Genomic DNA, 91,801 nt, shown 5'->3' with positions numbered 1-91,801 from the left:
GGGGTCCGCTGCGGTGCTCGAATTCGCCGGCCCGCGCCCAACTCACTGCGCTACGCTCCGTTCAGACAAGGGGCGCGAGCTAGAGCTTGAAGGCGCTGCGCGCCGCCCGTCGAATTCTGCGCTCCTCGCCCAGGCAACACGGGGAACCCCAATACAACTCGGCTCGCTGCGCGTCGCCTCGATAGCGCCGCAGCTAACGCTGCATGCGCTTGGCGCATGCAGCCCCTCAAGCCGATGCGCAGCGAGGCGTGACGGGGTTCGGTCCCGTCGCGCCTGGATGAGGAGCGGAAAGTTTCTTGGGCGTCGCGAAGCGACTTCGTGGACTGACTTCGCGCCCCATGTCTGAACGGAGCGTAGCGCAGTGAGTTGGGCGCGGCCCAAGCAAGCTGAGCACCGGAACGGACCCCGAAGGGGCCAGGCGTCGGGTCGCCTTTCTTTGCCTACTTTCTTTGGCGAAGCAAAGAAAGTAGGTCGCCCGCCGGGGCGAACTCCCGGCTGGGCCTTGGCAAAGGGCGAAACAAAAATTTAAGCGCCCTTTGTTGACATCAAGGTGCTGTCCGCACCTCAGTCATCTCATGGCTAGGCATCATATTGGTGTTCAGGTGATACATCACCCAGATCGAACCCGCCAACAAGATCACCACCATCACCACGGTGAAGATCAGGGCCAGCATGGACCAGCCGCCTTCCACCTTGGTGTTCATGTGCAGGAAGTACACCATATGCACCACGATCTGCACCGCTGCAAAACCCAGGATGACCAGGGCCGTCGTGCCGGAGGAAGGCAATACCTTGCCCATCACCAGCCAGAAGGGGATGGCGGTCAACACGACCGACAGCAAAAAGCCGATCACATAACCGCGCACCGTGGCGTGGTAGGCATTGTCATCATCATCGTGGTGATCGTCATGATGACCATGATTCAAGTCTTGCGCATGCCCGCTCATGGCAGCACTCCCATCAGATAAACAAAGGTGAAGACACCGATCCAGACCACGTCCAGGAAGTGCCAGAACATCGACAAGCACATCAGGCGGCGCTTGTTCTCAACCGTCAGGCCCAGCTTCTTGACTTGCACCATCAAGACCACCAGCCAGATCAGGCCGAAAGTGACGTGCAAGCCGTGGGTGCCGACCAGGGCGAAGAAGGCCGACAAGAAGGCGCTGCGCTGCCAGCTTGCACCTTCGTGGATCAGGTGATGGAACTCATACAGCTCCAGGCCCAAGAAGGTCAGGCCGAACAAGCCGGTGATCGCCAACCAGGTCAGCACGCCCTTGATGCGGCCATGCTGCATGGCGATCATGGCCATGCCATAGGTGATGGAGGACAGCAGCAGCGCCGCCGTACCCGCCGCCACCAGGGGCAGGCTGAACAAGTCAGCGCCCGAGGGGCCAGCCGCATAGCTGCGACCCAGCACGGCGTAGACCGCGAACAGCACGGCGAAGATGAGGCAGTCGCTCATCAGATAGAGCCAGAAGCCCAGCAGCGTGCCTTGCTGCGGATGGTGCTTGCCCTCGGTGTCGAAGAAGCGCGGCAGGCCGCCGGCGCTCAGAGTGCTAGAGGAGGAGTTGTTCATCATTGCTCTTCTTGTTTGCTGCTCTCAACTCAGGCCAGGGCCGCCAGGGCCTTGGTGCGGGCGTCTTCAACGCGCTTGACCTCATCCGCAGGGATGTAGAAGTCGCGCTTGTAGTTGAAGCTGTGCACGATGGCGCCGATGACGGTGGCCAGGAAGGCCAGGCCAGCGATCAACCACATATGCCAGATCAGGGCAAAGCCGACCACCGTGCTCAGACCCGCCAGCACCACGCCAGCGGCGGTGTTCTTGGGCATGTGGATGGACAGGAAGCCGCTGGTCGGGCGCTGTGCGCCGCGCTGCTTCATATCGTGCCAAGCGTCCAATTCGTGCACCACGGGGGTGAAGGCGAAGTTGTAGTCCGGCGGGGGCGAGGAGGTCGACCACTCCAGCGTACGGCCACCCCAGGGGTCACCCGTGTGGTCGCGCAGCTGTTCGCGGCGACGGAAGCTCACCACCAGCATGATGAAGAAGCAGGCGATGCCGATGGCGATCAAACCAGCGCCCAGGGCCGCGACCTGGAACCAGATCTGGATGGACGGGTCATCGAAATGGCTCATGCGGCGGGTCACGCCCATCAGGCCCAGCACATACAGAGGCATGAAGGCGAAGTAGAAGCCGATCAGCCAGAACCAGAACGAGCACTTGCCCCAGAAGGTGTCCAGCTTGTAGCCGAAGGCCTTGGGGAACCAGTAGGTGATGCCGGCGAACATGCCGAACACCACGCCACCGATGATGACGTTATGGAAGTGGGCGATCAGGAACAGGCTGTTGTGCAGCACGAAGTCGGCCGGCGGCACGGCCAGCAGCACGCCCGTCATGCCACCGATCACAAAGGTGACCATAAAGCCCATGGTCCACAGCATGGGCACATCGAAGTCGATGCGGCCACGGTACATGGTGAACAGCCAGTTGAAGATCTTCGCCCCGGTGGGGATGGAGATGATCATGGTGGTGATGCCGAAGAAGGCATTCACACTGGCGCCCGAGCCCATGGTGAAGAAGTGATGCAGCCAGACGATGTAGGACAGGATGGTGATGACCACCGTCGCGTACACCATGGAGGCATAACCGAACAGGCGCTTGCGGCTGAAGGTGGAGACCACTTCAGAGAAGATGCCGAAGGCGGGCAAGATCAGGATGTAAACCTCGGGGTGGCCCCAGATCCAGATCAGGTTCACATACATCATGGCGTTGCCGCCAAGATCATTGGTGAAGAAGTTGGTGCCCAGATAGCGGTCCAGCGTCAGCAGCACCAGCACGGCGGTCAGCACCGGGAAGGCGGCCACGATCAGCACGTTGGTGCACAGGGACGTCCAGGTGAAGACGGGCATCTTCATCAGCGTCATGCCGGGCGCGCGCATCTTGACGATGGTGGCGATCAGGTTGATGCCCGATAGCGTCGTGCCCACCCCCGCAATCTGTAGGGCCCAGATGTAGTAGTCCACCCCCACGCCCGGGCTTTGCAAAATGCCCGACAGCGGCGGGTAAGCCAGCCAACCGGTGGTGGAGAACTCACCGATGAAGAGCGAGGCCATGATCAGAATGGCACCGCTGGCCGTCATCCAGAAGCTGAAGTTGTTCAGGAAGGGGAAGGCCACGTCGCGCGCGCCAATCTGCAGCGGCACCACATAGTTCATGAAGCCGGTCACAAAAGGCATGGCCACGAAGAAGATCATGATCACGCCGTGGGCGGTGAAGATCTGGTCGTAGTGGTGCGGCGGCAGGAAGCCGGCGTTATCACCAAAGGCCATGGCCTGGTGGGCACGCATCATGATGGCGTCGGCAAAGCCGCGCAGCAGCATGATCAGCGCCAACACGATGTACATGATGCCGATCTTTTTGTGGTCGATGCTGGTGAGCCAGTTGCGCCACAGCGGGCCCCAGGCCCGGTAATAAGTCATGCCGCCCATGAAGGCGAGGCCGCCCAGCACCACCATGGCGAAGGTCGCCAAAATGATGGGGTCGTGGGGGATCGCCTGCGTGCTGAGGCGACCAAAGATCAACTTCTGGAGGTCGGGTGCGTCAAGCATCTTGCTTCTCTCGGTAAAACATGCGGACGGGCCGACAAGGGTTTGTCGGCCCGCTCAATCGTCTATGTCGCGTCGTCTGAAGGCTTCAGCGCTGCGCTGTGCGTGAGGCCGCAGGCAGGTACTGGTCCAGGTTCTGCGGGGTGCACATGGAGGCCACCACATTGCGCTCACCTTCGCGCCAGGCTTGCTTGGACAAACCGTCCACGCTGCCCTTGCCCAGGCCACCTGCGGCGTCGATCGCCATCATCTGGCCCATGCACATCTTGTTGGTGTCCACGCAGCGGTTCAGGATGGCCTGATACAGGCTGGGGTCCACCTGGGCATAGCGGCGCACCGGCTCACGCTCGCTGGGTTGCTCCAGCTGCAGGAAGGCGGCGCGGCTCAGCGTCGCATCGCCGGCCTTGTTCTTGGCCACCCAGGCTTGGAAGTCCGCGTCGCTCAGGCCGTGGAACTTGAAGCGCATATGCGAGAAGCCGTGGCCGCTGTAGTTGGCGGAGAAGCCGTCAAACACGCCCGGCTTGTTGATCACCGCGTTCAGCTCGGTCTGCATGCCAGGCATGGCATAGATCTGACCGGCCAGGGCGGGGATGTAAAACGAGTTCATCACGGTGGAGGCCGTGATCTTGAACTGGATGGGGCGGTCCAGCGGCGCGGCCAGCTCGTTCACCGTGGCAATGCCTTGCTCCGGGTAGAGGAACAGCCACTTCCAGTCCAGCGCCACCACTTCCACCACCAGGGGCTTGTGGGCTGGATCGTCTGCGGAGATGGGCTTGCCGGGCGCGATGCGGTCCAGCGGGCGGTAGGGGTCCAGCTTGTGAGTGCTGATCCAGGTGATGGCGCCCAGGGCGATGATGATCATCAGCGGGGCGCCCCAGATCAGCAGCTCCAGCTTGGTGGAGTGGTCCCAATCGGGCGCGAAGGTGGCCGCCTTGTTCGACTGGCGATAGCGCCAGGCGAAGAAGAAGGTCAAGAAGATCACCGGCACGATGATCAGCAGCATCAGCACCGTGGAGGTGACGATGAGCTGCGCCTGTTGCTGGGCGATGTCACCCGAGGGTTTCATCACCACCATATTGCAGGCGGCCAGGGGAAGCGTTGCGGCGAGCAAGGCGAGCCGGCTGACTCGTTGCGCGCGCTTTTCGCGTGTTTTGGGCTGATTTTGCGGGGAGATGGGATGCATCGATATGGGCCAGGAAGGGACCAGGAAGGCGGAGCTACATCACTAGCGGGAAAACGCCAGTTGCGCGTCGGGCTGAAATGTATCCTGATTGACCCAGATCAACGATTGGACATTTTGTCCAAGGCCCTCGCTAAGTCGTTGATCTAACTCAGGATCTCAGCTACCTATTGATTGCCATGAACAGCTCAGCGATGCACTCCTATTCATCCCAGGTTTCTGCCCCGTTTTCTGCGTCCGGTGGCCGATCAAGCCGCCCGACCGAAGACCCCTCCGTGGCGCCCGGCGATATCGCCGTTGGCGTCGTCATTGGCCGTGCTTCCGAGTACTTCGACTTCTTCGTTTTTGGTATCGCCTCCGTGCTGGTGTTCCCGGCCGTGTTCTTCCCCTTCGCCTCCCAGCTGCAGGGCACGCTCTACGCCTTCGCCTTGCTGGCCCTGGCCTTTGTGGTGCGACCTGTGGGCACCGTGCTGGGCATGTGGGTGCAAAAGCGCTGGGGGCGCAGCACCAAGCTGACCCTGGCGCTGTTTTTACTGGGTAGTTCGACGGCAGGCATGGCCATGCTGCCCAGCTATGCCAGCGCGGGCGCTACCGCCATCGCGCTGCTGATTTTGTGCCGTGTGGGTCAGGGCTTAGCCCTAGGCGGCTCCTGGGACGGCCTGCCTTCCTTGCTGGCCATGAATGCGCCGGAGAACCGCCGCGGCTGGTACGCCATGCTGGGTCAGCTGGGTGCGCCCCTGGGTTTTTTGGTGGCCAGCGGTCTGTTCGCCTATCTGTGGAGCGATGTCTCGCAGGCGGACTTTCTGTCCTGGGCCTGGCGCTATCCCTTCTTCGCCGCTTTTGCCATCAACGTCGTGGCCTTGTTCGCCCGTCTGCGCCTGGTGTTGACGCATGAGTACGAGCGTGAGCTGGAAGCGCGTGAGCTGGAGCCTTGCGATATCGCTGAGCTGCTCAGCACCCAAGGCCCGAATATCTTCATCGGTGCCTTCGCCGCCCTGGCCAGCTATGCGCTCTTCCATCTGGTGACGGTCTTCCCCCTGTCCTGGATCATGCTGTATTCGCATCAGGGGATGGGCCAGTTCCTGGTCGTGCAGATGGCCGGCGCCGTGCTGGCCGCTGCCGCCATGCCGGTCTCGGGCCTGATCGCCGACCGGGTTGGCCGCCGCCGCTTCCTCGGTAGCCTGGCCGTCTTGATTGGTCTGTTCAGCGTCTTCGCCCCCTGGCTGCTGGATGGTGGCACTCTGGGTCAAGACGCCTTCATCCTGGTCGGCTTCGTCTTGCTGGGCCTGTCCTACGGTCAGGCGGCCGGCGCCGTCACGTCCAACTTCCTGCCCCGGCTGCGCTACACCGGTGCGGCCCTGACGGCCGACCTGGCTTGGCTGATCGGTGCGGCTTTTGCCCCCTTGGTCGCCCTGGGCCTGTCGGCAAAGTTCGGTCTGGCTGCGGTAAGCCTCTATCTGCTCTCGGGTGCTGCCTGCACCTTGATTGCCTTGCGGGCGAATCGGGTGTTGGCGATGAAGGACTGAAAAAGGGCGCTGCTCGCCCTCGCGGCACAAATGCCCCCGGTTTATCTCGGGGGCATTTTTTTGGAGTGAGTTCTATGTTTCGACGGTCTTTCCTTGTCTGCCTTGCTGCGGCCTTGCTGTCGGCCTGCGCCGCACCCAATATTGACAAGGATTTCAAGCTAGAGAAGGCGGCAAGCTCTGGCATTGCCTGCGGCAGCATCACCTACCAGGGCGGCTATGCCAGTTTCCGCCTGCACCTTGAGAAATTGGGTAGCGGCGAGACGTTCAAGATCGAGCATGGCAGCTCGCAAACCTTGAACCCCATGCTTGCCTTCAAAGGCGAAGCGCCCAACCCGGCGCTGAAGCAGACGGGCTCGGTGTTTGCTGTTGAGTTGCCACTTGGGCGCTATGTGCTCAAGTCCTGGCGGATTGGCCAGGGCATGGCCCAAGTCTGGTCCACTGGGCCGACAGGCGTCGAGTTCGAGGTCAAGGCAGGGGAAGCCATTTATTTGGGTAACTTTCATTTCCGTGGCAGCGCCAATTTCGGGCGTCTGTTGACATCGGGAACTTTGACTTTGAAGGATCAATCAGAGCGTGATCTGCCGGCCATCCGAAACGAATTTGACGCTTTGAGATCCAGTCCCTTGACGCAGGCCTTGACGGTTGGTGCCAATTTCCAAAATGTCGGCGGGGCGAGTGATGGCAAGGTAACGATCCCGATATTTGTGCCGGTGGTTCGATAGGCAAGAAGTTCTTGATTTTCGGAGAGCAAGGATGAGCCTCTTTTTGGATGTCCTCTCGCAAGGTTTTTTGGGTGGTTTTTCCCGAGCCTCTTTTCTGCTTATTTTGCTTTGCACCCAACCTTGTTTCGCCTACAGCATATGGTTTGAATTTGATCGTGTGCTCGAATTTTCCGAGGTCGTGGCTTGGGTTCGCATTGAAGGCGGCGAGCTACGCCGAGACATCAATGGTGAAATCTGCGGCGCAGCTTATACAGCCAAAGTCTTGCACGGGATTAAGGGCGCGCAAGATGGCGAGTCTTTTGACTTCGGTAATTTCTCGGGTCGCAAAATCGGCGCGCAGTATTTCGTTTTCTTGCGAACTCAGAATGCAAGCGACCTAGACGCGCGGCCGAACTGCCAAGGCGCCAAGCCCGCTTTACGTGAAACTGTTGAGGGATATGGGACGATCGAACTTCAGTACGGTCAACAGTCTGGCTTCCAGTCTGCCGTTATATTGACAAGCCCGCCCTATGAAATACCGGCCTCAATGCCGGGCTTCCAAGTGCGTGGGGGCATGGTGGACGAGGAACTTTTTCTGGGGACGCTGGAGATCAGGTCTACCGATTTTCTTAATTGGTTGAAGTCCAAGCTAAGGGGCTATTTGCCATAGTTCGCAAATTAAAGGTAGGCAATGTGAATGGTCTAAAGTTTGCGTATAAATTATTTGGTATCTTTGGAAAATCAGTTGTCGTGCTTGCTGCGGCTGGCTTTTTTCTATTGCTTATTGCACGCCATTTTTCTTCAGTTTCGATTGATGGATCTGATGCGGATGCCATGTCCGTTCGTGCGGCGATTCATATGTTGAATGGTGTCGAGGGGCCTACGTCGCCGATATATTTGGAGGTAATGGCACGCCAGCCCACGGGGGTCGAAGTATCGCAAATAGAGTTTGAAGCCCCTGGGGTTAAGATTTTGCCAATCCGTGAGTTCCCAGTTGTGGGAAGTGGGGGCGATGCGACTAAATATTCGAATGACTCGAAATTGCGAATAGATGTCCAGTCGATACCGTTATGGCGAGTCGGCGTGATAACGGCGACAATTGGTGCTTGTTCATCGGAGCTTGTCGCTGTTAAGTTTCTTTCTAAGTGGCGGATATTTTCGGAGCGTTGGGCTTGCATTTAGCGTGCTTCTTCAAATGGGGCGGTCCGCCCAATTTTCGTGGCGGGCTCGCCTGCTTTGGATAGCGCGGCCTGTGCCTGCGGCAGTGAAGGTTTGAGCTGGAGTGACTTTGGGCGCGTAGCGTGCCTTGCCGCCCCAATCGTGCTCGCTTTTGCTTGCCCATCCCCAAGGGCCCGGCTAAAACCGGGCCCTTGGTCTTGGCCTTCTTCAGACTAAAAAGCGAGCGTGCACAAGCATGGCACTTTCAATCCCGGTTGCCGAGTTCTGGCAGCGCTTCCTCGCTCAGAACCCTGAGCTTGATGCGGCCCGTTTCTACGAGGCCTTCAGTTTTGGCGACAGCGAGGACTTGGCGGACAGCCTGGCCGACTTGGTGTTGCGCGGCGTCAAGCGCGCGACGGCGGGCTCAATCGCCAGCTATGAAATCGACGGTGGCCGAGCACCGCGGCCGGGGGACTTGAGCATCGTCACCGATGGGCGCGGCAAGCCGCTCTGTGTCATCGAGACCTTGCAGGTGGATGTGCGCCGCTTCGGCGATGTGGATGCCGAGTTTGCCGCCGTGGAGGGTGAGGGCGATGGCTCCCTGGCCTATTGGCGCGAGGCGCATGCCGCTTACTTCGAGCGCGAGGCGGCCTGGACCGGCCAGGCTTTCAGCGAAGACTTGTTGCTGGCTTGTGAGCGTTTCAGGCTGGTGTATCAAGAGGCTTGATCGCGCCCGCCCAGCACATCCTCAGCCTTTGACTCCGCCTGCCGTCAGTCCCGAAACGATCCAGCGCTGTGCGGCCAGGAACACCAGGGTGATGGGCAGGCCCGAGAGCACGGCGGCAGCAGCGAAGTCGCCCCACAGAAAGCGCTGGGTGTTGAGGTAGTACTTGACGCCCACGGCCAGCGTGAGGTTGGCCTCCTCGCGCAAGAGTACCGAGGCCACCGGGTACTCGATGATGGTGCCGATAAAGGCCAGCACAAAGACCACCATCAGAATGGGCACGGCCATGGGCAGCAGCACATAGCGGAAGGCCTGCCAGTGGGTGGCGCCGTCGACCTTGGCGCATTCCTCAATCTCGACCGGAATCGTTTCGAAGTAGCCGCGTATGGTCCAGATATGCATGGCCACGCCGCCCAGATAGGACAGCACCAGGCCGGCGTGCGTCTCCAGGCCCAGGGCCGGCAGGTACTGGCCCAAGGTCTCGAAGATGGCATAGATGGCCACCAGGGCCAGCACGGCGGGGAACATCTGCAGCAGCAACATGCTGTTCAGGATGGCGCTCTTGAAGCGGAACTTCAGGCGCGCAAAGGCGTAGGCGGCGGTGGTGGAGATGGCCACGATCAGCAAGGCCGAGACGGTGGCGATCTTGATCGAGTTCCACAGCCAGTGCAGGACGGGGAAGGGTGGTTGGATCAGGCTTCCGTCCGGGCCTTGCACGGGGATGCCTAAGGCCAGCTTCCAATGTTCCAGGCTGATTTCGGCAGGGATCAGGCTGCCGGTGGAGAAGTTGCCCGGCCGCAGCGAGATGGAGATCACCGCCAGCAGCGGAAACACGGTGATGGCGATCAGCGCCCACAGCAGGGCATGAGCGCCGAGCACCCGCCATTTCTGATTTTTGTTGGTGACGATGGCCATGGTTGTTTGGGGTGGGTCGCTATGTTTGGGTGTTGGGCTAGTTGGCAGGCCCAGCCGGGAATTCGCCCCGGCGGGCGACCTCCTTTCTTGTGCTCACAAGAAAGGAGGCAAAGAAAGCGCCCCGAATGCCTGGCCCCTGCGGGGTCCGCTGTGGTGCTCGAATTTGCCGGGCCGCGCCCAACTCGCTTCGTTCGCTGTGCTCACTGCGCTCAAACAAGGGGCGCGAAGTCAGTCCTTGAAGTCGCTGCGCGACGCCCGGCAAATTCTGCGCTCCTCGCCCAGGCAACACGGGGAATTCGGTCTCGGCTCGCTGCGCGTCGCCTCGGTCAACAGCCGACCATGCGTTCAGCGCGCTGCGCTGAAGCCCCTCGAGGCGACGCGTAGCGAGCCGTGACGGGGTTCGGGCCCATATGTCTGGGTGAGGAGCGGAAAATTCCAGGGCAGGCGCGCCAGCGCCCTCAACTTCTAGCTTCGCGCGGCTGTCCGAACGCAGCGAGCGCCAGCGAGCGAAGTGAGTTCTGCGCGAGCCCTGGAATTTGAGCACCGCAACGGACCCCGCAGGGGCCAGACATCTGGGTCGCCTTTCTTTGCTTACTTTCTTTGGCGAAGCAAAGAAAGTGAGGCGGCTGCCGGGCCGCAATCCCGGCATGGGCCTTGCCATGTGCAGATGGCTTGACTTAGCGCCCTTGCAGCACATCATTTCGAATTCGCCTTCATCAGCCGCAAATTCACCAGCGACATCACCGCAACCATCAAGAAGATCACCGTCGACACCGCCGCCGCCAGGCCGAAGTCCTGGCCCGAATCCTGAAACGCGATGCGATAGGTGTAGCTGACCAGAATGTCCGTCTGGCCCGCCGGCACCTTGGTGTTGAGGAAGTCCGGCCGGCCATCGGTCAGCAGGGCGATCAGCACGAAATTGTTGAAGTTGAAGGCGAACACGCCGACCAGCAAGGGCGTGAGCGGCTTGGCGATCAGGGGCGTGGTGATCTTGAAGAAATTGGTCAAGGGCCCGGCGCCGGCAATGGCCGAGGCCTCGTACAGATCGGAGGGAATCGCCTTCAGCAAGCCGGTGCACAGCACCATGATGTAGGGGTAGCCCAACCAGGTATTGACGATGAGCAGCATGGTCTTGGCCAGCAGCGGGTCGGCAAACCAGGCGGGCTTGATGCCAAACAAGGCGTCCAGGATGGCGTTGATCTCGCCAAAGTTCTGGTTGAACAAACCCTTGAACACCAGGATGGAGATAAAGCCCGGCACGGCATAAGGCAAGAACAACAAGGTGCGATAGGTGGTCTTGAAGCGCAAGGCCTCCCAGTTCAGCAGCACGGCCAGGGCCATACCGATCAAAAGGGTGAAGAGCACGGTCAGGGCCGAGAAGCCCACGGTCCACAAAAAGATGGCGAAGAAGGGGCCGCGGAAGTCCGGGTCCAGCACCATGCGGGCGTAGTTCTTCAGGCCAGCGAAGACCTTGTAGCCGGGCTGCAGGCGCTCGCCCGTCGGGCTTTCAAAAAAGCCGGTGTCGCCATTGGGCTTGTAGACCACGCCATCGCTGTTCAGCGTCAAGGAGCCATCGGCATTGGCGCGCCAGACCCGGTTCAGCGGCCCGAATTCGCTCACGCCCAGATAGTGCAACTCTTGCGCTTGGGGCTCGGTGGCTGTGGCGGGCAGGCTCAGCACCAGGCGCTGCAAGACCTCGCGATGGCGCAGCACCTCCTTCAGCGACAAGGCCGGACCCAGGGGTGTGGCGGCGGTCTGGGGGCTGGCGACAAAGGCCTGCATCTCGATCTTGGCCGGTGGCTGCGCATGCAGCAGGGCTAATGGCGCAGAGACGTACATGATCTCGCCTGGCTCGCCTTGCTCGTCCACCGGCCGCAGGGCCAGGCGGAACTCTGCGCCCTCGGCATGCAGGCTGAAGCGCTTGAGATGGGCGTCGTCCGGCACCGTCTGCTCCAGCAGATAGCCACGCACCCGCTCCTGGGTCAGCAGATTGCTGGAGGAATAGTTGCTGAAGCCGATCTGCACCGTGAACAGCAGGGGCAGGGCGACAAAGATCGCCATGCCGGCCAGGCCGGGGTAGAGATAACGGTAGGCAAAAGAGATCTTGGAGAGGTAGACAAAGAAGGCGCTGGCCAGAAAGACCAGCAAGCCCATGGCCCACCAGACCTGGCCGGCGGCGAAAACGGTGAAGACGAGGTAGAGCCCGCTCAAAGCAAGCGCCAGCACGAGCGGCCATTTCAGCCAGGCGGTGGCCGGGGAGGATGCGGTGGAGGCAGCGCGTTTCATTTGCCCACCAGCATGCGTGCGGCCGCGCCGTCCAGCGCGTCCTTAGGCTTTTGCAAGCCGTTGCTGATGGCCTCCAGGGCGGCGTCCATGGCCGTCCAGAAGCGCCCGACCTCGGGGATATTGGGGATGGCTTGGCCTAGGCGGGCGTTCTCCATGGTGGCGCGTATGGCCGGGTCGGCCGCCAGTTCGGCGTAGAACTTTTTGTTCGCGGGCACGCCCAGGGGCACGTCGGCATTGATGATGCGCAGGCTGTCCACCGTCATCAAATGGTTCTCGATGAACTCGCGGGCGATGTCCTTGACCTTGCTGGGTGCGGCAATCATGCATCCCAGCACGCCCACAAAGGGCTGGCTGGGCTGGCCGGGGATGACGGCGGGAATGGGGGCGACGCCGAAGTCGATGCGGGCGCGGCGGGCGTTGTCCCAGGCAAAGGGGCCAGAGATCATCATCGCCACCTCGCCGCGGGCAAAGCCGCCCTCCATCTCGGCATAGCGGGCACCCTTGGGCATGACGCCGGTCTTGATCAGGCGCTCCAGCATCTCGCCGCCCTTGACCGCGCCGGCATTGTTGACCCCGACCTTGCTCGGGTCGAAGTCACCCTTGGCGTCCTTGGGGAAGATCTGCCCGCCGGCACCGGCCAGCAGGGGCCAGCTGAAAAAGGCCTTGTTGTAGTCCCATAGCACGGCCTTCTTGCCTTGCTGGCTCAGGCGCTGATCCAGCTGGATCAGTTCCTCAAAAGTGGCGGGCGGGGTCTTGACCAGGGCCTTGTTGTAGATCAGGCCTATGGCCTCGATGGCCACGGGGTAGCCCCAGGTCTTGCCGTGGTAGGCAAAAGCCTGCCAGGCCGAGGCTTCCACCCCCGCTTCTAACTTTTTGCTCGGGCGCACCGGCGCGATCAGGCCGGACTTGGCCCACTCGCCCACGCGGTCATGCGGCCAGCAAAAAATATCCGGGCCTTTGCCCGCTCCCGCCGCTTGGGAAAATTTGTCCGGCGCGTCGACCGGATGTTCCACCACCACCTTGACGCCCGACTTCTCGGCAAAGGCATCGCCCACTTTTTGCAGGCCGGTATAGCCTTTGTCGCTATTGATCCAGACCAGCAGCTTGAGTTCGGGGGCGGGGGCGGCTTGGCTTGCGCTGCTGAGCAGGGCAAGCATGGCGGCCGAAAATTTCAGAAAACTCATGCCTGACCCCAGCCCTGGCGGCGCAGGGCCTGGCCTTGGGCGTCGAAGACATAGCAGGCCTCGGCAGGCAGTGACAGGCTCAGCACATCACCGGCGCGTATCTTGGTGCGACCGTCAAACTCGCAGGTCAGCGCGTCCTCCACGCCGGGGAAGGCGCAGTAAGCATGGGTGGCGCTGCCCAGGGACTCGACAAAGGTGACGGTGCTTTGCAGGATGTTCTCGCTGCCGCCCACCACAAAGTGCTCAGGCCGTATGCCAAGCGTGACCTTGTCGCCCGGCTTGACCGTGCTGCCGTTCACCAAGGCCTTGATCTGGGCGCCGGTGGACAGGCGGATCAGGGCGTGGCCCGCATCGGCGCCGATGATTTCGCCCTCGATGAAGTTCATCTTTGGCGAGCCGATGAAGCCCGCCACGAAAAGGTTGTCCGGGTGCTCGTACAACTCCAGCGGCGTGCCCACCTGTTCGATGCGGCCGGCCGAGAGTACGACGATGCGGTCGGCCAGGGTCATGGCTTCCACCTGGTCGTGGGTCACATAGACCATGGTGGTTTTCAGGTCCTCATGCAGCTTGGCGAACTCGTAGCGCATGCGCACCCGCAGGGCGGCGTCGAGGTTGGACAAAGGCTCGTCAAACAAGAACACGTCGGGCTTCTGCACGATGGCCCGGCCGATCGCCACCCGCTGGCGTTGGCCGCCGGAGAGGTCTTTGGGCTTGCGGTCCAGCAGGTGTTCGATGTGCAGAATCTTGGCCGCATGGCGCACGGCGGTCTCGATCTCGGCCTTGGGCACCTTGGCCAGCTTGAGGCCAAACGCCATGTTGTCGAACAGATTCATATGCGGGTAAAGCGCATAGGACTGGAACACCATGGCGATGCCGCGCTCGGCCGGCGGCACCTCGTTGACGACCCGGCCGCCGATGCGCAACTCGCCGCCGGTGATCTCCTCCAAGCCCGCGATGGAGCGCAGCAAGGTGGACTTGCCGCAGCCCGAGGGGCCGACAAACACCATGAACTCGCCGTCGCGGATGTGCAGGTCTATGCCTTGGAAGATCTTGATATCGCCGTAGGCCTTGGCCACGCCGTTGAGCTGAACATCTGCCACTGTGAGTCTCCATAGCGCCGGAACGACCCAGGGGGTGTCGGCTTGTTGCTTTGTAAGCCGGACCAGGCGGGCCTGCGATGAGCAGGCTCGCCAGCGTCGCGTCAAAACATCAGATTTGTAGGCAATATAACGGGGTTTCTGTAGTTGAACAACAGAGCAAACCCGGCTGAGTTGTGCGCCTGCTGAATGAATTCAAGGCTACAACGCTTTGATCGCCATTTCATTTGTAGTGAAACTACACAATACGTGAACTCTGAGTGATACTTGCATCAGCGCGGCCTCTGGGTCGCATCTGTGCATGCTTTGTTCGCCAGGTTCCGGCAAGCTCTGCCAAGCTGAGCGCCGCGCCCGACGAAGCCAAAGTTCAAACTTCAGCTGCTATCAATGATGGATGCCATGACAGCCCAAATCCCCTCATCCAAGCCTGCCGCCTCCGCATCTGCCGCCGCCGGCCCCGCGCAGGCGCTGATTCGCGCGGCCTTTGCCAGCGCCTTCAATCGCGAGCTGAGCCTCTCGGGCGCGGGCGTGACGGCTCAGGCTGCCTTGCGCGCCGCCGCCACCGCCACCCGCGAGGTGCTGGCCCAGCGCTGGGGCCAGACCCAGCTGGAGGACGCGCAGCGCCCGGCCGACGCACCGGTGCGCCGGGTGCATTACCTCTCGATGGAGTTTCTGATGGGCCGGGCCCTGTCCAATGCCCTGGCGGCCCTGGGCCTGGAGGCCGATCTGCGCGAGCTGCTGGCGGCCCAAGGCCTGCAGTACAGCGATGTGCTGGAACGTGAGCCCGATATGGCCTTGGGCAATGGCGGCCTGGGTCGCTTGGCGGCCTGCTTCCTGGACTCCTTCGCCGAGCTGGGCCTGCCTTCTTTTGGCTACGGCCTGCGCTACCAATACGGCATGTTTGCCCAAGGCATTCAGGACGGCCGCCAGATCGAGATGCCCGACGACTGGCTGCGCCTGGGCCAGCCCTGGGAGGTGCCACGCCCCGAGCTGCGCTACCGCGTCGGCTTTGGCGGCCGGGTGGCGGTGGAGGGCGGGGTGCGGCGCTGGCGGCCGGCCGAGATCATCGAGGCCCAGGCCTATGACTTCATCGTGCCCGCCCACCACAGCGAGCGGGTCTCCACCCTGCGCCAATGGCATGCCAGCGCCGAGGCACCGATCGACTTTGCCGCCTTCTGCGAGGGCGACTTTCTGCGCGCTGCCCGCCACCGCGTGGCTGCCGACGCGCTCAACTGGGTGCTTTACCCCGACGACAGCACCGAGGCCGGCCGCGAGCTGCGCTTGAAGCAAGAGGCGTTCTTGACCAGCGCCTCGCTGCAAGACCTGATCGCCCGCCATCTGCGCGAGGCGGGCCCGGCCGGGAACTTGCGTGATCTGGGCCTGCGCAATGCCATCCATCTGAACGACACCCATCCGGCCCTGGCCCCGGCCGAGCTGATGCGCTTGCTGGTGGATGAGCACGCCTTGCCCTGGGATCAGGCCTGGGCCATCACCCGCCAGGCCATCTCCTACACCAACCACACCTTGATGCCCGAGGCCCTGGAGACCTGGCCGGTGCATATGTTTGAGCACCTGATGCCCAGGCATCTGGAAATCATTTACGAGATCAACCAGCAGTTCCTCAACGAGGTGGCGGCCCGCTTCCCTGGCGATATGGGCTTGCTGCAGCGGGTTTCGCTGATCGATGAAGGTCATGGTGGGGAGCGCCGTGTCCGCATGGCGGCCTTGTCCATCGTCGCCTCGCACCGGGTCAACGGCGTGGCGGCTCTGCATTCCGAGCTGATGGTGCAAACGATTTTTGCCGACTATGTGCGGATCTTCCCGGAGCGTTTTCATAACGTCACCAACGGTGTGACGCCGCGCCGCTGGCTGCAAGAGAGCAACCCCAGCCTGTCGGCCCTGATCGACGGCCGCATCGGCCGTGGCTGGCGCCAGGATTTGATGGCGTTGAGCCGTCTCAAGCCCTTGGCTGCGGACGTAGGCTTTGGCGAGCAGTTCATGGCCGTCAAACGCGCCAACAAGCTGCGCCTGGCTGAGCTGGTGCGCCGCCAGCTGGGCGTGGTGGTGAATGCCGACAGCCTTTTCGATGTGCAGATCAAGCGCATCCATGAGTACAAGCGCCAGCTGCTCAATATCCTGCATGTGATTGCGCGCTACCAAGCCATCGTCGCCAACCCTGAGGCAGGCTGGGCACCGCGCACCGTGTTTATCGCGGGCAAAGCAGCCTCGGCCTATCACATGGCCAAGTCCATCATCCAACTGGCCCATGATGTGGGCCGGGTGGTGAACAGCGACCCGCGCGTGGGTGACAAGCTCAAGCTGGTCTTCCTGCCTAACTATGGCGTTAGCTTGGCTGAGATCATCATCCCGGCGGCCGATCTCTCAGAACAAATCTCCACTGCCGGTACCGAGGCCTCGGGCACCGGCAATATGAAGTTCGCCCTCAACGGCGCCCTGACGATCGGCACCTGGGACGGCGCCAATATCGAGATGGCCCAGGCCATGGGTGTGGAGAATATGTTCGTCTTCGGCCTGCGCACCGAGGCCGTGGCGCAGATGAAGCAGCTGGGCTATGACCCGCGCCTGTATGTGGAAGAAAACGCCCAGTTGGGCCGCGTCATCGCCGCGATTGCTGGGGGCGAGTTCTCTTTCGGCGACGGCGAGCGCTACCGGGCTCTGGTGGACAACCTGCTGGGTCGCGACGTCTATATGCTGATGGCCGACTTCGCCGCTTACGTGGCCAAGCAGGCCGAGGTGGACGAGCTCTTCAAGCGGCCCGCCGCCTGGAGCCAGCGCGCCATCCTCAATGTGGCCGGCATGGGCGCCTTCTCCTCGGACCGCACCATTGCCGAGTATGTGGAGCGGGTTTGGTCGGTGAAAAGTCTGGGCTAAAAAAGAAAAGAAGCATGCTGGCGCAACACGATCTTGATGCCTTGCTGGGTGGCCGACATGCCGACCCTTTTGCCGTGCTGGGCCTGCATGCCGATGAGCTGGGGCGGCTGTGGCTGCGGGCTTTTTTGCCCGGCGCTGAGACCGTGCAAGTGCTGGATGCCAAGACGGGTCGCAAGCTCCTGAGCTTGGATCAGCGCGACCCGGCTGGGTATTTTGAGAGCCTGGTGCCGCGCCGCAAGAATCGCTTTGATTACCGCCTGGCGGTGCAGTGGGCCGGTGCCGAAGGCTTCGAGACTTACGCCGATGCCTACAGCTACGGGCCTCAGCTCAGCGATGAAGACCTCGGCCTGCTGGCGCGCGGCGAGCATCCGCGGCCTTACACGGTGCTGGGCGCCCATCCCTGCCAGATCGGTGAGGTGGCGGGCGTGCGCTTTGCCGTTTGGGCGCCGAATGCGCGCCGGGTCAGTGTGGTTGGCAGCTTCAATCTCTGGGATGGCCGCCGCCACGCTATGCGCTTGCGGCATTCGGCCGGAGTGTGGGAGATTTTTGTTCCGCATGTGGCCGTCGGGGATCTCTACAAATATGAGCTGCAGGACGGCCAGGGTCAGGTCTTGCCTTTGAAGGCCGACCCCTTTGCATTCGCCTCTCAGCTGCGACCGGACAATGCCAGCGTGGTGGCCGCCTTGCCCGAACCCAAGGCCTTGCCTGCGGGCCGGGCGGCGGCCAATGAGCGCCAGGCCGCGATCTCCATCTACGAGGTCCATGCCGGCTCCTGGCGCCAGGGCAGGGAAGGGCGCTTCCCGACTTGGGACGAGTTGGCCGAGCAATTGCCCCCTTATGCGGCGGAGCTTGGCTTTACCCATGTACAACTGCTGCCCATCAGCGAACACCCCTTCGATGGCTCCTGGGGCTATCAAACCCTGGGCCTCTACAGCCCCTCGGCCCGCTTCGGCCCGCCGGAGGGCTTTGCCCGTTTTGTGGCGGCCTGCCATGCCCAGGGCCTGGGGCTTTTGCTGGATTGGGTGCCCGCGCATTTCCCTAGCGACGCCTTCGGCCTGGCCCGTTTTGATGGCACGCATTTGTACGAGTACGCGGACCCGCGCGAGGGCTTTCACCGCGACTGGAACACGCTGATCTACAACTTTGGCCGCAACGAGGTGCGGCAATTCTTGGTCGGCAATGCCTTGTACTGGACCGAGCGCTGGGGCGTGGATGGGCTGCGGGTAGATGCGGTGGCGTCCATGCTGTATCGCGACTATTCCCGCCCGGCGGGTGAGTGGATCCCCAACGCCCAGGGCGGGCGAGAGAATCTTGAGGCCATTGCTCTCTTGCGTCAGATGAATGAGCGCCTGGGCCAGGATGCGCCCGGCGCCATCACCGTGGCGGAGGAAAGCACCAGCTTCCCCGGTGTCTCGGCCCCCACCTTCGCAGGCGGCCTGGGCTTCCACTACAAATGGAATATGGGCTGGATGAATGACACGCTGCATTACATGCGCGAGGACCCGGTCAACCGCCGCTGGCACCACGACAAGATGACTTTTGGCCTGATCTACGCCTTCAGCGAGAACTTTGTGCTGCCGCTCTCGCATGACGAGGTGGTGCATGGCAAGGGCTCGCTGCTGGGCAAGATGCCGGGTGATGACTGGCAGCAGTTCGCCAATCTGCGCGCCTACTACGGCTTTATGTGGGGCCACCCCGGCAAGAAGCTGCTCTTCATGGGCCAGGAGTTTGCGCAGCGCAGCGAATGGAATCACGACCAGAGCCTGCCCTGGGATTTGCTGCAAGACCCGCGCCATGCCGGTGTGCAGCGCCTGGTGCGTGATCTCAATCGGCTCTACCGTGAGCAGCCGGCCCTGCACCGCCTGGACTGCATGGCCGAGGGCTTTGAGTGGCTGCAAGGCGACGATGCCGATCACTCGGTCTTTGCCTGGTTGCGCCGTGACGAGCAGGGCGGCATGGTGATGGTGGTCAGCAATCTGACCCCGGTGCCACGTGAGGCCTACCGTCTGGGCGTGCCTGAGCAGGCCTCGGCCTGGCGCGAGGTCCTCAACACCGACTCGGCCTTTTACGGCGGTAGCAATCTGGGCAATGGCGCCGGACCGCTGTCGCTGGAGGCAACATCGGCGCAAGGCCGCAGCCACTCCATCGCCTTGACCTTGCCGCCGCTGGCCACGATATTCCTGGTGCCGGCCTAAATTTCAAATTGAGCGCCATGACGATGTCTCACCTGCCCGCCGAGCTTTGCCAAGGCCGCCCCGCACCCTTGGGCGCCACGCTGCGCGACGGCGGCATCAACTTCGCCGTCTTCTCCGACCATGCCGAGCGCATCGAGCTCTGCCTCTTCGACACCCACGGCCAGCGCGAGCTGCGCCGCTATGCCTTGAGCGGCCCGGAAGACGGCATCTTCCACGGCTTCCTGCCCGGCATGGGCGCGGGCCTGGTTTACGGCCTGCGGGCCAACGGGCCTTATCAGCCCGAGCGCGGCCTGCGCTTCAACCCGCACAAGCTCTTGCTCGACCCCTATGCCCGCGAGATCGTCGGCCGCTTCGCCTGGCGCGCCGAACACCATGGTTATGAGCTGGGTCATCCGGACGGGCCACGTTCCCTGGATGCGCGCGACAACGCCGCCCAGGCCCTCAAAGCCCGTGTGGCAGCGCCGCTGCCGGGCCGCAGCCCGCGTGCCAATGCGCCGCATACGGCAGCGGCCGACACGGTCTTGTACGAGGTCCATGTCAAGGGCTTTTCCATGCTGCATCCGGGTGTGCCGCCCGAGTTGCGGGGCACTTACGCGGGCCTGGCCCATCCGAGTTCGATTGCGCATTTCAAGGCGCTGGGCGTCAGCACCCTGTCCTTGCTGCCGGTGCAGTATGCGGTGGACGAGTCGCATCTGGCCGAGCGTCATCTGCACAATTACTGGGGCTATAACACCCTGGGCTTTTTTTGCCCCGACCCGCGCCTGGCCCAAGCGGCGCACAGGGATGATCCCAGCGCCGTGGCCCAAGAGTTCCGTGCCATGGTCGCGGCCCTCCATGAGGCGGGGCTGGAGGTGGTGCTGGACGTGGTCTACAACCACACGCCGGAGGGCAATGAGTTCGGCCCCACTTTGAGTTTCCGTGGCCTGGACAACAAGAGTTACTACCGCCTGGCTGCCGACGATGCCAGCCGTTACGAGAACCTCAGCGGCTGTGGCAACACGCTCAACTGCGCCCACCCGCGCGTCACCCAGTTCGTGCTGGACTCCCTGCGCTTTTGGGTGGCCGAGATGGGGGTGGACGGCTTCCGCTTCGATCTGGCACCGGTGCTGGGGCGTGGGGCGCACGGCTTTGACCCGCATGCCGCCTTCTTCACCGCCTTGCGCCAGGACCCGGTCTTGGCCGATGTGCATCTGATTGCCGAGCCCTGGGATGCGGGCTATGACGGCTATCAAGTCGGGCGCTTTCCCGGCCGCTTTTTGGAGTGGAACGACAAGTTCCGTGACAGCGTGCGTGGCTTTTGGCTGCGCGGCGCAGCCGGCGCCTCGGGCCGGCCGGCGGTGGGCCGGGGCGAGTTGGCTCGGCGCTTCATGGCCTCCAACGATTTGTTCCACCACGGCCGGCGCCAGCCCACGGCCTCGGTCAATTTCATCGCCGTGCATGACGGCTATGTGCTGGCTGATGTGACCAGCTACCAGCACAAGCACAACGAGGCGAATGGCGAAAACAATCGCGATGGCCGTGACGGCGAGCTGAGTGCCAATTTCGGCGCCGAGGGTGCCAGCGATGACGCCGCCATCACCGCTCTGCGCGCCCGCGTGCGCCGCGCCATGCTGGCCACCTTGCTGCTCTCGCAGGGCACGCCCATGCTCTGCGCGGGTGATGAGATCGGTAACAGCCAAGGCGGCAATAACAACGCCTATTGCCAGGACAACGCCATCACCTGGCTGAATTGGGATCAGGCCGAGAGCCAGACCCTGGCCCTGGTCAGCGCGGCCCTGGCCTTGCGGCGTGAGCAGCCCTTGCTGCGCCACGCCCGCTGGTTTGTGCCGGCCTCGGACCCGGGCTTGCATGGCGGTGACGCCAGCATCAGCTGGTTCAATCCCGGCGGGCACGAGATGCAGCACCAGGACTGGCACGACGCCGGCAGCCATGCCTTCGCCGCCCGGGTCTGCGCGGCAGCGAGCAGCCAGCCTCAGCTGACCCTGATCTTCAACCCCGAGGCTCAGGCCCTGCCCTTCACCCTGGGCCGGGGGCCTTGGTGCCTGGCCTTGGATAGCAGTGGCGAGCTGCAGTCAAGCGCGCTCCTGCCCCAGGGCACGCCTCTGATGGTGCCGGCCCACAGCTTGCTGGTGCTGGCGCGTGCCTCGGCCCCGCCCACAGATTTCCCTCAGAAAGTTTGATCGAATGAACCCACTTCATCAGCGTTCCTCCGGCGTGCTGCTGCACATCACCTCCTTGCCCGGCCCGCACGGCATGGGGGACTTCGGCCCCGCCGCCCATCATTTTGTGGACTGGCTGGCCTCGGCTGGGCAAACCCTCTGGCAGCTGCTGCCCACCACCCCGATTGGCCCCGGCGACTCGCCTTACCAGGGCGTCTCGGCCTTTGCCGGCAGCCAATGGATGGTGGCCCTGGAGCCTCTGATCGCCAAGGGCTGGCTGGCTGCGCCGGATCTACCGGGCGGAGGTTTTGACCCCTTGCATGTGCACTATGGCGATGTGCTGCCCTGGCGCGAGCAGCAGCTGCGCACCGCGGCGGCGGGCTTCGCCGCCCTGGCCACACCGACCGATAGGCTGGCCTTCACCCGCTGGTGCCAGGCCCAGAGCGATTGGCTGGACGACTACGCCTTGTTCATGGCGATTCGCTCACCCCTGCAGGGCCAGCCCTGGTGGGAATGGGATCCGGCCTTGGCGCGCCGCGAGCCGGCGGCGCTGGCCCGCGCCCGCGAAGACCATGGCGACGAATTCAATTTCTGGCGCTTTGTGCAGTGGCAGTTTGATGTGCAGGCCGCCGAGCTGAAGGCTTATGCGAATAGCAAAGGCGTGGCCATCATGGGCGATCTGCCCATCTTCGTGGCACATGACAGCGCGGACTGCTGGGCCAGGCCCGATCTTTACTATCTGGACGAGCATTTCCAGCCCACCGTGGTGGCCGGCGTGCCGCCCGATGATCTTGGCCCGCTGGGCCAGCGCTGGGGCAACCCGCTCTATCGCTGGGACCGCATGGCCGCCGAAGACTATGCCTGGTGGACGGCGCGGGTGCGGCGTGCGCTCTCGCAGGCCGATGTGTTCCGCATCGACCATTTCCGCGGCTTTGCCGGCTACTACGAAATCCCCGCCAGCAGCCCCGATGCCAAGACCGGTCGCTGGTTGCCCGGCCCCGGCAAGGCCTTGTTCGATGCGATTGAAAAAGCTCTGGGCCAACTGCCCATCGTGGCCGAGGACTTGGGCTTCATCACCGAGGATGTGCATGAGCTGCGCCTGGCTTGTGGCTTCCCGGGCATGAAGATCTTGCAGTTCGGCTTTGGGGCTGACGGCCAGCACGAGTTCCTGCCCCAGATGTGGTCGCGCGAATGCGTGGCCTATACCGGCACGCATGACAACGACACGGTGCGTGGCTGGTGGCTCAATGCCAGCCCGCGTGAGCGCGCTTTTGCCGGCGCCTATCTGCCCTGCAATGAGCACGATGTGCACTGGGCCATGATCCGCGCCTGCTGCAACTCGGTGGCGAATATGGCCGTCTTCCCCATGCAGGATGTGCTGGGCCTGGGCAGCGCGCACCGCATGAATGTGCCCGGCGTGCTGGGCGGCAACTGGGGCTGGCGCTTCACCTGGGAGATGGTGGACAGCGAAACCACTCGCGTGCTGGGCCTGATCTCGGCCGCCAGCGGGCGGGCGCCGCTGGCCTTGATGGGCTTGCCGGGCTAAAGCAGAAGCCGCGCCAGTGCGCGGGCTTTCTTTACTCTCGAACTTCCAGCAGCAAGGCGCTGCGTCCCGGGATCTCCAAGGGCTGGCCCAGCTCATGGCGCAGCCCGGTCAGCACATCGATGCCGTAGGAACGGCTCGTCAGCATTTCCGGGAAGCGCCGGGTTTCCAGGCGGCTGGCTTTGGCGTTCTTGTTGAAGACCACCATCAGCCGTGCTTGATTCAGGGGCTCGCCCTGGGCCGCGTGGCGGAAGAGGGTGTAGAGGCCGTCCTGCGGCGCGTAATGCGTCAGCGCGCCTTGGTGAACCAGCGCCGCGCTCTTGCGCCAGTTCATCAGGCGCCGCACAAAGGCTTGCGCCTCGGCTTGGCTGGCGCTCAGCCCGGTCCCGGTGAAGCCGTTGACGGGGTCACCCGCCCAGCCGCCAGGAAAGTCGGCCCGCACGCGGCCATCGTCACGCTGGGCTGGGCTGCTGAGGAGGAGTTCGTCGCCGTAGAAGAACTGCGGGATGCGCTGGGTGCTGGCCAGATAAACCAGGGCCATTTTGTACAGCGCCAGATCCTCCTTCAGCAGGGTGTAGATCCGCGGCGTGTCGTGGTTGCCCAGAAAAAGCACCAGATTGCTCGCATCGGGGTAGAGGAAATCATGGGCCAGCGCCTCGTAGAGCTTGTTCAGCCCGCCATCCCAGGCCTCCGTCTCGCCCAGGGCGGCGAGCAGGGCGCCGTGCAAGGGGAAGTCCATCATGCTGGGCATGCTGGAGACATAGCCGTCGTGATTGCGCTTGCCGCGCTGCCAGTAGGACACGATGGCCGGCGAGGCGCTCCATTCCTCACCCACCAGATTGAAGTTCGGGTACTCCTGCATCAATCGGGCCGACCAGCGGGCGAGAAAGTCGCGGTCGGAGTAGGAGTAGGTGTCGGCGCGTATGCCGGAGAGCCCCGCCCGCTCGACCCACCAGACGCTCATCTGAATCAGGTAGTTGGCCAGCTGGGGCTGGCGCTGGTTGAGGTCGGGCATGGTGGGCACAAACCAGCCTTCGCTGAAGCGCTTGCGGTCGCTGGCTGCGGCATGCGGGTCCATCAAGGTGGCGCGGGCGTGCTGGGTCTCGGTATAGCTGGGCCATTGATTGAGCCAGTCAGGGCTGGGCAGATCGCGCATCCACCAGTGCTCGCTGCCGATGTGGTTGAGCACGATGTCTTGGATCAGGCCCAGGCCCAAGGCCCGTGCTTCGCTGGCCAAGGCCAGATAGTCGGCCTCGCTGCCAAAGCGCGGGTCGATGCGGTAGAAGTCGGTCGCCGCATAGCCGTGGTAACTGGCCTTGGGGGCATTGTTTTCCACCAGAGGCGTGGGCCAGATTTGGGTGAAGCCCAGGCCGGCGATATAGCCCAGGTGCTGGCGCAGGCCGGCCAGATTGCCGCCATGGCGACCGTCCTTGTCGCGGCGGTTCTCGCCTTCCTTGATGCCCGGGGCCGAGCTCGCCGGGCCGCTTTTGGCGAAGCGGTCGGGCACCAGCAGATAGATGGCGTCTTTGGGTCCAAAGCCTTGGCGCTGGGCGGAGCCGGCTGAGCGGCTGCGCAGGGGGAAGGCGTAGTGCAGGGTGGGGGGCTTTTCAGCCGCGTCCGCCCTGGGCTCAAAGCGCAGGTCGATCAGGCCCGGCTGGGCATCCGGGGCGATTTGCAGATCGACAAAAAGGTAGTTGGGGCTGCTGAGCCGGTGCACCGCCTGCACTTGCACGCCGGCATGTTCCAGGCTGGGCTGGAGCCGGGCGACACCCGGGCCATGCACCATCAGCTGCACCGTGGGCTCGCTCATGCCTATCCACCAGGAGGGCGGCTCCACCCGCTCAATGCTTTGCGCCCAGCTGCCGCTGACCAAGCCGCTGGCGATGCTGATCGCGGCCAGCCATTTCTTTTGTTTGTTTGTTTTCATGGTTTGTGGGCGGGCTTGAGGCGAAAGACGTTGACGGACAGTGCTGCCAGCTCGTCTGAAGCAAGGGCCTTGTTTTGCGAAGCGCGCGGGAACAGGCGCTTCAGGCCTTGTGCTTGGGTGAGGCTGGCGCTGCCCTCGCCGTAGTTGATGGCGATCAGCAAGCGATCTTGGCCCTGGCGGCGCACAAAGCGCAGGACCTGACCCTCGACTCCGACAGACTCGTAGCGGCCACGCTGCAGGGCCGGGTGCTGCAGGCGCAGCTTCAGCAAGGCTTTGTAGAAGTTCAGCAAGGACGCCGGATCGCGCAGCTGGCTTTGCACGTTATGCGTGCTGCGATTGGGGGCCAAGGGGCGGAAGGGCGTGGCGCTGCCGACGCTGCTGAAGCCACCGGGCTCGCCATCGGGCACCCAGCTCATCGGTGCGCGCAGCGGCTCGTCTCCCTCCAGTCCCGCGACTCCGGCCATGCCGATTTCTTCACCGTAGTAAAGATAGGGAATGCCGGGCTGCAGCAGATAGGTGGCGGCGGCTAGTTGGTAGCGGGCGCTGGCTTGCTCGCCGGTGTCCTGCAACTGATCCCAGATGCGCTGGCCGGCGAAGATGTCGTGGTTGGCCAGCATGGTGGCCATGCTGGGGGGGGCGGTCTTGAAGTAATCCGCCACGGCTTGAATCGCCTGGGGCTCGCCCCGCGCGGCCTTGATCACCTCGTACTGCAGGCCAAAGGCAAAAGCGCTGCCGCAGACCTCGGGCGCGGCGTAGGCGATCGGGCTTGCCGTGGCCTCGCAGACCACCGTGCGCTCCGGGTAGGCCTTGATCAGGCGCTGGAAGTCGCGGGTCAGGCGGCGGCTTTCGGGCTGGTCATTCCAGTCCTGGGCGCTGTTTTCCACCAGATGAGGCACGGCGTCGAGGCGGAAGCCGTCCAGGCCTTTGTTGAGCCAGAAGCGCATGCTGCTGCGGTGGTAGTCGACGACGGACTGGTTGCGCAGATTGAAGTCCGGCATATGCGGGCCGAAGGTGGCGAAGTAGCTCTCGCCCAGGGCGGAGGGGTACCAGGGGTTCTTGCCCCAGATGTCCCAGCCGCTGGGCGCGGGCTGGGCCCAGACATACCAATCGCGCCAGGGGCTTTGCTTGTCGGCGGCGGCGAGTTGGAACAAGGGATGGGCGGCCGCGCTGTGGTTGATGACGTAGTCGATGATGACGCCGATGCCGCGCTTGTGGGCCTGGCGCAGGAATTCTTCAAAGTCCGCCATGCTGCCGTACTGGGGCTCGATGGCGCGATAGTCCGTCGTGGCATAGCCGTGGTCATGGTCGGCGCTGGGCATGATGGGCATCAGCCAGATGCCGCGTATGCCCAGCTCTTTCAAATAGTCCAGGCGCTGGGTGAGGCCGCGCAGATCACCGATGCCGTCGCCATCGCTGTCCTGATAGCCGCGCACAAAAATCTCCATGAAGGGGCCTTGCTGCCAGCCCGGCTTGAGTTGGCTGGCTTGTGGGCGGGCCGGCACCGGGCTGAGATCGGGCAGGGGCTGGGCGCAGACCAGCCCGGTCGCTAGCAGGGTGCTAAGTAGGGTGCTCAGAAGCGGGGCGCGAAGGGAGGTGAATGCGGGCATGGCAATCCTTGTGCGAGGGTCGGCCGTCTTTGCCTGACCCGTCGAGGTGTTGTAGCTAAATTACCGATACTGCGTAAGACTCCAGATACTCATTGATTGGTAATTGTGATCTGATGCTGCGTCTGATTTGAAGTGTATGTAGTTTTGCTACTTTATTCGCGCCTTGCGGGCTGCGCTCATGGTTTATCCCCGGGCCGCCGGGGCAGGGGCAAAAACAATGAGGGGAGATGGGCTGATGAGAATTTTGCGCATCAAGGTTTGGCCACGCATGGCCGTGCTGGCGTCAGTTTGGTTGTGGGCAGCAGGGGCCTCGGCCACTGACTTGGCCGCGCTTTGCGACGGCCCGCCCAGCCAGCTTTTGCAAGCCGCTGCTCAGGCGTCTACCGAAGCTCGGGCCTACTGGCTGGATCGCCAGCGCATCCAGTGGCCTGGCGAGGCCCGGCCCAACGAGCCTCAAACGCCACGCTACATGCTTTACGCCTCATCCCGAGGCCAGCTGAGTCTGACGCTGGGCGGGCGGGTCGACGGTGCGGAGCTGGCCTTGGCTTTGATGCCCGATACGCAGCCCTTGCCCGCCGCCCTGGGCGAGCGCTTCAAGTTCATCGCCCCCGGCGCGCGGCTGCGCCTGGCTGACGCGGATGTGGCCAAGCTGCCCGCCTTGCTCAAGGGCCAAGTGCTCTTGGTGCGAGAAAACGCGTCCGGTGCGGTGCAGGCCTTCAGCGCCTTGCAAACCCCGGGCGCCTTGGACGATGCCTATGCCGACGCGGCCGAGGCCATGAACGATTGGGGCGTGCGCCTGCCCGGTGGCCAAGCAAGTTCAGCGCGCTTTCGCCTCTGGGCCCCCACGGCCCAGTCGGTCCATGTTTGCCTTTATGCCCAGGGCGACAAGACGCCCGCCCTGGCCAGCCTGCCCATGCAGTGGCAGGCGGCCAGCGGCTCCTGGACGGCCACGGCAGCCGTGCCGGGCGCGGCCTATTACCGCTACGCCGTGCAGGTCTGGGTGCCGGGCCTGGGCCTGGTCTTGAACCGGGTCACCGACCCTTACTCCGTTAGCTTAGGCGCGAATTCGCAGCGCAGCCTGATTGCCGAGCTGGATGAGCCTCGGCTCAAGCCCCCGGGCTGGGCTGCTTCCCTGCAAGCCCGCCCGGCGCCGCTGCGCTCAGCGAGCGAGATGTCGGTGTACGAGTTGCATGTGCGCGACTTCTCGGTTGGCGATGCCTCGGTGCCCGCTGCCCTGCGCGGCAAATACCTGGCCTTCACCCAGCCCGAGTCGCGCGGCATGCGGCATCTGCGTGCCCTGGCCCAGGCGGGGCTGACGGATGTGCATCTGCTGCCGGTGTTCGATATCGCCACCATTCCCGAGCGGGGCTGCAAGACCCCACGCGTCCCCAAGGCCGCGCCGGACAGCCCGGCCCAGCAGGCGGCCGTGATGGCCTTGGCGGGTGAGGACTGTTTCAACTGGGGTTACGACCCCTGGCACTACAGCGCGCCCGAAGGTAGTTACGCCAGCGACGCGGCGCAGGGCGAGCGCCGGGTGCTGGAGTTCCGCCAAATGGTGCAGGCCCTGCACCAGGCCGGCCTGCGGGTGGGCATGGACGTGGTCTACAACCACACCTCCGCCGCCGGCCAGGATGCGCGCTCGGTGCTGGACCGCATCGTGCCCGGCTACTACCAGCGCCTGGATGCAAAGGGGGCGGTGGAGCATTCCACCTGCTGCGCCAATACCGCCACCGAACATCGCATGATGGCCAAGCTGATGAGCGACTCGGTGCTGCTGTGGGCGCGCGAGTACGGCATCGACTCCTTCCGCTTTGATCTGATGGCCCACCAGCCGCGTGCGGTGATGGAGGCCTTGCAGGCGCGCTTGCGCCAGAGCTTGGGTCGCGAGATTCAGCTGATGGGCGAGGGCTGGAACTTCGGCGAGGTGGCCAATGGCGCCCGCTTTGTGCAAGCCTCCCAGCTCTCGTTGAATGGTTCGGGCATCGCCACCTTCAGCGACCGGGGGCGCGATGCGGCGCGAGGGGGCAACGCGGGCGACTCGGGGCTGGATCTGATTCGCAAGCAAGGCTGGTTGAACGGATTGGAAGGCGGCAGCTTGCTGCCCACGGCCGATCTGATTCGTGTAGGCCTGGCCGGCTCCTTGCGCGACTATGTGATGGAAGATGCCCAAGGTCGCCAAGTCCGCCTGCAGGACATCGCCTACGGCGATCAACCGGCCGGCTATGTGTCTCAGCCCGGTGAGGTGGTGAATTATGTGGAGAACCACGACAACCAGACCCTGTTCGATATCAATGTCTTCAAGCTGCCGCCCAGCACCAGTGCCGAAGAGCGCGCCCGGGTGCAGGTGCTGGGCCTGGCGCTGACGGCCTTCAGCCAGGGCGTGGCCTACTTCCATGCCGGGGTGGATGTCTTGCGCTCCAAGTCTTTGGACCGGAATAGCTATGACTCGGGTGACTGGTTCAATCGCCTGGACTGGACTTACCGCGACAACGGCTTTGCTGCTGGCCTGCCACCGCGTGCCGACAACGAGGCGCAGTACTCTTTGATGGCGCCCCTGCTGCGCGAGGCCAAGATCGTCAAGCCGCGCCCGCAAGACATTGCCTGGACACGAGACGCCTTTCGCGACCTGCTGCGCATACGGGCCAGCTCCAGCCTGTTCCGCCTGGCCAGCGCCGAGGCGGTCGGTCAGCGTCTGCGCTTTCTCAACACCGGCCCGACGCAAAACCCCAGGGTGATGGTGGCCAGGCTGGACGGCCAGGGCGAGGCCGGCGCAGGCTTCAAACGCTTGCTTTACTTCATCAATGCGGCAGTTAGCCCGCAGACCCTGGTCTTGCCCGAGGAACGGGGGCGGGCCTATCTGCTCCACCCCGTGCATCTGGCCCCATCGGCGGCCGACCGGCGGCCTGCGGCCTCGGCGCGTTATGAGGCGAGCAGCGGGCGCTTCGAGCTGCCGGCGCGCAGCGCCCTCGTGTTTGTGGAGAACTGAAGCCAATCTTTAGCTGGGCCTGGCGGCGACCTTGTCACGGCGCTGTCAAAAACAGGGGTTTGGGCTAGGATCAAGAGGCTTGTGTTCAAGCGTTTTCAAGCGCCTTTTCAAGGAGTCGCCATGAAGCCCTCGCGTGCATTCCTTGCTCCTTTTTTGCTCGCCTTGGCCAGCGTCTGCGCCGGCCTCTTGACTGGCTGTGCCTCGGCGCCCCCGCCGCCGAAGGCGCCGGTGCAGCAAGCTTTTTTGCATGACAGCTTGTTCAAAGCACCCAAGCAAGCGGTGGACGTCAGCCGCGTCTTTGCCCTGAGCCCGCAGATGCTCAAGTATGTGGACCAAGACATTGTGGGCCAGCTGCGCAGCAAGGGGGCCCGCCAGGGTTTGTTGGACGCGCTCTACAACAAGCAGGAATTGCGCCTGGAGTACGAGTCCAGCATGACCCGCAATGCCAGCGAGGCCTTTGATGCCAGGCAGGGCAACTGCCTGTCCCTGGTCATCATGACGGCGGCCTTCGCCAAACATCTGGATCTGCCCTTGCGCTACCAAAGCGTCTATGTGGATGAGTTCTGGACCCGCAGCGAGGGCGTGTTTGTGCTCAGCGGTCATGTGAATCTGAGCCTGGGTCGGCGCATGATGGATCAGCGCAATGTGGTTGGCGATCCCGATCTGCTGACCGTCGATTTTGTGCCCGCCGAGGAGCGTCGCTTTCAGCGCAACCGGGTGATCGAGGAGAGCAGCATCCTGGCCATGTACCTCAATAACCGGGCGGCCGAAACCATGCTGGCCGGCGAACTGGACGAGGCCTATGCCTGGGTGCGCGAAGCCTTGGTGCAAGAACCCAAGCTGCTGGCTGCTTACAACACGCTGGCCGTGCTTTACCGCCGCGCTGGCCACGCGGCCGAGGCCGAGGCACCGCTGCGTTATGTCTTGGCCCAGGAGCCGGCAAATGCGCAGGCCATGTCCAATCTGGCCCTGATCCTCAGAGACCTGGGGCGATCCGCCGAGAGCGAAACCCTGCTGGCCAGGCTCAAGGAGCTGCAGCCCTATCCGCCTTACCGCTATTTCGATCTGGGCGTCTTGGCCATGCATGCGGCCGATTTCAAATCGGCCAAGGAGTACTTCGATAAAGAAATCGCCCGCTCCGCCTATGTGCCCGAGTTCCACTTCTGGGCCGCCTTGGCCAGTTACGGACTGGGTGATTTGAGCGCCGCACGCAAGCAAATGGGCATGGCGGTGGACAACAGCAATACCAACAAGGATCGCGCCACCTACTCGGCCAAGCTGGATTGGCTGAATGCACAGCAACGCACCCGCATGCGTTGAGCTTGTTCAGTTCAAGGGCGGCAGGCCGTGCCGCGCCCGCGCACGGCTGCAGGCATCGTCGCCCAAGCCCATGGGCGCACGCAGGCCGAACTCGCGGCAGGGCGCCGGCCGCCATTCGTAAATGCCGCAGGAGGCCTGCTCGCCCACCTTGCCCACCAGGGCGGCGCAGCGTGGCCGCGCGTGATCGGTGCCGCGCATACGGGCCAGGCTGTCGTTCAGCTCCACCGCCAGGCCGTCGGGCACGCAGCCTCCTTCGCTTTGCAATTCCTGACGAGCAAAGTCCACGGTATAGCTGGCGCAGCAGGCGCCGCAGCTGATGCAGGGGTTGGATTTCAGTTCGGGCATGGCGGCAGTTTACGTGCCGCTGGCCGACTCCCTCACCACCGTCACGCTGCACTCCGACTGCGTCACCACCTGGGCCGAGACGCTGCCCAGATAGCGCCGCAAGGCCGAGGCGCCGCGTGCGCCCATGACGATGTGATCGACCCCGTTTTTGGCGGCGAAGTCGATGATGGCGGTGGCCGCGTCAGGGGCTTCCAGCACATGGAAGGTCAGGCGCCCGTCTTCCAGATTCAAGGCCTTGCTGATGGGGCGGGCCCAGTGCTTGAGGGCGATCAGCTGCTTGACGTGTACGCTTTTGCCGTCCTTGTCGGTCAGCTCGTCCATGCCGATGCGGGCCGTCTTCATCACGCTGACGCAGGCCAGGCGGGCGCCGGGCTCGGTCTGCACCATGCGTCGCACCACCTCACGCAGCTGCTCCAGCAGGACGGGGGTGGCGTTCTCGGTATCCACCGCCGCCATGATGATGGGGCTGCGTTCCACCTGCACGGTGGTGCTGGTCTGGATGCTGGGTTCGGCGCCCAGGGCAAAAAACCAGCGCTTGAGCGTCTTCACGCTGCTGCTGGTGTTCATGCGTTCGGCCCGTTTGGTCAGCACCACACCCTCGGGGTGTTGTAGGTCCAGGGCCAATTGGGCAGCGCTTTGGTAGCGGCGCTCGGGCTTGACCTCCAGGCAGTGCAACACCACCTCCTGGAACCAGGGTGGCAGCTCGGGGTCGATGGCACGTGGTGGCACCGGGTCGATATAGAGCCGCCGGCGCAGGCCGCGCACCGAGTTGGGCTGGCCAAAAGGGCGCTCCCCGGTGGCCAGGTGGTAGAGCATGACGCCCAGGGCAAAGAGATCGCTGCGCGGGTCATTGCGCACAAACTGCACCTGTTCGGGCGACATATAGGGGCCGGTGCCCATGGGCAGGGCGAACTCTTCTTCCAGCAGATCGGGCAGATGGTCGTGGCGGGACAGACCGAAGTCCACCAACACGACTTCGCCATTGGCTCTGAGCATGATGTTGCTGGGCTTGATGTCCAGATGCACCACATGCTGGCGATGCAGATCCTGCAAGGCATTGGCGACCTGGATGCCGATCTTGATGACCTCGTCCAAGGGCAGGGGGGCTTCGTCCAGGCGCGGCCGCAGGGACTGGCCCTCGATATGCTCCATCACGATATAGGCTTGACGGGTCCAGTCACCGCGCGCCACGAAGCGCGGAACATGGCTGCCTTTGAGCGCGGGCATCAGCATCTGCTCGACCTCAAAGCCGACGATGGTGGCGGGATCTTCACCACCCTTGATGCGCGGCACCTTCATCATCAGCGGGAAGTCCTCGCCCGCCACCGGCTCGACCCGGGCCACGCTCCAGAGATTGGCCATGCCACCCTGATGCAGGCGCTCGATCAGGCGAAAACCGTCCAGCACCAGACCCGGCTCCAGCGTACCGACCGGCGTTTGGCTGGCGCTGGCGCCAGGGGAGGCGCCAAAACTCTGCGTACCGCTGCTGCTCTGGATGCCTGTGCTGGCCATTGCGTGCTGTCCTTGGTCTTGGGTTTTTGCGGAGGCCCTGGCCTTACTCGCCCTGGCTCAGGCGCTGAGCCAGGCGCTCGGGCAGGCCGGCGGCGCGGATGCGGGCGGCGGCGCTCTCGATGTCGTAGGGCACGCGCTGAAAGGCCAGTTCGCTGCGCTCGCTGTCGAAGATGGCGTAGCAGGCGGCAGGGTTGCCGTCGCGCGGCTGGCCGCAGGAGCCCGGAATCACCAGCCATTGCCGATTCGGCAGCAAGGGGATGGGCGTGCCGGGCGCGGGCGTGAACTCGCCCGCCTTGCCCGTGCCCGAGAGGTGGTAGAGCATGGGCTCATGCATATGGCCGCAAAAGGTGTAGCGGCATTCGGTGGCTTGCAGGCTGCGCATGGCCTCCAGCCGGCCCTGGATGTACTCCCAACCCGCCGGGGCATAGGCATTGGCGTGCACGAACAAACGGTCTTGCTTGGCGATGCTCATGGGCAGCTGGGCCAGAAACTCCAGCTGGTCTGCCCGCAGCTGCGCATGGGTCCAGGCCACGGCTTCTCGCGCTTCCTCGCGCATGGTGGGCGCCAGGCCTTTGACGGTGGCCAGATCATGGTTGCCCATCACCGCCACCGCGCCCTGTGCGACCAGCTCACGCACCCGGTCCACCACCCAACTCGGGTCGCCGCCATAGCCCACGAAATCGCCCAGCAGGGCGTAGCTGTCGACACCGGCGTTCTGTGCATGCTCCAGCACGGCAGTGAAGGCTTCGCGGTTGGCGTGCAGGTCGGAAATCAGTGCAATCTTCATGGCCTCAGCTTGCCATGAATCGCTGACGGCAGACTGAAGTGTTTTCGCTAGGAAGGGGCGAAAAAAAGGCCCGGGCTGTGAGCGCCAGGGCCTGTCGATGGTCAGTGTCTTGCTTCAGCCGATTCGACCCAGCAGCAGGTACTCCATCAGCGCCTTCTGCACGTGCATTCTGTTTTGGTGTGCACACGCCGCTATCGCGGCTTCACATTGCCCAAGGGCAATGTGAGTGCACCCCAAATCGCATGCGGCCCTGCCGGGCCAGGACCTACTCGGCTTGTCAGCCGATTCGGCCCAGCAAAAGGTACTCCATGAGTGCCTTTTGCACATGCATGCGATTTTCCGCCTCATCCCAGACGACGGATTGGGGGCCGTCGATGACTTCGGCCGTCACCTCCTCACCGCGGTGCGCCGGCAGGCAGTGCATGAAGAGGGCGTCGGGCTTGGCTACGCCCATCATCTCGGCATCCACGCACCAGTCGGCAAAGGCGGTGCGGCGGGCATCGTTCTCGGCCTCATAGCCCATGCTGGTCCACACATCGGTGGTGACCAGATCGGCATCACGGCAGGCGTCCAAGGGGTTTTTAAAGACCTTGTAGCAGTCCTTGTTCTGGATGCCGGCCACGGCCGGGTCCACCTCATAGCCGCTAGGCGTGCTGACGTGGACGGTGAAGCCCAAAATCTCCGCCGCCTGCAGCCAGGTATTGGCCATATTGTTGCCGTCACCCACCCAGGCCACGACACGGCCTTTCAGGCAGTCCACATCGACGATGCCGCGGCGGTTCATGCCACGCGCTTCGATGAAGGTGAACAGATCGGCCAGGATTTGGCAGGGGTGGAACTCATTCGTCAGGCCATTGATCACCGGCACCCGCGAGTGGGCGGCAAAGCGCTCGATCTTGGTCTGCTCAAAGGTGCGGATCATCACGATGTCCACCATGCGGCTGATCACTCGCGCGCTGTCCTCGATGGGCTCGGCCCGGCCCAGCTGGCTGTCGCCGGTGGTCAGGTGCACCACCGAGCCGCCCATCTGGTACATGCCGGCCTCAAAGCTGACCCGGGTGCGGGTGCTGGCCTTCTCGAAGATCATGGCCAGGCTGCGGTCGGCCAGGGGCTGGTAGCGCTCGTAGTTCTTGAAGCGGCGCTTGATGATGGCGGCGCGCTCGAACAGATGCGCGTACTCCTCGGCGCGGAAGTCCTTGAACTGCAAGTAATGCCGCATCAGGGCGGATCCGGGCTTCATGGCTTGGGCTCCGAAAGAAAGGTCTTGATCACCGGCACCAGCAGGGTCGCGATCTGGCGCGCTTCATCGGCGCTCAGAATCAGCGGCGGCACCAGGCGCACGACGCGGTCGGCGGTGACGCTGATCATCAGGCCGGCCTCGGCCGCGCGCAGCAGCAGGGCGCCGCAGGGGCGATCCAACTCGATGCCCAGCATCAGGCCCTGGCCGCGAATCTCGTTCACGCCGGCCACGCCGCTCAAGCCTTCTTGCAAGGCCGTCTTCAGCACCGCGCCGACCTCGGCGGCATTGGTCAGCAGATTGTCCTCACTCATGATCTTCAGCGTCTCCACGCCGGCGCGCATGGCCAGGGGGTTGCCGCCAAAAGTGGTGCCGTGATTGCCGGGCTGCATGACCTTGGCCGCACGCGGGCCGCAAACCACGGCGCCGATCGGAACGCCCGAGCCCAGGCCCTTGGCCAGGGGCATCACGTCGGGCCGAATGCCGGCCCACTGGTGGGCGAACCATTTGCCGGTGCGGCCGATGCCGCATTGCACCTCGTCCAGCATCAGCAAGATGTCGTGCTCGTCGCAGATGCGGCGCAGCCCTTGCAGGAACTCGATGCGCGCCGGGTTCACACCGCCTTCGCCCTGGATGGTCTCCAGAAAGATGCCGGTGATGTTCGGGTGCGCTTTGAGGGCCGCCTCCACCGCCGCAATATCGTTCAAGGGCACGCGTACAAAGCCCGGCACCAGGGGGCCGAAGCCGGCATGGATCTTGGGGTTGGCGGTGGCCGAGAGGGTGGCGATGGAGCGGCCGTGGAAGGCGCCATCAAACACCAGCAGTTCTGGGTTGTGGTTGCCGCGGTCGTGACCGAATTTGCGGGCGATCTTCAAGGCCGCCTCATTCGCTTCCAGGCCGCTATTGCAGAAGAAGGCCACATCGAGGCCCGACAACTCACACAGCTTGGCCGCCAGCTCTTCTTGCAGGGGCACATGGTAGTAGTTGCTGGTGTGAATCAGCTTGGCCACCTGCTCTTGCAAGGCCGGCACCAGACGCGGGTGGGCGTGGCCCAGGGTGTTGACCGCGATGCCACCCAGGCCATCCAGGTATCGTCGGCCGTTCACGTCCCAGACCCAGCAGCCTTGGCCATGCGACAGGGCAATGGGCAGGCGGCCATAGGTTTGCATCACATGCGGTTCGGACGGTGCGGGCACGGCGACAACAGGCGCGTTCATCAACTCTCCATCAAAGAGGTTAGGGCTAAAGAAAACAGGGCTTGGGGATCAAGCCCTGTTCGTCGGCGCCAAGGGGCGGCGCAACAACGTGGCTTGATTCTAAGGCGCCATATGGCGGCCCTTGTCCTGATGCGATTTTGCGCGGGCAAAGTGACAAGATTTGGCTTTTGTCCGTCGGCTTTGGGCGCAAGGCATACAGGGGTGGGATACATCCAAGGCACAATACGGCTGTCGTCCCCAAAGTTTTTCCTGCGGCGGCCGGGTCTCTTGCCGGGACCGGCAACCCAGCCGCCATCACCATGAGTCAGCCCCTGAAGCCGATTGAAAAGCCCCGAGAAGTCTTCATCCAAGGTTTGACCGCGGATGGCCGGACCTTCCGCCCCAGCGACTGGGCCGAACGATTGGCCGGTGCCATGTCTTGCTTCCGGCCCGGCGGCGCCCGAGGCGGCATCGGCGACTACATCGGCTACTCGCCCTTGTGCGTGCCGCGCGTTATCAATGGCGTCAAATGCGTCATCGTCAATGAAGAGCTCAAGCAGCTGGAGCCCATGGCTTGGGACTTTGTGATGAACTTTGCGCGCGACAACAATCTTCAGGTCGCCGAGGCCTGTTTGCTGCCCGAGACTTCGCCCAAGCCGGGCGGCGCGGCCTGATCTGCCGGGCCAGGGCTTAGGATTTTTTGGCCGCAGCGCGCCACAAATTCAAGGTCTCGCGCAAGCCGCTGAGCCAAGCCCAGGCGATGACCAAGCCGACCCAAAGTCGGCGCATTAGCTCATCTCTTCGCGTTTGATGTTTGTGCATGGCTGACTTGGCTGTGCCTGGACTTTGCTGTTTTTGCAGCGCCGTAGAGGCTGCAGACTAGCGAGTCGATTTGACAGCTGCGTGACCCTGTGACTTTGTTGCCTCATTCCGGGCAAATTCCACCCAAGTTAGGGCTGGTGAGGCGGGGGAGGGCTGGCTATGCTTTCTGCTGTTCAATCTTCTACCGTCTCCAGGGCGGCTCGCACGTGGGAACAGATGTTGCCGTTTTGCCCGAGTTGCGATCCCTGGACCTGCTGGTCGAGCAGGCGGGATGCCATGTTCAGCGCCACCATCTGTGTGATGTGCAGGCCGGTCAGGCGAAGTTCCCGGTTTGGTCCCTGACCCTGGGTAACCCGGATCCGGCAATGCCGGCGGTGGGATTCTTTGGCGGGGTGCATGGCCTGGAGCGCATAGGCGCCGAACTGGTGCAGGCCTTTTTTGCCAGCCTGGTCTCACGTCTGCGCTGGGACAGCAGCTTGCACCGCCTGCTGGAGACCGTGCGCATCGTTTTCATGCCCCTGGTCAACCCGGGTGGCTTGTGGCGCGGTACCCGGGCCAATCCGCGTGGCGTCGACTTGATGCGCAACGCGCCGGTGGATTCGAGCGCCCCGACGCCCTTCTTGCTCGGCGGGCAGAGATTGAGCCCTCGTCTGCCCTGGTTTCGCGGCCATGCGGGCGAGCCCATGGAGAGGGAAAGCCAGGCGCTGTGCGACTGCGTGCGGGAGGAAATGCTCTCGCACCAACTGTCCTTGGCGGTGGATTGCCACTCGGGCTTCGGCCTGCGCGATCGCATCTGGTTTCCCTTTGCTCACACCGCGCAGCCCATCGCTCACCTGGCCGAGATGCATGCCTTCAGCGAGGTCTTGGATCAAACCCATGCCCAGCATCGCTATGTGTTTGAGCCGCAGAGTCGGCAGTACCAGACACATGGCGATCTATGGGATTTCCTCTACGCCGAGGCCTGTACCAAGCCGGGCAGAATGCTGCTGCCCCTGACCTTGGAGATGGGCTCCTGGTTGTGGATCAAGAAGAATCCAAAACAATTGTTTTCAAGGTACGGCATGTTCAATCCCTTGATCGCCCATAGGCAGCAGCGTGTCTTGCGCAGGCATTTGGCTTGGCTGGACTTTGTGCTGCGTGCCGCCGCTTCCATGCCGCGCTGGTTGCCCTTGCCGGCGCAGCGGCTCGAGCATGAGCGGCGGGCCGTGGCGCGCTGGTATCGCGCGGAGGCGCTTGCATGAGGGGGCTTGATGCGCTGGGGCTTGAGGCGGCTGGCCCTCAATTGGGTGGAGCCCATGGCAAGGCCGTTTGGGTCTTGCTGCGCGGCCTGGCCCGCGAAAGCGGGCATTGGGGCGTGTTCCCCCATGTGCTTTTGCAGCGCATTCGCGAGCAGCAGCCGGGTGCGGAGTTGGTGTTGCTGGATTTGCCGGGCAATGGCACCTTTCATCGCAAGGCCAGCCCCATGCAAGTCTCTGGCATGGTGGAGTTCTGCCGCGATGAGTTGCGGCGGCGCGGTGTGCAGGGGCCGGTGCATCTGCTGGCCATGTCTTTGGGGGCCATGGTGGCCAGCGATTGGGTGCAGCGTTACCCGTCCGAGGTGGCGGCCGGCGTCTTGATCAACACCAGCTTCCGACCATTCAGCCCTTTTTATCGGCGCCTACGACCGCTCAACTACCTAACTTTTTTCTTGCTCAGTCTGAGTCGTTTGAGTGCGCGTCAGCGCGAGCAAAGAGTGCTGCAAATGACTACCTGCTTGCAGCAAAGACCGAGCGAGGTGCTTGATCACTGGGTGAATTTGCGGCGCAGCCATCCGGTGGGCTTGCGCAATACGGCGCGTCAGCTGTGGGCGGCCATGCGTTACCAGGCCAGCGAGGCGCGCCCGCCGGTGCCAATTTTGCTTTTGTGCAGCAAGGCCGATGGCTTGGTGGATTGGCGCTGCTCTCAGGCCATCAGCCGGGCCTGGGGGGCGCCGCTGCGCTTGCATGCGCGGGCAGGGCACGACTTGGCGCTGGATGATCCACCGTGGGTGGCGCAGGCCGTGTGGGAGTGGCTGCGGGTGCGCGATATGCATGGCCTGTCGGCAGGCCAGTTGCACTGAAGAATTCTTGAGGTGTTGCTGGGGGAGGGCGCAGGAGGCGAATCCGCAAGATTCGCCCAAGCGCTCAGTCGGGGCATGAAAAAGGCCCGCCGAAGCGGGCCTTTATCTCTGCACCAGACTTGGGCTATTAGGCGGCCAGAGCCTTGATCTTCGCAGACAGACGGCTCTTGTGACGAGCTGCCTTGTTCTTGTGGAAGATGCCCTTGTCAGCCACCGAGTCGATCACGCTTTGAGCGATCACGAACAGTTCAGCGGCCTTGGCCTTGTCGCCGGTGACGACGGCTTTTTGCACGTTCTTGATGACCGTGCGGAATTTAGAACGCAGCGCCGTGTTGGCGGCGTTGAGCTTGATGTCCTGGCGAGCGCGCTTGAGGCCCGATGCCGAACGGACAGTCTTCTTGACTTTGGAAGAGGTTGCCATGCTGTGATTCTACCCAGTTGGTGCAAAGACCGCGAGTGTAGCACTAAATTCGAGGTGTTTCAATGTGGCGCTCTGTTTGGAGCGCCAAAGCCCCCGGTTCAGTGACTCGCGCCGACATGATAATGCGACGCCCAGGTCTGTTGCTGGGTGGATCGCATCGCAGTCAAAGCGCGCTTGCACTGTTTCCTCTTTTGCACGGCTCAGGGCCGGCCCGCCTTCGCACATGAATTTGCTTCGTACTGCCTCCTTGATCTCCGCGCTGTCCTTGGTCTCGCGCATTGCTGGTTTGGTCAGAGAGCAGATGATGGCGGCCCTGTACGGCGCCTCGGTCTATTCGGATGCGTTTTTGGTGGCCTTTCGCATCCCAAATATGCTGCGCCGTCTGTTTGCCGAGGGTGCTTTTTCTCAGGCTTTCGTGCCGCTGCTCGCCGCGACACGCGCCCAGGACGGCGAAGAGGCCACGCATACCTTGATTGATGCCGTCGCGACCGTCTTGTTGTGGGTTTTGTTGGCGCTTTGCGTGATTGGCATCGTGGGCGCGCCCCTGCTGGTCTGGCTGCTGGGTTCGGGCATGCCAAAGGCCGGTGAAGAGGCCGCCGTCGTCATGACGCGCTGGATGTTTCCCTATATCGGCTGCATGTCTTTGGTGTCTTTGGCGGCCGGAATTCTGAACACCTGGAAGCGTTATCTTGTGCCCGCGGCCACGCCGGTCCTCTTGAATCTGGCCATGATTGCCGCGGGTTACTGGTTGTCGCCGGTGATGACTTCTCATGGCTACCCGGCGATTTATGCCCTGGCCATCGGTGCGATGCTGGGCGGGATTTTGCAAATGGCGGTGCAATTGCCCGCGCTCAAGCGCATTGGCGTTGTGCCCCGTTTTGGCTTGACTTTGCGCAGGCTGCGAGTGGCGGCCTCTCACCCGGGGGTGGGGCGGGTGCTAAAGAATATGGGGCCGGCGGTTTTGGGTGTGGGGGTGGCTCAACTGTCCCTGGTCATCAATTCGCAGATCGCCAGCCATATTGCGGTCGGTGCCATTACTTGGCTCAATTACGCCGATCGCTTGATGGAGTTCCCCATGGCCTTGCTGGGCGTGGCCCTGGGCGCGGTGCTGACGCCGCAGCTGTCGTCGGCCCAGGCCAAGGGCGATATGCAGGCCTATTCCGGCATGCTGGATTGGGGTTTGCGCATGGTGATGTTGTTTGGGCTGCCCTGTGCCGTGGCCTTGCTGGCGTTTGCCGAGCCTCTGGTGGCGGTGCTCTATCACCGCAAGGCCTTTTTGGCGGTGGACGTGACGCACACGGCACAGGCGGTGATGGGCTGGGGCGTGGGCCTGATCGGCCTGCTGGCCGTCAAGGTTCTGGCGCCGGGCTTTTATGCCAAGCTGGATACGCGCACGCCGGTGCGCATCGCCATCGGCGTGCTGGTGCTGACCCAGCTGTTCAATACGCTGCTGGTGCCCTGGGTCGGCGTGGCGGGCCTGGCCTTGTCGATTGGTCTGGGTGCGATGGTGAATGCGTTTTGGCTGCTGCGCGGTCTGCGCAAGCTTGGCAGCTACACGCCGGAGGCGGGTTGGTGGATGTTTGCGGGCAAGGTGGTGCTGGCCAGCCTGGCCATGGGCGGCCTGCAGTACTACCTGGCCTGGCGCCTGGATTGGATCGCCCTGGGTGCGCATGAGGGTTTGCGAGCCCTGGCCATGGCGGGCAGTTTGGGGGCTTCAGCCCTGGTCTACTTCGCCGTTCTGACCCTGTTTGGCCTGCGCCTGCGGCAATTCATGCGGCGTGCCTGAGCCCGACCTGCGGCGGGCGTTTGCCCGACATATGAGGGCCTCAGGCCCTCGTGCCTGCCCAGGCCCAGCCAGATTCAATAAACTCAAGCCATGCCCAATCATTTGCGCCTGCACGCGCCCACGCCTCTGGAGTATTTCGGCAATCTGGTTGCCGAGGATGCTGGCCTGAACCTGCTGGAGGCGGCGGCCTCGATCGCCCAGGACGAGTTCCCTGCGCTCGATGTGCAGGCCGTGCTGGCCGAGGTGGATGGCCTGGCCCAGCGCCTGCGCGAGCGCTTGCCGCCCGATGCGTCGGCTCGGCACAAGCTGCAGATGTTGACCCGCTACTTCCATCAGGAGTTGGGTTTCGCGGGCAATGTCAACAACTACTACGAGAGCGGCAATAGCTTTATCCATCATGTGCTGGCGACACGCCGCGGCATCCCCATCAGTCTGGCGGTGATCTTTATCGAGATTGCTGGGCAACTGGGTCTGCGTGCCCATGGGTTGGCCTTTCCCGGCCATTTTTTGATCAAGCTGCAGATGGGTAATGGCGAGGTGATCTTGGATCCCTTCACCTGCGAGTCGCTCTCGCGCAATAAATTGGACGAGTTTTTGCAATCCTTTCGGCAGAGCTCCGGCCTGGTGGGGGAGGTGGATCTGCCGGTGGATTTGTTCTTGCAGCCCGCCTCGGCACGCGAAGTGTTGGCGCGTATGTTGCGCAATCTGAAAGAGATTTATCGCTCCAACGAGGATTGGCCGCGTTTGCTGGCCGTTCAGGAGCGATTGGTGCTGTTGCTGCCCGATGCCTGGATCGAGCGGCGTGATCGGGGTCTGGTTCTGGAGGCGCTGGGGCATTGGCGTGCGGCGGCCGAGGACCTCAGTGCCTACCTGAATCAACAACCGCAGGCGCCCGATCAAGTGGGCTTGAGTCAGCGCCTGGCCCAGCTGCGCCAAAAGGGGGCGCCGCCCTTGCATTGATGCTTCCCCTGGCGCTTCGATGGAGGCCTTCCCTGCCCACCCTGGTTTTGCCCACTAGAATCGCCGCCGCTGCCAAGGCTTCGCAGGCTTGGCTTTCCGATATTTTTGATGATGAATTTGAACAAGCAGGAATGCTGAGTTTCGAGCCCGCAAAAATGAGCGCCTCGTAGCCTTTAGCCGGCTTAGGATTTTTTGAGTTGAAGCAAATTCCGCTTGCCATCGGCCCCGAGCCGGTCTTTACCTTTGATAACTTTCTGCCAGGCGCCAATGAGGCCGTGCTGGCCGAGTTGCGGAGCTTGCGCCCGGGCGCCTCATTTGCTGCGACCGTGCCGCCCATCTTTGTGTGGGGGCAGTCCGGCAGCGGCAAGACCCATGTACTCAAGGCCTTGGCCGAAAGTTGGCAGGGGGCGGGCCTGCAAGTCGGCTGGTATGACGCCGACACGCCTTTGCCCTGGGATCTGCCGGCCCAACCCAGCCTGCTCTTGCTGGACGACTGCGAGCGTTTCGATGCCGGCCAGCAGCACGCGGCTTTTGCCCTGTTTGTCGAAGCGGCCAGCGATGGCCTGACGATTGTGGCCAGCGGCAGCGCGCCGCCGGTGGATCTGCCGGTGCGCGAGGACTTACGCACCCGCCTGGGCTGGGGCATCACCTTTGAGTTGCAGCCGCTGTCCGAGCAGGATATGCGCTCGGCCCTGCGCTTGGAGGCGGGGCGCCGCGGCATTCTGGTGGCCGATGATGTGATCGATTATTTGCTGACCCGTTTCGCCCGAGACCTCAAGCACCTGATGCAGTTGCTCACAAGGCTGGACGAGTTTGCCATGTCAACCAAGCGGGCGGTCACCGTGCCCCTGCTGCGCCAGATGCTGGCCGACGAAGGACTGAATCCATGAATTTGACCCTGTTTGACCTGGATGGCACCTTGATTCCGAATGACTCGGATCATGCATTTGGCGCCTTCATGGTGGACATAGGCTGGGCCAACGGCGAGCAGTGGCGTGCCCGCAATGACGAATTCTTTGCCCAGTACCAGGCCGGTCGCCTGGACCTGGCCGAGTACATAGACTTCGCCACCTCGGTGTGGCGCAGCCGGCCCTTGGCCGAGGCCTTGGCCGCACGCGAGCGCTTCATGGCCGAGGTGATGCTGCCGCAGATCCAGGCCCAAGCCCGCGCCCTGGTTGAGCAGCACCAAAAGGCAGGCGACCTGGTCGCCATCGTGACCGCCACCAATGAGTTCGTGACCGAGCCGATTGCAGCCGCATTTGGGGTCGAACATCTCTTGGCCGTCCAGCTCAAGCGCGATGCTCAGGGGGCCTACACCGGGGCGATCGAGGGGGTGCCTTCCTATCAAGCCGGCAAGATCACACGCGTCCAGCAATGGTTGGCCGGCTTGGGGCGACAATGGGAGGAATTCGAGCGCGTGAATTTCTACAGCGACTCAATGAATGATTTGCCTCTGCTGGACTTGGTCAGCCATCCCGTGGCCACCAATCCCACGCCAGCCCTGGCCGACATCGCGTCGGCACGCGGCTGGACTACCTTGAAATTGTTCGCATGATCAAAAAATTCATAGACAAGCTGCTGGGCAAACCCTCGGCGGCCAAAGTCGTCAAGGCTTTCAAGCCCAGCGCCGTGGCCAAAGCGGCTTCGTCCGGCGCCACCGGCACCCTGGGCAAGCGTGTTGAGGTGCATGTCGCCGAGCATGGCATTGATCCCAGCTTGCTGGACGAACGCGCGGTGCGCGTGGTGCAGACGCTGAGTGATGCGGGCTTTGAGGCCTATATCGTGGGTGGCGCGGTGCGTGACCTGCTGCTGGGCATGCGGCCCAAGGACTTTGACGTTGCCACCAATGCCACGCCGGAGGAGGTCAAGAGCCTGTTCCGCCGCGCCTTCATCATCGGCCGACGCTTCCGCATCGTCCACGTGGTCTACGGTCGTGGGCGTGAGCATGAGGTGATCGAGGTTTCCACCTTCCGCGCCTTGCTGGTGAACGAAAGCGCCGACCAGGTCGCCGGCAATGAGAAAACCTCCAAGGCCGAGCTGGCCGGCAAAAGCCATGTGGTCGATGCCGAAGGCCGGGTGCTGCGCGACAACGTCTGGGGCCCCCAGATCGAAGACGCCGCCCGCCGCGATTTCACCGTCAACGCCCTGTACTACGACCCGCAACGCCAGCTGGTGGTGGACTATCACGGCGGCTTGGCCGACGCCAAAAAGCGCGTGCTGCGCATGATTGGCGACCCGGACACCCGTTACCGCGAGGACCCGGTGCGCATCGTGCGTGCCGTGCGCTTTGCTGCCAAGCTGGGATTCGAGCTGGAGCCCAAGACCCGCGCCCCCATCAAGGCTTGCGCGCCGCTGCTGGCCAATGTGCCGGCCTCGCGTCTGTTTGACGAGATGATCAAGCTGCTGCAGACCGGCCATTCCCTGGCCAGCCTGGACGAGTTGCGCAAGCAAGGCCTGGCGCGTGGTGTGTTCCCGATTCTGGACGCCATGCTCAATGAGAAGGGCGAGCTGGCCGAGGGCGTGCGCGGCAAGTTTGTGCGCATGGCTTTTGAGGATACCGATCTGCGCGTCTCCGAAGGCCGCGGCGTCTCGCCCAGCTTTATGCTGGCCTGCATGCTGTGGTTTGAGGTGCTGGAGCGCTGGACTCGCTTGCGCGATGCCGGTGAGCCGGCGGTGCCGGCCCTGGGTCAGGCGGTGGATGCCGTCTTCGATGCTCGCATCGGCGATATCTCGGGTCGCGGCAAGCTGGCCACCGATATGCGCGAGATCTGGATGATGCAGCCGCGTTTTGAGCGCCGCACCGGCAGCGGGGTCTACACCTTGGTGGAGCAGCCGCGCTACCGCGCTGGCTTTGACTTCCTGCGCCTGCGCGCCGATGCTGGCGAGATCGATCCGGCTCTGGCCGATTGGTGGGAAGACTTTGCCCTGGGTTCGGATGACGAGCGCGCTGCCCTGGTCGATGAGGTGCGTGAGGCCGAGAAATCGCAGCGCCGCAGCAGCGGCAAGGTGCATCAGCTGCCGCGCAAACCGGCCGCCAAGGCCGAAGGCGAAGCCCAGGACGAAGCGGGCAGCGCCGAAGTCCAGCCCTGGACGGACGGAGCCACACCGCCCGCCAAGAAGCGCCGCCGTCGCCGCAAGCCGGCAGGCAAGGGCGCAGCGGCTGCTGCAGGCTCTGCAGGCGAGGGCGGGGCCGACGCACCGGTGGGCAAACCTTCCGAATCCTGAATGCGGGCCGACTCAGTTGTGGGCGGCACGCTCGCTTTTGTCGGCCTGGGGGCCAATCTGGGTGATACGCGGCAAAGTCTGCAACAGGCTTTGCAGGCGCTGTCGGAGCTGCCGAGCACAGCCTTGCTGGCTTGCTCCAGCGCCTATCGAACGGCGCCGGTGGAGGCGAGTGGCCCCGACTTCTTGAATGCTGTCGCTATGCTGCGCACCCAGCTCTCTCCCATGGAGCTGCTGGATGCGCTGCAAGCCATCGAGCAGGCCCATGGGCGCGAGCGCCCCTACCTCAATGCGCCCCGAACCCTGGACCTGGACCTACTCCTTTTCGGCGAGCTCTCGCTGGCCTCCATGCGCCTGACCCTGCCGCATCCACGCCTGCATCAGCGTGCGTTTGTGCTGCAACCTCTGTTGGAGCTGCAGGCCGATTTGGCCGCTCCGGGCTTGGGTGCTTTGGCTGCGTTCCTGCCCGCGTTGCAGGATCAGGCCATCAGTCGCCTCGGCCCTTTGTGGCCGCAAGGCTGAGCCCACCATCGTTCATTGAGAAGGGCGGAACCCCATGTTCAATAGTTGGGCTGGCTGGCAAACAGTGGGGCTCTTGCTCCTGTCCAATGTCTTCATGACCATGGCTTGGTACGGCCACCTGAAGGATTTGGCGGCCAAGCCCTGGTGGATCGCCGCCCTGGTGAGCTGGGGCATCGCCTTGTTTGAGTACCTGTTGCAGGTGCCGGCCAATCGAATCGGTTTCAATGCCGGCTTCAGTCTGGCCCAGCTCAAGATCACCCAGGAGGTGGTGACCTTGGCGGTGTTCGTGCCCTTTTCCATGTTCTATATGGGCCAGCCCTTCAAGACCGACTTCATCTGGGCCGGTTTGTGCCTGATGGGGGCGGTCTATTTCATCTTCCGCTCGGCCTGAGCGTGATTTCGGCAGCGCCGTCGCGGCCGCCGCCCCTGCGAGTGTTGTGTCTTGCCTCAAGAAATGCGCTGATTTGAGGGGCTGAGCCCTGCTTTGCCCTGTGTTTGAGTTTCTTTGCGGGCTCGGCCCCACTACACTTGCGCGCCTGCTGTTGATGAAACAGTGATGAAATTTGTGTGAATATTTATGCGAATTTGATGCTTGCGCAGCAAGTTCGCACGATTGGAGTCGGTGTGTTTTTTTCCAAATTGCTGCCCCGCGAGGGCAATTTCTTCGAGCTCTTCAATGAGCACGGAGCTCAGATCACAGAAGGTGCGCGCGCTTTCATGTTGATGATCCAGAACTACAACGACCCGGTGCTGCGTGAGCGCTATGCCGAAGAGGTCAACAAGGCCGAGCATCAGGCCGACCGAGTGACCGCCGAAGTCAATCGCATGCTGCATCGCACCTTCATCACGCCCATCGATCGCGAGCAGATCCACGGCCTGATCAATGCGATGGACGACATCCTGGACCTGTTGCAGGACACCACCGAGACGCTGTCCCTCTACGACGTGCGCACCATACCCGAAGAAGTCTTGAGCCTGGGTGAGCTGAGCGCGCGCTGCTGCGAACGCGTGCAACATGCCGTGTCCCTGCTGCCCAAGCTGAAGAACCCGGAAGTGGGTGAGGCCGCGATCAAGACCTGCGAGGAAATCGATCGCCTGGAGTCCGATGCCGACCGCGTCATGCGCACCGCGATGTCGCGCCTGTTCCGCGAGCAAGACGATGTGCGCGAGCTGATCAAGCTCAAGACCATTTATGAGCAGCTGGAGTCCATCTCCGACCGTTGCGAAGATGTGGCCAACTTGATCGAGGGCATCGTCCTCGAAAACGCTTGAGTTCTGCACGATGGAATCGGTGCAGATAGCGTTTTGGGTCGTCGCCCTGCTGGTCATTCTGGCCGTGGGCTTCGACTTCATGAATGGGTTTCACGACGCGGCCAATTCGATCGCCACGGTGGTTTCTACCGGCGTCCTGAAACCGCAGCAGGCGGTCTTGTTCGCCGCCTTCTTCAATGTGCTGGCGATTGGCATCTTCCATTTGCAGGTCGCCGCCACCATTGGCAAGGGCATTGTTGACCCGGGCGTGGTGGATCATCACGTGATCTTTGGCGCCTTGATCGGTGCCATTACTTGGAATGTGATCACCTGGTGGTACGGCATCCCGTCCAGCTCATCGCACGCCTTGATCGGCGGCATCGTGGGCGCCGTTTTGGCCAAGGCCGGCTTCGGCTCTTTGCAAGCGGGTGGCATTCTGAAGACGGTCTTGTTCATCTTCGTTTCGCCGCTGCTGGGCTTTTTGCTGGGTTCTTTGATGATGGTGATGGTGGCCTGGCTGTTCAGGCGCGCGTCGCCGATCCGGGTGGATGGCTGGTTCCGGCGTATGCAGCTGGTATCTGCCGGCCTCTACAGCCTGGGGCATGGTGGCAATGATGCGCAGAAGACCATCGGCCTGATCTGGATGCTGCTGGTGGCCTCGGGCTACCTCTCGGCTCAGGCCAGCGCCCCGCCGGACTGGGTGATTCTGGTCTGCTACTTGGCCATCGGCTTGGGCACCATGTTTGGCGGCTGGCGCATCGTGCGCACCATGGGTCAGAAGATCACCAAGCTCAAACCCGTGGGCGGCTTCTGTGCCGAAACAGGCGGCGCCATCACCTTGTTCCTGGCCACGGGCCTGGGCATTCCGGTGTCGACGACGCACACCATCACCGGCGCCATTGTCGGTGTGGGTTCGGTGCAGCGGGCCTCGGCCGTGCGCTGGGGCGTGGCGGGCAATATCGTCTGGGCCTGGATCTTCACCATCCCGGCCTCGGCCCTGGTGGCGGGTTTCTTCTACTGGTTCAGCTTGGTTTTGTTCTGAACTTTGCGTCTTAGCAAGTCCGGTATGTAAAAGGGCAGCCCACGGGCTGCCCTTTTTTCTTGCCGGCCGTCGCGGCCCTTACTGGCTGATTTCCTGCGCCGCCTCGACCTGGCTTTCAAAATAGCGTTGGGCGCTGAAGGCGATGGTGCTCATCAAGCAGGTGCCTCCTATCAGCACACAGGCCACGACGCCGATGATGGCCGCCCAGCCGCTGGGTTTGGAGCTGCGGCCGCCATTGTGGATCGCATCCCACTTTTCATCGGCGGTGAGGCCGTAGACGATGCCGCAAATCATGGCGTTGACCAGCATCAGGCCCAAAAAGGGGATCAAGACCCAGGCGGTTTTGTCGTCTTGGCCTAGCTCTCCCATGCGCTGCACGCCATACAGCCCCAGCAAGGTGGGCCAGGGGTGTAGCCAAGCCAGGCGGTCCGAAAAACCGTAAAGATAGAGGCGATGCAGACCCAGGCTGCCCAGGCTCAGGGCCAGCCAGGTGGCGATTGTTTTTGACTTCAGCGGGGTGCTGCTTGCAACGCTGCTGCTCATGCGCCTTGCTCCGGCGCGGCCCGATCGCCCTGGCCCAGTTGGCGCTGCATCATCACCACGTCCAGCCAGCGGTCGAACTTCCAGCCCGCGCTTTTCAAGACGCCGCTGTGCTCGAAGCCCAGGGCCTTGTGGACGCCCAGCGAGCCCAGGTTTTGCGAATCGCCGATGACGGCCAGCATCTGGCGTGCGCCGGCTTGCTCGCAGCGGGCCATCAGTTCGGCCAGCAACAGTCGGCCCAGGCCCTGGCCCTGGCTGCCGGGTGCCAGATAGATGGAGTCTTCCACGCAGAAACGATAGGCCAGGCGAGGGCGGAAGTAGTTGGCATAGGCATAGCCCTGCACCTGGCCGCCCACTTCGGCCACCAACCAGGGCAATTGCCGGCCCAGCACCTCGCTGCGGCGACGGGCCATTTCGCTGACTTCGGGAACTTCCGTCTCAAAAGTGCCGGTGCCATGCAGCACGGCGGCCGCGTAAATAGCTTGGATGGCGTGCAGATCGGCCTCGGTGCTGGGGCGAATCGTGATGCCGAGGGTCTGGTTTGAGGCCGAGGAGGGGAGATTATTGGGAATTTGTGTGCTCATATTCTTTGTAGTCTGCTCAGCCGAGTTTATAATGCTGGGTTTTGGCCTTGGTCGGATTGTTCTTGGTGAATTCCAGTGCTCCACTGGAATCAAGAAGCGCAGTTCGGCGTATCTACAGGGCCAACCACGGTGCTCGGCTGAGTGAGGCGCAGGCGGATCATGCCAAAAACTTTCCTGGAAACCGGGAAGGCTTGGGTCGGGTCTGATGCTCTGATCAAAACCGTCGCCACCCCGATCTACTCGCCCTGAGTGTCTCCTGGTGCGGTGGACAACAAAATTCATCTAAGGATTCATCATGGTTGTTATTCGTCTGGCTCGCGGCGGCTCCAAGAAGCGCCCCTTCTACAACATCGTCGTTGCAAACAGCCAGCAGCGTCGTGACGGCCGCTTCATCGAGAAGGTCGGCTTCTACAACCCCGTCGCTTCGGGTGCTGCTGAGCCCCTGCGCGTCGCTGTTGACCGCGTCAACTACTGGGTTGGTGTCGGCGCCCAGCTGTCGCCCACCGTCGAGCGTCTGGTGACCCAGGCCAAGAAGGCCGTTGTCGCTGCTTAATTGACCCGCAAATGACAAGAGCCCCTGCTGATCCTCGTCCTTCGTCCTCGGCTACCGAGGAGGTCTCCTGGCCCGAAGATGCGATTGAGGTGGGGTGTGTTCTTGATGCCTGGGGTGTCAAAGGCTGGTTCAAGGTGCAAGCCTATTCCAGTGACGCCCAGGCTCTGTTTTCCTCGCGGCGCTGGTTTCTCAAGCGTCCCGAGATCGGCGGCCAGGCTGCGCCCGCGGTGCCCCAGAGCACCAAGGCCCTGCCTGCCTTGCTGAAGATTCTCTCGATTCGCGAGCATGGCGAAGGCCTGGTGGCCAATGCCCAACATATCGCGGATCGCAATGCGGCCGAAGCCTTGCGCGGCGCCCGCATCTTCATCTCCCGCTCGGCCTTCCCGGCGGCGGATCCGGATGAGTACTACTGGGTGGATCTGATCGGTCTGTCCGTGGTCAATCGCCAGGGTGAGACCCTGGGTCAGGTCGAAGGCCTGATAGACGCTGGCCCGCACAGCGTGCTGCGCATCATCCCGCCGGGCCTGGTGGCGCCGGTGAAGCCAGATCAAGAGCGCCTCGTTCCCTTCGTCGCCCGTTTTGTCGACGATGTGGATCTGGAGCAGCGTGTGATCACCGTCGATTGGGGTCTGGACTTTTAAGTTCGGATCAGCGCGCATGCGCTTCGACGTCATCACCTTGTTCCCCGAACTGTTTGGCCCGCAGCTGAGTCAGGGCGTCACGCGCCGTGCTTTTGAGAGCGGGCAGGTCGATGTGCAGCTGTGGCAGCTGCGCGATTACGCCAGCGATAACTATCGCCGCGTCGATGATCGCCCCTTTGGTGGTGGCCCGGGCATGGTGATGTTGGTGGAGCCGCTGGAGCGCGCCCTGGCGGCGGTTAAGGCTGCTCGCTTGGCTTCTGCAGCGGATGGTGACGCCCCTCCGGCCATCATCCATTTCAGCCCCACCGGCCGACGCATGGATCAGGCCCTGATGCAGGACTTGGCGCAAGGGCCAGGTGCCGTGCTTCTGTGTGGTCGCTATGAGGGCATGGATCAGCGTTTTCTCGACCGGCATGTGACGCTGGAGCTGAGCCTTGGTGACTTCGTGCTCTCGGGTGGTGAATTGCCTGCCATGACCTTGCTGGATGCGGTGGCGCGGCTGCAAGATGGGGTCTTGAACGACGCCCAGTCGCATCAGCAGGACAGCTTCTCCGATGGCTTGCTCGATTGCCCGCACTACAGCCGTCCCGAGGTCTTGACTGGCTTGCCGGACCAGACCGAGGACTTGCCCGTGCCTGCGGTGCTGATGTCGGGTCACCATGCCCAGATCGCCCGCTGGCGGCGCGAGCGTTCGCTGGAAATCACCTGGCGGCGCCGCCCCGAGCTGATTCTCGCGGCCCGCGCTGCGGGGCGGCTGAGTAAGGCGGATGAGCGCTTTTTGCTGCAATTGCAGGCTGCGGCCAAGTCGGCCTAGGCAAATCCAAGAAGTCAAGCTATACTAGCGGGCTGTCCGATCCTCTGGTGGGTCGAGTCGGGTTTGAAGAGGCTGCTTGTCGGTTGATTCAACACCCATTTTTTGTCGCCTTGGCTGTCATGTGAGAGTTCAAGGTTTCGGCGCCACCATGATCACTAGGAGAACTTTGTGGACTTGATCCAAACCCTTGAGCAAGAAGAAATTGCTCGTCTGAACAAGACATTCCCGTCTTACGCCCCTGGTGACACCGTCATCGTGAGCGTGAACGTCGTTGAAGGCACCCGCAAGCGCGTTCAGGCTTTCGAAGGCGTCGTGATTGCCAAGCGCAATCGCGGTCTGAACTCCAGCTTCATCGTTCGCAAGATTTCGAACGGCGAAGGCGTGGAGCGTACGTTCCAGCTGTACAGCCCTTTGATCGCTTCGATCGAAGTCAAGCGCCGTGGCGACGTCCGTCGCGCCAAGCTGTACTACCTGCGTGACCGTTCGGGCAAGTCGGCTCGTATCAAGGAAAAATTGGGCTGATCCGCGGTTTTTGATCGCGTATTCATCCTGTAGAAAAACCGCCCGAAGCTCGCTTCTGGCGGTTTTTTTCATTCCTCAAGCCTTGCGTGCTGTGTAGTAAACCGAGCCTCTACCCATGTCCCGAGCCCCCATTCTGGATCCCAAGCTCGTGCCCGTGCAGGGCCGGGATGCGCATCTGCCCGCCGTGCCCGCGCAAGCGCTGACACCCGAGGCCTTGCGTGCGCGCTTCGCGGCGCCGCCCATCTGGACGCCCGAGTTTCAAGGCGATGGCGGCCGTTTCAGCGATCGAGCACCGGCCGATGCAGCCGTGCTGATGCCTCTGGTGATGCGCGAACAAGGCTTGCAACTCTTGCTGACCCGCCGCACCGATCATCTGCGCTCGCATGCCGGGCAGATCAGCTTTCCCGGTGGGCGGGTGGAGCCTGAAGATGGCTCGGTGGAAGTGGCGGCCCTGCGCGAAACGGCGGAAGAAATCGGCCTGGGGCCTGCACACATCGAGCTGATTGGCCGGCTGCCGGTCTACGCCACCGTGACCTCGTTTCAGGTCACGCCGGTCGTCGCCCTGGTGAGGCCCGGTTTTGAACTTCAGTTGGATGCTTTCGAGGTCGCCGAAGCCTTTGAAGTGCCCTTGGCCTTTCTGATGGATCCGGCTCATCACCAACGCCATCGCTTTGTCTTCGAGGGCGGAGAGCGCCAATTTCTTTCCATGCCTTGGACGCCGCCCACAGCGCTTGCGCAGGGCCAAGCGCTGGGTCAATCGCAGGCGCAGGAGTACTTTATTTGGGGCGCGACGGCCGCGATGTTGCGCAACTTCTACCGCTTCCTTTCGGCGTGAGTCGCAGCGCCCGCTATCATCTCCGGCCATGAACTTCTTCGCGGTCCTTTTGGCCTTGCTGTGTGAACAGCTGAAACCTCTTCGCCATGGCAATGGCATCCATCGCAGTGTGATCAGCTGGGTCCGCTGGGTCGGTCGTAACTTCGACGCCGGACGGGAACATCACTCCACCGTCGTTTGGGCCATCACCGTCTTGGGCCCAGCCTTGCTGACGGCGCTGATCTATTTGAGCGTGCGCCATTTCAGCCTCATCTTGGCCTTGATCCTGGATGTGGCCGTGCTCTATCTGACCCTGGGCTTCCGCCAGTTCAGCCACTATTTCACCGATATCCGTGACGCCTTGGAGCGGGGTGACGATTTGGAGGCACGCCGCCTCTTGTCCGAATGGCGCCATCTGGATGCCAGCGAGCTGCCCCGGACCGAGTTGGTTCGCCATGCCATCGAGCACTCCTTGCTGGCTGCCCACCGCCATGTGTTTGGGGTGTTTTTCTGGTTTATCGTCTTGTCGACCCTGGGCCTGGGGCCGGCCGGTGCCGTGCTCTACCGTATGGCCGAGTTCGCCAGCCGCTACTGGTCCTTCAAAAGCCGCACGCTGGACGCGCCGACCAATGAGCGCTTGATGCAGCTCTCGCGCCGTCTGTTTGGCTGGATCGACTATCTGCCCGCCCGCCTGACCGCCACCGGCTTCACCATCGTGGGCAATTTCGAGGAGGCGGTGAATGGCTGGCGGCGCGACGCCAAGCTCTGGCTGCATCCCAATGAGGGGATCATTCTGGCTTCGGCCGCCGGGGCCCTGGGCCTGCAACTCGGTGGGGTGGCGGCGCCTGGAGTGACGCCCGATCGTAGCAAGACCTTCAATTCCGGCGTCGACGCGGACGCCACGGGCGCCGACGGCTCGACACCCGGGCAAGCCCCTCAGTTGGGGCATTTGCAAAGCGTGGTGGGCCTGATTTGGCGCTCCGTGGTGCTTTGGATGCTCTTGCTGGCCCTGCTGACTCTGGCCAATTTGCTGGGTTAGGACGCGGGGCAAGGCCGGCCGCTGGCGCGTACAGGCCACAGACTTTGGCATTCCTGAACGCTAAGGGCTAAAGTTAGCGATGTTTCGGTCGATAGCAGAGTTAGAACCCTCTCAATCCGACCTCTGGGTCTGCTCTGCCGACCATCAGCGCTTGCCTTGAGTCGGCCTTGCAAAGTCTTCCTCGCGGAGGTTTGCCATGATTTCATCAGTGACGTCCCCATCAGTTCCCGACCCCGGCCTTGCGGCATTGCGCCCCACGGCCGAGGATCTCAGCAAAAAGCGCGATGCCAGCGCAGGTACTGCCCTGCCTGCAGCGGCAAGCAATAGTGACAGCAACTCCGCCGTGGTGCAGATTTCCTCGGAGGCTGTGCGCCTGTCTGAGCACGCCAGCGTCAGCAATGCCAGCAGCAAGACCAGTGCCGCCCCGACGACCGTCAAGAAGTATGCAGATGCCGACGCCAATCAGGATGGTCGTGTCAGCGTGCTGGAGGCACGGGCCTATGATTTCGCCCACCCCACCATCCCCAAGCCGGAGCGTGATGGCGATCAACCGCCCGCTCGCAGCGCCATGGCCGATGTGAAAGCCTATGAAGCGGTGGCCCGCTCCGGCCGCAGCGTCTGACGACGACCACATCTTTCTCTTCGCCCAAACAAAAAAAGGCCCGCTTTGCGGGCCTTTGCTTTTGCGCTTGGGTTTAGTTGCGGGCCTGAATGCCGGCAATCGCCCACTCGCGGCTTTCGTCCAGCGGGCGCACCAGGTGCCAGACCTCGTCGAAGTTTTCGGCCGCAGCCTCGCTCTGCTCGCGGATCAGGCCCCAGAAGCGCACGCTGACGATTTGCTGGCCGTTTTCTTGAGCGCGCTCGACGATTTGCGCGTCCAGCTGCAAGACATCGGTGCGTTGTGCGGCGCCCTTGCGATCGAGCACTTCTTGCTGCACCACACCGAACATTTCGGGCGTCGTGAAGCGGCGCAAATCGTTCTGGTCACCCGCATCGTTGGCGGCTTGCAGGCGGATGAAGACGCGCTTGGCCAGTTGCTCAAAGCCGGCTGTGTCAAAACCATCGTTGAGCGGCGCGGCCGGGCTATTGCCAGCGGCCAGTGGCGTTGCGGCGGCGCTAGGCGACAGGCTGTTGAACAGATTCATGCTGGGCGCTGCCACGGGCTGGGCCTGAGTGGGCGTGGGCGTCGGCGTGCTGGCCGGGAAGGGCGCACCCGCGCCGGCGAACTGCGGGCCCGAGTGTATGCCCTGGGATTTGCCCTTGTTGGCGGCAAAACGGCGCATCAGGAAGCCAATCAGCATGAAGGCGGCGAAGCCGATCAAGAGCATGGTCATGATATTGGCCAGGGCGCCGCCCATGCCAAAGTGGCTGAACAGGGCTGCTATACCTAGGCCGGCGGCCAGGCCGGCGATGGGGCCCATCCAGTTGCGCTTGGGTGCGGCAGCGGGCGGGGTGGCCATGGGTGCGGCAGGTGCGGCTTGTTGGGGGGCAGCTTGCTGGGCGGGCGCGCCTTTGCTGGCGTCATGCGGCTGAGTCGGAGTCGCCCGCTTCATGCCGGAGGATCCACCGCCGCCCAGGCGCTTGGCGTGGGCGTCAAATGAGGCGACGCCCAGTGCGCAAACGGCAATCAAAGCTGACAGAACAATACGTTTCACAAACATCTCCTGGTCGCCGCAAGGGCCTGAACACGGCCAATGCTGGCCTTGGTGCAAAAGTGGGGCCAGGGTAAGCGATTTCAAGTCGGGGTCGTTCGGCTATCGCCCCGCACAAGCACTCTCGTCTCAAGCATCCCGCACATCGCCCAGGACGGCGTTGCCGAAATCGGGTCTGGCCAGGAATTTGAGCACCTTGGCCGCCGCGTCCTCAGGGCTGCTGAGCTGGCCGGCGCTCTTGAAATTGGCGAACACCGCCTGATCGGGGAACTTGGCCGGGTCGCCGCTGCGCAGTTGGACCTGCATGTCTGTGTCGATGATGCCGGGGGCGAGGGACACGATGGCAGCGCCGTCCGGTTTGGCGGCTTCGTCCAAGGCCATGGCGCGGGAGAGATTGTCCATGCCGGCCTTGGCCGCGCAGTAGGCGGCGGCACCCGCCATGGCGCGACGGCCCAGGCCCGAGGAGATGTTCAACACCCGTCGCTCACGCCCCAGGCTTGCCGTGCCGCGCAAGAACACGCTACTCAGCAAGAGGCAGGCTTCTAGGCCCACGCGCAAGGCATTGGAGAGTTCGATCAGGGAGGCTTCGTCCACCGGGCCAGGCGTGGCGACCACGCCGGCGTTATTGATCAAGGTGGCTTGGCTGAAGCGGTGTTTGGGCTGGGCCTCCAGCCATTGCTGCAGGGCCTGGGCCGCGGCCAGAGGTTCGGCCAAGTCCATTTCCCATTGCTCCAGTCCGGCAGCGAGGGCAAGGGCAGCTGAGGCTAGCCCGGTGCTGCGCTTGCGCGAGATGCCGATCACCAGATGCTCAGGCCGCAGCAGCTGGCGCGCGATGGCCTCGCCCATGCCGCGCGAGGCGCCGGTGATGATGAAGAGTTTTTGGGCTTGTTGCGTCATGTTCAGGCTCCTGGTGTGTGCTGGGCTTGGAACACCAGCAGCAAATTGTTGGCGGGCATGTTTAGGCGTTGCGCAAGATGCAGACCTTGCTCGGCGGCGATCGCTTCAATATCGCTCAGATGGCGCAGGCCCCAGGCCGGGTTGCGCGCACGCAGATCGGCATCAAAAGCGAGGTTGCTTGCTGCGGTGGGCAGGCCCTCGACGATGAAGGGGCCGTAGACGATCAGCTGGCCTTGTGCGCGTAAATGCTGGGCCGCGCCCCGCAGCAGGCTGCGCGCGCTGTCGGCGCCCGAGATATGCAGCATATTGGCGCAGAAGATCGCATCCAGCTGGCTGTGGCTGGCGGGCAGGGGCCAGGGGTTTTGGCTAACGTCCAGCTGCAGCGGGGCGGGACCCTGGGGCCACCAGTGGGGGATGGAGGCCAGGGCGCTGGCATCGGGGTCCGAGGCCAGCCATTGCCAGCCCGGCAGCAGCGCGGCGAAATGCGTCACATGCTGGCCGCTGCCGCTGGCAATCTCGAGTGCAATACCTTGCGGCGGCAGCAGGCCCAGCAAGGCCTCGCCGATCGGCTGCTTATTGCGTTCGGAGGCCGGTGAGTAGCGCGCCGCTGGGTGGGTGGGTTGGGTGGCTGACATGGTTCAAAACTCCGGTGGGCAATCAATCTGCAGCCCCCATTCGGGCAGATACAGGCTGCGGGCATGCAAGCACATGCGCAGGCCCGGCACTGCGGCGGCCGGGGGCTGGTCTTGCGGGCTGCTGTAGAGCGTGTCGCCCACGATGGGGTGACCCAGGGCCAGCATATGCACGCGCAGCTGGTGGGTGCGGCCGGTCAGGGGTTCCAGCAGCACGCGGCTGTTGGGCCCCTCAAAGCCAAGTAGGCGGTAGCGAGTCTGCGAGGGCTTGCCATTTGCGTGATCAATCTTTTGCCGCGGGCGGTTGGGCCAGTCGGTCAGCAGGGGCAGATCCACTGTTTGCCAGTCGGTGCCCCTCTGCAAATGCCCTTGCAGCAGGGCCTCATAGCGTTTGTGCACCCGCCGCTCGGCAAAGGCGAGGCTCAGCTCGCGTTGCGCATCTGGGCCGCGGGCCAGCAAAAGCAGGCCTGAGGTGGCTTGGTCCAGGCGGTGCACGATCAAGGCCTCGGGGTGCTGCAGCTGCACCCGGTGAATGGCGCAGTCCTGCTTGTCCAGCCCGCGGCCGGGCACCGACAGCAAGCCGGCGGGCTTGTTGATCAGCAGCAGTTCATCGTTGATGAAAAGGGGCGGCAAGGCCTGCATTGCTGAGTGTCAGAACTGGTCCACCCAGCCCGATTGCAGGGCGGATTGCGGATTGGCACCCGCCGCCCGCACCGCGCGCAATGCCTCCTCGCGTTCCAGGCCCAGGGACTTCAGGACACAGGCCGCCACCGTGCCGGTGCGGCCGATGCCGGCGGCGCAATGCAGCAAGACCTGGTCGCCCAGCTTGAGGCTGTGGCAGATCTGCTCCACCCCCTGGCGAAAGGCTTGTGGGTCGGCGCCCAGGCCGAAGTCACGCATGGGCAGATGCTGCCAGCGAAAGGGCAGGCGCCCCTCGGCAATCGCCTTGTGATAGCTGGGGGAGAGCTGGGCCACCTCCTCCAGCGGGTTCAGGCAGACAACCAGACTGAGCTGGCGCAGGCGCGCCTCATCCAGAAACGCTCCCCAGGACTCCAGCCGGCCCGGCATGGACTGCAGCCACAGGCGGCCGCTGGCGGCGGCTGGGCTGCTGGAATTGGGGAGTGGCAAGGGACGGAATGGCATGGCAAGTCAAAGCTGTGTTGCGGGCTTCGCCCAGGCAATTGCTGGGCAAATACGCGCGCATTGTGCCCCGGTGTGGAGGCGGGCGGCCGAAGCCTGGGGGCGCAAGAAGGCCTGCTGCTGCCGCTGTTAATCAACAAAATGTTTATTTATTGAGAGGGCCGTGGCAGGATGGCGGCCAGAAATACAGAGAAGGCGTTCGATGGTCGGCAGTTCCACTCCCTTGCAAGTCAAACACCCGACCTGGGTTTTGCTGGCCATTTGCGCCATGGCCTTGATGAGCACGGCCGGCGTCGCCATGCCTTACCCCATCCTGGCACCTATTTTTGTCGGCGGCCCGGTGGATGACTTCACCCACTTTGCCGGTCTGGAGCCCAAGTTTCTGATGGGCGTGGCCCTGGCGGCTAATCCCCTCGGCATTCTGATCGGCAGCTTGTTCATCGGCCCCATGTCGGACCGTTACGGTCGCCGCACGGTGCTGGCAGTGACGCTCAGCGCCACCTTGCTGGGCTATCTGGCCACGGCTCTGGCCCTGGGTGAGCGGGCCTATCTGCTCTTCGTGCTGGCCCGCTTCGTCACCGGCCTGACCGAAAGCAATGTGGCCGTGGCCCGCGCCTTGCTCGCCGATATGCATGAGCAGATCGATCGCACCCGTGGCTTTGCCTGGCTCAACGCCTGTCTGTATATGGGTTGGTTGCTGGGCCCCTTGGTTGGCGGCCTGACGCTGCCGCTGGGTGAGCCCGTGCCCTTCGTGCTGGCCGGCCTGGCCATGCTGCCTTGCCTGCTGGTTTTGCTGATGTGGGTGCCGGGCCAGCGGCCGGGTGAGCAGCAGGTCTGGTCCTGGCAGGCCTTGTGGTCGCAGCAGGCTCTGGGCCTGCTGGCCAAGGACAAGGCCTTGCTGGCGCTCTTCATGGTGCAGCTGGCCTATACGGCCGGCATCAATGCCTTGTACGAGTTTGCACCGCTGTGGATGTGGGAGAACCTGGGTTTGGACAGCCGCGGCATCGCCTGGGTGACGGCGGCCCAATGTGCAGCCATGACCCTGGCCAGCGTGGTGGCCGGCAAGCTTAAGGCCAGTGCCCGGCCGCTGCGGCGGGCCGCCATGCTGGCCTTGTGTGCGGCCCTGGGCCTGAGCCTGCTGGCTTGGCTGCCGGGCGCCCAGGGCGTGGTGGCCATCGTGATGCTGGGTGTGCCGCTGGCGCTTTACAACGCGGTGCTGCCGGCCTGGGTGTCGGAGCGCTTTGCGGCCTACGGCCAAGGCCGGGTGATGGGCTTGCTGTCCACCGTGTTCTGCATGGCCAATGTGATGGTGGCCCTGGCAGGCGGCGCGATTGCGGTCTTGTCGACCCGCTGGATCATGGGCTTAGGAGGCCTGACCTGTGTGCTGGCTTCGCTGGCCCTGCTGCGCCTGGCGCGGCTGGAGGCTGCAAGATGAAGGGCCGCGCCGAGCAATTATTGTTTGAGCTCAAAAGCCGTGGCCCCCAGCCCGCCGCGACCTTGGCCGCCGCTTGCGCCATCACCCCCATGGGCGCGCACAAGCAGTTGCAGGAGTTGGCCCAGCAAGGCCTGGTGCAGGCCCAAGACGAGGCCCGTGGCGTGGGGCGGCCCACCCGGGTCTGGCGCTTGAGCGAGGCCGGCCATGCACGCTTCCCGGATCGCCATGCCGATCTGACCCTGGCCTTGATCCGCCATACCCAGGAGCTGCTGGGCCAGGAGGCGCTGGATCGCCTGATCGCGGCGCGTGAGCAGGCTTGCGAGGCCCAGTACCTGGCCCGCATGGCGGGCAAGCGCAGCCTGCTCGCTCGCGCCCAAGCCCTGGCGGCTGCGCGCACGGAAGAAGGCTATATGGCCCGGGTCGAAGTTCAGGGCCGGGGCATGAGTCAGGTCTTGCTCTTGATCGAGGACCATTGCCCCATCTGCGCGGCGGCACGTGAATGCCAGGGCTTTTGCCGCTCGGAGCTGGCCTTGTTTCAGCGCTGCCTGGGTCCACAGGTGGAAGTGCGGCGCAGCGAGCATCTGCTGGCGGATGGGCGCCGCTGTGTTTATGAGTTAGTCAGGCGTTCCGATTCGCCGGTGTGAGGCGAGCTGGCCCTGAGCAGCCTTACCCAGCGCCTTGCCAAGTAAGCGGCCAGCGCAATCAGGCCCGCGGCCAGACCGAGCAAGGCATACAGGGCGGGGCCGGGCTGCTGCAGGGCTCGCAGCAAATCGTCCAGAAAAAAGGCCATCACCAGGGTCGAGGGCAACATGCCCAAGGCCGTGCCCAGCAGCATCTGCCACAGGCGGATATGGGTGGCACCGGCGACCAGATTGACCAGGGCAAAAGGGGCGATGGGCACCAGGCGCAGGGCAATGACGGCCAGCAGGCCGCGCTGACCCAGGCCCTGGCTGATCTGATTGATGCGCGGGCCGCCGATGCGGCACAGAGCCTCATGGCCGAGCAGCTGACCCAGGCCATGGCTGAGGCCGGCGCCCAGCAGGGCGCCGCCCATGGCGCAGAAGAAACCCGTTAGCGGGCCAAAGGCGGCGATCACCAGCAGACTCAGCAGGGTCAGGGGGATGGCCAGGCACAGCGCCAGGCCAAAGCCCAGCACGGTCCAGGCCGGACCTGTGGCTTGGCCCAGGGCCTGCAGGCGCGGTAGCAGCAGAGCCGGGCTCAGGCTTTGGCGCAGCGGCGTGCTGGTCCAGGCCAGGGCGAGGGCGGCGAGCAGGACAAGGCAAAGGGCCAGCGTCAGGAGCCGGCGTCGCAGGCGGCGACGCTGAAGGATCTCGACTGACATGCTCAGGCGCTGTGGCTCAGCAGGCCGCCGTCCTGCTGCATGAACTCGCGCAGGCAGGTGGCCAACTCTTCTACATGCTGGGGCTCAAAAATAGAGCCATGCAGGCCGCTGATCTCGCGCGTTTGCATGCTCTTGGGCATGCTGCGCTGCCAGGGTTGGAAGAGCAGGCGATTCCAGCTGGCCAGGCCGGAGGATTTGACCAGCAAGACCTGACCCTCAAAGCGTGGGCAGCGAAAGCCGCGCAGGGCCAGCACCTGGCTGACCAGGCCGGGGTCGCTGAACATGGCGCCCAGGCGGCGGCCATTCATGCTGAGTTCTTGCACATGCAGCTTCTGCACCAGCCAGCCCAGGGTGCGCCAGGAGGCGGCGCCGCCAAACATGGCCTCGGGGTGGATGGTGTCGAGCAGAATCAGGCCGCGCGGCGGGTGGCCGCGGGCCTGCAGCTCCAGGGCAGTGGCGATGGCGGTGATGCCGCCCACCGAGAAGCCCGCCAGCCAGCCGGGCTCCGCCCCTTGGGCCTCGATGCAGTCGGCGTAGATCTTGGCGAACTCCGGCATGCTGGCTGGTGCCGGGTCCAGCGGCGCTTGCAGCATGAAAAGATTGGCGTCGCCCCTCAGCGCCTGGGCGAGGTTTTGCAGGCGCATCACATCGCCATGGCCCGAGGAGGCCAGGAAGAGCGAGGGCGCGCCCGAGCTATAGCCCATGGAGCGCAAGATGCCGGGTCGTGCCTGGGGGGCACTGAGCGCCTCGGCCAGCTGGGCGATGGTGGGGTGCTCGGTCAATAGCTGCAGGGGCAGGCGGCGGCCCAGATGCTGCTCCATCGCATCCAGAATGCTCAGCGCGGCCAGCGAGTCGCCACCCAGGTCGAAGAAGTTGTCATGCATGCCGACGGCGGGCAGGGTCGCGCTGCCTGGCACTTGCAAGGCCAGCTGCCATTGCTTTTGCAGCTCGCGTTCCAGGCTGCTGCTGGCCTCGCGCTTTTCCAGCTTGACGCTGATGGCCTGGGGCGCGGGCAGGGCCTTGTGGTCGATCTTGCCGTTGGCGGTGAGGGGCAGCTGGGCCATCAAGGTGAAGCTGGTGGGCCGCATATAGTCCGGCAGCCGGGCGCGCAGGCCGGCCTGCACTTCGGGCACGCTCAGGCCCGCGTCCGCCGCCAGCCAGGCGTGCAAGAGAGCGCGGCCCTGGCTCTCGATCTTTTTGGCCACCGCTTGCTGCACGCCGGGCACGGCCGTGCAGGCGGCCTCGATATCACCCAGCTCGATGCGGTAGCCGCGCAGCTTGACCTGGCGGTCATCGCGGCCCGAGAAGTGCAACTGCCCCAGGGTATCCAGCCAGCCGCGGTCGCCGCTGCGGTAGATGCGCCCACCCGGCACAAAAGGGTCGGGCAGAAAGACCTGGGCCGTCAGCTCCGGCTGGCCCAGATAGCCGCGGGCAACCGCCTCGCCACCGATGAAGATATCGCCCACCACGCCGAAGGGCTGGGGCTGCAGCTCGGCGTCGAGGACGTAGATGCGGGTGTCATCAATCGGCCGACCTATGGGCAGGTCTTCGCTGAGTTCGCCGCGGATCAGGCCCTCGTGTTCTTGACTCAGCCCCAAGCTGCTCGCCTCGGCAAAGGGCGGCGCGCCGGGCTCGTCCTGCTTGCACACACAGCACCAGGCGGTGGCAAAGATGGCGGTCTCGGTGGGGCCGTAGACGTTGTAGAGCCGCACGCCGGTTTCGCTGACAAAGCGCTGCGCCAGCTCGGGCGCCAGCACCTCGCCGCCGCAGCAGGCCACCCGCAGCTTGAGCTCTTGCTTGCCCCGCCAGGCCGCCAGCAGGCCGGTCAAGGTGGTGGGCACAAAGGCGCTGAAGGTGGCGCCGTGGCGCAGGATGAATTCGGCCAGGCGTTGCGGATGCAGGCGGCCGGGCGGGGGCAGGGCGATGCTGGCGCCTTGGGTGAGCGGCAGCAGCAGCTCGATCAGCGAGGGGTCAAAACCCAGCTGTGTGCCCTGGGCGGAGCGGTCGTCGGCATGAATGTCCCAGGCGCGGGACAACCAGGCCAGGCGGCGCGACAAGGTGCCGTGATCGATCATCACCCCTTTGGGGCGGCCGGTGGAGCCGGAGGTAAAGAGCACATAGGCCAGGTCCTCGGGCCTGGCCTTGGCCCAGGTCCAGAGCGAGGAGTTATTGGCCTCGCTGCCCTCGCCGGGCGGCAGAGGCGGGCTGGGGCTGAGCGCGGCGAAAGTCTCCACCGGCTCGCGCACGCTGGGCAGGCGCAGGCAATGGCTGTGCAGGCCGGGTGAGTCAGACAGGGCGGCCGGCATGCTGGCATCCACCAACAGGGCCACCGCCTCGCTATCGAACAAGATGCCGGCCAGGCGGGCCTGCGGCATCTGCGGGTCCAGGGGCAAAAAGGCCGCACCGGCGCGGGCAATGGCCAGCAAGGCCACCACCATCTCGGGCGAGCGCTCGACGCCTAAGGCCACCACTTTGTTGCGCGCCGCGCCCAGCAGGCGCAGGCGGCCGGCCAGGGCTTCGACGCGCCGGGCCAGGGCGGAGTAAGTCATCTGCCCCTCGTCCCAGACCAGGGCGCAGGCCTCGGGGCGCAGCGCGGCCTGGTGCTCGAACAGGTCGATATAGGGTTGCGGTGTTTCCAGCTGGGCGAGGTTCTGGTGCAAACCCTCCAGCAAGGCCCAGCGTTCGGCGGCGGGCAGCAGGTCGATTTGTTTGAGCCGGGCCTGGGGTTGGCGCACCAGGGTTTGGGCCAGATGCCAAAGCCGGCGTCCCAGCATGGCGGTTTCGGCCTCGCCAAAGCACAGGCGGCTGGACTCCAGCACCATCTCCGGGTCGGCCTCGCTGTCGAACTCGCAGACGCTGATGGCCAGGGGGTAGCGCGCCTGGCCGGCAAAGAGCTGGCGCGATTCCAGCAACTGCGCCTCGCCAAAGTTCAGGTGGTAGTCCTGACGCTCGAAGGACAGCAGCACGTCCAGCAGGCTGTCGCGCCCCTCTCGCATCAGTTGCAGGCGGTGGCTCAGCTCGCTCAAGGGGTAGCGCGGGTGGCGCAGAGCCCCTTGCATTTGCTGCTGGACCTGGGCCAGCAAGTCGGCCGCGCTGGCCTGCGGGTCGACCCGGATGCGCAGGGCCAGAATGCCCACAAACATGCCCGGCGTCTGGCGGTAGCGGCGCCCAGCCCGGTTCAGGCTGGGCACGCCGATCAAAACCGATTCGCGCTCTTGCGTGCGTGCGAAATAGAGCGCCAAGGCGGCCAGAAAGCAGCTGAAGGGCGTGGCGCCCAGGGCCGCCGCTTGCTCCTGCAGCGCGGCGTAGTCGCCCCTGGGCAAGGCCTGGGTGATGACCTGTGCGGCGGGCAGGGTCTTGGCCTTGGCGGCGCTGCGGTGGCCGCGCGGGGTGATCAGGGGCTTGGGCAGCTCGCCCAGCTGTTGCTGCCAAAAAGCGGCGTCACGCTCGAAAGCGGCTGAGTTTTGGTAGGCCCGAGACTCCTGTACAAAGGCCTCGTAACTGGCCTCTTGCAAGGGGCTGGTCGCTGGTCGGGTGGCGGGAAAGGTCTTGACCAGATGGTGCAGATCCAGGTGGTAGTCGGCTTCCTGCTTGGCGCGGTCTTGCGGGCCCTGGCCCACACACTGGTAGAGCTCGGCCCAGGCTCGCATGACCTGGGTGGTGCCCCAGCCGTCCATCACCAGGTGGTGGAACTGGATGGTCAGGCCATGCAGCTGATCACTGTAGCGCAGCAGGGCAAAGCGCCAGGGCGGTTGCCCGTTCAAGACAAAGGGCTCGCGCATGCGGCTGTTCCACCAGTCGCGCATGCTCTGCCGGGCGGCAGCTTCCTGCTCGGCGGCCGAGGCGCTTTGCAGCAGGGCGGCGGGCAGGTGGATGTCTACCGTTTCCAGTCGTGGCTCGAAAAAAGGCAGCAGCTGCTGGGTGCCGTCGGCCAAGGGCGCCAGGCGCAGGGCGTCGTGCTGGGCCACCAGCAGGCGCAGGGCTTGTTGGAAGCGGGCCAGGTCCAGTGGGCCTTGCAGAAACGCGCCGCCACCGATGTTCAGATGGCTGCTGCCGGGCCAGGCGCGTTGATCCAACCAGACCTCACGCTGGCTCAGCGACAGCGGCAGGATGTGGCTGGCATCGCCCCAGGCAGGCCCAGGCGCAGGCGCTGCGGGCTCGTCACCGCCTGGACGCTCACGCTCCGGGGCGGCATGGGGGAGTGCCGGTGAGTTCAAGGCCATTCTTTGTGCTGCTCCCATTGCCCGATCTTCTCCATCGCGTAGCGGTAACCGACCTCGGCGATATCGGCAGCCTTGGCATAGGCCATCAGTGAAAAATCCCCCACCGGGGGTTCCAGATAGTGGTCGGCCTGGGAGATGGTGCGAAAGCGCTGGCTCTGCCCGCCCACATGGCCGGCGGTGTAGAGGATGTCGGCAATGCCCGGCGAGGCCGGCGCCCCGGCCGAGAGCATGCGGCGCAAGGTGCTTTTGAGCGTCAGCCGCTCCAGCCCAGGGTCGGCGCAGAGCTTCTCCCGCACATCGACATCGATGGCGATGATGCTGCCGTTGCCACGCCGGCGCTCCAGCGGGGTGCCCAGGCGCATGCGCATGGCCTGCACCGGCACGTTTTCCAGAATGGCGCCGTCGACCAGCAGATGGCCGTCTTGCAACACCGGGGGGAACAGCCCGGCCGGCGAATTGCTGGCCAGCACCGCACGCCACAACAGACCTTGGTCCAGCACCGTGGTCTTGCCCAGGCTGAGATTGCAGGCGGCCGAGAAAAAGGGGCGCCACAGGGTCTCGATGCTGCGCTCGCCAAACATGCGGCGCAGATCACGCTCGACCCGGCGGCCCCCCACCAGGGAGATCAAGGGCAGGGTGGGGCGCTCACCGCCGGTGGCGAAGGCGCGGGTGTCGCGCAGGATTTGCTCCAGGCTGCGGTCGCAGGCCAGTTGCGCGCCGATCAGGGCGCCCATGCTGTTGCCGCCAATCAGGTCGATGGGGATATGCGCCTCGTTCAGGGCCCGCACAATGCCCAGATGGGCAAAGCCGCGCGCACCGCCTCCGCCCAACACCAGGCCGACGGCGCTGCCGGTCAGGAAGCGAGCCAGGCGGTGGGCGTCGGTGCGGCGACCCTGGCGCAAGGGGTAGACGCGTTCCAGCGAGCGCCCCTGCAACCAGGGCCCGGGGGCGGCGGGCAGGGCCGCGTCGGCGGCGTGCATCAGCACCAGATGCTGGCGTTTGAGGGAAAAGCCAGCCTCTTGGCTGAGGCTGGCCTCCAGCGGCCCAGGCCTGGGCGAGGCCTGGGCCGAGGCCAGAAAAACGACCTGGTCGGCTTGGCGTAGGGCGAAGCGGGTCCAGGCCACATCCTCGTGGCTGGTCTCAAACAAGATGAATTCGTGCGCTTCCTCCAGCCTCGTCATGTCCAGATTGCTGCAGGGCTCGCCATTGAGCAATTGCTGGCCATGGGGCGATAGGCTGAGATGGGCCGTGCGGCCCAGATGCGCAAAACTCAGGCTCAGATCCTGGGCCAGACCGCTGGCCGCGGCCTCGGCATGCAAAGGGCAAAGGGCAAAGGTCTGCGCCAGGCGCTGATGTTCGGCGCTGGGTTCGCTGTTGTGGCGCATGCGGTCGTAGACGGCCTGCAAGAAGGCCTGGCTGAGCTCCAGGGGAAAGCGCAGCAGCAGGGCTTCATAGGACTTGCGGCTTAGCAAGGCCAGACGGGAGTCGCGCAGGGCGCTGACGTCCTGGGCGCGCGGCTGGCACAGAATCATGCCCAACTCGCCAATGCTTTGGCCGGGCTGAATCTGGTTGTAGAGCAGGAGATGGCCGTCGCGGTCGTGGCGAGAAACGCGCAGGCCGCCGCTGATCACGAAGACGATGCTGTCCGAGGGCTCGCCCTCATGCAAGACGGCTTCGCCACCGTGGACCTGGCGGGGTTCCATGACGTCGGCCAGCGCCTGCAGGATCTCCTCGCGCAAAGCGCCGAAGACCGTGCTGGATCGCAGCACTTCAACCACACGAACACGAAAGCTCAGCGGATGCTCCATGCGCTGAGTCTAGTCCCGGCTATGCGGGGAGCGCCGCGTTAAATAGAGCCGGAATTGGGCTCAATCCGGGCTTCAAAAGCCGGGCGGCTTGTGCTGGATTGCGGGGTTGGCTGGGAGTTCAGCCTTGCTGCTTCTGCACTCACTCAGCTGCCCCGCTGGTATCACGGGGCATCCTTCACTAGCCACAACTTCCTTTACGGAAGCTGTGTGCGAGTTCAGTCTTTCAGCAGGGCCGAGCGGACGGCGGAGATGGATTCGCTCAGCTTGGTCTTGGCCAGAGTCTGGCACTGCTCCAGCGAGGAGGCGCTTTGCATGCCGTAGGTGGTGGCTGTCTTGGCCGGTTTGAAGGCCAGGGTCTTGCCATTGCGGGGCATCATCATGGTGCGGGCGGTGATGACGCAGTTCTGGTCCTTGTCCATGCCGCCTTCGACCTCGGTCACGAAGCCCCATTTTTTGACCGGGTAAATCTTGCTCAGCTTGGCCGGCAAATCGGCCTCCCACAGGGCTTGGGCCTTGGCCTGGTTCATCAGGATTTCGGTCGAGTGGTCCACCACCAGATAGGCCGGTGCAGCGGCGGCAAAAGCTTGGCCTGCGCAGGTCAGGAGCAGGGCGGCGAACAGTCGTGTAGCTTGCATGGGGAAACTTTCTTGGGATCGCTGAAATTGAAATTCGGGGCCAAGTGCAGCAGGCGCACGGCCGGCGGACTCGAATTTGATTGTATGAAGGCCGCAAGGCAGAAATGAGCCCAGCCTGCGGTTTCCTGCTCGGCGTAAATACCTAGGAAGGCAGCCTTTTCAAGCCGGGTGGCGCTGGGCTTGGGCCGGTGGTGCGACTTTCAAAGCCAGGGCCTTTCGAGTTCAGCATTTCGAACTGATGCCGAAAAAAGCCGGAAATTTGTCCTTTGGCCCGTTTGTTCTCGAAGTTATTCTGCGTCGATAGACCTTGTCAGTTGGAAGGGAACATGATGGCTACAGTGAGTATTGGCTCAGCCGCCCAGCAGCAGCCCAGTGACGTTCAGGCGAAGGCCTGGCGGGCCGCCGACCGTATTGTCCTGAGCGCATTGGGCTTGCAGTTTGGCTTGAGTTTGGCTCTAGGCTTTTACTGGGGCACGGTTGGGCTTGCACTCGCTTGGAGCCTGCCTATATTGCTGTTAGCTGGCCTGGTCTTCGGCCTGGCGGGCGGGCGCCTGCTGAGCGCCAATGTGCTGGCGTTTCTGTCCATGAGCATGGTGGCCGTGCATATCCAGTTGGCCCGTGGCATGACCGAGTTCCATTTCGGCGTTTTCGTGACCTTGGCCTTGATGTTGGTGTATCGGCATTGGTCTCCTATTTTGGTGGCGGCCGCCACCATCGCGGTCCACCATCTTGTGTTTGATCGAATGCAACTGGCCGGCTACGGCGTCTATTGCATGCCGGACCCCAGCTTTGCACGCGTGCTGATCCATGCGGGTTTTGTGGTGCTGCAAACTGTGCTGCAGGTCTTCATCGCCAAAGGCATGGCATCACGGGAGCGGGAGCAGCAGCAGTTGGAAGCCATGGTGCGGCGGTTGACGGCCGACGATCGGGTGAATCTGGAACGCTTTAGTGGCCATGTCGCAGACGGGATGAGCGCACAACTGGGCGGCGCGCTTCAGCGAATTCGACTGGTCATCGGCCAGGTGCGTGACGCGGCCGATAGCATTGGGACGGCCAGCGCTGAGATTGCCAGCGGCAATCAGGACCTTTCCAATCGGACGGAGCAAACGGCATCCAGTCTGCAGCAGACGGCTTCCTCGGTGGAGCAATTGACCGGTGCGGTTCAGGCCATGGCACACACGGCGCGTGAGGCCAACGGTCTTGCCGATGCCGCATCCAGCTCGGCCGCGCATGGCGGACAGGTCGTCAGCAAAGTGGTCAGCACCATGCAGGCCATTGATGCCAGTGCCAAGCGCATCGCGGATATCACCGGCTTGATCGACAGCATCGCGTTTCAAACCAATATTCTTGCGCTCAACGCGGCGGTTGAAGCCGCTCGTGCGGGCGAGCAGGGCAAGGGGTTTGCGGTCGTGGCAACCGAGGTGCGCAATCTGGCGCAGCGCAGTGCGCAGGCGGCCAAGGACATCAAGGGTTTGATCAGCGAGTCCGTCGAGCAGGTCGAATCGGGCGCTCAATTGGCCGAGCAGGCCGGTAGCGCCATGCGTGAAATCGAAAACTCGGTCCAGCACGTGACTCAGCTGATCTCGGGCATTGCGATGTCGTCGGCGCGCCAAAGCGACGATATCGCCACCGTCAACGGCACGCTGGCCCAACTGGATCAGGTCACCCAGCAGAACGCCGCCTTGGTTGAGCAGGCGGCGGCTGCGGCTGAGAAACTGCAGGATCAGGCGAAGCGGCTACAGCAGGAGGTCATGGTGTTCCAGCTGCGCTGATTCGCCCATCAGGAGGCTGCGCCAATCAGATAACTGCTGAGGTGGTAGGTGATGAAAGAGGCCAGATAAGCCAGGCCGAAAAGATAGGCTGCCATCACCAGAGGCCAACGCAGGCCGCCGGTTTCGCGCTTTGCGGCGGCCAGGGTCGCCATGCATTGCGGGGCGAACACAAACCAGGCCAGCAAAGACAGGGCCGTGGGCAGGGACCAGGTCTGGGCGATGATGGGGCTGAGAGCCTGGGCGGCATCTGTGCCGCTGGCCGACAGGGCGTAGACCGTGCCCAGGGCGCTGATCACCACTTCGCGCGCGGCCAGGCCGGGCACCAGGGCCAGGCTGATCTGCCAGTTGAAGCCGATCGGCTCAAAGAGTAGGGACAAGCCACGGCCCAGATAGCCGGCGATGCTGTATTCAATCGGGCTGCCGGTGGCACCCGTCGGCGGGCCCGGGAAGCTGGACAGCAGCCACAGAATCAGGGTCAGGCTGAGGATGATGCCGCCGACCCGCTTGATGAAGATCATCGCGCGCTGCCACAGGCCGATCAGCACATTGCGGGCGTCGGGCCAGTGGTAGCTGGGCAGCTCCATCATCAGGGGGCGCACCTGGCTGCCGGTGCTGAGTTTCTTGGCGATCCAAGCCACCACCAGGGCGCCCAGGATGCCGGCCAGATAAAGGCCGAACAAGACCAGGCCTTGCAACTCCAGCCCGCCCCAAATTTGGCGCTGTGGAATGAAGGCGCCGATCAAGAGCGCGTAGACGGGTAGGCGGGCCGAACAGGTCATCAGCGGCGCGATCAGAATCGTCACCAGGCGGTCGCGCGGATTGGCGATGGAGCGGGTGGCCATGATGCCGGGGATGGCGCAGGCAAAGCTGGACAGCAGCGGAATGAAGCTGCGGCCGGACAAGCCCACGCTGCCCATCAAGCGGTCCAGCAAAAAAGCAGCCCGGGGCAGATAGCCGCTCTCTTCCAGGATCAGGATGAAGAAGAACAGGATCAGGATTTGCGGCAAAAAGGCCAAGACGCTGCCGGCGCCGGCCAGCACACCGTCGGTGATCAGGCTTTGCAGATAACCGGCCGGCAACACTTGGCTGACCTGGGCGCTGAGCCAGGCGATGCCGGCTTCGATCGCGTCCTTGGGTGCTTCCGCCCAGGAGAACACGGCCTGGAAAAGCAGGAACAGAACGAGGGCAAGAATCAGTGGCCCGGCCACCGGATGCAGCAGCACGCGGTCTGCCTTGTCGCTAGCCAGATCGGGTAGTTGGCTGTCCAAGCCCAGTTTCTGCAAGATCTCGCGCACCACCGCGTGGTCGGCTTCGGGGCTGTGCTCGGGTTCGGCCCCGTTTGGGGTGTTGGCATGGGCGGCTTGCCAGATTTCTGTCTGGTCGAGCAGTTGTTTCAACTCGTCCACGCCCTCGCCATGGGTGGCCACAGTGGCGACGACAGGCACGCCCAGGGCCTTGGAAAGAGCCGCCGGGTCGATCTTGAGGCCGCGCTTGGCGGCCAGATCATTCATGTTCAGCACCGCCACGCAGGGCAGGCCTAGGCGTTTGACGGCCAGCAGCAGGCGCAGATTGCGGCGCAGATTGGTGGCGTCCAGCACGCAGATGACCAGATCGGGCCGACGTTCGCCCTTGGCCCGGCCGGCCAGCACATCGCAGGTCACGCGCTCATCGGGTGAGCGGGCGTGCAGGCTGTAAGTGCCAGGCAGGTCCAGCAGGCGCAAGGCCTTGCCGGCGCCGCTGATCAAGCGGCCCTCCTTGCGTTCCACCGTCACGCCGGCGTAGTTGGCGACCTTTTGGTGGCTGCCGGTCAGGCGGTTGAAGAGGGCGGTCTTGCCGCAGTTCGGATTGCCCACCAGGGCCAGCAGGGGGCCGGCCTTGTGGACATGGATGACGGCCTCATGCATGGGCGGCTCCCGAGCTAGTCGTAGGAGCGCAAACACGCACGCATTCCGCCTCGGCACGGCGCAGGGCAAAGGTGGACTGGCCGATGCGCACCACCAAGGGGTCGGCGCCGGGGAGGCCGCGTGCCATCACCCGCACCGCTTCGCCGGGCAAAAAGCCTATCTCTTCCAACCATTCGGCCCACTCGGGGGCGTGGGCGGGTGCGGCAATGGCCTGCACCCGCAAGGGTTCGCCAATGGCGGCCTGGGCAAGACTGGCGGGAGTGACAGCTGACATGGAGTGGGCCGGGGCGGCCGCCAGGGCATGGCAGCTGCCGATCAATTAAGAATGATTCTCATTGTATGCCTGCGCTGGGCACCCATATTGAGGTGCGTCAAGCGCACGCCTGTTCCGGTCTTGGGCGGCGGCGCCTCGGGTTTGCCTGGCAGGAAGCGGGGCTGATTTCCTTGCCGGTTTTGAGAGTCAGCCCCGGGCCTGCCCGCATCAAACTGGGGGCTTGGCAAGCGGATGACAAAAGTCGATAAACACGGGCGCGCAAACGTTTTAGTGTTTCTACTCCGCTGTCGATACACTGGCGCTTCTTACAATGTGCTGCGCGCGATTCGGATCAAGCCTTGGCCCGAAATCGGTCCGAATCACGAATTCCTTCTGCAAGAGGTGCAGTTTCGCCTCTTGCTCAGCCTTTCATCCTCTGCCAGCTCCCGCCACCGCCATGATTGCTTCCCACTCGTTCACACGTGCCGCAGTGACTCTTGCTCTGACGGCCGCCGCCTGCTCCGCCCAGGCGCAGTCCCAACCTGCCGTGATCTTTGATATGGGGGGCAAGTTCGACAAGAGCTTCAATGAATCGGCCTACCGCGGGGTGGAACGCTGGAAGCAAGAGACCGGCAAGCCCTATCTCGAGTTCGAGATCAGCAACGACACCCAGCGCGTGCAGGCGATCCGCCGCATGGCCGAGCGTGGCGCCAGCCCCATCATCAGCGTTGGCTTCGCCCAGGCCTCGGCCCTGGCCCAGGTGGCCAAGGACTTCCCCAAGACCCAGTTCGCCATCGTCGACGCCAAGGTCAATCTGCCCAATGTGCAGTCCCTGCTGTTCAAGGAGCATGAAGGCAGCTATCTGGTGGGCGCCATGGCCGTGCTGGCCAGCAAGACCGGCAAGGTCGGCTTTGTGGGCGGCATGGACATCCCGCTGATTCGCAAATTCCAGTGCGGCTACGAGCAGGGTGCCAAGGCCACCAATCCCAAGGCCGAGGTTTTCTCGAACATGACCGGCACCACCTCCAGCGCCTGGAACGACCCGACCCGTGGCAGCGAGTTGGCCAAGGCCCAGTTCGCCAAGGGCTCGGATGTGGTCTTTGCCGCTGCGGGTGGCACGGGCTCGGGCGTCTACCAGGCCGCCAAGGACGCGGGCAAGCTGGCCATCGGTGTGGACAGCAATCAAAACCATCTGCAGCCCGGCACCATGCTGACCTCCATGGTCAAGCGGGTGGACGTGGCCGTTTACAACGTGCTCAAGGGCTGGAAGCCCGGCATCAGCGATCTGGGCCTGAAGGAAGGCGGCGTGGACTACGCCCTGGATCAACACAATGCCAAGCTGGTGACGCCCGCGCTCAAAGCCAAGGTCGAGGCCATCAAGGCAGACATCGTCTCGGGCAAGATCAAGGTGGTGGACTTCATGGCCACCGGTTCCTGCAAATACTGAAATCGAATCACCGGCGGAGGCTTGTTGGGCATCGCTGCTCTGCAAAGCCTCCTTTTTCTTGCCCGCCCGGCATTCAATAAATCCATAGCGCATGAGCGAATCTTCAACGGCGAATCACCGGCCTGTGGCCTCGGCTGGGCGCTCGCCCGCCGTCCGCCTGATAGCGATCTCCAAGCGCTTCGGCGCGGTGCAGGCTAACCGGGAAGTCAATCTGACGATTGAGCCCGGCACTGTCCATGGCCTGGTGGGCGAGAACGGCGCGGGCAAGAGCACGCTGATGGCCATTCTCTACGGCTACTACCACGCCGATTCGGGCCAGATCGAGGTGAACGGGCGGCCCGTCCAGATCCACAACAGCCATCAAGCGATTGATCTGGGCATTGGCATGGTGCATCAGCACTTCATGCTGGTGGACACGCTCACTTGCCTGGACAACATCATGCTGGGCGCGGAAGGCGGCTTCTTCCTGGCCCCCTCCAAGGCCAAGGTCAGAGCCAAGCTGGAGGCGCTGATGCAGGAGTCCGGCCTGCATGTACATCTGGACGCCAAGGTAGGCGATCTGCCTGTGGGCGAGTTGCAGCGCCTGGAGATTCTCAAGGCCCTGTACCGCGGCGCCAAGGTCTTGATCCTGGACGAGCCCACCGCCGTGCTGACCCCCCAGGAAACGCTGCAGCTCTTTGAGACCCTGCGCCGCCTGAAGGAAAAGTCCGGTACGACGATTTTGCTGATCACCCACAAGCTCAAGGAAGTCATGTCCTTGTGCGACACCGTCACCGTCATGCGTGCCGGTCAGGTCATCCACACCACGGCCATCGGCGACACCAGCCCCGAGGCCTTGGCCGAGGCCATGGTGGGGCGCAAGGTCAATCTGGGCCGTAAGGCCGGTGCCAAGCCAAGCGGCGAGCAGATCCGCCTGCGTGCCACCGGCCTGAACCTGCGCGCGGCCAACGGGGTCGAGACGCTCAAGGACGTCAGCCTGGCCCTGCATGCGGGCGAGATCGTTGGCGTGGCCGGTGTTTCGGGCAACGGCCAGACCGAGTTGCTGGAGCTGCTGTCCGGCATGCTGGCACCGCAGAGCGGCCTGCTGAGCCTGGGCTCGCAACAGTTTGATGCGGCGGCCGGCCCGTGGTTGACGCCCGGCTTGGCGCGCGAACTCAAGCTGGCCCATGTGCCGGAGGACCGCCACGCCTGCGCGATGGTGATGAACTTCCCGGCCTGGGAAACGGCCGCGCTGGGCTACCAGGCCCAGGCGGCCTACCGCCGCGGCCCGGGCGGTTTGAGCATGAATCATGCGGAAATGCGTGCCCAGACCGCGCAGATGCAAGAGCGCTTCGATGTGCGACCGCGCGATGTGAATCTGGGTTCCTCCAAGTTCTCCGGCGGCAATCAGCAAAAGCTGGTGTTGGCGCGCGAGATCGGCCAGGCGCCCACCGTCTTGCTGGTAGGCCAGCCCACGCGCGGGGTGGACATCGGTGCGATCGAGTTCATCCACAAGCAGCTGCGTGATCTGCGCGATGCCGGCTGCGCCGTCTTGCTGGTCAGCAGCGAGCTGGACGAAATCCTGGCCCTGGCTGACCGCGTCATCGTGATGAATAGCGGGCGCATCACCGGTGAGCTGGGCATTGAAGACTGCGATGAAAAGAAATTGGGACTGTTGATGGCTTCGCAACATGAGAGCGCTGAAGCGGGAGGGCAGGCAGCATGAGCCAGGCCAAGACATTGCCCCGCTGGATCGATGTGGGCTTGCTGCCCTTGTGGAATTTGGCCGTCGCCCTGGCCGTGGCTGGGCTGGTGGTCTTGGTCATCGGCCAAAGCCCCTGGCAGGCCCTGACGGTCTTGCTGCACGGAGCCCTGGGTAGCGCCCGTGGCATCGGCTACACCCTGTACTACACCACCACCTTCATCTTCACCGGCCTGGCCGTGGCCGTGGCCTTCCACGGCGGCCTGTTCAATATTGGCGGCGAGGGCCAGGCGACCTTCGGCGGCCTGGGTCTGGCTTTGGTGGCTTTGCTGCTGGGGCCCCATCTGCCGGCGATTGTTTTGCTGCCCTTGCTGGTGCTGGCTGCCGCCCTGTTTGGCATGGTGTGGGCGGCCATCCCCGGCTATTTGCAGGCCTGGCGCGGCAGCCATATCGTCATCACCACCATCATGTTCAACTTTCTGGCCGCCAGCCTGAACGTTTACCTGCTGGTGAACTGGCTGCGTCCCTCGGACAGCATGTCGGTGGAAAGCCTGGAGTTTGCGGCCTCAGCTCGCATGCCCAGCTTGCACAGCCTGGCCGCCCTGGTCGGCTGGGAGCTGCCGTCCTCGCCGCTGAATCTGAGCCTGCTGCTGGCCGTGCTGGCCTGCTTTTTCGTGCACTGGTTTTTGTGGAAGAGCGGGGCGGGCTATGTCTTGCGCGCCGTGGGCAGTGCGCCGCGGGCGGCGCATTACGCCGGCATCAAGCCGCGCTGGCAGGTGCTCTTGGCCATGGGGCTGTCGGGCGCCTTGGCGGGCTTGGTGGCGGTCAATGAAATCTCCGGCGTGCAGGGTAAGCTGACCCTGGACTTTGTGGCCGGCGCCGGCTTTACCGGCATTGCCGTGGCCTTGATGGGGCGCAATCACCCGATCGGCATCGTGCTGGCTTCGTTGTTGTTTGGCGTGCTTTACCAAGGCGGCGTCGAGCTCTCGTTTGAGCTGCCCGGCTTCAGCCGCGAAATGGTGGTGACGGCCCAGGGCCTGATCGTGCTGTTCGCCGGTGCCATGGCCACCGTCAGCGTGCCCCTGTTCGTCAAGCTTGTCGCGCTGTTTGACGCTTCAAAAAAGAAGGAGAGCCTCCATGGATGAGGTCTTGATCGGCTCGGTGCTGGCCTCCACCCTGCGCGTCACCACGCCCTTGCTGCTCTGTGCCCTGGCGGGTTTGCTGAGTGAGCGGGCGGGGGTGGTGGACATCGGCCTGGAAGGCAAGATGCTGTTCGCCGCCTTTGCCGCTGCCGCGGCCGCGAGCGCCAGTCATTCGACGGGGCTGGGCATCATGGCCGCCATCGCCGTGGCCTGCGCCATGTCCATGATCCACGGCTTCGCCTGTGTCAGCCACAGGGGTGACCAGGTGGTGTCGGGCGTGGCCCTGAATATGGTGGCCGCAGGGCTGACCGTGGTGCTGGGTATTGCCTGGTTCCAACAAGGCGGCCAGACCCCGCCGGTGGACGCCAGCGTGCGCCTGACCGGCCTGGTCCCCAGCTGGAGCGAGCCCGCCGCCGCGCAATCGGATCTGGGTAACTGGGTCGGTGCCGTGCTGGGCCATGGGGTCTTGAGCCATAACGTCTTGGTGTATCTGGCTTTTGCCCTGGTGGCCGGTGTGTGGTTCTTTATGGAGCGAACCCGCCCCGGCCTGCGCCTGCGCGCCGTGGGCGAGAACCCGGCCATGGTGGACGCGGCCGGAGTGTCCGTCGCCGGTCTGCGTTACTCGGCCCTGCTGATGAATGGGGTGTTGTGCGGCCTGGCCGGCAGCTATCTGACCCTGGCCCAGAACGCCTCCTTCTCGCCAAACATGACGGCGGGCCGTGGCTATATCGCCCTGGCTGCGCTGATCTTCGGCAAGTGGAAGCCGGTGCCTACGATGCTGGCCTGTCTGCTCTTCGGCTTCCTTGATGCCCTGGCCATTCGCATGCAAGGTGTCAGCCTGCCGGCGGCCTTGGGCGGTGCCGAGGTGCCGGTGCAAGCCATCCAAGCGCTGCCCTATCTGCTGACGGTCGTGCTCTTGGCGGGCTTTATCGGCCAGGCCCTGGCGCCCAAGGCTCTGGGCCTGCCCTATGTGAAGGAGCGCTGATTGAATATTTCGGCTGAGCTTCAACAGCGCTTGCTGGAGGCCTCCTTGGCCGCCCGCGCGCATTCGCATTCGCCTTACTCGCGCTATGCCGTGGGCGCGGCGATTCTGGACGAGCAGGGCCGCATCCATGTGGGCGCCAATATCGAGAATGCGGCCTATCCGCAAGGCTGGTGCGCCGAGGCCACGGCCTTGGGCGCCATGATGATGGCGGGCGGCCGTGAGGCCCGCGCCGTCTTGGTCAGCGGCCCCGGGCCCGACATCATCACCCCCTGCGGCGGCTGCCGCCAAAAGCTGCGCGAGTTTGCGCAGCCCGAGCTGCTCGTCATTGCGGCCGACCCGGGCGGCATTCGCCAACACTGGACCCTGGCCGAGCTGCTGCCCTTCAGCTTCGGTCCGGGCCATTTGCGCCCCTAAATTTTTCTAAGTGAGATTCAAATGATCGACAACAAAGCCCTGGACGCCAAGATTGACGCCACTCTCGCCAAGCTGAACAGCCAGTTCGGCGCCGCGCCCGCCGTGGCCGTGGTGCTGGGCTCGGGCTGGTCGGGTGCCGTCAGCCTGGTAGAGCAGGCTCAGCATCTGAGCTATGCCGAGCTGCCCGCCTTCCCTCAGCCCAAGGTGGAAGGCCATGTCAACGAGATCGTGGTCGGCCAGATCGGCGCCCAGCGCGTGGTGATGTTGCGCGGCCGCGCCCATACCTACGAGAGCGGCGATTGCACCGGCATGGCCGGCGCGCTGCGCAGCCTCAAGCGCTGGGGCGTCAAGGTGCTGCTGCAGACCAATGCCTCGGGCTCGCTGCGCACCAGCATGCCCCCGGGCAGCCTGATGCTGATCAAGGACCACATCAACGCACCCCAGCGTTCGCCCCTGGTCGGCGAGCCCGGTAGCGAGCGTTTTGTGGACATGAACCAGGCCTACGACCGGGAACTGCTGGCCAATGCCAAAGAGGTCGCGGCCAAGACCGGCCAAGTGCTGGGCGAGGGCGTTTACTGCTGGGCTCTGGGCCCGCAGTTTGAAACCCCGGCCGAGATCCGCATGTTTGCCGCCTGGGGCGCCGACGCCGTGGGCATGAGCACCGTGCCCGAAACCATTCTGGCCCGCCACTGCGGCCTGCGCGTGATGGGCCTGGCCTTGATGACCAATATGGCCGCCGGCCTGTCGGAAGAAGCCCTGACCCATGCCCTGACCCTGCAGCAAGCGCAGGTCTCGGGCGAGCGCGCCGCCAGCTTCCTGGCCGCCGTGGTGGCCAGCCTGGCGAACCTGCCTTCGCTGCAGGCTTGAGTATGAGCAGCCGCAGCCTGAAAGAGTCGGCCGCACTGGCTCTGCAATGCCTGGACCTGACCAGCCTCGGCGAGGCCGACACGGCCGCCGATATCGCGGCCCTGTGTGCCCGTGCTCAGACGGCCCATGGTGCCGTGGCCGCCGTCTGTGTATGGCCGCGCTTTGTGGCCCAGGCGAGGGCGGCGCTGCCATTGGCAATCAAGGTTGCGGCCGTCGCCAATTTCCCAGCGGGTGACTTGAATCTGCCTCTGGCCTTGGCCGATGTGCAAGCCATTCTGGCCGCCGGTGGCGATGAGGTCGATGTGGTCTTGCCCTATCGCGCCTTGCGGGCCGGACAGGAACAAGCGGTCAGCGATTTCCTCGCCGGTGTGCGTGCCGCCTGTGCGGGCAAGACGCTCAAGGTCATCATCGAAAGCGGGGAGCTGGCCACGCCAGAGCTGATCCGCCTGGCCACGCGTCTGTCGATTGCTGCGGGTGCCGACTTCATCAAGACCAGCACCGGCAAATCGCCCGTCTCGGCCACGCCCGAGGCGGCCGAGGCCATGCTGGACGAGATCGCCAAGGCGGCTCGACCCGGCTTGGGCTTCAAGGCCTCGGGCGGCATCCGTACCGTGCTGGAAGCTGAACGCTATCTGGCCCTGGCCGAGCGGGCCCTGGGCGCTGCGGCCCTGCAGTCCGCTCGCCTGCGCTTTGGTGCCAGTGGGCTCTTGAACGATGTCCTGGCCGTCCTCGATGGTCAGGGCTCAGCGTCCGCTGGATCTGGCTACTAGGCTAGACTTCCGCCCTTTTCTTTCGTCCCTACCTGCGCTGTCACCATGTCCGAGCTTCCTGAAAACCCCGCCACCCCCGCAGAGACCGAGGGAGCGCCTGCCCACCCGCAGCGCGCCATCAAGAGCTTTGTGGTGCGTGCCGGTCGCATGGGCTCGGGCCAGGTCAAGGCCTTGGCCGAGCTAGGCCCCAAGTTCGTCCTGCCCTTCACCGAAGGCAAGACCCTGGAGCCGGCCGCCGTGTTTGGCCGCCAAGCGCCGGTGGTGTTCGAGATCGGCTTCGGCATGGGCGACGCCACGGCCAAGATTGCCCAGACCCTGGCCGATCACGACTTCCTCGGCTGCGAGGTGCATGAGCCCGGCGTGGGCGCTTTGCTCAAGCACATCGATGAGAAGGGCTTAAGCAATATCCGCATCTTCCAGCACGATGCGGTGGAGGTGCTGGAGCAGATGATTGCACCCGACTCCCTGGCCGGCGTGCACATTTTCTTCCCCGATCCCTGGCATAAAAAGCGCCACAACAAACGTCGCCTGATCCAGCCGGCTTTTGTGGCCAAGCTGGTCAAACACATCCGCCCGGGTGGCTATCTGCATTGCGCCACCGACTGGGAGCCCTATGCCCAGCAGATGCTGGAGGTCTTGAGCGCCGACCCGCTGCTGGAGAACACGGCGGCTGGCTATGCCGAGAAGCCCGCCTACCGCCCGCTGACCAAGTTCGAGAACCGTGGCATCAAGCTGGGCCATGGCGTCTGGGATCTGGTGTTCCGCCGCAAGGGCTGATCAACTCTCGGCCAAGTCCTCGGGCACGCCCCGCAACAAGCTGGCCAAGGCCAGCAGCAAGAGCGCGGCGGCCAGGGGCAGGGTGGCGATAAAGCCCGCGTGCTTGAAGCCCAGGGCGCCCGAAATACCGCCGATGAAGAAGGCCAGCACCAGGCTGGCATGAATGCGCAGGCGGCGCCGGTCGGCGCGCACCTGCTCGCTCTGCTTATGGCCCTGGTTCCAATAAATCAGGCGGCCCAACTCCAGGCCCAGATCGGTCAGCAGGCCGGTGACATGGGTGGTGCGAATCTCGGCCTTGGAGATTTTGGTGATCAGGGCGTTCTGCAGCCCCATCACAAAGCAAAGCAGCAAGGTGGTCAGCGAGACCCGTTCGATCTGCTGCGGCAGCAACTGGCTGCCGATCAGGCCAAAGATCAGCAGCAACACGGCTTCCAGCAAGAGCGTGGGCACATAGGTCCAGGCCGGGAAATTGCGGCGGCTGTAATTGACCATCAAGGCCGTGCTGCCCGCCCCGATCACAAAAGCCGCCACGGCGACGAGGGCGCTGATGGCCAGGCCAATCCGCCCCAGGGCGATCTCATCGGCTGCGCCCGAAACCAGGCCCGTCATATGCGAGGTGTACTGGCCCACGGCCAGAAAACCACCGGCGTTGAGCGCGCCCGCCACAAAGGCCAGGCCCGCGCCCAGATGCAGATTGGCGCGTGGACTGCGCACCGGTGAGGTCAGATCGGCGAGGTAGTTGACGGGCATGGCTGAAGCATACGGGATGCGGCCTGCGCCAAATTCTTGCGGGCAGCCTGCTAGAGTGCGGCCCATGTCTGAAACCACTCCTCTTCAACTGGCCGGCAAGCATGTCTTGCTCGGCCTCTCCGGCGGCATCGCCTGCTATAAAAGCGCCGAGTTGATCCGCCTGCTGACGAAGGCCGGTGCGACGGTGCAGGTCGTGATGACGGCCGCGGCCGAGCAATTCATCACCGCCGTCACCTTGCAGGCCTTGTCAGGCCGCGCGGTCGTCACCAGCCAGTGGGACGCTCGCGAGCCCAACAATATGGCCCACATCAATTTGGGCCGCGAGGCCGATGTCATGCTGATCGCCCCGGCCAGCGCCGACTTCATCGCCAAGCTGGCCCAGGGCCGGGCCGATGAATTGCTGAGCCTGACGGCCCTGGCGCGCCCGCTGGATCGCTGCCCCTTGTTGGTGGCGCCCGCCATGAACCGCGAGATGTGGGCTCATCCGGCCACGCAACGAAACGTCGCCACCTTGCGGGCCGATGGGGCGCTGATCCTGGGCCCCGATGCCGGTGACCAAGCCTGCGGCGAAGTGGGTGATGGCCGCATGCTGGAAGCGGCCGATCTGCTGGAGGAGGTGATCGCCTTTTTCCAGCCCAAGCTGCTGGCCGGGCGCAAGCTCTTGATCACGGCGGGCCCGACCTTTGAGCCCATCGATCCGGTGCGTGGCATCACCAATCTGTCCAGCGGCAAGATGGGTTTTGCGATTGCCCGCGCGGCCCGCGAGGCCGGTGCCGAGGTCACCCTGGTGGCGGGCCCCGTGCATCTGCCCACGCCGCGCGGCGTGCGTCGCATCGATGTGCGCACCGCCTTGCAGATGCATGAGGCCGTGCTGCCTCTGGCCACCCAGCATGAGATTTTTGTGGCGACGGCCGCGGTGGCCGACTGGCGGCCTGCCACGCTGAACGAGCATAAGATCAAAAAAGACGGCAAGAAGACTTCGCCGACGTTCGAGTTGACCGAGAACCCCGACATCCTCGCCGCCGTGGCGGCCCTTCCGGACAAGCCCTTCTGCGTAGGCTTTGCGGCCGAGAGCCAAGACTTGCTCAAGCATGCGCGCGAGAAGCTGCTGCGCAAGAAAGTGCCCCTGATCGTGGGCAATCTGGGCCCGGCCACCTTTGGCCGCGACGACAATGCCCTGCTGCTGGTCGACGAGCAGGGTCAGCGCGAACTGCCACACAGCGACAAGCTAAGCCTGGCCCGCGAGCTGGTCCAAGAAATCGCCCGTCGCCTCGCCAAGCCCTAACTCTCTTTTCCCATGACTCAAGCGACTGTTGACCTCAAAGTGCTCGATGCCCGTATGGGCGAGCAAATCCCCGCCTACGCCACGCCCGGCAGCGCCGGCCTGGACCTGCGTGCCTGCCTGGATGCGCCCGTGACCCTGGAGCCGGACCAGACCTTTCTGGTGCCCACCGGCCTGGCCATCCACATCAATGACCCGGGCCTGGCGGCCATCATCCTGCCGCGCTCCGGCCTGGGCCATAAGCACGGCATCGTGCTGGGCAATCTGGTTGGCTTGATCGACAGCGATTACCAGGGCCAGCTGATGGTCAGCTGCTGGAACCGGGGCCAGACGGCCTTCGTGATCCAGCCCCTGGAGCGCATCGCTCAGCTGGTGCTGGTGCCGGTGGTGCAAGCCGCCTTCCGCCGGGTGGAAGACTTTGCCGACGCCTCGCAGCGTGGCGAGGGTGGCTTCGGCTCCACCGGCAAGAGCTGATTCGTGCTGAACTCGGCCGGGAGGCCGGGTTTGCAAACCGCGTTTAGTGCAGCGGCTCGTCCGCTGGCGCGCCGCCCAGCAGGCTGAACACCGCCTCGCCCAGGCTGCCGGCTTCGATCTCGGCTTCGGTGGCGGCGCGTACATCCAAGACCTTCAGATGCATGCGCAGGCCGATGCCGGCGAGCGGGTGGTTGCCGTCCAGCACCACATGTTCGGGATAGACGTCGGTGACGGTGTAGATGCCTTCGGGCATGTCTTCGGTGGCGGCGCCCGGGGGCAGGCCCTCGAACTGCATGCCGGCTTCCACGCCCTCGGGAAAGAGGTTGCGGGCTTCGAAGCAGACCAGGCTGGAGTCGTAGTCGCCAAAAGCGTGCTCGGGTTCCAGGGCCAGGCTGGCTTGGTGACCGGCTTCTTGATCCAACAAGGCCTCTTCGACCTTGGCAAACAAATCATGGCCGCCGTAGAAGAACTCCAGCGGTTCCGCCAGTTCGTCGATCAACTGGCTTTGGGCATCTTCAAGTCGCCAGCTCAGGGCGACCACGCAGGGGGCAGAAATTTTCATCGCCGTATTGTTTCACAGCCGTCTCTGCCCCACACCTTGCGGCGTGGCAAAGCGCAGCAGGGCCTGGCAGCCGGGGCCGTCTGTGCGGTTGCTCAAGGTCAGGCTGCCCTGGTGAGCCTCGGCGATGCGCCGCGCCAGCACCAGGCCGATGCCGCTGCCTTGGGGCTTGGTGGTGTAAAAGGGCACGAAGAGATTGGCCGGGTTGGCAAGGCCGCGGCCCCGGTCCAGCAGGCACAGCTCCAGGGGCTGGGCTTGCACCCGCAGGCATATCTCCGGGGGCTGTGCCTGCACCCGCAGGCACAGGGGCGCGCCACCGGCTTCGATGCCGTTTTGCAGCAGATTGATCAGCATCTGCTCGATCTGCACCGGGTCGCCGAAAAACAGCAGCTCACCTTCACTTTCAGCCAGGCCTTGTAACTCCAACTGGGCTTGCGGCAGCAGGGCGGGCAGGCGGCGCAGAAGAGCGGCCAGATCAAAGCGCTGCTTGTGGGGCTCTGGCAGGCGAGCCAATTGGGCGTAGCGCTGCACAAACTCGCCCAGATGCTGGGCGCGGTCGCGGATCAGGGCCAAGGATTCCTCGGCGTCCTGATGCCAGTCGGCGCTGGCCGCCTGGCCGCTTGCCTGCTTGCGCAGGCCCTGGCTCAACATCTCGCTCAGGCTGGCAATCGGGGCCAGGGAGTTGTTGACTTCATGGCTCAGCACCCGCAGCAGGCGTTGCCAGGCCTGCAGCTCTTCCTCGCGCAGCACCTGCTTGAGATCGGTGACGAAGAGCAGCCGGTGTTGCGCCGCCTGGCCCGATCCGGGCATGGCATAGGCTTGGCGGCGCAGGCGCCACAGACCGGCAGCGCCGGGAAAGACATGCTCGCAGAGCTGCTCGGTGTCCGCCTGCAAAAGTGCCGCCAGGCCCAGGCTTCTGGCCTCCCGGCCCAGGGCTTGTGAGGCAATGCATTGCAGCAGGCGTAGGGCGCTGGGGTTGGCCAGTTGCAGGCAATCTTGTTCGTCAAAAGCAAACACCGCCACATCCAGCTGCTGCACGACGTTCTCGGCCAGGCTCAGCGCAGCCATCGCCTGCTGGCGCTGCTGGTACAGGCTGTCGACCAAGCGATTGATTTGCTCGCCCAACAAGTCCTCGGGGCCGGCGCGGCGTAGGCGTTGCTGGTACTCACCGGCGATCACGCCTTCGATCACATTGCCCAGCAGCAGGCGCTGAAACTCCGCCCGCTGACGCAAGCGCCAGGCCGCGCCCAGCCAGGCGGCTGCGGCCAGGCTCAGCAACAGAATCTTGGGGTAGATGGACCAGGCTTGCTGACTGAGCAAATAAGCGGCGATGGCCAAGGCCGGGGCGCCGCCCGCCAAAGCCCAAAGAAACTGCTTTTGGGCGAAGCCCTGCCTGCCTTGGCGAATCGCTTTCACAGCTGGTGCTTTTCCAGGCGACGGTAAAAGGCCGAGCGGCTCAGGCCCAGGGTTTGGGCCGCCAGCAAGGCATTGCCCTCGCTGCGCTGCAAGGCCTTGCGGATCAGCAGCTTCTCGGCCTCGTCCAGGGTCAGCTGTTCCAGTTCCGGCTCCTGGGCCGGCGGCTTGGCTTGGGCTTGCAGGCCCAAATCGCTGGCCTCGATGCGGTCGCCCTGGCTCAACAGACTGGCTCTTTCCATGCAGTGGCTCAACTCACGCACATTGCCGGGCCAAGCGTGGCTCAGCAAGAGCTGCTGAGCGGATTCGGACAGGGTGCGCAAGGGCTTTTGATAGCGCCGGGCATGCGCGGCCAGAAAGTGCTGGGCCAGCAGCAAGATGTCGGCGCCGCGCTCGCGCAGGGGCGGCAGATGCAGCTGCACGCTATTGAGCCGGTAGAGCAGGTCGCGGCGGAACAGGCCCTGGCTCACCAGCTGATCCAGGTCGGCATTGGTGGCGGCGATGAGGCGGACCTGGGCCTGGCGCGGCGTGGCCGAGCCCAGGCGCTCGAAAGCCCCGCTCTCCAGCACCCGCAAGAGCTTGGCCTGCTGGGCCAGCGGGATATTGCCCACCTCGTCCAAGAACAAAGTCCCCCCATCGGCCAACTCGAAGCGCCCCAGCCGGGTCTGGCGCGCGTCGGTGAAGGCGCCGCGCTCGTGGCCGAACATCTCGCTCTCGAACAGCGTCTCCGGGATGGCGCCCATATTCAGGCTGATGAAGGGGCCGGCGGCGCGTTTGCTTTGGCGGTGGATGGCCTGGGCCAGCTGGCTTTTGCCGCTGCCGTTCTCGCCGGTGATCAAGAGGTTGACCTCGGTTGGTGCCAGCGCGGCCACTTTTTGCATCAGGCTTAGCAAGGCCGGGGACTGACCCAACCAGGGTTTATCGGCGCTGTCGGCCTGCAGCAAGGCGTTCTCGGCCGCCAGGCGCTGGGCTTGCTGACGGCTGCTGTGCAAGCTCAGCTGATTGCGCAGCACGGCGGCCAGGCGCGCGTTGTCCCAGGGCTTCTCGATGAAATCATTGGCCCCCAGCTGCAGGGCTTGCACCGCCAGCGGGATGCTGCCCCAGGCCGTCATCGCGACGATGGGCAGCAGGGGGGCTTGAGCACGCGCCGCGCGGATCAAGCCCAGGCCCTCTTCCCCCGAGGTGGTGTCGCGGGCGTAGTTGAGGTCGGCCAGCAAGAGACCGACCTCGCCGCGCCCCAGCTCAACAAGGGCTTCTTGTGGCGAGGCCACCAGCACGCTGCTCAAGCCCTCGCTTTTGAGAAACAGACGCAGGGCCGCACGCACGGCGGCATCGTCGTCGGCGACCAGGACGGGCGCGCTTTCCGGCTTGCTGGCCTGGGCTTCCATGCTGCTGGGATTTCGAGTCATTGGGTCGAGGAAAAATGGCCGGGCCATTCTCGCCCGGCCAGACCGCTGCTGGGGAGCCCCGCCTCAAACACTGTTGAGAGCCGCGCTGGGCAGCTGGCGCAGGGCTTGGCGGGCGGGCAGCCAGGTGGAGACCAAGACCAGACTGCTGATCACCAGGGCGACCAAGCTCAGGCCCGCGGCCAGCAGGGCTGCGGAGGCCGCGTCCTGGCGCAGGATCAAGGCACCGGCCAGCAGACCCAGGGGCAGGGCGATGAGCAGCAGGCGCAGGGCCTGGGCCATCAGCAGACGCATCATCTGAGCGTCGGTCGCGCCGACCGCGCGGCGCACGGCGATTTCCTGGCCGCGCAGCTGCACGGCTCGGCTGGTGACGCCGTAGATGCCGCTGACGGCCAAGCTCATGGTCATCATGCCCAGAATCAGGCACAGCGCCGACATCACCTCCTCGCCGCCGTAGGCGATGCGTTGGCGCTCCTCCGCGCTATAGACCCGCTCCAGCGCCAGGGCGGGGTCGGCCTTGGCCACGGCACGGGCCAAGAGCTCGCGGCTGGCCGCTGTGTCGTTCAGGCCCACCAGGCCGATATTGATGTCCGGCGAGGGTGCTTGGCTCAGCGGGCGATAGAAGTTGGCGGCCCGCCGGCCGGCGTCCCCTGCAATACCCTGGATCAGATGGGCGCAGACACCCACCACGGTGACCCAGTCGCTTTTGGGGTTCTTGGGGTCGACTTTGAAGCGTTTGCCCAGCACCGCATGCAGGCTTTGGCCGGGCCAGAACTGGGCCGCGAAATTGGCGTTGACCACGGCCACCTTGAGCCCCTCGGCTCTATCGCTGCTGCTGAATTCGCGCCCGGCCAGCAGGGGGACTTCCAGGGCCTTGAAATAGCCGCTGTTGACGCTGTAGTCACCGGCGCTGGGGTAGCGCTCATCGCTGATCTGCATGCCCTCGGCCAAGACCTCCTCGCTGGAGCGCATGCCGCCACCGGGCAGGCTGGTGGACAGGGCGACGCCCGTGCTGCCATCCACCTGCTCTTGCAGGGCGGTCTCCAAGCGCGCCCAGAGCTGAGCCAAGGCCGGCTCGGCCTCGGGCCCCTGATAAACGGCCAGGCGCGGTTGCAGCTGCGCCGTCATCACCGCATGGCTGCGCGCTCCGGTGCCGGCGTTCAGGCGCCGCTCCACCTCGACGGTTTGCATGCCCGAGAGCAGCAGGAGCAGGCTGGACAAGGCGATTTGCAAGACCACCAAGGCGCGGCTGAGGCGGCCGGCCTGGCGGCTGTTGCCACCGCGACCATCGCGCAAGACCGAGGCCACGTCCACGGCGGAAGCGCGCCAGGCGGGCAGGCCGGCGGTCAGCAAGGCGATGGCCACACTCAGGCCCAGGCCGCAGACCACGGCGGCCGGGCTGAGGTGGATCTGTATCCAGAAGGGCAGGCGGCCGTCGGCGGTGCTGAGCACGGCCTGCTGCGTGGCCTCCAGCGCCCAGGCACTGAAGAAGAGGCCGACCAAGCCCGCAGCGCCGCACAGCAGCAAGGCCTCCAGCAGCAGGCGCCAGATCAACCGGGATCGCGGGGCACCGAGGGCGGCACGCAAGGCCAGTTCCTGACGGCGCTCGTTGGCGCGTGCCAGCAGCAGATTGCTGGTGTTGATGCCAACCAGGGCCAGCAGCAGGGCCGCCGCGGCGGCCAGACCCAGGTAGATCAGTTCCAGATCGGGCATGCCCCAGGCCGCATAGGGCAGGGCGATGGCGCCCACGTCCTTGTTATTGGCCGGAAAGCTTTGTGCCAGCTGGGCGGCGACCTGATCCAGCTCGGCCTGGGCCTGGGCGGCCGAGGCGCCGGCTTTGAGGCGGCCCAGCACCATCACATGCTGGGGTGTGCCCATGCTTTGGCCCTTGCCGCGGCTGAGCGGACCGCTGGGCGGGCGGAAAGGCAGCCAGACCTGCTGAACCATGGGGAAGCGCAGCTGCGCGGGCAGCACGCCGACGATCTCGGTGTCCACCCCGTTGATCTTGAGGTGGCTGCCGATCACCTTGGGGTCAGCCGCCAAAAAATTGCGCCAGACCTCGGCGCCTATCACCACCACGGGCGCTGCACCGGCCTGCTCGTCACTGGCTTGCAGCAAGCGGCCGAGCTCGGGTCGGGCGGCCTCGCCCAGCCAAGGCCAGAGCGCGGCGGGTACATAGGCCGCCTTGAAGGTGCTGGGGTAGCTGCGGCTGTGCCCCAAGGTGACGGTAGCGGTGCGCAAGGCTTGCATGTCCTCCCAGCTGCGGCCCCGGGTTTGGCTGGCGTACGCCAGGTAGTCCAGGTAATGCACGCTATTGGCCTGGGTGCGATCGGCCTGGCGGGTGGCCTCCACCGCACGCAGGCGGCCGGGCTCGGGGAAGGGGATGTGGCCGTCCACAAAGCTGAAATAGATGGCGGCGCTGTAAATGGCAAAGCCCAGGCCGCAGATCAGGCTCAAGAGACTCAGCAAGCTGAAGCCCGGGGCGCGCAGCAGGGCGCGCAGGGCGTGGTTCAGGTCGTCGCGCATCACAGCACCTCGGCCGCTTGGCTGCTCAAGTGCGGCGCGGGGCTGGCCACATTGGGCAGGTCGGCCACGATATGGCCGTCGTAGAGGCTGATCGTGCGCTGGGCCATGGCGGCAAAGCGCGGCTCATGGGTGACCATGCAAAGCGTGGCGCCGCCGGCGTGCACCTCTTTCAGCAGCTGCATCACAAGCTCGGCATTGCGAGAGTCCAGATTGCCGGTGGGCTCATCGGCCAGGATCAGGCTGGGCCGGCCCACCAGGGCGCGGGCAATGGCGACTCTTTGCTGTTGGCCGCCGGAGAGCTGGTTGGGGTAGTGGCGGGCGCGGTGGCTCATGTCGACCTGGGCCAGTACCTCGGCCACGCGGCTGCGGCGCTGGGCGCGGCTGAGATCCTTGCGATAGCTCAGCGGCAGGGCGACGTTTTCCTCCACCGTCAACTCGGCGATCAGATTGAAGGCCTGGAACACAAAGCCGATGCTTTGATTGCGCAGCAGGGCGCAGGCGCGCTTGTCCAAGCTTTCGACGCTTTGCCCGTCCAGCTCATAGCGGCCGGCGCTGGGCCTGTCCAGCAGGCCCAGTATGGCCAGCAGGCTGGATTTGCCGCAGCCCGAGGGGCCGCTGACGGCCAGGAACTCACCTCGTCTGATGACGAGATGGATGTCGTCCAGCGCGCGGGTCTCCAGCTCATCGCTGAGAAAGCTCTTCTGTATGCCTTGCAGGCGGATCAGGACGGGCTGCTGGGTCTGGCTAGTCATGGGCGTCTCCTCGGTGGTCAATATAGGTTGAAAGTTAGTGGGTCAAGTGAGTGAGTGCAGGGCGGCCGCTGCCTCAACGCAGGCGCACGCGCTGCGCCTCGCGCCAGGCGCTGGTGTCGGATACCACCACCTGATCGCCCAGGCTCAGGCCCGACTGCAGGGCGATACGGCCCACCGAGGCCGGGCCGAACTGCACGGGCACCCGCTCCAGCACGCCGTCTGCGCCCAGGCGGAAGAGGCTGGCGCGGCTCTGCGCCTGGCTGAACAAGGGGCGCTGAATTTGCAAGGTGTTGTCCAGGCGGCTGAGGGTGATGACGCCGTCCACGCCCAGATCGGAGCGGGCGCCGCGCGGCAGTGGGCCGCTCAGCGCGATGTCCACCAACACCACCCCATTGCTCACCTTGGCGGCGATGCGGCTGACCTGGCCGCCGAGCTGGCCATCGCTGCCCCCGCTGCGCAGGTCGAGCTGGGCGCTTTGGCCCAGGGCAATATCGCGGGCCTGGGCTTCTTGCACCTGCAGCTGGGCGTAGAGCGCGTCGGCTCGCGCCAGCTTGGCCAGATTGGCGCCGGCCAACACGCTTTGCCCGGGTTGCAGATTCAGCTCTTGCACCACCGCGTCCTCTGGCGCCCGGACGTTGAGCGCTTCCATCAACTCCTGCTCTCTTTGCAGGCTTTGCTGCCAGCGGTTCAAGGCTGCGCGCTTTGCCTCCAACTGGGCTTGCATGGCGGCGCGGTGTCGGCTCAGTTGCTCACGCTCTAGCTGCAAGGTCTGGCGGGCTTGCTCCAGCGCGAAGCGGCTGCGTTCAAAAGCCAGTTTGGAAACCATGCCGTCCTTGCGCAACTCCTGGTCGGCCTCCCACTGCAGCTCGGCACTGCGCAGGGCAAACTCGGCGCGCTGGACGGCGGCGCCTTGGTTCAGTGCCTGGCTTTCCAGGCTGAGCTGGGTGGCGTTCATCTCGGCTCGGGCCTGCTCTAGCTGGCCGCGCAGCTCCAGCAGGCGTAGCTGCAACTGAGGATTGCTGAGGGTGAGCAAGACCTGACCCTTGCGCACCGAACTGCCCGCCTGCACCTCGACCCGTTCGACCCGGCCCTCGCTTTGCGCTGCGATCCAGCGCTGCTGGCTGGGCAGCAGCACGCCGGCGGCGCGCACATCCAGTTGCAGCGGGCCGCGTTCAACCGAGGCCAGCACGACACCTTGGCGGCTCACGCTCATCTCGCTGGGCTTGGCTTGCAAGCGCAGGGCGAGCAGGCCCGCGAGCAGGATCAGCAAGAGGGCGGCCAAGCCCAGGCGAGGGCCTTTTTGGCGCAAGCGTTGGAGTGGTGTGAGTGCGCGTTGAATGTCCATATCAAGACGGCTTTGCAGGAGTCGTGCCAGCGGTCGAGGTGCGTGAGGAAACAAGGCAAATGCTTGATTTCCCGGGTGAATGGCCGAAGTGCGCGGACTTGATCTGGCGCAGTGAAGGCTCAGGAATGTCGAAACTGGGATGCGCGAGCGCAACTCGTCCCAATTTCGAAACAGGGGAGCAGGCGACAATGCCCGCCATGAACATCCAAGACTCCCTGCCGCTGCTGGGCGGCCTCAGCCCCGAACAATTCATGCGTCGCCACTGGCAGAAGAAGCCCTTGCTGGTGCGGCAGGCCTTGCCTGGCATTCGCCCACCTGCCTCGCGCAGCGAGCTGGCGGCCTTGGCCGCCAGCGAGGATGCGGAGTCACGCCTGGTCAGCGCTTTTGATGGCCGCTGGGCCCTGCGCAAAGGCCCCATCGCCAAACTGCCGCCTTTCTCCAAGGCTGGCTGGACGCTGCTGGTGCAAGGGCTGGAGCAACATGTGCCCGCCGCTTACGACTTGCTGAGCCAGTTCCGTTTTGTGCCCGAGGCGCGGCTGGATGATTTGATGATTTCCTACGCTACCGATGGCGGCGGCGTGGGCCCGCATTTCGATTCCTACGATGTGTTCCTGATCCAGGTCCACGGCCAGCGCCGCTGGCGCATCGGCCAGCAAAAGAATGCCCAGCTGCGCGACGATGTGCCGCTAAAAATCATCGCTAACTTCGAACCCGAGCAGGAATATGTGCTGGAGCCGGGCGATATGTTGTATCTGCCGCCGGGTTGGGCGCATGACGGCGTGGCGATTGGCGAATGCATGACCTGCTCGGTGGGCTTCCGCACGCCTTGGCGGGCCGAGTTGGCCAAGGATTTGCTGAGCCGTTTGATGGACGACGAAGACCAGCATTACGCCAATCGCATGTATGCCGACCCCAAGCAGCCGGCCACCACCACCCCCGGCCTGATGCCTCAGCAACTGCTGGACTTCGCCCGCGATGCCGCCGAGCGTGCGCTGCGTGAGCCCCTGGCGCTGGAGCGGGCGCTGGGTGAGGCCATGACCGAGCCCAAGCCTCATGTCTGGTTCGATGCGGGTGTGCCGGTGCCTGCCGGCTGCGGGGCCGTGCTGGATAGGCGCAGCCGCATGCTCTACGATCCCGCGCACATTTTCATCAACGGCGAGTCCTTCCGCGCGGCTGGCCGCGATGCCAAGTTGATGCGTGAGTTTGCCGACCAAAGAGCACTGACGGCCAAGCAAGTGACGCAGTTGTCGGAAGGCGCGCGTGAGTTGCTCGACCAGTGGGCAGAAGACGGTTGGGTTCGGGTGGCTGACTAAGGCCGCTGCCCGGTCCGAATGAGGTTTTGACCGAGTTTTTTGGGAGCGCAAAGCCATGACGCAAGCACCGGAAGAGTCATGTCAGCCCGCCTTGAATCTGGGGGTGTTTGAGGGTCGTCAGGCCTTTGCGGCGGCCCTCACCCAGTGCTTGGCCTGGGCCGGGGCTGAGGACTGCCGAGACCTGCGCTGGGTGGACGCGAGCTTTGTTGACTGGCCTTTGTCGGAGCCCGCGCTGTTGGCCGTTTTACAGGCCTGGGCCAAACCCGGCCGTCGCCTGCTTTTGCTGGCCCAGCAGTTCGAGGATTTGCGTCGCCGCCATCCGCGCTTTGTGCAGTGGCGCGCTCGCTATGGCCATTGCGTGCAGGCGCGGGCTTTTGACGAGGATTGGCAGCCCCTGGGGCATGGCGCGCCCGAGGCCTTGCTGTGGGCCAAGGGCCGCGAGGCGACGCTCAGCCTGCGGCTGTTGGATAAACAGCATTGGCGAGGCGTTTTGT

Annotated in this window: 81 protein-coding genes (1 of these 81 running past the window's edge); 45 read left to right on the top strand and 36 right to left on the bottom strand. The window is 64.2% G+C overall.

Annotated features, from left to right (window positions below; translation table 11 throughout):
- Positions 1 to 545: 545 nt before the first annotated feature.
- From cyoD to cyoA, 4 genes are all read right to left on the bottom strand, one after another.
- Entirely contained in the window at positions 546 to 947 is a 402-nt protein-coding gene (cyoD, locus tag DBR47_RS06055; RefSeq protein ID WP_124447974.1) for a cytochrome o ubiquinol oxidase subunit IV, read from the bottom strand.
- Positions 944 to 1,576 carry a cytochrome o ubiquinol oxidase subunit III gene (cyoC, locus tag DBR47_RS06050; protein ID WP_197046888.1) on the bottom strand — a complete coding sequence of 211 codons (633 nt, stop codon included), beginning with the start codon at positions 1,574 to 1,576 and terminating at the stop codon, positions 944 to 946. The genes cyoD and cyoC overlap by 4 nt, the downstream gene beginning before the upstream one ends.
- A 29-nt stretch (positions 1,577 to 1,605) precedes the next feature.
- Positions 1,606 to 3,606, bottom strand: coding sequence for a cytochrome o ubiquinol oxidase subunit I (cyoB, locus tag DBR47_RS06045; RefSeq protein WP_124447970.1), 2,001 nt, complete (start codon positions 3,604 to 3,606; stop codon positions 1,606 to 1,608).
- Between the two features lie 85 nt (positions 3,607 to 3,691).
- Positions 3,692 to 4,678 carry a ubiquinol oxidase subunit II gene (gene cyoA / locus DBR47_RS06040; RefSeq protein WP_370454872.1) on the bottom strand — a complete coding sequence of 329 codons (987 nt, stop codon included), beginning with the start codon at positions 4,676 to 4,678 and terminating at the stop codon, positions 3,692 to 3,694.
- Between the two features lie 299 nt (positions 4,679 to 4,977).
- Here cyoA and DBR47_RS06035 point away from each other — a divergent pair, with 299 nt between their 5' ends.
- The 5 genes from DBR47_RS06035 (at position 4,978) to DBR47_RS06015 (ending at position 8,895) form a co-directional block, all read left to right on the top strand.
- Positions 4,978 to 6,309, top strand: coding sequence for an MFS transporter (locus DBR47_RS06035; RefSeq protein WP_124447966.1), 1,332 nt, complete (start codon positions 4,978 to 4,980; stop codon positions 6,307 to 6,309).
- Between the two features lie 74 nt (positions 6,310 to 6,383).
- A complete protein-coding gene (locus DBR47_RS06030) occupies positions 6,384 to 7,031 on the top strand; it encodes a hypothetical protein (RefSeq protein WP_124447964.1) in 648 nt (215 codons plus the stop codon).
- A 31-nt stretch (positions 7,032 to 7,062) separates the two neighbouring features.
- Complete coding sequence (locus tag DBR47_RS06025) at positions 7,063 to 7,680, top strand: hypothetical protein (RefSeq protein ID WP_124447962.1); 618 nt, start codon at positions 7,063 to 7,065, stop codon at positions 7,678 to 7,680.
- Positions 7,644 to 8,192: a hypothetical protein gene (locus DBR47_RS06020; RefSeq protein ID WP_124447960.1), complete on the top strand. Its 549-nt coding sequence runs from the start codon at positions 7,644 to 7,646 to the stop codon at positions 8,190 to 8,192. Before DBR47_RS06025 ends, DBR47_RS06020 begins: the two co-directional genes overlap by 37 nt.
- 232 nt (positions 8,193 to 8,424) lie before the next feature.
- A complete protein-coding gene (locus DBR47_RS06015) occupies positions 8,425 to 8,895 on the top strand; it encodes an ASCH domain-containing protein (protein WP_124447958.1) in 471 nt (156 codons plus the stop codon).
- A gap of 21 nt (positions 8,896 to 8,916) precedes the next feature.
- On the opposite strand, the gene malG is transcribed toward DBR47_RS06015, so the two are convergent.
- The 4 genes from malG to DBR47_RS05995 all read right to left on the bottom strand — a co-directional run bounded on the left by malG (position 8,917) and on the right by DBR47_RS05995 (position 14,377).
- Entirely contained in the window at positions 8,917 to 9,807 is an 891-nt protein-coding gene (gene malG / locus DBR47_RS06010) for a maltose ABC transporter permease MalG (protein ID WP_124447956.1), read from the bottom strand.
- A 696-nt stretch (positions 9,808 to 10,503) separates the two neighbouring features.
- Positions 10,504 to 12,093 (bottom strand): maltose ABC transporter permease MalF, encoded by a 1,590-nt coding sequence (gene malF / locus DBR47_RS06005; RefSeq protein ID WP_124447954.1) that lies wholly within the window; start codon positions 12,091 to 12,093, stop codon positions 10,504 to 10,506.
- Complete coding sequence (gene malE / locus DBR47_RS06000; protein WP_124447952.1) at positions 12,090 to 13,277, bottom strand: maltose/maltodextrin ABC transporter substrate-binding protein MalE; 1,188 nt, start codon at positions 13,275 to 13,277, stop codon at positions 12,090 to 12,092. Before malE ends, malF begins: the two co-directional genes overlap by 4 nt.
- Complete coding sequence (locus tag DBR47_RS05995; protein WP_124447950.1) at positions 13,274 to 14,377, bottom strand: ABC transporter ATP-binding protein; 1,104 nt, start codon at positions 14,375 to 14,377, stop codon at positions 13,274 to 13,276. Before DBR47_RS05995 ends, malE begins: the two co-directional genes overlap by 4 nt.
- A gap of 396 nt (positions 14,378 to 14,773) precedes the next feature.
- Here DBR47_RS05995 and DBR47_RS05990 point away from each other — a divergent pair, with 396 nt between their 5' ends.
- The 4 genes from DBR47_RS05990 to malQ are packed head-to-tail and all read left to right on the top strand — an operon-like array spanning position 14,774 to position 23,166.
- Entirely contained in the window at positions 14,774 to 17,266 is a 2,493-nt protein-coding gene (locus DBR47_RS05990; protein WP_124447948.1) for a glycogen/starch/alpha-glucan phosphorylase, read from the top strand.
- 14 nt (positions 17,267 to 17,280) lie between these two features.
- Positions 17,281 to 19,461 (top strand): 1,4-alpha-glucan branching protein GlgB, encoded by a 2,181-nt coding sequence (gene glgB / locus DBR47_RS05985; protein WP_124447946.1) that lies wholly within the window; start codon positions 17,281 to 17,283, stop codon positions 19,459 to 19,461.
- Between the two features lie 17 nt (positions 19,462 to 19,478).
- A complete protein-coding gene (glgX, locus tag DBR47_RS05980; RefSeq protein WP_231512150.1) occupies positions 19,479 to 21,641 on the top strand; it encodes a glycogen debranching protein GlgX in 2,163 nt (720 codons plus the stop codon).
- A gap of 4 nt (positions 21,642 to 21,645) precedes the next feature.
- The gene (gene malQ / locus DBR47_RS05975) at positions 21,646 to 23,166 is read left to right on the top strand and encodes a 4-alpha-glucanotransferase (RefSeq protein WP_124447944.1); all 1,521 of its coding nucleotides are present in this window, start codon (positions 21,646 to 21,648) and stop codon (positions 23,164 to 23,166) included.
- Positions 23,167 to 23,197: 31 nt separating this feature from the next.
- On the opposite strand, the gene DBR47_RS05970 is transcribed toward malQ, so the two are convergent.
- Both DBR47_RS05970 and DBR47_RS05965 read right to left on the bottom strand, forming a co-directional pair.
- Positions 23,198 to 25,090, bottom strand: a complete 1,893-nt coding sequence (locus tag DBR47_RS05970; protein ID WP_124447942.1) for a glycoside hydrolase family 13 protein — start codon at positions 25,088 to 25,090, stop codon at positions 23,198 to 23,200.
- Positions 25,087 to 26,697 carry an alpha-amylase family glycosyl hydrolase gene (locus DBR47_RS05965; protein ID WP_124447940.1) on the bottom strand — a complete coding sequence of 537 codons (1,611 nt, stop codon included), beginning with the start codon at positions 26,695 to 26,697 and terminating at the stop codon, positions 25,087 to 25,089. Before DBR47_RS05965 ends, DBR47_RS05970 begins: the two co-directional genes overlap by 4 nt.
- 235 nt (positions 26,698 to 26,932) lie before the next feature.
- Here DBR47_RS05965 and DBR47_RS05960 point away from each other — a divergent pair, with 235 nt between their 5' ends.
- Positions 26,933 to 29,683, top strand: a complete 2,751-nt coding sequence (locus tag DBR47_RS05960; protein WP_231512149.1) for an alpha-1,6-glucosidase domain-containing protein — start codon at positions 26,933 to 26,935, stop codon at positions 29,681 to 29,683.
- 120 nt (positions 29,684 to 29,803) lie between these two features.
- On the top strand, positions 29,804 to 31,003 hold the full coding sequence (locus tag DBR47_RS05955) for a tetratricopeptide repeat protein (RefSeq protein WP_124447938.1): 1,200 nt from the start codon (positions 29,804 to 29,806) through the stop codon (positions 31,001 to 31,003).
- Between the two features lie 6 nt (positions 31,004 to 31,009).
- Here DBR47_RS05955 and DBR47_RS05950 read toward each other — a convergent pair whose 3' ends face one another.
- The 5 genes from DBR47_RS05950 to DBR47_RS05930 form a co-directional block, all read right to left on the bottom strand.
- Positions 31,010 to 31,348 carry a YkgJ family cysteine cluster protein gene (locus DBR47_RS05950; RefSeq protein ID WP_124447936.1) on the bottom strand — a complete coding sequence of 113 codons (339 nt, stop codon included), beginning with the start codon at positions 31,346 to 31,348 and terminating at the stop codon, positions 31,010 to 31,012.
- A gap of 9 nt (positions 31,349 to 31,357) precedes the next feature.
- Complete coding sequence (locus tag DBR47_RS05945; protein ID WP_124447934.1) at positions 31,358 to 32,860, bottom strand: bifunctional serine/threonine-protein kinase/universal stress protein; 1,503 nt, start codon at positions 32,858 to 32,860, stop codon at positions 31,358 to 31,360.
- A 43-nt stretch (positions 32,861 to 32,903) separates the two neighbouring features.
- Positions 32,904 to 33,647, bottom strand: coding sequence for a metallophosphoesterase (locus tag DBR47_RS05940; protein WP_124447932.1), 744 nt, complete (start codon positions 33,645 to 33,647; stop codon positions 32,904 to 32,906).
- Positions 33,648 to 33,924: 277 nt separating this feature from the next.
- Entirely contained in the window at positions 33,925 to 34,887 is a 963-nt protein-coding gene (gene argF, locus DBR47_RS05935; protein WP_124447930.1) for an ornithine carbamoyltransferase, read from the bottom strand.
- On the bottom strand, positions 34,884 to 36,101 hold the full coding sequence (locus tag DBR47_RS05930; protein WP_231512148.1) for an aspartate aminotransferase family protein: 1,218 nt from the start codon (positions 36,099 to 36,101) through the stop codon (positions 34,884 to 34,886). Before DBR47_RS05930 ends, argF begins: the two co-directional genes overlap by 4 nt.
- A gap of 299 nt (positions 36,102 to 36,400) precedes the next feature.
- On the opposite strand from DBR47_RS05930, the gene DBR47_RS05925 reads away from it, so the two are divergent.
- From DBR47_RS05925 to DBR47_RS05915, 3 genes are all read left to right on the top strand, one after another.
- Complete coding sequence (locus tag DBR47_RS05925) at positions 36,401 to 36,754, top strand: DUF3579 domain-containing protein (RefSeq protein WP_124447928.1); 354 nt, start codon at positions 36,401 to 36,403, stop codon at positions 36,752 to 36,754.
- Positions 36,755 to 37,108: 354 nt separating this feature from the next.
- Positions 37,109 to 38,143 (top strand): M14 family zinc carboxypeptidase, encoded by a 1,035-nt coding sequence (locus DBR47_RS05920; RefSeq protein WP_124447926.1) that lies wholly within the window; start codon positions 37,109 to 37,111, stop codon positions 38,141 to 38,143.
- Positions 38,140 to 39,000 carry an alpha/beta fold hydrolase gene (locus DBR47_RS05915; protein ID WP_124447924.1) on the top strand — a complete coding sequence of 287 codons (861 nt, stop codon included), beginning with the start codon at positions 38,140 to 38,142 and terminating at the stop codon, positions 38,998 to 39,000. Before DBR47_RS05920 ends, DBR47_RS05915 begins: the two co-directional genes overlap by 4 nt.
- Positions 39,001 to 39,127: 127 nt before the next feature.
- Here the strand turns inward: DBR47_RS05915 and rpsT are convergent, their stop codons facing one another.
- Positions 39,128 to 39,421: a 30S ribosomal protein S20 gene (rpsT, locus tag DBR47_RS05910; protein WP_058720014.1), complete on the bottom strand. Its 294-nt coding sequence runs from the start codon at positions 39,419 to 39,421 to the stop codon at positions 39,128 to 39,130.
- 223 nt (positions 39,422 to 39,644) lie between these two features.
- On the opposite strand from rpsT, the gene murJ reads away from it, so the two are divergent.
- The 9 genes from murJ (at position 39,645) to DBR47_RS05865 (ending at position 48,204) form a co-directional block, all read left to right on the top strand.
- Positions 39,645 to 41,207 carry a murein biosynthesis integral membrane protein MurJ gene (gene murJ, locus DBR47_RS05905; protein WP_124447922.1) on the top strand — a complete coding sequence of 521 codons (1,563 nt, stop codon included), beginning with the start codon at positions 39,645 to 39,647 and terminating at the stop codon, positions 41,205 to 41,207.
- Positions 41,208 to 41,297: 90 nt separating this feature from the next.
- Positions 41,298 to 42,167, top strand: coding sequence for a SirB1 family protein (locus DBR47_RS05900; RefSeq protein ID WP_124447920.1), 870 nt, complete (start codon positions 41,298 to 41,300; stop codon positions 42,165 to 42,167).
- Positions 42,168 to 42,364: 197 nt separating this feature from the next.
- Positions 42,365 to 43,057: a DnaA regulatory inactivator Hda gene (gene hda, locus DBR47_RS05895; RefSeq protein ID WP_124447918.1), complete on the top strand. Its 693-nt coding sequence runs from the start codon at positions 42,365 to 42,367 to the stop codon at positions 43,055 to 43,057.
- Positions 43,054 to 43,722, top strand: a complete 669-nt coding sequence (locus DBR47_RS05890) for an HAD family phosphatase (RefSeq protein WP_124447916.1) — start codon at positions 43,054 to 43,056, stop codon at positions 43,720 to 43,722. The genes hda and DBR47_RS05890 overlap by 4 nt, the downstream gene beginning before the upstream one ends.
- Entirely contained in the window at positions 43,719 to 45,392 is a 1,674-nt protein-coding gene (pcnB, locus tag DBR47_RS05885; RefSeq protein WP_124447914.1) for a polynucleotide adenylyltransferase PcnB, read from the top strand. The genes DBR47_RS05890 and pcnB overlap by 4 nt, the downstream gene beginning before the upstream one ends.
- Positions 45,393 to 45,911 (top strand): 2-amino-4-hydroxy-6-hydroxymethyldihydropteridine diphosphokinase, encoded by a 519-nt coding sequence (gene folK / locus DBR47_RS05880; protein ID WP_124447912.1) that lies wholly within the window; start codon positions 45,393 to 45,395, stop codon positions 45,909 to 45,911.
- 34 nt (positions 45,912 to 45,945) lie between these two features.
- Positions 45,946 to 46,302, top strand: coding sequence for a DMT family protein (locus tag DBR47_RS05875; protein ID WP_124447910.1), 357 nt, complete (start codon positions 45,946 to 45,948; stop codon positions 46,300 to 46,302).
- A gap of 233 nt (positions 46,303 to 46,535) precedes the next feature.
- Positions 46,536 to 47,183, top strand: coding sequence for a DUF47 domain-containing protein (locus tag DBR47_RS05870; protein WP_124447908.1), 648 nt, complete (start codon positions 46,536 to 46,538; stop codon positions 47,181 to 47,183).
- A gap of 10 nt (positions 47,184 to 47,193) precedes the next feature.
- Positions 47,194 to 48,204 (top strand): inorganic phosphate transporter, encoded by a 1,011-nt coding sequence (locus DBR47_RS05865; RefSeq protein WP_124447906.1) that lies wholly within the window; start codon positions 47,194 to 47,196, stop codon positions 48,202 to 48,204.
- A 78-nt stretch (positions 48,205 to 48,282) separates the two neighbouring features.
- Here the strand turns inward: DBR47_RS05865 and DBR47_RS05860 are convergent, their stop codons facing one another.
- Entirely contained in the window at positions 48,283 to 48,747 is a 465-nt protein-coding gene (locus DBR47_RS05860; RefSeq protein WP_197046887.1) for a hypothetical protein, read from the bottom strand.
- Positions 48,744 to 49,328, bottom strand: a complete 585-nt coding sequence (locus DBR47_RS05855) for a GNAT family N-acetyltransferase (protein ID WP_124447904.1) — start codon at positions 49,326 to 49,328, stop codon at positions 48,744 to 48,746. Before DBR47_RS05855 ends, DBR47_RS05860 begins: the two co-directional genes overlap by 4 nt.
- 295 nt (positions 49,329 to 49,623) lie before the next feature.
- Between DBR47_RS05855 and rpsP the strand changes: the two genes are divergently transcribed.
- The 7 genes from rpsP to DBR47_RS05820 all read left to right on the top strand — a co-directional run bounded on the left by rpsP (position 49,624) and on the right by DBR47_RS05820 (position 54,333).
- Positions 49,624 to 49,881 carry a 30S ribosomal protein S16 gene (gene rpsP, locus DBR47_RS05850; RefSeq protein WP_124447902.1) on the top strand — a complete coding sequence of 86 codons (258 nt, stop codon included), beginning with the start codon at positions 49,624 to 49,626 and terminating at the stop codon, positions 49,879 to 49,881.
- A gap of 11 nt (positions 49,882 to 49,892) precedes the next feature.
- Positions 49,893 to 50,522 carry a ribosome maturation factor RimM gene (gene rimM / locus DBR47_RS05845; RefSeq protein ID WP_124447900.1) on the top strand — a complete coding sequence of 210 codons (630 nt, stop codon included), beginning with the start codon at positions 49,893 to 49,895 and terminating at the stop codon, positions 50,520 to 50,522.
- Positions 50,523 to 50,538: 16 nt separating this feature from the next.
- Positions 50,539 to 51,336: a tRNA (guanosine(37)-N1)-methyltransferase TrmD gene (trmD, locus tag DBR47_RS05840; RefSeq protein WP_124447898.1), complete on the top strand. Its 798-nt coding sequence runs from the start codon at positions 50,539 to 50,541 to the stop codon at positions 51,334 to 51,336.
- 168 nt (positions 51,337 to 51,504) lie between these two features.
- Positions 51,505 to 51,858 carry a 50S ribosomal protein L19 gene (gene rplS / locus DBR47_RS05835; RefSeq protein WP_124447896.1) on the top strand — a complete coding sequence of 118 codons (354 nt, stop codon included), beginning with the start codon at positions 51,505 to 51,507 and terminating at the stop codon, positions 51,856 to 51,858.
- A 115-nt stretch (positions 51,859 to 51,973) separates the two neighbouring features.
- The gene (locus tag DBR47_RS05830; RefSeq protein WP_124447894.1) at positions 51,974 to 52,693 is read left to right on the top strand and encodes a CoA pyrophosphatase; all 720 of its coding nucleotides are present in this window, start codon (positions 51,974 to 51,976) and stop codon (positions 52,691 to 52,693) included.
- A 28-nt stretch (positions 52,694 to 52,721) separates the two neighbouring features.
- A complete protein-coding gene (locus DBR47_RS05825; protein WP_124447891.1) occupies positions 52,722 to 53,711 on the top strand; it encodes a CobD/CbiB family protein in 990 nt (329 codons plus the stop codon).
- 196 nt (positions 53,712 to 53,907) lie between these two features.
- Positions 53,908 to 54,333, top strand: a complete 426-nt coding sequence (locus tag DBR47_RS05820; protein WP_124447889.1) for a hypothetical protein — start codon at positions 53,908 to 53,910, stop codon at positions 54,331 to 54,333.
- Between the two features lie 73 nt (positions 54,334 to 54,406).
- On the opposite strand, the gene DBR47_RS05815 is transcribed toward DBR47_RS05820, so the two are convergent.
- The 5 genes from DBR47_RS05815 to DBR47_RS05795 form a co-directional block, all read right to left on the bottom strand.
- Positions 54,407 to 55,372: a Tim44 domain-containing protein gene (locus DBR47_RS05815; RefSeq protein ID WP_231512147.1), complete on the bottom strand. Its 966-nt coding sequence runs from the start codon at positions 55,370 to 55,372 to the stop codon at positions 54,407 to 54,409.
- 120 nt (positions 55,373 to 55,492) lie between these two features.
- Positions 55,493 to 56,260, bottom strand: coding sequence for an SDR family NAD(P)-dependent oxidoreductase (locus DBR47_RS05810; protein WP_124447884.1), 768 nt, complete (start codon positions 56,258 to 56,260; stop codon positions 55,493 to 55,495).
- A gap of 2 nt (positions 56,261 to 56,262) precedes the next feature.
- Positions 56,263 to 56,895, bottom strand: a complete 633-nt coding sequence (locus DBR47_RS05805) for a DUF938 domain-containing protein (RefSeq protein ID WP_124447882.1) — start codon at positions 56,893 to 56,895, stop codon at positions 56,263 to 56,265.
- 3 nt (positions 56,896 to 56,898) lie between these two features.
- Positions 56,899 to 57,534, bottom strand: a complete 636-nt coding sequence (locus DBR47_RS05800; protein ID WP_124447880.1) for an RluA family pseudouridine synthase — start codon at positions 57,532 to 57,534, stop codon at positions 56,899 to 56,901.
- Positions 57,535 to 57,543: 9 nt separating this feature from the next.
- Positions 57,544 to 58,035 (bottom strand): tyrosine-protein phosphatase, encoded by a 492-nt coding sequence (locus DBR47_RS05795; protein ID WP_124447878.1) that lies wholly within the window; start codon positions 58,033 to 58,035, stop codon positions 57,544 to 57,546.
- A 199-nt stretch (positions 58,036 to 58,234) separates the two neighbouring features.
- On the opposite strand from DBR47_RS05795, the gene DBR47_RS05790 reads away from it, so the two are divergent.
- Positions 58,235 to 59,467 (top strand): MFS transporter, encoded by a 1,233-nt coding sequence (locus DBR47_RS05790; protein WP_124447876.1) that lies wholly within the window; start codon positions 58,235 to 58,237, stop codon positions 59,465 to 59,467.
- Positions 59,464 to 60,111: a metalloregulator ArsR/SmtB family transcription factor gene (locus DBR47_RS05785; protein WP_124447874.1), complete on the top strand. Its 648-nt coding sequence runs from the start codon at positions 59,464 to 59,466 to the stop codon at positions 60,109 to 60,111. Before DBR47_RS05790 ends, DBR47_RS05785 begins: the two co-directional genes overlap by 4 nt.
- On the opposite strand, the gene DBR47_RS05780 is transcribed toward DBR47_RS05785, so the two are convergent.
- The 4 genes from DBR47_RS05780 to DBR47_RS05765 all read right to left on the bottom strand — a co-directional run bounded on the left by DBR47_RS05780 (position 60,075) and on the right by DBR47_RS05765 (position 67,475).
- Entirely contained in the window at positions 60,075 to 60,809 is a 735-nt protein-coding gene (locus DBR47_RS05780) for a TVP38/TMEM64 family protein (protein WP_124447872.1), read from the bottom strand. The genes DBR47_RS05785 and DBR47_RS05780 overlap by 37 nt on opposite strands.
- Positions 60,810 to 60,811: 2 nt before the next feature.
- Entirely contained in the window at positions 60,812 to 65,032 is a 4,221-nt protein-coding gene (locus DBR47_RS05775; protein WP_197046886.1) for a non-ribosomal peptide synthetase, read from the bottom strand.
- Positions 65,023 to 66,840: a patatin-like phospholipase family protein gene (locus tag DBR47_RS05770; RefSeq protein ID WP_124447868.1), complete on the bottom strand. Its 1,818-nt coding sequence runs from the start codon at positions 66,838 to 66,840 to the stop codon at positions 65,023 to 65,025. The genes DBR47_RS05775 and DBR47_RS05770 overlap by 10 nt, the downstream gene beginning before the upstream one ends.
- Positions 66,841 to 67,055: 215 nt before the next feature.
- Positions 67,056 to 67,475, bottom strand: a complete 420-nt coding sequence (locus DBR47_RS05765; RefSeq protein ID WP_124447866.1) for a hypothetical protein — start codon at positions 67,473 to 67,475, stop codon at positions 67,056 to 67,058.
- Between the two features lie 329 nt (positions 67,476 to 67,804).
- Here DBR47_RS05765 and DBR47_RS25340 point away from each other — a divergent pair, with 329 nt between their 5' ends.
- A complete protein-coding gene (locus DBR47_RS25340; protein ID WP_124447864.1) occupies positions 67,805 to 69,247 on the top strand; it encodes a methyl-accepting chemotaxis protein in 1,443 nt (480 codons plus the stop codon).
- 8 nt (positions 69,248 to 69,255) lie between these two features.
- Here the strand turns inward: DBR47_RS25340 and DBR47_RS05755 are convergent, their stop codons facing one another.
- On the bottom strand, positions 69,256 to 71,151 hold the full coding sequence (locus tag DBR47_RS05755; protein WP_124447862.1) for a ferrous iron transporter B: 1,896 nt from the start codon (positions 71,149 to 71,151) through the stop codon (positions 69,256 to 69,258).
- Positions 71,144 to 71,425 carry a FeoA family protein gene (locus tag DBR47_RS05750; protein WP_124447860.1) on the bottom strand — a complete coding sequence of 94 codons (282 nt, stop codon included), beginning with the start codon at positions 71,423 to 71,425 and terminating at the stop codon, positions 71,144 to 71,146. Before DBR47_RS05750 ends, DBR47_RS05755 begins: the two co-directional genes overlap by 8 nt.
- Before the next feature lie 436 nt (positions 71,426 to 71,861).
- On the opposite strand from DBR47_RS05750, the gene DBR47_RS05745 reads away from it, so the two are divergent.
- The 8 genes from DBR47_RS05745 (at position 71,862) to trmB (ending at position 79,487) form a co-directional block, all read left to right on the top strand.
- A complete protein-coding gene (locus DBR47_RS05745; RefSeq protein ID WP_124447858.1) occupies positions 71,862 to 72,851 on the top strand; it encodes a BMP family protein in 990 nt (329 codons plus the stop codon).
- 91 nt (positions 72,852 to 72,942) lie between these two features.
- Positions 72,943 to 74,556 carry an ABC transporter ATP-binding protein gene (locus DBR47_RS05740; protein ID WP_124447856.1) on the top strand — a complete coding sequence of 538 codons (1,614 nt, stop codon included), beginning with the start codon at positions 72,943 to 72,945 and terminating at the stop codon, positions 74,554 to 74,556.
- Entirely contained in the window at positions 74,553 to 75,677 is a 1,125-nt protein-coding gene (locus tag DBR47_RS05735; RefSeq protein WP_124447854.1) for an ABC transporter permease, read from the top strand. The genes DBR47_RS05740 and DBR47_RS05735 overlap by 4 nt, the downstream gene beginning before the upstream one ends.
- Positions 75,670 to 76,659, top strand: coding sequence for an ABC transporter permease (locus DBR47_RS05730; protein ID WP_124447852.1), 990 nt, complete (start codon positions 75,670 to 75,672; stop codon positions 76,657 to 76,659). Before DBR47_RS05735 ends, DBR47_RS05730 begins: the two co-directional genes overlap by 8 nt.
- Positions 76,660 to 77,073, top strand: coding sequence for a cytidine deaminase (cdd, locus tag DBR47_RS05725; RefSeq protein ID WP_197046884.1), 414 nt, complete (start codon positions 76,660 to 76,662; stop codon positions 77,071 to 77,073). It begins immediately after the preceding gene.
- A 21-nt stretch (positions 77,074 to 77,094) separates the two neighbouring features.
- Complete coding sequence (locus tag DBR47_RS05720) at positions 77,095 to 77,940, top strand: purine-nucleoside phosphorylase (RefSeq protein ID WP_231512146.1); 846 nt, start codon at positions 77,095 to 77,097, stop codon at positions 77,938 to 77,940.
- Between the two features lie 2 nt (positions 77,941 to 77,942).
- Positions 77,943 to 78,710, top strand: a complete 768-nt coding sequence (deoC, locus tag DBR47_RS05715) for a deoxyribose-phosphate aldolase (protein ID WP_124447850.1) — start codon at positions 77,943 to 77,945, stop codon at positions 78,708 to 78,710.
- Positions 78,711 to 78,755: 45 nt separating this feature from the next.
- The gene (gene trmB / locus DBR47_RS05710; protein ID WP_124447848.1) at positions 78,756 to 79,487 is read left to right on the top strand and encodes a tRNA (guanosine(46)-N7)-methyltransferase TrmB; all 732 of its coding nucleotides are present in this window, start codon (positions 78,756 to 78,758) and stop codon (positions 79,485 to 79,487) included.
- Here the strand turns inward: trmB and DBR47_RS05705 are convergent, their stop codons facing one another.
- Positions 79,488 to 80,237, bottom strand: a complete 750-nt coding sequence (locus DBR47_RS05705; RefSeq protein WP_124448043.1) for a YoaK family protein — start codon at positions 80,235 to 80,237, stop codon at positions 79,488 to 79,490.
- 64 nt (positions 80,238 to 80,301) lie between these two features.
- Here DBR47_RS05705 and coaBC point away from each other — a divergent pair, with 64 nt between their 5' ends.
- Positions 80,302 to 81,522, top strand: a complete 1,221-nt coding sequence (coaBC, locus tag DBR47_RS05700) for a bifunctional phosphopantothenoylcysteine decarboxylase/phosphopantothenate--cysteine ligase CoaBC (protein ID WP_124447846.1) — start codon at positions 80,302 to 80,304, stop codon at positions 81,520 to 81,522.
- A gap of 12 nt (positions 81,523 to 81,534) precedes the next feature.
- Complete coding sequence (gene dut / locus DBR47_RS05695; protein WP_124447844.1) at positions 81,535 to 81,993, top strand: dUTP diphosphatase; 459 nt, start codon at positions 81,535 to 81,537, stop codon at positions 81,991 to 81,993.
- A gap of 43 nt (positions 81,994 to 82,036) precedes the next feature.
- On the opposite strand, the gene DBR47_RS05690 is transcribed toward dut, so the two are convergent.
- The 6 genes from DBR47_RS05690 to DBR47_RS05665 form a co-directional block, all read right to left on the bottom strand.
- Complete coding sequence (locus tag DBR47_RS05690; RefSeq protein WP_124447842.1) at positions 82,037 to 82,555, bottom strand: peptidylprolyl isomerase; 519 nt, start codon at positions 82,553 to 82,555, stop codon at positions 82,037 to 82,039.
- A gap of 12 nt (positions 82,556 to 82,567) precedes the next feature.
- On the bottom strand, positions 82,568 to 83,968 hold the full coding sequence (locus tag DBR47_RS05685; RefSeq protein ID WP_124447840.1) for a PAS domain-containing sensor histidine kinase: 1,401 nt from the start codon (positions 83,966 to 83,968) through the stop codon (positions 82,568 to 82,570).
- Positions 83,965 to 85,374: a sigma-54 dependent transcriptional regulator gene (locus DBR47_RS05680; RefSeq protein WP_231512145.1), complete on the bottom strand. Its 1,410-nt coding sequence runs from the start codon at positions 85,372 to 85,374 to the stop codon at positions 83,965 to 83,967. Before DBR47_RS05680 ends, DBR47_RS05685 begins: the two co-directional genes overlap by 4 nt.
- Positions 85,375 to 85,437: 63 nt before the next feature.
- The gene (locus DBR47_RS05675) at positions 85,438 to 87,897 is read right to left on the bottom strand and encodes an ABC transporter permease (protein ID WP_124447838.1); all 2,460 of its coding nucleotides are present in this window, start codon (positions 87,895 to 87,897) and stop codon (positions 85,438 to 85,440) included.
- The gene (locus tag DBR47_RS05670) at positions 87,897 to 88,649 is read right to left on the bottom strand and encodes an ABC transporter ATP-binding protein (RefSeq protein ID WP_124447836.1); all 753 of its coding nucleotides are present in this window, start codon (positions 88,647 to 88,649) and stop codon (positions 87,897 to 87,899) included. Before DBR47_RS05670 ends, DBR47_RS05675 begins: the two co-directional genes overlap by 1 nt.
- Before the next feature lie 73 nt (positions 88,650 to 88,722).
- Positions 88,723 to 89,994 carry an efflux RND transporter periplasmic adaptor subunit gene (locus DBR47_RS05665; RefSeq protein ID WP_124447835.1) on the bottom strand — a complete coding sequence of 424 codons (1,272 nt, stop codon included), beginning with the start codon at positions 89,992 to 89,994 and terminating at the stop codon, positions 88,723 to 88,725.
- Positions 89,995 to 90,191: 197 nt separating this feature from the next.
- Between DBR47_RS05665 and DBR47_RS05660 the strand changes: the two genes are divergently transcribed.
- Positions 90,192 to 91,307, top strand: coding sequence for a JmjC domain-containing protein (locus DBR47_RS05660; RefSeq protein WP_124447833.1), 1,116 nt, complete (start codon positions 90,192 to 90,194; stop codon positions 91,305 to 91,307).
- Between the two features lie 55 nt (positions 91,308 to 91,362).
- A protein-coding gene (locus DBR47_RS05655) for a hypothetical protein (RefSeq protein WP_124447831.1) crosses the window boundary here: on the top strand, positions 91,363 to 91,801 show its 5' portion. It continues 98 nt past the right edge of the window; only the first 439 of its 537 coding nucleotides appear in the window; its start codon is at positions 91,363 to 91,365; its stop codon lies off the right edge, out of view.

Source organism: Paucibacter sp. KBW04 (assembly GCF_003852425.1).
Lineage (GTDB): Bacteria > Pseudomonadota > Gammaproteobacteria > Burkholderiales > Burkholderiaceae_C > Paucibacter_A.
Note: the sequence above shows the minus strand (reverse complement) of the source record. Positions and strands in the feature narration are given on the sequence as shown.

Excerpts from the sequence above, each read along its gene's own strand:
- DBR47_RS05970 (WP_124447942.1), bottom strand. The coding sequence starts at position 25,090 with ATGAAAACAAACAAACAAAAGAAATGGCTGGCCGCGATCAGCATCGCC.
- DBR47_RS05795 (WP_124447878.1), bottom strand. The coding sequence starts at position 58,035 with ATGCCATTCCGTCCCTTGCCACTCCCCAATTCCAGCAGCCCAGCCGCC.
- coaBC (WP_124447846.1), top strand. The coding sequence starts at position 80,302 with ATGTCTGAAACCACTCCTCTTCAACTGGCCGGCAAGCATGTCTTGCTC.
- cyoC (WP_197046888.1), bottom strand. The coding sequence starts at position 1,576 with ATGAACAACTCCTCCTCTAGCACTCTGAGCGCCGGCGGCCTGCCGCGC.
- DBR47_RS05900 (WP_124447920.1), top strand. The coding sequence starts at position 41,298 with ATGCCCAATCATTTGCGCCTGCACGCGCCCACGCCTCTGGAGTATTTC.
- DBR47_RS05805 (WP_124447882.1), bottom strand. The coding sequence starts at position 56,895 with ATGTCAGCCACCCAACCCACCCACCCAGCGGCGCGCTACTCACCGGCC.
- DBR47_RS06015 (WP_124447958.1), top strand. The coding sequence starts at position 8,425 with ATGGCACTTTCAATCCCGGTTGCCGAGTTCTGGCAGCGCTTCCTCGCT.
- DBR47_RS05820 (WP_124447889.1), top strand. The coding sequence starts at position 53,908 with ATGATTTCATCAGTGACGTCCCCATCAGTTCCCGACCCCGGCCTTGCG.
- malF (WP_124447954.1), bottom strand. The coding sequence starts at position 12,093 with ATGAAACGCGCTGCCTCCACCGCATCCTCCCCGGCCACCGCCTGGCTG.
- DBR47_RS05775 (WP_197046886.1), bottom strand. The coding sequence starts at position 65,032 with ATGGCCTTGAACTCACCGGCACTCCCCCATGCCGCCCCGGAGCGTGAG.
- DBR47_RS05730 (WP_124447852.1), top strand. The coding sequence starts at position 75,670 with ATGGATGAGGTCTTGATCGGCTCGGTGCTGGCCTCCACCCTGCGCGTC.
- trmD (WP_124447898.1), top strand. The coding sequence starts at position 50,539 with ATGCGCTTCGACGTCATCACCTTGTTCCCCGAACTGTTTGGCCCGCAG.
- DBR47_RS06025 (WP_124447962.1), top strand. The coding sequence starts at position 7,063 with ATGAGCCTCTTTTTGGATGTCCTCTCGCAAGGTTTTTTGGGTGGTTTT.
- DBR47_RS05800 (WP_124447880.1), bottom strand. The coding sequence starts at position 57,534 with ATGCAGGCCTTGCCGCCCCTTTTCATCAACGATGAACTGCTGCTGATC.
- DBR47_RS05990 (WP_124447948.1), top strand. The coding sequence starts at position 14,774 with ATGACAGCCCAAATCCCCTCATCCAAGCCTGCCGCCTCCGCATCTGCC.
- DBR47_RS05785 (WP_124447874.1), top strand. The coding sequence starts at position 59,464 with ATGAAGGGCCGCGCCGAGCAATTATTGTTTGAGCTCAAAAGCCGTGGC.
- cyoB (WP_124447970.1), bottom strand. The coding sequence starts at position 3,606 with ATGCTTGACGCACCCGACCTCCAGAAGTTGATCTTTGGTCGCCTCAGC.
- DBR47_RS05950 (WP_124447936.1), bottom strand. The coding sequence starts at position 31,348 with ATGCCCGAACTGAAATCCAACCCCTGCATCAGCTGCGGCGCCTGCTGC.
- DBR47_RS25340 (WP_124447864.1), top strand. The coding sequence starts at position 67,805 with ATGGCTACAGTGAGTATTGGCTCAGCCGCCCAGCAGCAGCCCAGTGAC.
- DBR47_RS05945 (WP_124447934.1), bottom strand. The coding sequence starts at position 32,860 with ATGGCCAGCACAGGCATCCAGAGCAGCAGCGGTACGCAGAGTTTTGGC.
- DBR47_RS05705 (WP_124448043.1), bottom strand. The coding sequence starts at position 80,237 with ATGCCCGTCAACTACCTCGCCGATCTGACCTCACCGGTGCGCAGTCCA.
- DBR47_RS05875 (WP_124447910.1), top strand. The coding sequence starts at position 45,946 with ATGTTCAATAGTTGGGCTGGCTGGCAAACAGTGGGGCTCTTGCTCCTG.
- DBR47_RS05740 (WP_124447856.1), top strand. The coding sequence starts at position 72,943 with ATGAGCGAATCTTCAACGGCGAATCACCGGCCTGTGGCCTCGGCTGGG.
- rpsP (WP_124447902.1), top strand. The coding sequence starts at position 49,624 with ATGGTTGTTATTCGTCTGGCTCGCGGCGGCTCCAAGAAGCGCCCCTTC.
- DBR47_RS05755 (WP_124447862.1), bottom strand. The coding sequence starts at position 71,151 with ATGCATGAGGCCGTCATCCATGTCCACAAGGCCGGCCCCCTGCTGGCC.
- trmB (WP_124447848.1), top strand. The coding sequence starts at position 78,756 with ATGTCCGAGCTTCCTGAAAACCCCGCCACCCCCGCAGAGACCGAGGGA.
- DBR47_RS05690 (WP_124447842.1), bottom strand. The coding sequence starts at position 82,555 with ATGAAAATTTCTGCCCCCTGCGTGGTCGCCCTGAGCTGGCGACTTGAA.
- DBR47_RS05815 (WP_231512147.1), bottom strand. The coding sequence starts at position 55,372 with ATGTTTGTGAAACGTATTGTTCTGTCAGCTTTGATTGCCGTTTGCGCA.
- DBR47_RS05745 (WP_124447858.1), top strand. The coding sequence starts at position 71,862 with ATGATTGCTTCCCACTCGTTCACACGTGCCGCAGTGACTCTTGCTCTG.
- malE (WP_124447952.1), bottom strand. The coding sequence starts at position 13,277 with ATGAGTTTTCTGAAATTTTCGGCCGCCATGCTTGCCCTGCTCAGCAGC.
- DBR47_RS05930 (WP_231512148.1), bottom strand. The coding sequence starts at position 36,101 with ATGAACGCGCCTGTTGTCGCCGTGCCCGCACCGTCCGAACCGCATGTG.
- DBR47_RS05770 (WP_124447868.1), bottom strand. The coding sequence starts at position 66,840 with ATGGAGCATCCGCTGAGCTTTCGTGTTCGTGTGGTTGAAGTGCTGCGA.
- DBR47_RS05660 (WP_124447833.1), top strand. The coding sequence starts at position 90,192 with ATGAACATCCAAGACTCCCTGCCGCTGCTGGGCGGCCTCAGCCCCGAA.
- DBR47_RS05825 (WP_124447891.1), top strand. The coding sequence starts at position 52,722 with ATGAACTTCTTCGCGGTCCTTTTGGCCTTGCTGTGTGAACAGCTGAAA.
- cyoD (WP_124447974.1), bottom strand. The coding sequence starts at position 947 with ATGAGCGGGCATGCGCAAGACTTGAATCATGGTCATCATGACGATCAC.
- malG (WP_124447956.1), bottom strand. The coding sequence starts at position 9,807 with ATGGCCATCGTCACCAACAAAAATCAGAAATGGCGGGTGCTCGGCGCT.
- rpsT (WP_058720014.1), bottom strand. The coding sequence starts at position 39,421 with ATGGCAACCTCTTCCAAAGTCAAGAAGACTGTCCGTTCGGCATCGGGC.
- cyoA (WP_370454872.1), bottom strand. The coding sequence starts at position 4,678 with ATGGTGGTGATGAAACCCTCGGGTGACATCGCCCAGCAACAGGCGCAG.
- DBR47_RS05855 (WP_124447904.1), bottom strand. The coding sequence starts at position 49,328 with ATGAGCACACAAATTCCCAATAATCTCCCCTCCTCGGCCTCAAACCAG.
- DBR47_RS05810 (WP_124447884.1), bottom strand. The coding sequence starts at position 56,260 with ATGACGCAACAAGCCCAAAAACTCTTCATCATCACCGGCGCCTCGCGC.
- DBR47_RS05960 (WP_231512149.1), top strand. The coding sequence starts at position 26,933 with ATGAGAATTTTGCGCATCAAGGTTTGGCCACGCATGGCCGTGCTGGCG.
- dut (WP_124447844.1), top strand. The coding sequence starts at position 81,535 with ATGACTCAAGCGACTGTTGACCTCAAAGTGCTCGATGCCCGTATGGGC.
- DBR47_RS05720 (WP_231512146.1), top strand. The coding sequence starts at position 77,095 with ATGATCGACAACAAAGCCCTGGACGCCAAGATTGACGCCACTCTCGCC.
- rimM (WP_124447900.1), top strand. The coding sequence starts at position 49,893 with ATGACAAGAGCCCCTGCTGATCCTCGTCCTTCGTCCTCGGCTACCGAG.
- DBR47_RS05790 (WP_124447876.1), top strand. The coding sequence starts at position 58,235 with ATGGTCGGCAGTTCCACTCCCTTGCAAGTCAAACACCCGACCTGGGTT.
- DBR47_RS05860 (WP_197046887.1), bottom strand. The coding sequence starts at position 48,747 with ATGAGCAGCAGCGTTGCAAGCAGCACCCCGCTGAAGTCAAAAACAATC.
- argF (WP_124447930.1), bottom strand. The coding sequence starts at position 34,887 with ATGAAGCCCGGATCCGCCCTGATGCGGCATTACTTGCAGTTCAAGGAC.
- pcnB (WP_124447914.1), top strand. The coding sequence starts at position 43,719 with ATGATCAAAAAATTCATAGACAAGCTGCTGGGCAAACCCTCGGCGGCC.
- DBR47_RS05680 (WP_231512145.1), bottom strand. The coding sequence starts at position 85,374 with ATGACTCGAAATCCCAGCAGCATGGAAGCCCAGGCCAGCAAGCCGGAA.
- malQ (WP_124447944.1), top strand. The coding sequence starts at position 21,646 with ATGAACCCACTTCATCAGCGTTCCTCCGGCGTGCTGCTGCACATCACC.
- DBR47_RS05665 (WP_124447835.1), bottom strand. The coding sequence starts at position 89,994 with ATGGACATTCAACGCGCACTCACACCACTCCAACGCTTGCGCCAAAAA.
- DBR47_RS05890 (WP_124447916.1), top strand. The coding sequence starts at position 43,054 with ATGAATTTGACCCTGTTTGACCTGGATGGCACCTTGATTCCGAATGAC.
- DBR47_RS05735 (WP_124447854.1), top strand. The coding sequence starts at position 74,553 with ATGAGCCAGGCCAAGACATTGCCCCGCTGGATCGATGTGGGCTTGCTG.
- DBR47_RS05670 (WP_124447836.1), bottom strand. The coding sequence starts at position 88,649 with ATGACTAGCCAGACCCAGCAGCCCGTCCTGATCCGCCTGCAAGGCATA.
- DBR47_RS05675 (WP_124447838.1), bottom strand. The coding sequence starts at position 87,897 with ATGCGCGACGACCTGAACCACGCCCTGCGCGCCCTGCTGCGCGCCCCG.
- folK (WP_124447912.1), top strand. The coding sequence starts at position 45,393 with ATGCGGGCCGACTCAGTTGTGGGCGGCACGCTCGCTTTTGTCGGCCTG.
- glgX (WP_231512150.1), top strand. The coding sequence starts at position 19,479 with ATGACGATGTCTCACCTGCCCGCCGAGCTTTGCCAAGGCCGCCCCGCA.
- DBR47_RS05915 (WP_124447924.1), top strand. The coding sequence starts at position 38,140 with ATGAGGGGGCTTGATGCGCTGGGGCTTGAGGCGGCTGGCCCTCAATTG.
- DBR47_RS06030 (WP_124447964.1), top strand. The coding sequence starts at position 6,384 with ATGTTTCGACGGTCTTTCCTTGTCTGCCTTGCTGCGGCCTTGCTGTCG.
- deoC (WP_124447850.1), top strand. The coding sequence starts at position 77,943 with ATGAGCAGCCGCAGCCTGAAAGAGTCGGCCGCACTGGCTCTGCAATGC.
- DBR47_RS05750 (WP_124447860.1), bottom strand. The coding sequence starts at position 71,425 with ATGTCAGCTGTCACTCCCGCCAGTCTTGCCCAGGCCGCCATTGGCGAA.
- DBR47_RS05925 (WP_124447928.1), top strand. The coding sequence starts at position 36,401 with ATGAGTCAGCCCCTGAAGCCGATTGAAAAGCCCCGAGAAGTCTTCATC.
- DBR47_RS05780 (WP_124447872.1), bottom strand. The coding sequence starts at position 60,809 with ATGTCAGTCGAGATCCTTCAGCGTCGCCGCCTGCGACGCCGGCTCCTG.
- DBR47_RS05765 (WP_124447866.1), bottom strand. The coding sequence starts at position 67,475 with ATGCAAGCTACACGACTGTTCGCCGCCCTGCTCCTGACCTGCGCAGGC.
- glgB (WP_124447946.1), top strand. The coding sequence starts at position 17,281 with ATGCTGGCGCAACACGATCTTGATGCCTTGCTGGGTGGCCGACATGCC.
- DBR47_RS05865 (WP_124447906.1), top strand. The coding sequence starts at position 47,194 with ATGGAATCGGTGCAGATAGCGTTTTGGGTCGTCGCCCTGCTGGTCATT.
- murJ (WP_124447922.1), top strand. The coding sequence starts at position 39,645 with ATGAATTTGCTTCGTACTGCCTCCTTGATCTCCGCGCTGTCCTTGGTC.
- DBR47_RS05965 (WP_124447940.1), bottom strand. The coding sequence starts at position 26,697 with ATGCCCGCATTCACCTCCCTTCGCGCCCCGCTTCTGAGCACCCTACTT.
- DBR47_RS05940 (WP_124447932.1), bottom strand. The coding sequence starts at position 33,647 with ATGAAGATTGCACTGATTTCCGACCTGCACGCCAACCGCGAAGCCTTC.
- DBR47_RS06035 (WP_124447966.1), top strand. The coding sequence starts at position 4,978 with ATGCACTCCTATTCATCCCAGGTTTCTGCCCCGTTTTCTGCGTCCGGT.
- DBR47_RS05830 (WP_124447894.1), top strand. The coding sequence starts at position 51,974 with ATGTCCCGAGCCCCCATTCTGGATCCCAAGCTCGTGCCCGTGCAGGGC.
- DBR47_RS05955 (WP_124447938.1), top strand. The coding sequence starts at position 29,804 with ATGAAGCCCTCGCGTGCATTCCTTGCTCCTTTTTTGCTCGCCTTGGCC.